We start from the raw sequence: 115,343 nt of genomic DNA, 5'->3' as shown, positions 1-115,343 counted from the left end.
GGTAGAAAGCGAGAAATCGTGTGATGCTCGCTTCTGACAGCACTTCGTAAACCACATCCGCCTGATAAAGTCCCGTCTGGGGTCTGGCATGGGTGGAGTTTTCAATCATCACACCAAAAGCACTTCGGGTCAGTTCTTCTTCCGTTCCGATTCCTGTTAACGGTTCAGTGTAAGGGGCGTTTTCGATTACAGGGTCTTCGTCCTCGTCTACTGTTGTTTCTGCTGCTATATCGTCTGCTTCATCTAATTCGGTTCCGGTTGCTTCATTTTTACTGCAGGCTCCGGTTAGTAACATACACGCAATGGCACCGCATAAAAACACCCGCTTTTTACTTGCAATCATGATCTTTCTTACCCCTTTATACTTTTATAGTTTAACGCATAATCGAAGGAAAGAGTACTTTTTTCTGTTTCACATCATAAATCCCTTTTTGGGTGACCCTCACATACGGCAGGTGTGTAGCCGAGAAGAAAAGAAGCGAATACACCGGGTCTTCATAGGCATAGCCTTTTTCAGAAAGTACGCGGACGAGATGCTCTTCTTCTGCGGCAATATCTTTGAGCTCTTTATCCGATAGGGCGCCGTTAATAACCAGGGGAATCGAAGCTTCGGTTCCTTCTTCCCCTACAACAACGATGCCTCCACCCTGGTTCTTGAGTGCCTGAAATGCGTCGAGAAGACCTTCTTTACTTTTTCCGATCAAAATGATGTCTCCTGTATTGGAGTAGGAGCTGGCCATGCCGTAAAGACTGTCTGCGAATCCTTTAATCACGGTGTTTACACGCCATTTTCCGTGTCGGTCTGCCAGAACAAAATAACATTCATCCTTTTTCCCGCCGATCTCATCACTCATCAGATCCACTTCCGGGCGGTACGGTTTCATGATGACATCATTAACCATTTCAATTCCAAGGGGCATGGAAAACTGGAGGTCTTCCATTGTCAGGTCCCAGCTGAGTGTAAACGGCTTGAATCCAAAACGTGGCCATTCAGGGTCAGGAATGTGATTTAACACTTCGTTGTCCTTTACAATCCATTCTCCTTTTCCAAGAACAGAAACAGGGGTCGGATCGGTTTCAGACTGGAGGATGTTGATGTTTGCCAGTCTCCCTGGTGCAATCATTCCGAGGACGTGGTCAAGGCGGTAGTGTCTTGCTACATTATACGTGCACATGTTAATGGCATCAATAAATGGAATATCTTTGTCGATGGCAAGCTGGATAACGCGGTCCATGACCCCTTCCTGCATGACCTTTGGAGGCGAGCCGTCCGTTGTCATTAGCAGTTTGTCACTGCTGCTTAAACCTTCTTCTCTCACCGTATCAAGAAGGCCGGGCAGATCAGGGCGAATCGAAGAGTACCGCATGGAACAGGTATACCCAAGATTCAGACGCCGCAACAGCTCCTCGCCGGTCATTGCCTCATGATCGCAGTCCACACCTGTGAGGGCCATTTGTGTGAGGGTTTTTTCCCCCGCCCCTGGAAGGTGTCCCTCAATCGGCATGCCTTTTGCCTTTGTTTCCTGCATCCATTGAAGCATTGCGTCATCACCGTTAAGAACGGAAGGCCAGTCGGTTAATTCTCCCCCTTGTACAACATATGGGTGATGAAGCCAGTCCATCACATTTTTATAGGAAAAGTATTTGTCCTGTTCATTGAGTGCAGTCTGGGCATCGTACCTTGCCCACCAGAGCATGAGTACGGGAGATTTCTGCAGCTCCTCTATAAATGTAAACGCTTTCTTTTTTGGTAAATGTAAAAACAGCTTCATGTTATCACTGATGAGGGTGGTTGTTCCTCTTTCTGATGCATACCTGGCAAGGCTCAGGGGATGATATAACTGAAATGGATGTGCATGATGTTCAATATAACCCGGCACAACAGGGGCACCGTTCACGTTTTCAATGTCTGTACCGTCAGTACAAGAAGGCATGTCAGAACCTACGTACACGATCCGGTCACGGTGGATCCAGATATTCCCGGAGTTCCACTTTTTCGTGATACTGTTCAGCCATTTTGCATTTTCAATCACTTTCGTAGGCGGAAGATTTCCTTTGACTACTTCCAGCTGCTCGCGTATTTGTTTTTTTGACCATTGTATTGGTTGATTGGACATTGTGATCACCTGAACATTTTAGTATGGGTAAACAGAACGTTTACGTTTTATTTATCGTAACACTTTTATCTATTTAAATCATCAAAGAACTTCAAATTATCCAAAAACAGTAACAGGAGGGTTCAGTAATGAGACCGAATATCGGAATTGTCAATGCCATGATCAGACTGACTCTGGGGTTTACGCTCCTCGCGTGGGCAACAGCTAAAATGGGACGCCGCTGTCACAAAGGAACACCACTTTTTGTAGCTATTATCGGAGCTATGAAAGTAGCGGAAGGGATTACAAAATTCTGTCCGGTGACGTATGCCGTTGAAGAACAGGCCGAAAAGATGTCAGAAGATGACTTTGATATTGGACCGATGAATCCGTCATAGGGTCCATGGCCTGAAAAAGAGGGTGCCCGGTAAATGGACACCCTCTAACATTTAGTATAGGCGCTGGTTAAAAAAGGGGGCTGTTTAACTCAGGTGTTGATTTCCGCTCAGGGCACTTCTCTGCAACCCCGGGGCATCACCCGGCCACATGCTCCGGAAGTTTTTTCGTCTGTGTTACCTTTATCCTCTGGTCTTCACAACGCGTTCAACGAAGCTGAAATTCAATGAAGGGTTGGCTACTTCCTAAATTGTATTTTCAAGGCAGCCTAAAAAAAGTAGTTGCTGTCTCCCTGTACTCGCTTTTTCACAGAGAGCCCCGGACCCCACAACAGCATCCACAAACGGATTGAAATCGAAAGGAGTCATACTATGCTTTGGGAATATGCTACAGATACCGTATTTTTGTACCTGCTTGTTCTGGGCAGTCTCGTTACTGTTTTTTATCTGGTGATGAAGCGCCGGCGTACGAGGCCGAAATAGCCCGGCTGCCGATATCGCTCCGGTAAAAGAGACCTTCTGACGGGTCTTGTTCAAGGACACTGTAAATCGCTTGCTGCGCCTTTAATAAAGAAGTATTCATGCTTGTCACGATTCCTACACGCCCTCCGGCTGTAATCCAGCCGTCAGCTGTTTTTTTGGTACCTGCATGGAAAAACGGTCCCGCAGCTTCCGATAATAGATGTTCATTTACCGGCACACCATTCTCATAAGGTCCCGGATAGCCTTCAGATGCAAGGACGACGCCCATGACCGCTTCCTCAGACCACTCCACTTCCATTTCCTGATTTTTCAGCACACTGAAAATCACTTCGTCCAGAGGTGTAAGCAGCCGCGGAAGCACGACCTGGGCTTCGGGATCGCCGAAACGGGCATTAAACTCAATCACTTTCGGCCCGTCTTTTGTAATCATGAGCCCCGCATACAAGACTCCTGTAAACAAACTGTTTTCCTGTTTCAGTGCATAAGCCATTTTCCTGACAATCTGTGTCTCGGCTTCCCTGATCACCTGATTACTGATATGAGGAACGGGGGAATATGCTCCCATCCCCCCGGTATTAGGGCCACGGTCACCATCGTACGCACGTTTGTGATCCTGAGCCGGAACCATAGGAATGACTGTCTCTCCGTTTACAAACGCCATTAAAGAGCATTCTTCCCCTTCAAGGTACTCTTCAATGACCACGCGGGATCCTGCTTCCCCAAAGTGCTTTTCATCCAGCATTTGCTCCAGTGCTTCCATCGCCTGCTCTTCGTTCATGGCTACGACAACACCTTTTCCTGCAGCCAGTCCGTCCGCTTTAATTACAATCGGTGTTCCTTTGTTTTCCACGTAGGCTTTCGCATCTGTGAGCGAATCAAATACGTCATATTCCCCTGTAGGGATGTCGTACTTCCTCATCATTTCTTTTGCAAATTCTTTGCTTCCTTCCACCCGGGCCGCCTGCTGTGAAGGGCCGAAAACACGAATGCCTTCTTCAGTGAGGCGGTCGCCAAGTCCGGCAACAAGAGGAGCTTCCGGTCCGATTACCACAAGGTCCACCAGCTCTTTTTTCACAAGGCTCACAATTTCTTCGTGGGCATCTTCAGCGATATCCACACATCGTGCCACAGAGCTGATCCCGTCACTTCCCGGCAAAGCTATGACCTCTTTCACATTGGGGCTTTTGGCAAAAGACCAGCAGAGCACATGCTCACGTCCGCCTTTTCCGATCACGAGTACTTTCATCCCGGTTCCTCCTTTAATGCTTAAAGTGGCGTACGCCTGTAAAGATCATGGCCACACCGTATTCATCTGCCTTATCAATGGATTCCTGATCCCGTTTTGAGCCGCCCGGCTGGATGATGGCGCGAATGCCGGCTTGAGCTGCTGCTTCTACTGTGTCGCCCATTGGGAAAAAGGCATCGGATGCGAGAACAGCCCCTTTTACTTTTTCCCCTGCCTGTTCAAGAGCGATTTTAGCTGCACCTACACGGTTCATCTGTCCTGCGCCGACACCGATTGTACTGTCTTCTGTGGCAAGGACGATGGCGTTTGATTTCACGTGTTTTACTACTTTCCAGGCCATCTCAAGCTGACGAAGCTCTTCATCCGTTGGTTTGCGTTTAGTTGGAATCGTTGTTTCCACGTCTTCAAAACTGAGGGTATCCGTATCCTGGACAAGTGCTCCCCCGGATACAGTGCTGATCCGCTGCTCCATCGACTGGGCATCCTTAAAGGAGATCGTCAGCAGACGAAGGTTCGGCTTTTCACTCAGTACAGCAGCTGCTTCTTCCGTAAAAGAAGGTGCAATGACAATCTCAAGGAAAATCTCTTTCATTTTGAGAGCCGTCTGTTTGTCTACTTCCCCGTTACAGGCAATAATACCGCCGAAAATGGAAATGGAATCTGCTTCGTACGCTTTTTGGAACGCTTCTTCAATCGTTTCCCCGATTCCGACACCGCACGGATTCATATGTTTAATCGCCGCTACAGCGGGCTTCGTAAATTCTTTTACAACACCAATGGCTGCATCTGCGTCGTTAATATTGTTATAGGAGAGCTCTTTTCCCTGAAGCTGCTCGGCTCTTGCGATTGACGTCTGCTTGCCGAGAGGGCGTTCGTAAAACGCCGCCTGCTGGTGCGGGTTCTCCCCGTATCGCAGAGACTGTTTTTTGTTATACGTGACGGTGAGAGTCTCGGGATATTCTTCTCCCGCATGCTCTGTCAAGTACTCGGCAATAAGGGCGTCATATGAAGCAGTATGGCGGAAGGCTTTTGCCGCCAGCTTCTGCTTAAACTCCGGAGAGATCTCTCCTTCACTGCCCAGCTCATCCAAAAGACGTGTATAGTCCGCAGGATCCACGACAACCGCGACATCACGGTGATTTTTAGCCGCTGAACGGATCATGGACGGGCCGCCGATATCAATGTTTTCAATGGCATCTTCAAATGTGGCTTCAGGGTTTTCAATAGTAGCCTGGAATGGGTAGAGGTTCACGATCACCATGTCGATCGTGTCAATGTTGTGGTCATCAAGGGCGCTCATATGAGCATCGTTGTCACGAAGGGCAAGGAGACCGCCGTGAATACGGGGGTGAAGGGTTTTAACCCGGCCGTCCATCATTTCCGGAAATCCGGTCACTTCTTCCACCCCGATGGCACTCACACCTGCGGCTTCAATAGCCCGCTTTGTGCCGCCGGTGGAGATAATTTCTACACCTGCTTCAGACAGGCGCTTCGCCAGTTCTTCAATTCCTGTTTTATCCGATACACTGATCAATGCTCGTTTATTCATAATGGAAACCTCCTTGGCTTGTTTGGTAAGGCTGCTCTGTAAAAGAATGATGACACGGGTGCTAAACCCTTTCTTGTATTTCAGTAGCTTCGTTGAACGGAATGCGCTCAGATGTTGATTTGCGCTCTTTTCGCTCCCTTTCCACGGGCGGCTCGATCTTCAGCGTTGCGCGCTTGCGGGGTCTCCCCGGAACTCGCTTTTCCCGCAGGAATGTCGCGCATTCGCTCCAATCAACACTTTTTAAAACAATGTTGTCCTTTAACACAGCATAAGCACTTTTTTAAAATCGGAGTGTGTTACCTTTTTTGCGACAAATGAGGCCTGAAGTGCTGACATTAATTTAAATGAGTTTACCTTACGTCAGTTCATAGAGCTCCACTGAACGCCATCCGCTCGCTTTCCGCGGCGGTGCCGGCGAGCCTCCTCGGGCACTGCCCTGCGGGGTCTCTCCTGGCCACTACTGCCGCAGGAGTCTCGTTCCTGGCGTTCAGCTGCGCTTGACAAAGAAGGCACCAGATTTTCACATTTAAATAAAGAACGCTTCACTGGCGAAGAGGTATACTTATCTTAATTTATATATCAAGGGCACTTGCTTTGCTCCTGTGGAATCTCACCTGTCCCGAACTTCAGCAGGGGAGTTTCCACACACTTCAGCTATTTAACGTTCTTTGATAAAGCAATAATCTCGCCGATGGTCTGAGGATAGAGAATGTGCTCTACTTTCTGCACTTTTTTCTGGACACTTTCCCGTGTGTCCCCTTCTTCTATTGTAACAGCTTTTTGGGCAATGATAGGGCCGGTATCCATGCCGCTGTCCACATAATGAACGGTCACACCTGTTATTTTTACCCCTTTATCCATGGCCTGGCCAATGGCATCAAGGCCCGGGAACGCAGGCAAAAGGGAAGGATGAATGTTGACAATTCTCCCCTCATAATGCTCGAGAAGGGTCGGCCCTACGAGTCTCATATAACCGGCAAGAATAATCCATTCACATCTGTTCTCCTCAAGCTTAGATACGATCGCTTTTTCAAACTCTGCTTTACTGCTGTAATCCCCAGGGCTTGTGACAAAGGCCGGAATTCCTGCGGTTTCTGCTCTTTCAATGACTTTGGCACCTGGTTTGTTGCACACAAGAAGGGCCACTTCGGCATCAAAGAGTCCTTCGTTGACTGCATCCACGATCGCCTGAAAGTTGCTGCCGCTTCCGGAAGCAAACACGGCCAGACGGGTCATAGGCGCACTCCTTCAATGATGACCGGTGCTTCACCAGCACCGGTCCGTTCAATTTTACCGATCTGTACAGGCTCTTCTCCGGCTTCTTTTAAAAGGGACATCGCTTCCACGACCTGATCTTCACTTACAGCAAGGACCATCCCGATTCCCATATTAAACGTTTCGTACATATCTCTTTGCACAATACCGCCGAGAGTACCCATCCACGTGAAGATCGAAGGCATTCGCCAGGCCGTTGAATCTACCACCGCTTTCACGCCTTCCGGAAGCATTCTCGGAACATTTTCATAAAGGCCCCCACCTGTGTTGTGGGCAGCGCCTTTTAACAGACCTTGTTTTACAAGGGACAGAACCGGTTTCACGTAAATCTTAGTCGGTGTGAGGATCCATTCTCCCACCGTTCTCCCCCCTTCATCGTCGGGCATTGGATCAGAATAGCTGATCCCACGGTCAGCAAGGATTTTCCTCACAAGTGAGAAGCCGTTACTGTGAAGCCCGCTTGAAGGCAGACCGATCAGGACATCCCCCTCTTGAATGGCTGAGCCGTCAATAAGAGCTGACTTTTCCGCTGCACCAACCACAAACCCTGCAACATCATATTCATCAGTCTCATACATCCCCGGCATTTCTGCTGTTTCCCCTCCGATAAGGGCGCACCCTGCTTCTGCACAGCCATCGGCAATGCCTTTGATAATCTTCTCTACCACGTCCGGTTTATTTTCACCGAGAGCCAAGTAGTCGAGGAAAAAAAGCGGTTCCGCTCCTTGAACAACAATGTCATTTACACACATGGCGACAGCATCGATCCCGATCGTATCGTGAATGCCTGTTTCCTGTGCCACCATGAGCTTCGTTCCCACTCCATCGGTTCCTGACACAAGCACAGGTTCTTTGTATCCTTTTTGGGACAGGTCAAACATCCCGCCGAAACCGCCGAGACCCCCCATGACTTCAGGGCGGCGTGTCCGTGTCACGTGACTCTTCATTCGGTTTACGGATTCGTATCCGGCTTCGATGTTTACACCAGCTTGTTTATAGGCTTTAGACATAGGGTCCTCCCTTGATTACACTTTTTCGTAAGGATGCATCGTGTGCGGATAAATTTCAGTCGGGTACTCTCCCGTGAAGCACGCGAGACACTGCCCGCAGTTTTCCATCTCTTTCGGACGGCCGATCCCGTCCATCAGGCCGTTTACAGATAAATAACGAAGTGAGTCGGCACCGATTTCTGCTTCAATTTCCTCAACGGTCTTGGACGACGCAATCAGTTCTCCGCTAGTGGAGGTGTCAATGCCGTAGAAACAAGGGTTTTTGATCGGCGGTGCGCTGATTCGCACGTGCACTTCCTTTGCCCCTGCTTCCTTTAATAGTTTGACGATCCTGCGGCTTGTAGTACCACGGACAATTGAATCATCGACCATGACGACACGCTTTCCTTCGACGACTCCCCTAACGGCAGAGAGCTTCATTTTTACCCCTTGTTCCCGGAGCTGCTGGGAGGGCTGAATAAATGTCCGGCCCACGTAACGGTTTTTGATCAGGCCGAGCTCGTAGGGAATCCCCGTCTGCTCGGCGTACCCTATGGCTGCCGAGATACTTGAATCCGGCACACCTGTAACCACATCTGCTTCAACAGGTGCTTCCATGGCCAGTTCTTTGCCGAGGTTTTTCCGCGCCGTATGAACATTAATTTGATCGAGGTGGCTGTCCGGTCTGGCAAAATAAACGTACTCCATCGAGCAGATTGACTTTTTCGCTGAAAAAGAAAACCGCTCACTCCGTACACCTTCATCATTAATGATCAGCACTTCCCCTGGCTCAACTTCACGAATGTATTCCGCACCGATAATATCAAACGCACACGTTTCAGAACTTACCACATAGCCATCACCAAGACGTCCTAAAGAGAGCGGACGAAGCCCGTTCGGATCGAGGGCGACCATGAGCTGCTCTTCTGTCATGGCCATGAAGGCATACGCTCCTTTCACCATCGTAAGAGCGTTCATGAGGCGTTCCTCAGGCAATTCATAGCCGCTTCGCTTAATGAGGTGGGCAAAGACTTCGGTGTCCGATGTGGTCTGAAAAATGCTGCCCTGTCTTTCCAGCTGATGCTTGAGAGCATTGGCGTTTACGAGATTGCCGTTATGAGCAAGAGCCAGGCTTCCCGTCTGTGAGTTGAAAAGTAGAGGCTGACAGTTTAACAGATCGCTGTCACCTGCTGTTGTATAACGTACGTGACCGACAGCGGCGTGTCCTGTTAATGCTTTTAAATTTTCATCGTTAAACACTTCATTTACAAGGCCGAGACCTTTGCGGATCCGAAGTTTTTCACCGTCGGAAACGACAATCCCCGCCCCTTCCTGACCACGGTGCTGCAGACTGTGCAGACCGTAGTAGGCAATGCGGGATGCTTCTTCGTGACCCCAGATTCCAAACACACCGCACTCTTCGTTTAAGCCTTTGATTTCAGCAAACACGGAATCGCCCCTCTCCAAGCTTTCTCTAATTCAGATGACTGGGCTGACAGAACCGTTTCACCTGCTTTTCCAAATACATTCAACTGCGCTTCCCCTGTAACTTCACCGATTAATAAAGCATCTTTTACCATGCGCTCAAATTGTTCCCGGTTTTCTTTTCTCACACTGATCAGGTAGCGGGATGGTGTTTCACTGAAACTTTCAGTGACCAGGTCATCTCCGATGGTGACGTTTGCCCCGAGACCTGTTTTCATCAAGGACTCGGCTAAAGCAACGAGAAGACCTCCTTCTGCCAGATCATGGGCAGAGGCGACAGCGCCTTTTTTGATCGCTTCGTGAACGTCTGACTGACGCTGTTTTTCCACGGCTAAATCAATCATTGGCGGCTGTCCGGAAATGTTGCCGTCCGTGAGCTTCTGCAGCTCGCTTCCTCCGAAGTCAGGGCGTGCTTCACCTACAAGATAGATAAGGTCTCCTTCGTTCTTAAACTGCTGAGTTGTAATATGGTCAAGATCTTCAATCAGGCCGACCATCCCTATTACCGGAGTCGGATAAACCGCCTCACCACTTCGTTCGTTGTACAGGCTGACGTTTCCGCCAATAACCGGCGTTTCAAGTGCGCGGCAGGCCTCACTAAGTCCGTCAGTGGATTTTTCAAGCTGCCAGAAGATTTCCGGACGGTCCGGGCTTCCGTAATTTAAACAATCCGTCACACCAAGAGGTTTTGCACCGGAACAGATGAGGTTACGCGCGGCTTCCGCTACGGCAAGCTGCCCGCCCACTTCCGGGTCCAGGTAAAGATAGCGGGAGTTGCAGTCTGTTGTCATGGCAAGGGCTTTTTTCGTGCCGCGGATGCGAAGAACAGCTGCATCCGATCCCGGCATCACCACCGTATTGGTGCGGACCATATAGTCGTACTGATCGTACACCCACTCTTTACTTGCGATAGTTGGCTGGGATAAAAGAGCGAGTAACGTTTCTTTCATGTCTTCTATTTGTGGAACAGGAGTGTCCTGTTTCTGGAACGTTTCATAGTAAGCCGGGACCGTAGACGGTTTGTGATAAACTGGTGCTTCTTCTGCGAGGGCGTCTACTGGTACTTCGGCAGCAATGCGCCCTTGATGAGTCAAACGAAGCGTCTTGTCATCTGTTACTTTTCCAACCACTTTCGCAAGCAGCCCGTGGCGCTCAAAGATGGAGATGATTTCGTCTTCCCGTCCTTTTTTCACCACCAGAAGCATCCGTTCCTGTGATTCAGAGAGCATCATTTCATAAGGTGTCATACCTTTTTCCCGCTGTGGTACGGCATCCAGGTCCATTTCAATACCTGATCCGGCTTTACTGGCCATCTCCGCTGAAGAAGAGGTTAAGCCCGCAGCTCCCATGTCCTGAATCCCTACGAGAGCGTCGTTTTTCACAACTTCAAGGCACGCTTCCATAAGGAGTTTTTCCATAAACGGATCGCCTACCTGGACTGCCGGGCGCTTCGCTTCACTTCCTTCGTTCAGTTCTTCAGAAGCAAAGGTCGCTCCGTGGATTCCGTCTTTTCCCGTGCTTGCCCCTACATAAATAACCGGATTGCCGACACCTTTTGCCTGGCCCTTTTGAATATCTTTATGGTCGATAAGCCCGACACACATGGCGTTCACGAGGGGATTCCCTTCATAGCAGGGGTCAAACTGGACTTCTCCCCCGACCGTCGGGATTCCAATACAGTTTCCGTACCCTGCGATACCTGCTACGACTTGCTCGAATAAGTAGTTTACCCGGGGTGTTCCAAGTTCCCCAAAGCGCAGGGAGTTTAACAGAGCTACCGGCCGCGCTCCCATGGAGAACACGTCACGGATAATTCCCCCTACTCCTGTAGCTGCCCCCTGGTAGGGCTCGATGGCAGACGGGTGATTGTGGGATTCGATTTTAAACACGACAGCCTGATCGTCACCGATATCGATGATTCCCGCCCCTTCACCAGGGCCTTGAAGGACACGTTCCCCTTCCACAGGAAATTTTTTAAGAAGGACCTTCGAATTTTTATAGCTGCAGTGTTCTGACCACATGACCGAGAACAAGCCTGTTTCTGTAAAATTCGGCAGTCGGCCGAGGATATCTTCCACCATTTGAAACTCGGTATCTGTGAGTCCCATTTCCGAGTAGAGCTTTTCGTCTTTAATCTGCTGCGGGGACGGTTCATGAAGTAATTGCATGGGATTCCCTCCATTGCTTGAGTAATGACTGAAACATGTGAAGCCCGTCTGAGGAGCCGAGAAGATCGTCGACAGCCCGTTCCGGGTGAGGCATCATGCCAAGGACATTGCCACGCTCGTTTGTAATACCGGCGATGTTATCGATGGAACCGTTCACGTCTTCTTTATATGTGAAGGCAATTTGATTGTTTTCTTTCAGTTCTGCCAGGGTTTCTTCGTCGCAGAAGTAGTTTCCTTCGCCGTGGGCAACAGGGATGGAGATTGACTGGCCGTTTTCGTATGTTGAGGTAAAGACAGTCTGGTTGTTTTCTACGATGAGGGTTGCCGGCTTGCAGATAAATGTAAGCTGACGGTTTCGGCGCATCGCTCCAGGGAGGAGCCCGAGTTCAAGAAGAACCTGAAATCCGTTGCACACACCGAGGACCGGCTTCCCGGCTTCGGCTGCTTCTTTAATCCCCGCTGCAATCGGCAGACGGGCAGCAATGGCACCGGAGCGTAAGTAATCCCCGTAGGAAAACCCGCCTGGTAAAAGAACCGCATCATAGTCTTTTAAACTCGTTTCCCGGTAATCCACATAGGCGGCCTCTTCACCGAGTTCGTCTTTTATGGCATGGTACATGTCAATGTCACAGTTCGATCCTGGAAAGACGACAACGGCAAACTTCATTGGGCGAGGGCCTCCTTTATTTCAAAACGGTAATCTTCAATAACCGGGTTGGCAAGGAGCTTGTCACACATTTCTGTTACTCGGGCTTCTACCGTTTCTTTTTCTCCGTTCATGGTAAGGGTCAGGACTTTTCCTATCCGTACATCCTCTACCTCACTGTAGCCGAGCTGATTGAGCGAGTGATTCACTGCTTTTCCCTGGGGGTCTAAAACGGCTTCCTTTAACGTGACAAATACTTGAATTTCATACATCATTGCTGAACTCCTCCTAAGCGTGTAAGTATGGTTTCATACCCTTTGTTTAAATCTCCGAGTTGAAAGCGAAACAAATCTTTATCCAGTGAATCCCCTGTTTTTTCATCCCACAGACGGCACGTATCCGGTGACACTTCGTCAGCCAGGAGCACACTGCCGTTTTCATCTCTGCCAAATTCCAGTTTGAAGTCAACGAGGGTGATTCCGGCTTCTTTGAAAAGAGACGTGAGTACGTTGTTTACCCGTATGGCGTCTTTACGGACCCGGCTGAGTTCTTCATCGGCGGCAAGCTTTAAGTAGGCGATGTGGTCGGTGTTGATGAGTGGATCGCCGAGCTCATCGTCTTTGTAATAAAATTCGATGATCGGTTCAGGGAATCGTTCTCCTCTTTTCAGGCCGAGGCGTTTTACCAGGCTTCCGGCTGCCACGTTTCTGACTACGACTTCCAGAGGAATGATTCGGACCTTCTTTACCAGCTGCTCGGTTTCTGTAAGGCGCTCAATGAAATGGTTCGCGATACCGGCTTCGTGAAGCTTTGAAAATACGAGACTGCTGATCTCGTTATTCAAGCGTCCTTTGCCATCGAGTACGTCTTTTTTTTCACCGTTAAAGGCTGTGGCTTCGTCCTTATAGACGACGCGGTAGACGTTCGGATCGTCAGTTTCATAGATTCGCTTTGCTTTCCCTTCGTATAAACACGCTTGATCAGACATGTGAGTCCTCCTTTGATGTACGAAGATTCATAATATTGGCAATACGATTGGTTGTAAGGGGCCATATGGGCCCACTTTTTTTACTGTTGAATGGGTGTTGATGCTGTCTCCAAGCCCTTCGCTTTCCGCGGAGGTGCCGGCGCAAGCCTCCTCGCGCGTTGCGCTCCGGGGTCTTGCCTTGGCCCCCACTTCCGCAGGAGTCTCGGGCTTGGAGCCAGCATCCTTCTATTTTCCCTGTGAAGGAAATCAGCAACTTTCACCATTCTTTTCAAAACCGTTTTTGTTATTTTGTTAATCCGCAGCGTTCAAAGATTGTATCCACGTGTGTTAAGTGGTGACGGTAATCGAAGCACTCATCGAGCTCTTCTTTTGAAAGCAGGTTTGTAATCTTTTCATCAGCATCCACAAGCTCGCGAAACGGCACTTGCTTTTCCCAGGCTTCCATCGCTTTCGGCTGGACAAGGTCGTACGCTTCTTCGCGGACAAGGCCTTTGTCGATGAGGGAAAGGAGCACGCGCTGAGAGTAAATGAGACCGAACGTGCGTCCCATGTTGCGCTTCATGTTTTCCGGAAACACCGTGAGATTTTTCACGATGTTTCCGAAACGGTTAAGCATATAGTTCAGGGCGATTGTAGCATCTGGCAGTATGATGCGTTCCGCAGAAGAATGGGAAATGTCTCTTTCATGCCAGAGCGGTACATTTTCATAAGCGGTCATCATGTGGCCCCGGATGACACGGCTTAAGCCCGTCATATTCTCAGAACCGATCGGGTTCCGCTTGTGAGGCATGGCTGAAGAGCCTTTTTGCCCTTTTGCGAAAAACTCTTCAACCTCGCGCATTTCTGTTTTCTGCAGTCCCCGAATCTCTACGGCCATTTTCTCAATGGATGTGGCGATTAACGAAAGTGTCGCCATATAGTGGGCGTGGCGGTCCCGCTGCAGGGTCTGTGTTGAAACCGTCGCCGCTTCAAGTCCGAGTCCTTCACATACGTAACGCTCGACGAACGGGTCGATGTTCGCGTATGTACCGACAGCTCCTGAAAGCTTTCCGACGCGGACGGTGTCTGCTGCCTGCTTGAACCGCTCCAGGTTACGCTTCATTTCTTCGTACCAGAGGGCAAGCTTCAGGCCGAATGTGGTCGGTTCTGCGTGAACCCCGTGAGTGCGCCCCATCATGACGGTGTCTTTATGTTCAATTGCTTTGTCTTTCAGAATGTCCACAAAGCGCTCAAGATCTTTAAGGATGATGTCGTTTGCTTGTTTTAATAAATAGGAAAGAGCCGTGTCAACCACGTCTGTGCTTGTAAGGCCGTAGTGAACCCACTTGCGTTCTTCTCCGAGGGTTTCCGATACGGCGCGGGTAAATGCCACAACATCGTGACGGGTTTCTGCTTCAATTTCAAGGATACGGTCCACATCAAAACCTGCGTTTTCACGGATTTTTGCTACGTCTTCCTTGGGGATGTCGCCTAGTTCAGCCCATGCTTCACAGGCTTTGATTTCCACTTCAAGCCATGCCTGATAGCGGTTTTCATCAGTCCAGATTGCGCCCATTTCAGGGCGGGTATAGCGTTCAATCATTGATTTGCCTCCATTACTTGTTGTTCTCTCCAGATTGCGGAGGAGTTGATGCGCCTGAGGATCTCTTCTGTATTGTCCCCAAGAAGGGTTAAATGCCCCATCTTGCGGCCGGGTTTGGCTGATTCTTTCCCATACAGGTGCAGATGGCCTTCCGGAAAATCGTCCATTTTTTCAAGGATTCTCGGTACATGCTCCCCTAATATATTAACCATCACAGCAGGCTTTAGTAAATCCGTCTTTCCGAGGGGCAGGTCACATACGGCTCTCACATGCTGTTCAAACTGTGACGTATCACAGGCATTGATCGTAAAATGACCGGAGTTGTGGGGACGCGGGGCCAGTTCGTTTACGTAAAGCTCATCGTCTTCCGTAAGAAACAGTTCAACAGCCAGTGTGCCAACAAGACCAAACGATTCAGCGAGCTTTTCTGCCAGAGCAACAGCCGCTGCCTGAACGCCGCCTGAGATTCTTGCCGGGACGATCGTCTGATGAAGGATATTGTTCTTGTGCACATTTTCCGCAACGGGAAACACGCTGGTGCTGCCTGAGACGCTCCGGGTAATGATCACGCTCAGTTCTTTAGTGAAGGCAATCCACTTCTCAAGGACGAACGGGCCTTTTCCTTCAAGTGCGTTCCAGGCTTCGAGAAGATCGGCCGGGCTTTGGATAACCGCCTGCCCTTTCCCATCATAGCCCCCGCGGGTTGTTTTCAACACCGAAGGATAGCCAAGCTTGCCTGTAGCTGCGTAGAGCTCTTCAATGGTGTTCACCTCTACATAAGGGGCAACGGGCACACCGAAGGAAGTAATGGCTTTCTTTTCCTTGAGACGGTCCTGGGAAATAGCGAGAAGATTGCTTCCCTGGGGAAAGTTTGCATTCTCTTCAAGCCAGGATGCTGTATTGGCGTCGATGTTTTCGAATTCATAGGTAATCACGTCGGTTTTTTGGGCTAGTTCTTCAGCACCTTTTTCGTCGTTGTAAGCTGTCATGACTTCTGTGTCTGCGACCTGGCCTGCAGGTGAGCCTTTGCCCGGCTCAAGTATTGCGATGCGGTAGCCCATTTGCCGGGCGGAGAGTGCCATCATTCTTCCAAGCTGTCCGCCGCCGAGGATGCCGATCGTTTTTCCGGGTAGCACTCTAGTCATAGAAGATTCGCCCCGCTTTCCATCACTTCTTCTTGTTTGTTGTCACGACGCTCTTGTAATTTGTCCGCGATTTGGTCATCGTGAACCGCAAGCTGCTGGGCTGCTAGAAGGCCCGCATTTGCTGCTCCCGCTTTCCCGATCGCCACTGTCGCAACGGGAACCCCGGCTGGCATCTGAACGATGGAAAGGAGGGAATCAAGGCCATTCAATGCCTTGGACTGGACCGGGACACCGATAACGGGAAGAAGAGTTTTTGCAGCAACCATCCCTGGAAGGTGCGCAGCTCCCCCTGCTCCGGCGATGATCACTTCAACCCCCCGCTCTTTTGCCGTTTCTGCGTATTCGAACATAAGATCCGGCGTCCGGTGGGCCGAGACGATTTTTTTCTCATATGGAACGGAAAGTTCTTCGAGAACGTCTGTTGCGTGCTTCATCGTGTCCCAGTCTGATATTGAACCCATAATCACACCGACTTTTGCCATAGCGAAAACCTTCTTTCTGCTGGGGATTTTGTTTTGTGTCGAGATCTATGGAAAACAAAAAAACGTGTCCATTTGCCCGTAAGAGGACAAACGCACACGTTCCCGTTACGAGACAGACCGGTGGCATAATTCGAAACTGTTCGTCTGTAAACTACGGACGGTTCGCTGCCTTATTGTCTGCTCTCGCACTCACGTATACTGATCGTCCTCATAGGCCGGCGATTTACGGTCGCCAGGTAGAGACTTTCGGGCCTTATTCCCGAGATTATATGAGGTCTGTTCAATTCGTTTTATCGGTTACATCGTAACAAGGTAATGGGGGTGGTGTCAACTAAAATCGAACGATAACCTCAACACTTTAATCCATCGTTCGGATTTCGAGCCATCCACACTGTCTGGGTCATGGCACAATCATGCTTTTTGCACTCGAGTATATTATACAAGACAAGAGAGGAGGTAAACGATGCCGAAGGTTATTATTGATAACTCCATACAGGAACCCACTCTGATAATGAATGAGAAAACCCTGTTTCTTCATCAATTTTCACTTGATTCCACTATCGTTCATCTGGGAGCTTCTAAAGTACGCTACCGCATTGACATTAATAACAGTTTGAAATCAGGTGTAATTCGTGTTTCCCCGTACTTTTCAGAGAAGATACAGATTCCCACGCTGCCTTTTGACAGCTATGTAAGCAATAAAGAGCTGTTTATCGGGCCAGTGATAGGGTTTATTCCTTCCAGGTATTTTTATAACAATCCTCAAAGGCTAAAAGAACGATTTACTGATTACGAACACGTGAAAGGATTAATTTATTTCTTTAATAAAAAGAATATCAATTTCCATAAGCAGGTTATTCACGGATATTACTATAATTCTGCAGAAGATGTATTTACTGAAGGAACGTTTCCCCTCCCATCTGTTCTCTATACAAGGGTAAAACTGTCGAAGCAGGAGTTTGTATACTTTAATCACTTTCTAAAAGGGAAATTGTTTAACTATACGCCATCTCCCATTACCAAAGATTCTTTACAGAAGATTATCCCTCTTCCTTCAAGCAGGTTAAGAACACACCTCCCTCATACCATCAAGTATAACGGAGGAAGGTCCATAAAAAGAATGCTCACAAAGTATTCAGGCGTATATGTAAAGCCTGTAAACCTATCCCGTGGAAGAGGTATACATTATGTTTGTAAAAAGAATACAGGTTATCAAGTGTATGATACAAATGGAAAGTCAGCCTATTTAAAAAACACCAAAGCATTGACGGCTCTTTTCAAAAGAAATAAACATAAGCATCTCCTTGTCCAACAGGCGATCGATACGATATTTAAAGGGCACAGGCTCGATTTTCGGGTATATATGCAAAAAAACAGCGAACACGTCTGGCAGGCCTCGGCTATAACAGGAAAAGTAGCCGACAAACGAGTAATTGTGACCAACTATCCTTACCGTAAAAACATTGTTACAGGGGAAGAGGCTCTTTCCTTTTATTACTCATTACCTCAATCTGAAGCATCTGCAAAATTAAAAGAAGCTGAAGTCTTGTGCCGGGAGCTCCTTATCCTCTTTGAGAGAAAGAAGAACTTTTTTCTCGGGGACGTGGCGGTAGACCTTGCCGTAGACAATAAAATGAAAATCTGGCTGCTGGAAGTTCAAGTACGTTATGTAGCTGATATTAAAAAACCGCTTCCTGATGACGAATCAATTATTTCAAAGAACATCCTTCCTACACCTTTTCATTACGCCAAATCTCTTACTGAATTTTAATCTGCCTCAACTCCGGTTTATCCCAGGTTGAGGTCTTTTTATGTGCCTCCATCATCAACTGTTGCCTTACCTTCCTGCCTGATTTATCCGCCGGAAACAACTGCTTACACACTTCCGCCTCCATTGAATATAGTGTGTGGAAAGGAGTGACGAACAGCATGATTGAGATAAAGATAGACCGTTTACTATCTGATAATAAAATATACATGAGTGAGGATACGTATAAAAGTCAAGATCTTAGTTCAACCAAAGTAGTACTCCACTTTGGTATTCTTAAAAAAGAATTAAACATAGAACTTACTAATCGTCTGCCTGCAGGTCAGATAATTTTACCGGAACGCTTGACGAGTACGATCTCCCTTCCGAACCTTCCCTATGAAAGTTTCTTTAAAGATGATCAATTTCATTTAGGTCCTGTTATCGGCTTTATGCCTAACACCTTATACTTAAAAAATCCCTCTTTATTAATGCAACGGTTTAAAAATTACAACAAAATCAAAGGGTTAATTATGATATTTAAAGAAAAGGACTTGAATAAAAAAGACCTTACGATAAATGGGTATTACTACAATCCACATACAGCCGAGTTAACAAAAGGGACCTTCCCATACCCATCTGCAGTCTTTGTTCGTGCAAGGATGACTAAGAAAAAATTAAGACACTTAAAATCACTGGGAATTAACCTGTTTAACTACCCCCAAAGAAATGTAAACAAACTTTGCTTTTGGGAAACAGTATCGCAAAATCAGGAATTAAAATCTCACCTTCCATACACATGTATGTATAGCGGTACCTCTTCAGCCGAACAGATGCTGTCAAACTGCAGCGCAATCTATTTGAAACCATTAAATAAATCCGGTGGCAGAGGGATCTACAAACTTGAAAAACATAAAAGCGCTTTTTCCCTCACTGACAAAAAAGGTAATATTAGCAGGCTGGACGACTTGTCAGATCTGGAAAACATCATAAAGACTCAAAAATACCTTATGCAACAGGAAGTCCCAGTACCGTTCATTAACAAAAAGGTTGACTTCCGGATCTATATGCAGCGAGGGTACGAAGCAAAATGGAAAGGAACAGCTATTGAAGCCCGTATTGCAAAAGAAGACAGTATTATTACAAACTCAACCGGAAGAGAGCGAGTTTTGCCCGGGAAAGCAGCCATGAAAGAAATATACGGAATGTTCAAACATGAGATTGATAATAAAGTCTCTGAAATTACTAAATTGTGCATCCAAGCACTGACCCTCTTGGAACAACAGGGAGATCATTACGGAGATGCAGCATTTGACTTTATTATAGACAGCCGGATGAAGGTTTGGTTACTTGAAGTACAAATCAGGTATGCCGCTGAAAGGAAAGTATTCTGGTCAAAGGAAGACCAGATTATCCTTCCTGAAGTTCTGCCAGCACCATTTGAATATGCGAAGGCATTAGCAGGATTTTAATTATTATTTACTATTACTAACCATCACCGTTCTAAGAGTGGAAGGAACCTTTGGGAAAGAGGCTTCTGCTTAATTGGATAAGGTGTACAAGAGTTTAAACCATTTAATAAGAAGGTGCATAGAATAGAACATCATGAAAGGAGTGAACATGTTGCCTGATATAAAAATTGACAAGTCTATTAAAGAGAATTCCATATTTATGAGTAAAGATACGGCAGAGCATAATAAACTCAATTCCAAGAACATTGTTCTTCATTTCGGCCTTCTCAAAAAGCAATTAAACATTAAAATTAACAATCATTTACCCTTTGAACAGATCGTCCTTCCTCAACGCATAACGAGACAGATCGCCATTCCAGACCTGCCTTATGAGAGCTACTTCAAAAACAACCACCTGCACTTAGGTCCGGTAATCGGTTTTATGCCAAACGGTATTTATCAAAAAAGGAAATCTCTGTTATTGCCCCGATTTAAGGATTACAAGGACATTAAAGGATTAATTTTCGTATTTTCAAGGCGTAAGGTGAATAAAAAAAGCCGGACCATCACGGGGTATTACTATGATCCGTCCAGTAAAAAAGTAATTAAAGGTATCTTCCCTTATCCAACCGTCATTTTCAATCGCGCTTTGATGTCACGAAAAAGACTTAAGTACCTTAAATCTCAGGGTATCAAAATATTTAACAACCCTCACAGGAATGTTAATAAGTATACATTTTGGAGCCGCGTGTCAAGAAACCGCCACCTGCTGCCGCATCTTCCTCAAACTTCGATCTACAGAGGACCTTCTTCTGTAAAAAATCTATTATCTGCCTATAAAACGGTTTACCTTAAACCTTTGCGTAAAGATGCAGGAAGAGGAATTTACAGGCTGGAAGACCGTAACGGATCATTCATTTTAACGAATAATAAAGGAAAAGTGTTCTCTTTAAAGGGATTATCCCAGTTGAACAACATTATTGGAAAACAAAAATACCTTGTCCAGCAGGAAGTAAAAGTTAATATTAATAACAGGAAAATCGACTTCCGGGTTTATATGCAAAAGGGAAGAGATAAGTCCTGGAAATGCACTGCCATAGAAACAAAGGTAGCAAAGGCAGGCAGTGTCATTACCAATTCTTCAAACAGAATAAAAATCATGCCTGGACTACAGGCTTTTAAAGACATTTTTCAGTTGAATCAGAAACAGACAGAGCATTTAACAGAAAAAATTACCAGAGTCTGCACCAAAGCTCTGCGGCAATTCGAAAAGGCCGGACATAGACTTGGTGATGTTGCTTTTGACATTATAATTGATAAAGACCTAAAGATCTGGCTGCTGGAAATGCAAGTTCCTTATGCAGCAGAAAGAAAGGCTTATCGCAAAAATGATGAACGTCAGGTATTATCTGTCATCCTCCCTGCCCCCTTTGAATATGCCAAATCCCTTTCAGGGTTCTGATGAAGGCAGATAGTCTTATATAACTGTAATAAAGGAGGCCTGGATACCGTGATATCTGCTATTATTGACCCTGCAGGTAAAAGTAATGAGGTTCATATTAGTGGATCTGCATTTTTAAAGTACAACCTTAATAAAGTTATCATTCTCAAATTTGGTAATATGAAGAAAAGGATGATAGTAAAAGTAAATCCTACCTTAAAAGAGGATATCGTTAAATTGCCAAAGAAGCTTAGTAAATTCATTTCGATCCCTTCGCTCCCTTTCGATTGTTACCTCCGCAAAGACATATTACATTTAGGACCTGTAATAGGCTTTATGCCTAAACCCTTCTTTTATAGTAACCCATATAAAATGATGCTAAGGTTTTAAAGTTACCCCTCTATTAATGGACTTATTATTATATTCAATAAAGATGGGATCAGCAAAAAAAGCAAAACAATTATAGGCTATTATTACGAACCAAGATCCATGAAATTCATTAAAGGCACCTTCCCCTATCCTTCTTCTATTTTCAGCGTTATCCCCCTCAATAAAAGAGATTCTTCCCATCTGAGAAAAAATATAGGGAGCACTATTTTTAATTATCCATTTCGAAACTTTGATAAATTAACATTTTGGAAAATGACTTCCAAAATACCTGGCTTAAGAAACCACATTCCTGAAACAAGAGCGCTTAGAAGCAAGGATAACCATTCTACAGATGCTCTCAACAGAACGAGCGGTGTACATTAAGCCATCCAAAACCTCACAGGGAAAAGGTATCTCCCATTTGAAGATGGATAAGATGCAGTTTGTCCTGACAGACAATGAAGGGAACAGAAAATATTATTCCTCGTTAGATCAATTCATTAATAAATTCCGGAAAAGAAGCTACCTGATTCAAGAAGAAGTATTAATAAGAAAAAAAGATAGAAAAATAGACTCTCTAAAGTTTAAATAAACAGAGTAAATTCTACGTACCTCATCCAACAGGAAATCATTGCGACAGATTCCTCTTCCAAAGTAGATTTTCGTTGCTATATGCAGAGAGGAAGAAATGGAAAATGGCAGTGTTCTGCGATTGAAACCCGGGTGGCATAAAGTGACAGTATCATTACAAACCCTTCTGGCAGAGAGAAGGTCCTGAGTGCCGAACTGGGGATGAAAGTATTTTATAACCTTTCTCCTAAACAGATCTCCAACGTTATCAAACGAATTGAAAGTGTATGTACAAAAGTACTCTTTAATATAGAGAGAAATAAGAAATACCATTTAGGTGAAGTGGCATTTGATTTGATCCTGGACAAAAATCTTCACATCTGGTTATTAGAGCTTCAAGTAAATATAGCTGCAGAGACTAAGGCGTTAATGTCTGAAGACAATCATTTTGTTTTACCGGCTATCATGCCTGCTTCCATTCCATTATGCAAAATTTTTAGCTGGGTTTTAATACTCAAATCATTCAGTCGAATTCTACAGGAAAGGAAACGTATAGACGAAGGAGTAAAAGCCGTTGTCCGGGGTCTCACCTAATAGCGTTGCAACGCAACGGTTCCCGGAAACAAGGTGTCCTTTCTCGTTATTGGGACTTTTTGACGTCCATTCGATGTCTTTGGTTTAAACACCCTTCGAATAAAGACGTTCCACGGTTGGTACAATTAAGCAAAGGGCAAGGCAAAAAAATCAGAATCAACATATAAAAAAGATCCGGTCCATCAAAAACAAATGGACCGGCTCTTTTTATTCATCTTTCTTTTTTCCCTCAAACATAATCCTTTGGTGGGAGACTTCAACTTCTGTTTTTCCGTTTCGCTTTACTTCTTTCAGTACCGGCTCTTCCATCCGCCGGACTGGTGTATAGCCTGCCGCTGACATCCGGTCCAGGCAGTTGGCAATCGTCTCGTTTTCTTCAACGTAGAATTTCTCTTTCTTTTTCCCTTTTGACATCGTTAGTTACCTCCGTATCCCTTTGATCCAGAATCCGCCGTAGAACATCTTCGTATCATGGGAGATGATAAACGCGTAGGGGTCAAGGGCTTTGACTGTGTTGTATAAGTGCGTCTGGGATTTTCTTGACGTGAGTATTTCCATCATGAGCCGCTCTCCCTCACGTCCGTACGCCACCCAGTTTGTAACGCCGTATCCTTTGTCGCGCAGGGCGTTTGGGATATCCGGCTCGTATTCTTTTGTAATAACGTTAACTGTAATATACCCCAGTGCGAGCTTTTCTTCAATTTTCATTCCGACAATAACGCCTATTCCGTAGCCTATGGCATAGGCAGCCAGGTTTGCCGGCCGGTCGAGGTTATCAAGAACGAGACCCAGTCCTACAATGTATATGACAATTTCAATCACACTCGTAATGGCCGCCAGGTAACGCTGGCTTTTGAGTGTGAAAATCATTCGAATCGTAAAAAGTGTCACATATACGATATTGATCACAAAAATTATGACCAGCATCCCCACTACGTTATCAAGCATCCACTGGAGCAACCTCCACTCCCCCTATTAACCTGCCTTTACGCTCACTCTCTCTTCTCATCTACAACCATTCTATTTTAAGAGAGTCGTGATTAGTCTGGTTTTTTTAAAATAAGAGGGAAGTTTTTTCGTAGGTTTCACCCGCAGACAAGGAGAATGCTCCCTGTCCCCTGTCAACCTATTTAGAGGAATTGTGCGGGGACAGACCCCGCACAATTATGTTTTTTGGTTTATCGCCCAGCCGAGGGCTTTTTCTTCTTCGGGTATTCGGATTTTCAGGAGGATGAGTGCATTTAGGAGGGTGAAGATGACGAGTGTGGCGTAGGCTTGAAATATAAGTGGGATAACGAGAAATTCCAGAGCCACGATGACGTAATTGGGGTGGCTGAGGAAGCGGTACGGTCCTCTTTTGACCAGTTCTGCTCCCGGGAGGACGATGACCTTCGTGTTCCAGAAGCGCCCGAGTGAGGAGAGGGCCCAAAGTCTGCCCGCCTGGGCCATCAGGAAAAGAGTAAACGGGACGGCCCAGAAAGGTGCTGCAGTTTTCCCGAACAGGAGCACTTCAACTGCCAGGAAGGCGAAAAAGCCTGCGTGCATAAGAACAATCCACTTATAGTGGGTCTGCCCGAATTCCTTTGCTCCTTTACTGAGCATCCAGCGTTCGTTGCTTTTAGCGACAACAAGTTCAATGCCGCGCTGGGCGATAACGATGCCGATCAGTGTCCAGAAGAGCATGGTGACCCCTCCCATATCAAGTGCAAAAGCTCAGAGGAAAAACCAGGTCCCAGGGCGGTCATAATGCCCTGGCTTCCTGCTGAAGGCTGTTGGAGCATGATGTCTTTTAATACATAAAGGACGGTTGGTGAACTCATGTTTCCGTTATTGGTCAAAACCTGCCGGGGAATTTCCGTCATCTGCTCCGAGTAATTAAGTGCGGTTTCATACGCTTCCAGTACCTTTCTCCCACCCGGATGAGCGACGAAGTAATGAATGTCCTCGTGTTTCAGCTCCTGCTGCGCAAGAAATGTCTCTACGTTCGGGCGGAGCCAGTCCCGGATAATGGACGGAATATCTCTGGAGAAAATCACGTGAAGGCCTGAGTTTTTAATGTCCCATCCCATCACGTCCTCACTGTCCGGCATAAGTGTGGACTGGGTACCGTGAATAGTCGGGAGAGCCGGGAGCTTTGGTTTGCCTGTATTAACAGCCTCATCACCGGTAACCAGGGCGCAGGCCACTCCGTCTGCAAACAGGGACGTTCCTACGAGGTTGCTTTTACGTGTGTCATTGCGCTGAAAGGTGATGCTGCAGAGTTCGATGCAGACAACGAGAACTTTGGCATCCGGGTAAGCCCGGCAGTATTCGTATGCTCGGCTCATGCCCACAGCGCCCCCGGCACAGCCGAGTCCCCAGATAGGGATACGTTTCGTGTGAGGGGAAAACGGCAGCTCATTCATGATTTTTGCGTCAATGGTGGGTGTTGAAAACCCGGAACTGGAGACTAGGATGATGGCGTCGATGTCTTCAAACGGGACTGCCTCAGTGAGAAATTCACTCGGTGCAAGGCATGTGCGGATCGCACCGCAGCCGAGACGAACGGCTTCTTTTATATATAGATCGTTTTTTTCTTCAAATGAATGGTCTTTTTCAAACCACTCTTTCGGCACCACGAAATTGCGGCGTTCAATCTGACTGTTCCCGAAGATTTTCATCATCCGGTCGATGTCTGTGAACGACTCCCGGAATAGCTCTCTTACGATGGCTTCTGTTTCTTCCTGCGCGATTGTATATGGGGGGATTTCTGTACTTACGGATAAAATTGCCGGCATTGATTTGTCCTCCTGCCTTAGCCTGAATTTCTTCATAGTGTGACCAAATCGCCCAGGATCATCCATCTTTTGTATGGAGAGATTTGTTTCTGGTTTTTTTATCCGGACAGTTGTTCAGGTATCTGGTAACGCGGAGCACAAAAAACGCACCTGCCGCAGTGGCCGGTGCGTTTCTATTGTAATCTCTTACTCTCCTAAATAAACAAAGTAAATGATGAACACGAAGAACATGACATACATGATCGGGTGAACTTCTTTCCAGCGTCCTTTTGCTACCATCGTGATCGGGTACATGATAAAGCCCAGGGCGATGCCGGTTGCGATGCTGAAGGTAAGAGGCATGGCGATGACCGTGAGAAAGGCCGGTACAGCAATTTCGAACTTTTTCCAGTCGATGTTCGATAAGGCACCTGCCATGAGTATGCCTACGATAATAAGCGCCGGTGCCGTAACCTCAGAAGTGATAACGACGAGTAGCGGCGAGAAAAACAGAGCCAGAAGGAAGAGTCCTGCTGTGACAAGGGATGCAAAACCGGTTCTTGCTCCAGCGGCAATTCCTGATGACGATTCGATATAAGCGGTTGTGGTTGATGTTCCGAGCACAGCCCCGATTGACGTGGCTGAGGAGTCTGCAAGAAGAGCGCGCCCGGCCCGCGGAAGCTTGTTGTCTTTTACATAGCCAGCCTGGTTTGCCACCGCGTAAAGTGTTCCCGCTGTATCGAAGAAGTCAACGAATAGGAACGTCAGGATGACAATTAATAATTGGATGGTGAATATCTCACCGAGGCTCATTGTGGCAAAAGGAGCAAATGCAGCTCCGAATGTTGGCTCAAGACTCGGGATGGCGCCGACAATGGAAGTCGGTGTCTGGATAACACCTGTAAAAATTCCCACCAGTGCAGTGAGGAGCATACCGTAGAAGATCCCGCCCTTAAGGCCGATTGCCATAAGGATGACCGTAATCACCACACCAAACACGGCAAGAAGTGTTGCCGGGTTGGAGAGGTCACCGATTTGAACAAGGGTTGCCTCTGACATAACGACGATCTGGGCATTTTTAAGCCCGATAAAAGCTATGAAAAGACCGATACCTGCGGCTGCGGCATACTTAAGTTCTGCCGGAATGGCGTTAATGATCGTTTCCCGGACGCCAGTGACTGAAATAAGAAAAAGTAAAATACCTGATACAAATACGCCGAGAAGCGCTGTTTCCCAAGGAATTCCGAGGCCGAGTACAACGGAAAAAGTAAAGAAGGCATTAAGCCCCATTCCCGGTGCCAGTGCAATCGGGTACTTCGCTATAAGTCCCATGATTGCTGTACCGATGGCTGCGGCAAGAGCGGTTGCTACGTATACGGCTCCTGTGTCCATTCCCGTCGGCTCCAGCACGTTCGGATTTACAAATAAAATATACGCCATCGCAAGGAACGTTGTCAGTCCCCCAAGAAATTCGCGTTTGTAATTCGTCCCCAGTTCATCAAATTGAAAATAATCTTTCATCTTTCACACTCTCCCTTCAAGTCTTGCGAATCCCATAATCTTACACAAAATTGTGCGGGGACAGACCCCGTTTTTGGCATGAAAAAAGCTCCGGGTCTTTTGTAAGGCCCGGAGCGTAAGTTCTCTTGTGAACGACGATAGGTGGAAAGTGCGGCTTGTTGCCCTTTTGCGTAAATGGTGCTCGCAATGGGACAGTTTGCCTTTTGAACAGCTTTCCGACTCGATCGTTCGTAGTCAGATCATTTACGGTGATCTGGTAGAGACTTACGGGCCTTATTCCCGTCGTTATACGAACTACATTTGTGACATTAGTAGTGTAACAAATTGTCGAAAAGCGTGTCAATAGAAAACACGAATATTATTTTTTACCAAACAATTAATGTTCGTGTTTTAACGATAACTACTCTCTTATTCCCACTCGATCGTTGAAGGCGGCTTGGACGTAATGTCATACACGACGCGGTTTACGTTTGCCACTTCGTTTACGATACGAACGGAGATTTTCTCCAAAACGTCGTAAGGAATACGTGCCCAGTCGGAAGTCATACCGTCGATGGATGTTACGGCACGGACACCCACTGTGTAGTCGTACGTTCTTTCGTCACCCATTACACCAACACTTCGCATGTCAGGAAGGGCCGTAAAGTACTGCCAGATTTCACGGTCAAGTCCGGCGTTTTTAATCTCTTCACGAAGGATCGCATCGGATTCACGTACGATTTCGAGCTTTTCATCTGTAATTTCCCCAAGAACACGGATCCCAAGACCCGGTCCGGGAAACGGCTGGCGCCAGACTACTTCTTCAGGAAGGCCAAGCTCGGCTCCTACTTCACGCACTTCATCTTTAAAGAGAGTGTTCAACGGCTCGATCAAATCAAACTTCATGTCTTCAGGAAGTCCGCCTACGTTATGGTGGGATTTGATCGTCTGTGCTGTATCTGTACCACTTTCAATGATGTCTGTGTAAAGAGTCCCTTGTGCAAGGAAGTCCATATCTTTAAGTTTCGCAGCTTCTTCTTCGAACACATAGATAAATTCGTTACCGATGATCTTACGCTTTTGTTCAGGGTCGGAAACACCTGCAAGCTTGCCAAGGAAACGGTCCTGTGCATCAATTTTCATTACTTTCATATCAAAGTCTTCCGTGAACGTCTTCATGACACTCTCTGCTTCTCCTTTACGAAGCAGACCGTGGTCGATGAACATACACGTAAGCTGATCACCGATGGCTTTGTGTACAAGAGCCGCTACTACGGAGGAGTCAACACCGCCGCTAAGTGCGCAAAGAACCTGACGCTCCCCTACAGCTTCACGGAGTTTTTCCACTTCCATGTCGATGAAGCTTTCCATCGTCCAGTTGCCTTCACATTCACAGATGTTGTAGACGAAGTTCTTTAACAGTTCATTTCCGTATTCACTGTTTCGGACTTCCGGGTGGAATTGAACGCCGTAAAGCTTGCGGCTTACGTCACTCATTCCCGCAACAGGACAGGATACGTTTGTGGCATCAACGACAAACCCTGCAGGAGGTGCAACCACTTTGTCTCCGTGGCTCATCCATACTCCCTGTTCCTTTGGCAGACCTTCGTACAATTTATTTTCATTTTCAACATTGATCGTAGCTTTACCATACTCACGACGGTTCGCCGCATCTACTTTTCCTTTAAAGTGGTGCGTCATTAGCTGCATGCCGTAACAGATGCCCAGGATTGGCAAATCCATGTCAAAGATCGCCGGATCACAGGAAGGTGCGCCTTCAACGTAGGCACTTCCCGGTCCGCCGGAGAAGATGATTCCTGTAGGATTCATTTCCTTCAGTTCTTCTGCTGTAATTTTATGAGAACGAAGCTCACTGAACACACCAAGATCGCGAATACGGCGTGTAATTAACTGGTTGTATTGTCCACCAAAGTCGAGGACAACAATCTTTTCCTGAATTTCCTGCATCATTCATCCACCTTTACCTTTATTTAGTCCGAACCTTCCAGTACGTTTTAGTATGGCCGGCTGTCCCGCTGATTCATGCGTATTCCTTAGGTTTTCTGCATATTTACAGGGCCGGCTGATGTGCAAGAGGATACTGATGCTGCCTCCATGCCCTTCGCTTTCCGCGGAGGTGCCAGATGCATCGCTTCCTTTACAGCAAACTTCTGCAGACCTGGATGTTGATTTCCGCTCATTACGCACCCTTTCCGCGGGCGGCTCGAGCCTCAGCGTTGCACGCTTGCGGGGTCTCCCTGGAACTCGCTTTTCAAGCAGGAAGTGGCGCGCATTCGCTACAATCAACAAATCTATAAACCAATAACAACCCTGCACACAGCCTTACAGACAATCATTGTGACCTTTATACACCAGCAGGACTTACCTCTGACTATATAAAAAAACCAGAACTCTCCCTTGCTATCACGAAAAGACAGAAAGGCAGAATTCCAGTTTTATTAAAAAACATAGATTCTGCCTTCATAGTCAGGTCGTTATTGGCAACCCGGTAGAGACTCTTAGGCCATATTCCTAAGGATATACGAAGGATATTCATTTATTGTTACACACGTACAGTACACTCATTTCGAACGGATTCATTTTACCAATGTCCTGCGTCCCGGTCAAGACTTGAGGGCATTCACCAATTCTTCCCAGGATCTGCGCTCCTCAGCCCATTCGTTTCCGGTGGTGCGGCCGCCGTAGCAGATCTTCTCGTACCGCTCCGTCAGGCGTCCCATGGCCATCGTACCTGTAATATGGTCCACACGCTTTGCATATTCCCGGAGCGTCTCCCCTTCTGCCAGAGGAATGCCTTCATTATCAAGCAGCCAGAGGGCACGCTCATAGGCGGTGGTGAAATTCTGATCATTTCCTGTGAGTTTGTAACGAAGCAGGAAATAACGGTTCAACAGCCGGTGTTGCTTTTCATACAGCACCATCACAAGGACCATAACGAAAAGAGAAATTAAGACCGTTTTTGGCGAGATCCATTCTTGCGTACTAAAGGAAAACGGTCCGCCTCCAGTTTCGCCTCCGGCACCTGCACCGCCTTCGTTAATGTCTTCATCGTCAGGGAAGAGCATATCATCCCGCTCGGAAATATCCGGTTCCTCTGTACTGTCGTCTTCGTCCTCTTCTTCCACACCGGTATCTGCATCCGGTGTTACTTCACTGAAGTCGACGTTGTTGCTGAACCCCTGTGTCGGCTCGAACGGTACCCAGCCGACTTCAGGGAAATACACTTCCACCCATGAGTGGGCGTTGCCATTTGTAATTTCATAACGTTCACGGCCGTCCTCCAGGGCGTCCACCGACTCCCCTTCAGTAAAGCCTTTTACCCAGCGGGCAGGGATGTCCAGAGCCCGGAGCATAACGACCATGGACGTGGAGAAATTGTCACAGTACCCGCGCTGGGTTTCAAATAAAAACTGGTCCACATAATCCTCGCCTTCTTCCGGTACAGGGATGTCCGTTGTGTCATACACGAAGTCATTGGCGTTAAAGTACTGTTCCACTGCTACTGCTTTATCGTAACGGTTATCGTATTCTGCAGTAATTTCCTCAGCCAGTTCGCCGATCCGGTCCGGCAGATTGTCCGGAAGCTGCAGATACCTTTCTTTAATGGCCTGTTCATCCCCGTCTTCGGGAGATTCTTCCAGGGCATTGATGTTAAATGACGGGTACTCATATGTTAATTCGTAGTCAAGAAGAAGAACATCGTTCCCCGCCCGGACCTGCCCTCCGATACTGTCTGTCTCAAACTGCGGAGAGTCTCCATTTGCGACATCATTTACACTCAGACCTGTGAGCTGCCCCGGGTAAAAAAGATTCGAAAACCCGACTCCGTCCTCCATTTCAAGGCTGGCTGTGTAGCTTTCCGTCGCTACATTTGATGTGTAGAGGGAGTACGACACCTCATTCAAGACAGTCTCTTCGTACTGAGGGGAGCTGACCCACCCGTGGCCGGTGTATTCATCCTTTGACTCACCACGCCAGTAGCCGGGCTGTTCCACATCGGCGTAAAAAACCGGATTGTCATCCTGGATAAAACCGCCCCCAAGACGCTCATCATTGTCCCCGTAGCCGACACGGCGCACACCGGATCCGCTTCCGCCGGACTCGCCGGTGACCCAGCGTTCAAAAGCAGGCACAGGGTCCCGCCACTGAGGCTCAAACTTAGGTGCTGCATAGCCCACTGACGCTGCGGTGAGAATCATCACCACAAGGGTGTACAGCCAGGCTGTCGACATATAAGATGCAGAGCGCCGGCCGATCTCTTTTTCCTTCGCCTGAACCGTGAGCATATGAAGCATCGTCACCAGGAAAAAGCCGATCACAACAATCCGGACGATGGCCATACTCGCATCCAGGGGCGTAAACGTATCTAGAAGGGTAATATAAACGATCGTAATAAACAAAAAGAAGAAGATCTTCTTGATATAAAAAACCCAGTAGTACATCAGATAGGCCACGAGACCGAGAAGGAGGAAGAACAGAAACGACCGGAACGGGTCTGTAAGCGCCTGCAAATCCCAGCTCAAAATCAGCCCGAGGTTATGGGCGGCATCCGAAAAGAAAAACCGGACCGATTCGCCCCCGCCTTCCCTTGAAAGAAAGCTTCCCTCCCCAAAGATCGTATGAAGCCCGTACAGGCTTCCGAGAAAGAGAAGAGGCACGGTTGCATAGTAAGGCACTCTCAAAAACGTCAGAAGAAAAGCAAACAGAGCAAACAGAATAAACATGTGAATTTCCCCGGTGTTTGTGACCACCGGAATGGGCTTCAGCCACTCCCAGATGAGGAGAAATCCGAGAGCATACACAAGAAAGTGAACAACTGTATGAGTGTCTTTAACTGATGGTTTCATAGCGTTCACCTTCATCCGTTTCAAGTGAGTCAAAAAAATGACCTTCTTTCACCATATATGTGACTGCTCCCTGGCGTTTCAGCTCATAAAAGCGCTTTTCTTCCCAGCGGCTTCGATCAGATGTTGTCACCGTCAGGCAGACATAGACCTGTACGCGTCTGCCCGTAAGAACGTTCACACGCTCAAGAAGTTCATCCGTAATCTGAGTGGTCACGATAATCAAAGACGCTCCCTGGGGAATCTGATCATCCGCTTCTTTTAACCGGGCCTCAAAATGGCCGTAACGGGAGGCTTTCACCTTGGCCAGGTGATGAACAATCACCTGCTGGTGGTCGCTCCCCCGGTCGAGAGGAAACCGCACCACTCCTTCTCCCATTGTCCAGAGACCGTAATCGAGCTGCTTTTGCTGGGAATACATAACGATCGAGGTGACGAGTTCCACCGCTTTTTCAAATGACTCCAGCGTGTCCGCCTTCATATCAGAAACCTGTTCATTCAACAAAACGAGAAAGTTCTGACCGATATATTCTTCAAACTCCTTTGTCATGAGCTTGTTCGTTCTTGCGCTCACCTTCCAGTCAATGCTCGTAAGCTTATCACCCGGCACATACTCCCGGGCACCGGCCACTGACGTCATGTCTTCCACAAAATCTGATGTGGACATGCGTGTTTCCGTATCGTGGCGCTCATAAGCGTCCCATCCCTCAATGTGGTAATGATCGGGATAAACAAGAAGTTCTCCTTTGGCCTTCACATACCTCTCTTTTTTAAACAGACCGAACATGTCGCTCGTCTCAACGCGAATGCCGTAAAAAGCATATTCGCCCCGCTTCAGTTTAGGAATGGTGTAGGAAAAGGTCAGTTCTTTTTTGATCGTCGGGTAATAGATAATCTTTGGTGTGTTCCCGAGCTGTTTTTTCAGCCCCTCATCCATCACATCTTCCACTACGAGATATAAAAACGGAAATGGCCACTTGCGCTTTATCTTTACATCGACGGTGAGCTTGGACCCTGCCACAGCTGCTTCCTGACCTGTCGACCGCGACATTTCAAGGCCCCCGAGGGGGATAGCTAAATACAAAAGCATGACGGTCAGAATAGTGGCTACCGTATAAAAAAGAAACCAGGACACAAAGCCTCCCTGAAACATGGCGTAGCTGAACGTACCGGCAATTACTGCGAACAGGAGCACGAGTTTGAGGACTCTTTTCACAGCCTCGTAAACCGCCTTTACGTAGCTCATCTTCGCCCAGCTGCCTTTTTCACAGGCACCGTTACCTGCTCGATGATGTCACGAATCACTTTATCGTTCGTCATGCTGGACAACTTCGCATCCGAGTTCAAAAGGACACGGTGACCAAGGGCATACGGAGCCAGATACTTAATGTCATCAGGTATCACGTAATCACGGTTTTGCATGTACGCATAGGCCTGACCGGCTTTCATCAGGGCGATGGAAGCACGGGGGCTGGCCCCCAGATGCACAGCGTGATGCTTACGAGTCGCATTCACAAGACTCACAATATACGATTTCACCGTCTCATCCACATACGTTTTTACCGCTTCTTTCTGCATTCCAAGAAGTTCATCGAGCGTGAGGACCTCTTTGAGCTCATCGATCGGATGCTTTCTTTCTACCCGGTTAAGCACTTCAAGCTCTTCCTCTTTTGTTGGATAGCCAATTTTAAATTTGAACAGGAAGCGGTCAAGCTGGGCTTCCGGAAGAGGATACGTCCCTCCGTATTCGATCGGATTCTGAGTGGCCATAACAAAAAACGGCTTATCGAGTTCACGGGTCATGCCGTCCGTTGTGACACTTCCCTCTTCAAGGGCTTCAAGAAGGGCTGCCTGGGTCTTCGGTGATGTACGGTTAATCTCATCGGCCAGCACCACATTGGACATAATCGGTCCTTTGCGGAACACAAAGTCCATCGTCTGCTGGTTGTAAACGGATACACCGGTTACGTCAGACGGCAAAAGGTCAGGGGTAAACTGAATCCGCTTGAACTCTGCACCAAGTGACTTGGCAATGGCCCGGACCATCATCGTTTTCCCGACACCGGGAACGTCTTCAAGCAGGACATGACCCCCGCTGAGCATGGCGATCAGACTCAGTTCAATTTCTTTCCTTTTACCTACAACCACTCTTTCCACATTTTCAATAATTTTATCTGCAAACGGCTGTGAAACCGCTGATTCAGGTGCTCGCTTTTCCATTATGATTCCTCCTAATCCGATCTGTTTCTACATATTCTGCCTCACACATAATCTAGTTCTATCATATCATGAGTACCGGGAAAATTCGTGGATTCAACCCTGAATTACCAGATTTTATCCTATTATAAAAGAAAAAGACGGTACAGCAGGGTTTTTCCCCAACTGAGCCGTCTCTTTCATGTGTTTACGCTGAAAAGATAATTAAATTGATTCCCGCCATGAAGACAAGAATCATGGCAAAGGTCCGGATCACGTTACTTGGTAGTCTCTCAAACCACTTCATCCCAAGATGGGTTCCGATTAAAGCACTGGCAACCCCGACGATCACATAAAGTGTAAATTCCGGATAGAAGTCTCCGCTCAATCCGTGCAAGGAAAGAGACATGACGCTCGTGACAATCACGATCACCTGCAGATTTGCATTGTAATGGCGTTTGTCTCTGTACACCATGAGGAAATAAAACACAAAAAACGGGCCGCCGACCGCAAACACTCCCCCTACAAATCCGCCCAGGGTACCGAGAATAATCGGAATTAACGGGTGATAGGTTTCCTTTGGCTTCGTTTTGCTCGTTACGATCAGATAGAGGACCATGGCGATTAAAAAGAACCCGAGCCACTGCTTGAGCACTTCCATTTCACCGTAGGTAGTAAGTACATAATAAGCACCGATTCTTCCAACGATGGCAGAAACGATGACGATAAGCAGTCCTTTAAGCAGTATATGCTTGTACACTTTTCTCATAATCGTCAATGACGCTACAAGAAGCAGCACCATGACAAGGAGAGTACTTTCTTTTATGGAAAGAAGAAGAGGCAGAAATCCCATAACTACGAGACCAAGGCCGAAGCCGCTTGCCCCCTGGACAAAGCCTCCAACGAGGATAATAAGAAACAGCAAAATAAGTTCGACAATCACATCTATTCGCTCCAATCCGGATGTAGTACAGTGAACATCTTACTACAGTTGGGAACGTTTCGTTGGATTCAGGATCGAATCCCACAAAAAAAGAGAGGTTGATCCAAAAGGGCGTTTTTTACCTTTTGGATCAACCTCGAAGCAATGAGCGTAGCCTTTGCCGATCTATTTTGATCTTTTGAGTGACCTTCATTGAAAGAGTACAGAAGCCGCTGCCAGTCTGCTTTCGTTCTTTGAAACTCTCTTTTACTTTATGTGAGTATTCCTTTTGCTCAGTAGCCATACTAAAAGAACAATGTTTGATATACTGCTAAAAACATTCGTTCTTTAGGGGGAATCTTGATGACCACGTACACGACTATGAATCTACTCACGTTTCAAAAGCAGTTCGCCACAGAAGAGGCCTGTCATGATCAGTTGTTCCAGTTAAAATGGCCAAACGGGTTCGCATGTGAAAAGTGCGATCATCAAGAATGTTATGTTACCAATACACGTAAGCTCAAGCTATACGAATGCAAGGATTGCCGTTACCAATCGACGGTAACGGTTGGCACTATCATGGAGAAAACGAGAACCGACTTATCCAAATGGTTCCTCGCGATCTATCTCGTCGCCTCCGATAAAAGAGGGGTGTCGGCCATGAAGATAGCCAAAGAAGTGGAAGTCACGTATAAAACCGCATGGCTCATGCTTCATAAAATCAGACGGGCCATGAAAATGCGAGACGCAAACTATAAATTAGCAGGTATCGTTGAGATGGACGATGCGTTATTTGGAGCACCTAGAGAAGGTGGAAAAAGAGGTCGGGGCACGAAGAAAACAAAGGTCTTGATCGGATTATCGTTAAACAGAAAAGGACACCCACTGTTTTTAAAGATGGAAGTCGTCCCAAATATCAAAAGCCAAACGTTAATTGGCTTTGCCGAACGTCACATCCAAGATGGATCAGTGATTAGCAGCGACGCGTACCATTCTTATCGAAAACTGGAAGAGCAAGGGTACACGCACGAATACCATGTCTATAACCCAAAGAAAAATCCTGATCACCTTCGCTGGCTCCATACGGTGTTATCCAATGCTAAAGCACTTGTAGGCGGGGCGTTTCATGGCTTGGGTTCCAGGCACCTTCAAGCGTACCTGGATGAATTCTGTTACCGATTTAATCGAAGAAGGCATGAAGATCAATTGTTTAGTCGGCTGCTTCACCATTGTGTGGGGACGAAAACAATTACCCATCGTGAACTCGTGAGATCATGATCGCAAAAGATAAGGAAGGTTCCACCTTCTTCTATAGAAACACACCGATGAAACCAGCGGTATGTTAAAATAAGGAAAGATCTTGTGCAGTGATGTACTTAAACTAACGGGGGAGGATAATTTAATAAGAGGAATTTTAAAAAGGCAACACTGATTCATCAGGTTGCCTTTCAATATTCAATTAAATTATATCACATATTTTCCCGAATTATCAGTCTTCCAATATTCCATTTTGCTGGTATTGTTGTTTGCAAGAGATAGGAGGTAGATTGATGGTTGATTATAAAATAAAAACAAATGATAGCTTTACTGAAAAAGTTGGGGAACTTGTATGTATGCTTGAACATTCGAGGGAAGTTACATTGCATGATATCTCACAACTAAATCAAAGCGAGTTAGATTGTTTACCACATGATAGTTCAAATTCAATAGGTTCTCTTTTACTACATATTGCATCAATTGAGTTTGTTCATCAAGTTATCTCGTTTGAAGAGAGAGATTTAACAAAAGATGAATACTTAAAGTGGGGACCAGCTTTAGAAATAGGAGATAAGGCAAGAGAAGTGATTAGAAATCATTCTATTGATTATTATTTAGATGAACTATCACGAGTTAGAGAAAATACACTCACATATCTGAAATCAAAAAAAGATAGCTGGTTATTTGAAGAGAATAAATGGGGTAATGGAGTTCCTTATAATAACTATTATTTATGGTTTCACGTTATGGAGGACGAAATAAATCATCGAGGACAGATTAGAACAATCAAGAGACTGTTACGACATAAGTAAATCTTGTGTAACTAACGGATAGCGATAGTTTAAGTACTGTACCATCTGTTATGGCGGTATGGGGGAGTTTAGCTTAACAAGCAATTGAAGGAGGAGTTTTTTTGGAATTTTTTACTGAGAGATTAACAATTAGGATGTATCGGAGTGAAGACTTGCAAGATGTATTCCATATTTACAATAACGAGGATACATGTAAATATCTCTTGCATGATAAATGGACATATGAAAATATGCAGGAAAAATTCAATAAAAAGTTAGAAAACAGTGTACTCACAAAAGATACAACTTTAAGTTTGGCTGTAGTAAACCAAACTCAAGTAATAGGTGATTTATCTGTGTGGTATACAGATATGAAAGATACTGTTGAAATTGGCTATAGCTTTTCTGACAAATTCGCAGGAAGGGGTTACGCATCAGAAGCAGTTGGTGGTTTAGTCAGTAAGTTATTTGATGAGTTTAATGTTCATCGTATACAAGCCAACCTTGATGCAAGAAATAAATCATCACAAAAATTGTGTGAACGTATAGGGATGAGAAAAGAAGCCCATTTCATTCAGGATTTTTGGAATAAGGATGAATGGACAGATAGCATTATATATGGAATGCTGCTTTCGGACTTAGGCTAAAGCTGGTCGAAGTTAAAGCAACAGAAGGTTTATAGACTGCTTTTGAACACTATTGCCAGTGACCAGTGACATACGAAGAAAGAGTAATCTCATTAAAAGAGAACTTTCAAATTAAGTACATCCATGAAATTGTGAAGTAATACACTTAAACAAACGGGAGCGTTAGTTGAATTAGAGAGGATCTAAAAAAGCAGATATCTAGTCTGCTTTTTTTTGATCATCAACATTCTGAGGCAACGGAATACTCATTTTACTTTATAAACCGCGCTTCATGTGGTGATGGGGCTGATGGGTCTGGATCAGGGGATCTGCTTTCATCCGCTCTTCCGGATCCCGTTTGTGAGGCTTGCCGATATCCTTTTCCACTTCAACGGTTACGACAAAATCACCCTGTTCAAAGTAGCGGGTGTAGTGCTTCGCTTCTTCGTCTTCTTTGGAGATAATCGTAATATCGTTTTCGCTGTATCCTTTATCATTAATGAGCTCGTTAAACACATCGTCTTTTTGGTCCATGGAATCCATCACTGCTACAACAGGTCGTGCCATATTCGTGCACCTCCAGGTTTGGGTAGATAGTTAGGAAATACCCTGTTGGAGGTTTTTTAAACAAATAAGGCGGCAGTTGACAAGGCAGCACCTCTTCATGCCAAGGTGATTTTACGTTTAGGTGTGGCTATTTTGCAGTTAGATGCGGCTATTATACGTTTAGCAGCGGCTATTATACAATTCACCGGAATTATTCTGCCTTTAGCACCTCCTATTCTCCACTTAGCGTCAACAAAATAAAAAAACAGCCCTCATCAGAGAGCTGTTCAAAAAGATTTAGAAGCTATTTTTCACAACGACACGGTCCAGTTCAAAGCGGGCTGACTGGTGGGCAGGCTTAGCAGCTTTACCGACAGTAAGAAGCATAACTGGTACGTAGCGCTCCGGTACGTTAAACTGCTCGACGAACTTCCCTCGCTGGAAGCCGCCCATTGGGCACGTGTCGTAGCCTTTTGCTTTCGCTGCGAGCATCAGATTCATGGACGCAAGAGACGCATTCAGAACTGCCTCGTCACGTGGAAACGGCGTATCCCCTTCGTATGCATTGTTGATCTGGCCCACAAGGGTATCCTTCACCTGTTCAGGCATGAACCCGTTCTCCACGGCTCCCTGATACACCTCTTCTGCGTTTTCGTTTGCCTTAAGATCACCAAGAATCGCAATCACCGCTGAGGAGTCCACAACCTGCTGCTGATTGTAGGCAATCGGAAGGAGCTCTTCTTTTTTCTTCTCATCGTCAATCACGAGAAACTTCCAGTGCTGCAGGTTCCAGGATGATGGAGCCTTTGTTGCTGCTTCCAATATTTCGTTAATCTCTTCCTCAGAGATTTTCACTTCAGGATCGTAGTTTCGTACAGAGTGACGCTCATTTATGGTTTGAAAAAGACCCAGATCTTGCTGATGTGCTGTCATAGACATATCTAGTCATCTCCTTTTTCTGTGTGGTCGTTCATTTTTTCAGTATAACAAGACCACTGCCAGAGCTCAAAGAGGACGACTTTACCAATTTTCCACAACGGGTGTTATACTAATAGAGTGAACATTCAGAATTAAAGGAGTGGTAGTATGCAAAAAGTAAGAGTCAAGCTTGCCGGTCAGCGCGACGCACTCGTTGCTTCTTTTGACCAGGTTCAGGCCAGCCTCAAGTACGAAGGAGTTCAGCGAAATATTGAGGAACTTCAATACGATACAATCGTTTCAGGGACTGTATACGGCACACTTTTAAACTTCAAAGGGGCTTTGGCGAAAATGGGGGACGCCGTTTATCAGGACCCTTATAAAAAGCCGCCCCAAGCTCCAATCTTATACATAAAGCCGAAAAACACCCTCACAAGCCACAACCAGCCGATTCCTCTCCCTCAGGGTATCGACCAGCTCCAGGCAGGGCCTACTCTCGGCGTTGTAATCGGCCGCACGGCTTCCAGGGTGAAAAAAGGAGAAGCCCTCCATTTTGTAACCGGTTACACCGTAGCAAATGATGTTACTGTTCCTCACGAAAGCGTGTTTCGTCCGGCTGTTAAACATCGGGCAAGAGACGGATTCTGTCCGATCGGCCCGTGGATTGTAGAGCAGGGAAGCCTCGATTCTCCGGACAACCTGACAATCCGGACGTGGGTAAACGGAAAGCTTGTTCTTGAAAATACAACAGAAAATCTCATCCGCTCAATTGCTGAGCTCATTGAAGACGTAACCGCGTTTATGACGTTAAATCCCGGGGACACCCTACTTGTTGGGGTACCCGAAGATGCTCCATTAATCAAAGCAAATGACCAGGTCCGGATTCACATCGACGGTGTCGGATTTTTGGAAAACACCGTTAAGCACGAGAACGAATTGACCGTGAAAGGAGGCAGATAACCATGAGACGCGCCCGGGTTGTTTATCAAGGAGCCATACACGACGTCACCCCCCTGGACGGGAAGCTTCGCCTCGCCAGCGGCAGGCTCATAAATGAGGAAGCCGTTCAGTGGCTGCCGCCCTTTGAACCGCAGACCGCGTTCGCTTTAGGGTTGAATTATGCTGATCACGCAAGCGAACTGGCCTTTAATGCCCCGACGGAACCCCTTGTCTTTTTAAAAGGACCAAACACATTCGTCGGCCATAACGGGGCAACTGAACGTCCTGATGACGTTACATTTATGCATTACGAATGCGAACTGGCCGTTGTAATCGGGAAAGTGGCCCGTAACGTGAAAAAAGAGGAAGCGTACGAATACATTGCCGGCTACACGATCACCAACGACTATGCGTTTCGTGATTATCTTGAAAACTATTACCGGCCAAACCTCAGAGTTAAAAACCGGGATTACTGTACACCGATCGGCCCTTGGTTTGTAGACGCCGAAGACATTCCCGACCCGATGAACCTGACGCTCCGTACGTATGTGAATGGAGAAGTGACTCAGGAAGGCACCACAGCGAATATGATTTTCGGCATACCCGAACTCATCGAATATTTAAGCAGCTTCATGACGCTGAGTGTGGGCGACGTGATCCTCACAGGCACACCAAAAGGAACAGTTAATGTAGCCGTGGGTGATGAAGTTGTGACTGAGATTGAAGGCCTCGGCAGTCTAAAAAATACCATTACACGAGAGCTGAAAAGTGAGTAAAATCATGATTATACGGCTTTTATAAAAGAAGCCCTTCTCCTCGCAGAAGAAGCAGGAAAACGGGGTGACCTGCCGATCGACGCAGTCATTGTAGATGATGGAAAGCAGAACCTGCCATAAAAGGCAGACACCTGCATCACAGTAAAGAAAGGAGATCCGATGCCTCATATAACCGTAGAATACACCGATAATCTGAAAGAGGAGACAGACATTCACCACCTCCTCGGAAAAATCAATCAGGTGTTCGTTGACCGCCAGGATATCTTCCCAGTCGGAGGGATCCGCTCCCGTGCACTCCCTCTCTCTGATTACGTCGTTGCTGACGGCACCCATAAAAATGATGCCTTTGTACACGTAACGGTAAAAATCGGCGCCGGTCGATCAGAAAAGGACAAGACCGGCACGAGTGAAGCTGTGTTCGAAGTGGTAACCGACCATTTTGCAGACGTTTACGAACGCCGCTACCTCGCTTTGAGCCTTGAGCTCGTGGAATTCAGCGAGGCCGGCACGATGAAGAAAAATAACATACATGGACGATACAGAAAATAAGCAGCGGAGCACCCGCTGCTTATTTTTACTGCCCTGCACTTTTTGAGGCTTCTGCCTGAACCGTGTCCATGAAATCATCGACTACTTTTTTGTTGTTTTTTTCGCCACCCAGTTTTAACAATGTTCTGCCGGCAAAGTTGACCCCTTTGTTCCTGCCCTCGTAAATAAATACCGTTTGTGACTCCGCGGCTTTGATGAGAGTAAACGAAAACGTAATATCAAACATTTTAGCCAGAACGAAGCCGAGCTTCAGGTATTTTTCCTCTGCTGTTTCTTCATATCCGAGAACATGGACAGTGTACGTTTCGACCCGTTTGCCTTCCTCGTATTTCTGCCTGTACTTCGATCCGACAACGCCGTCTTCTTTATGGATAAGGGTGTGTTCCTTCACCTTTGGCATTATGTTTTGAATCTGCTCATCTGAGAACAGCGTCCAGACCGTCTCGATATCAGTTTCCATCAGCCGCTCTTCTTTCCACTTAATCATGACTATTCTCCCCTCCCTTATAAAGCTTCCTTTGGAAAAACAAATACACATGCTAGTCCTTACACGCCTTTGCACACGAAAATAGTGCGTAGTTTAGCGGAATACGCGAGACCCCGGCAGAAGTGCGGGACAGGCGGGACCCTGTAAAGGCAAAGCGAGGCCACTGTTTTCTTTAAAACAGGCTCAGTTAAGTTAGGTGTTTACTTTCACTTCAATCAATTCGTATAAATCAAAAAGCTGTTTTCAAATAAATTGTTGCTTTTCAACATAAAGAATGAAGCCAATGGCGGCGACTCCAGCGACAAGCGTTTACATCAAGAATTAACGTCGAGTTGCTTCGACGCAGACACTTCGAAGCAATACGCTAGTAGAGGAAGAAGCAGGAAAACCGCGACTAAAGTTACCATTGTAAGATCAACAATTTATACGAAAACAGCGATCAAAAATGACCTTTTATAAATCCTTTCAATACAATCAGAAAAATTATGGAGTAGAAGATGTCAAAAAGTACGTTAAAAGAAGGAATAAAACAAGAATGACGACAATACTGATTGAAACGATTGCCACGCTTGATGAGGTAAACTGCTGGGCGTTGATTGCCTTTCTGTTCCGTAAATAAAGATAGAGAGCCGTGCTGATGATCAGAAGTCCGGCTGTAAAGGAAGCCACGCTGATCGTAATTGCCAACGTATAGGAATAGTGTTCATGCATCAGTGTCGTAAAATGAAGACTGGTAGCCAGAAAGCCGATGCCTTTTAGAGCAAGAGCAGTCCTGACCCAGGCAAGAAACGTCCGTTCGTTGGCCAGATGCTGCTGAATGTATTGTGATTCCAATGTTTTGGAGTCCGGATTTTTTTCCATATCTGTTCACTCCCTGAAAATCCATTTATACCCCCTTGGGTATATAACCATTATAGCACGATGCTTCCTTTTGATCATCCCGTTTCTATACTTTTCTCTGTTCGCTTTCAATTTAGCCGTTAAAATAAGCAACGGAGCTGTATTGCCCCCGTTGCTTTGAGATGTTTTTTATTCTGCTGAACCTTCCTCTTCTTCGGCTACATACCGGTCGGCGTAGGCAATGACGTCCTCCACGTACCAATCAGCCCGGTTATAGGCATAAACCGCCCTTTCGTACTCCCCGTCCGCAGCACCGCTGGCGGCTAAATAGTTTGCTGCTGAGTAAATGGCATCTTCAATATCAAAAGGATCGGCAACACCGTTTCCCGTTGCATCAACACCATAACCCCCGTAGGTTTCAATCTGTTCAGGGTCTGTCTTCACGTCCTCAGGGATATCCCCTTCCCCAAGGCCTCCGCACGTGGGATGGGACCAGCCCGTCCACGTACAGGGCATGAACTGCATATGACCTTCAGCGCCAACCGGCGATAAAAGGGGATCCATTGTGGAAAAGATTGTCTCCATACGGTGGATGGCTGCAAGAAGGTTCCACGGCACCCCGTACTCCTCTTCAGCAGCTTTATAAATCGGCAGATACTCCTGGGGAACCTCATCTCCCCCTCGTTCAGGCAGATGTTGATCCCAGTCTATGCTGCCCGCGATACCGATCACGAGAAAAACAATCAGCAGCACGGCACTGAACACCTTCAGGCTGTGCGGGACAGGAAAGCCGCCGCCTTTCTTACGTTTCTTTGGTTGTTTTCTGTATGGCTTACGCTGACTCATCCATTCCGCACCTCCCGTCTCTTCCGTCTTCGTTTCATTTTACACGATAACCGCAGTCAACTTCACGTAACTTATCTTACATGCAAAAAAAGACCCGGCACCTTTTTAAGTAACGGATTCACTGTGGGTATTTACTTCCGGCGCCTAATCGTCTTTTTTCCTCCCAAGCTTTAAGGCTCCAATAATAAGGGGAATCTGCAGGGGAAGGCGCAGCCACAGAATCCACGGGCTGGTAGGTTTCCCAGGGGTAAAGGAGATTTTCTTTTTTGCCATGTACACATTGGCCGGGAATATAGCGACCATAAACAGGGCCAGCAATTTGCCCGTAATCTCCTGCCCTTTTTTTACCCAGAGAAGAATGGCGAACACGATCTCCAGTGCACCTGAAATGAGGACGATGGCCTTCCTGAAAGGAAGCTGTTTGGGAACGATTTTACGAAACCCGCGTTCATGTACAAAATGTAAAACTCCTGCTGTGAAGAGAAGCACGGAATACAGTGCTCTCAAAACCTTTTTCATACATCTGCCACCTTTCTTATTTCTCTCTAAACGTTCCCTTTCCCGGCGGAAACAAACCCATAAATAAACCCGGCACCTTTTTACAGATGCCGGGTTTGATCCTTTACAATTATGCCAGGTCGTAATACTTTCCTGAGAAGTACGCGAGAGGCTTTCCTTCGTCATCAACGCGGATATCCCGTACCCGCCCGATGTAAAGGGTGTGATCTCCTTCCAGGTGCGTATTGTGCACATCACACGTGATCGTGGCAATCGCCCCGTGAAGGACAGGCATGTTGTCAAACACATCAAACTCAACGCTTTTGTCATCTTTTTTCTGGCCGGCAAAATACATACTCAGATCAGCCTGGTTGTCGGCAAGCATGCTTACGGCAAACGAACCAGCGTTATCCAGATAGCCCTTCATCGTCGCTTTGTTGGCAACGGAAATGACAATCAGCTTCGGGTCAAGACTAACACTCATGAACGCATTCGCTGTCATCCCGTGAACGTTTTCTCCAACCTCTGTCGTCACAACCGTCACACCGGTTGCAAATTTCCCCATTGCCCGCTTAAATAACTGGTCGTCCATTGGTCGGACTCCTCCTTTTTTAAATCACAAATGTCGGTTTTCGCTGTTTAAGAGTCGGCTCACCTGTCTCCATCAGCTTCTCTGGAGCCAGCACATTCTGCACCGCACTCGCTTCATTAAACCAGCTGTCCGGTGCCGCATGACCCCAGAACGTCTGACGGCGGGGGTCGTTAATATCCCAGCGGACCGGTTTGAAATCCGGGTCGCTCGTCAGGTAATCCCCGTTGTAGAGCTCAATTCTGTGACCGTCAGGATCCCGCAAATAAAGGAAAAACGCATTGGACAACCCGTGGCGCCCCGGCCCGCGCTCAATGTTTTCCGTATAACCCATCGCTGCCAGAACATCGCACGCATGAATCAGACTCATCTGATCACTCAGCCAGTAGCCGATATGATGCAGACGGGGACCATTCCCGTTCATAAATGCCACATCATGAACGCTTGGCTTTCTGTGTAGCCACGCTGCCCAGATTTTCTCATCCTCAGCAGCAGTATATTCCGAGCAGGCAAATCCCAGCTCTTTCGTATAAAATTCATACGCTTTTTCCACGTCACGGACCATACAGTTAAAATGATCAATCCGCTGCACACGCGCACCCTTATACAGATCATAGCGCTGAAGCATGCGCTCCACCGTCTCCATCTCCGCATAAAACTCAAGAGGCAGCCCGCTCACATCCTGCACACGGAGAGTACGCCCCACTGCGTGCTGAGTTCCACGTTCCATCCACCGGATTTCAAGTCCTTTTTGTGAAAAAAGGCGGTCGAGTCGCTCCAGATCCGTATCGTCGTAAACTTTGTAGCCGATCACTTCGACTGACGGCTCCTCTGCTTTTTTCAGAAGCAGCGAATGGTGGTTGTGTTCTTCAAGGCCACGAAGGTAAACGTGCCGGTCGTCAGCTTCCGTTTCAATAAAGCCAAGGGCATCCACGTAAAACGCTTTGGAACGCTCAAGATCTTTTACATTCAAAACCGCTCGTCCTGTCCGGATAATATTAAAGTCCATTGTCAGCGCCTCCTTCTACACCTTTGATACGTTCGGTTTTTTAGCCACAGACTGGTTAAGAAAGTCCTGTACGTACTGTTTGTATGTGTCTTTTTCGTATTGATCGAAATACGTCATTCCCATGCGGACCGGATCACCGAAGAAGTAATACTCGTAATGCATCTGGCGGCTTCCGAACGCACTCATGGTCATGTCCCATGCTAGACGGAACAGCTGAACCCGCTCAAACCCTTCAAGGTTTTTCCCCTGAAGTCCGCGGTTCAGGATCGGTCCGATTTCCTCGTGGGCAAAGTCTGCCTCCGTCGGTGTTCCCATCAGACCTGACGCTCCAAGCACACGGAGGATTTCAACAAGTCGCGGATACACTCTCGGATACCAGTTCCGGGCAGCGTTAAGAGCGTCAAAATCAGGCGTCATCGTACCGGATTTATCAAGCTTCGCATTATGCTCCGCCCGGTACAGGTGAGATTTCATCGTCTCCAGCGTAAGCATGATCTCGGTTCCTTTGTCCTGGACGTGCTGGAACTGATCGATGCCGATCGCATCCATCATGCTGAGAGCCGTACCGAGAAGAAATTCAGTCTTCACGATGTTTTTCGCCACAACCTGATGGGCCATATGAACAACGGCGTTCGTCTCTCTGAACGTCCGGTTGCAGATGGACGAGTTACCGCAGACAAATACCCTCTCCCACGGTACAAACACGTTTTCGAAGGATACGATAGCATCCCCTTCTTCAAAACGGGAGGACAGCGGGTGATCCCACTCGCTTTTCCCGTAGTCAAAGGACTCACGGCTCAAGTACTTCAGTCCCGGCGTGTTGTTCGGAATCGCAAAGGCGAGGGAATACGGATCATCCAGTTCCCCTGCTTTTTTAACCGTTGAAGGAAAAACGAGAATCTCGTCTGTGATGCCGCCCTGGGTGGCTAAAAGCCGGATCCCGTCCACGATAATCCCGTCGTCTTTTTTCTCCACAAGGTGAAGAGCCACATTTGCATCCTTCTGCTGGTGCTGGGCTTTCGCCCGGTTCACCTGGGGATGGATGAGAGTGTGGGTAAGGCTGATGTCGTTTTCTCTTGCAAACTCGTAATACTTCCGGGCGTTTTCGGCAAACATTGGGTCAGCTTCTGTGAACAGTTCATTGTTCATGCCCATGGCCATCACTTCTGCGTTCAGGTAATCAGGGGAGCGTCCCAGCATTCCTCCGGACGTCCGCGCCCACTCCTGAATCGCTTCGCGGCGCTTGATCAGATCGTCAACCGATGTGGGCTGAAGGAACGTCATACCCACTTTCTCTCCGGATGTTGGAGAGGTATAAAGCATTTTTTCCGGTTTTTCGAATTGAAGGTCGTACAGTTTCGCCATTGATTTCACGACGTTTTTAAGTCCCGGATGCTCGGTTACATCTTCGACTCTTTCTCCGTGGAGATAAATATTGTTGCTCGCTTTTTTCAAGCGGCTGATATACTGGTCACCTGTTTTCGCCGGCATGTTGTTTCCCCCTTTTATATGGATGAGGTGGTGAAAGTGAAAAATAACTGGGCTGAACCGAAAAATAATCGAGTTAAAGTGAAAACTCATTCATTAAAAACGATAAATTATTCACCCTCAGCGCAGGTCTGCCTAAATCCGCTTCTCTTTTCCAAACTGCGGAATCGGGTGATCGCTCAGTGCTACGTGCACAACCTGGATCTCCGTGTAAAATTCAAAGGCATAGTAGCCGCCTTCCCGGCCGATGCCGCTGTGCTTGGAGCCGCCAAACGGCGTACGCAGATCTCTTACGTTCTGCGAGTTCACCCACATCATTCCCGCATCCACTGCCTGGGCAACACGGTGTCCCCGCTTCATGTCGTTTGTCCACACGTACCCGGCCAGGCCGTATCGTACATCGTTGGCCATTTCCACCACTTCTTGTTCATCTTTAAACGTCATCACTGACATCACCGGACCGAATATCTCTTCCTGAGCCACGGTCATTTTGTTGTTTACGTCTAACAGCAGCGTCGGCGGCACAAAGTTCCCATCCGCATACGTTTCATCAACATAGCCGCTGATAACCCGGGCCCCTTCTTCTTCTGCAATGCCGAGATATCGTTTCACATTTTCATAGTGGTCGGTATGAATAAGCGGGCCGACCTGGGTTTTGTCATCAAGGGGATCGCCGACACGGATGTTTTTCACCCGGTCAATGAGCTGTTCAACAAATGTGTCGTAAAGGTTTTCGTGGATAAACAACCGTGAATTTGCCGTACATCGTTCGCCGTTGAAGGAGAAAATACCCCACGTACACGCATCGATCGCCCGGTCAACATCGCAGTCGTCAAACACAATAATCGGGGATTTGCCGCCAAGCTCCATGGAAAAGCGCTTTAACGGATCGGCTCCGTTTTTCATAATTTCAGAACCGGTTTTCGTTTCACCTGTAAACGAGATAAGCGGCGCATCAGGGTGTGCCACAAGGGCTGCTCCCGCTGTTTCACCAAACCCGTGAACAACGTTGAATACGCCCTTTGGAAGATCCGCTTTGTCGATAATCTCCGCCAGTCGGTTTGCTGTGAGCGGGGACCATTCGGCCGGCTTTAGAACTACAGTGTTGCCTGTTGCGAGTGCCGGGGCTATTTTCCACGTTTCCAGCATGAATGGCGCATTCCACGGCGTGATCAGCCCCGCTACCCCAACGGGCTTATGGACGGTGTAGTTTAAAAATTCATCGTCTACCTGATAAGCATCGCCTGTGAGGCGGCTTGAAACCATCTCGGCATAAAAGCGGAAATTCTGTGCAGCCCGTGCCACCATCTTTTTCGTCTGGTGAATCGGAAGACCTGTATCAAGTGATTCCAGAGGCGCAATTTCGTCGATATGCTCGTCAATGAGGTCCGCGATGCGGTTCACATACACGAGTCGGTCCTTCAGTTTCAGCCGTCCCCATTCCCCTTTAAAGGCTGCTTTTGCGGCAGTTACGGCCCGGTCAATGTCATCTGAGGTGCCGGACGCTACCTGGTTGATGGGACGGTTGGTGAAAGGGTTCTTATTTTCAAAGGTTTCATTTGAACTCGCAGGTACAAATTCCCCGTTTATATAGAGCTTGATATCAGCAAGCTGACTGTCATGAGTGAGCTGCGTCGCAGTAATCGTTTCCGTTTGTTTGGTCATAAGTGAGAACCTCCTGTATGTTTGGTCATTTCCATCAAAGGGCGGAGCAACTGCCCCTTTGTATCCGCTTACACTTTATTTGGAAACAACCTGATCAGCCACGTTGGTATAGGTTTTCAATACTTCCCGGATTTCGCTCTGGAGCGCTTCTGTCGGAAGGTCCATCGGCATCCGGAGAACCGGCTCAATTTTACCCATCATACCAAGGGCTGCTTTAAGGGGTGCAGGGTTCGTGTCTTTAAAGAGCACATCGTTTAGGGGCATCAGTTCAAAGTGAAGGTCCTGGGCGCGCTTCACATCGCCTTCTTCCCACGCATTGTAAATTTCCGCTACTTTTTCCGGCATCACATTGGCTGTGGCGCTTATGTGACCGGCGCCTCCTATGGCAAGCATCGGGTAACAGAGAAGCTCAATTCCCGAGTAAAGGTTGAAATCCCTGCCGCAGTTTAACAGCACACGGTTGATATGCTCAAAGTCTTTATTGGATTCTTTCACCCCAATAATGTTCGGGCAGTCCTCGCTCAGGCGGGCCAGCGTCTTCACATCAAGATTTGTGGCCGTTCGTCCCGGGATGTTGTAGACGATCAGAGGAATGTCCACACTGTCCGCCACTGTCTTGAAGTGCTTGTAAAGGGCATGCTGGGAAGGTTTATTGTAATAAGGAACGATCACAAGTGCTGCATCCGCCCCCATCTCCTGGGCTTTTTTCGTCAAGTCGACGGTTTCGTCATGATTTGTCGATCCGGTTCCCGGTACGAACGGAACCCGGCCGTTCACGGCTTTAGCCGCCGTTTCCATTACGGTAATTCGCTCTGCCGCTGTGAGTGAACTCGGCTCCCCCGTCGTTCCCGTTACACTGATCGCATGGCTTCCACTCTCCACATGCCAGTCAATCAGTTCCTTGAGTTTATCCAGATCCATGGAATAATCTTGCTTAAATGGCGTCACTATCGGGGCAATGGAACCTCTTAATTTTCGTTTCGCTTCATCATATCTCATCAACGCTCTCTCCTTTTTATTGAAAAATAGACATACTTATCCGAATATTCCTACAAATAGACCGTACCATGTGCTACGCTATATGAGAAATATTGATTTCATATGGAATGAATACGAAAAACATATAGCACTTGGAGGTCCCCATAATGGACATTAAACAGCTGAAATACTTCTGCACCATCGCTGAAGAAAAGCAGATTACAAAAGCGGCAAGACGGCTTCATATGGCCCAGCCTCCCCTTTCCCAGCAGCTTAAGTCCCTGGAGACGGAGCTCGGTGTCATGTTGTTTGAACGGAACGGACGGACAATGGAGCTTACCCAGGCAGGGACACTGCTGTTGAAAAAAGCCGAGCGGATCCTTCAGGAGATGGACGAAATCCGCCATGAAGTAAAAGAAAGCGACAAGGGTCTTCGGGGCAAACTCGCAATCGGCACCGTCAAATCATGTTTCTCTTATTTGCCTGAACGAATCAGAGATTTCAGAGCCTCCTATCCTGCCGTAAGCTTTTTGCTCAGGGACGGGGATTCCTATCAGATTGGGGAACTGGTGAAAAACAGAGATGTGGAGCTTGGGATTGTGAGACTTCCTCTTGAAATGAGAGAGTTTGATCACATCCAGCTTCCGGACGAGGAGTATGTAGGCGTGTTTCATCGTGATCTGGCCCCACCAGATATGAATGAGACGTTGCAAATGGCTTCCTTTGAGGGGGTTCCGCTTCTTCTTTTGCACCGCGTCAGTGGCGCCGGGCAGTATGAAATGATTCTGGAAGAGTGCCGCAAACATAATTTCGAGCCGACAGTACTTTGTGAATGCCCTGATGTAACGATGCTTTTATCTTTGGTATCCAAAGGCGTTGGGGCTACTATTGTGCCTCGGTCGACTCTCCTTTCCTTCCAGTCACCGGAGCTTGCTGTTTTTGACATTGAGGATGCAGAAGTGAGGGCAAAAAGCGCGTTGATCTGGCTCAAACAGCGGCATCTGTCCAATCAGGCGAGGCGGTTTACGGAGGAGTTTAAAGACATGTAAAAATCCCCGGTGGCAGGGGCGGGGAGCGTGTGTTACCGCAAAACACCTAAAAAGGAGTGGAATCTGCCATGCCTCCAATAAACTTTTCATCATGGTATTATCCAGAAGTCTGTACATAGTGACGAGTACGCCGGTGAGCAACCAATTCAAATGACAGGTTGTGTCGAAATCCGGGTTATTTTCCGGGAAATGATCGAAAGAACGAAAAGAGGCCGGGACATAAGTGTTTTAGTCATCGAGAACCCGAACATAAAAGATATGCGGTGCAAATAAATCGCTCCTGAAATATAATTCGCTTTCCGCGGGAAGCGGGTTACCCTCCACGTGCTGCACACTGCGGGGTCTCACCTTTGCTTTACATCCCGCAGGAGTTTGCGTATATTTCATCCGCTACTTTCGTGAATTGTTCGGATTATCAGCTAAACACTTTCTTTATGTCCCGGCCTCATATCACCATTACTTCTGAACTTCATCTTTCCACTCGAGCATACCGCCGCTCATATTGATGACGTCATACCCTTCTTTTTTCAGGAAGGATCCGGCCCGGCCGCTTCTGGCTCCTGAACGGCACACCATAATGTGTTCTTTATCCTTATCAAGTTCATCGAGCCTGTCCGGTACCTGTCCGAGAGGAATGTGGCGCGCGCCGGGAATCATTCCCTCTGCCACCTCTTCATCTTCCCGCACATCGATAATGCTTACATCCTTGTTGTTCTTCGCAGCTTGTGCTACTTCTTCCGCTGTCATTTCCCTCATCTTATTTCCTCCTCTAATTAATTGGCATAATGCCTTTTTAATGGACATCTATGTCACCTCTTATTTGCTAGTATGACCACGTACAATTTGATTATATCACAAAAACCCAAATACCCATAGGGGTATGAAAGGGTAAGTAATAACTGCTTCTCTCGTTAACCTTTTCCATTCTCCGCTTGTTTGAACTGATAGTTCCCACGATGAATCACCCGTTCTTCATTTATACGCCCGCTTTCAATCGTCACTTTATAAGGACGCTCGCCCCGGGCTCGGAGGATTTGGGCTGCGGGACCCTCCCCATTCGGGGAAGCAAAATACAGATCCCCTCCCTCGAGGTGAAGCTTCTGAACGCGTGCATTGAGATCTTCATCTTCATATATGTCACCTTTAGACAGTCCGAATAACAAAGCCCACCTGGCGACCGTCTCATCCAGGTTTTCCACAGCGATCGTCACATGAGACAAGGACGCTTCGCCACTATCATTGGGGGAAATAACGTGATGCTTCTTCAGTTCTTCCCGCCGTTCTTCATCGGTCTGATGCCAGTCGATAAAAAACGGAAGGGGCATTTTTGACTCTTCGTCTTCAATAAACAGAAGCGACCACTCGAGGACACTCCCGTCCGGCCGTTTCCGGCTGAGAGGAACAGGACCTGTAACCTTCAGTCCTTTTTCCATGAATGTGGCTGCCAGTGTGTCCAGCCCCCGGGTACGAAGAGCAATCCGTGAGAATCCTTCTGTGAACTGATCGTGTGCAATGGTGGCAAACGGGCTCGAATCCCTCTTCTCTTTAATAACCTTCTCGAACAGCGCCCGGTCTTCAATACTCAAAAACTCGATGTAGCTCAAATCAAAATGACAAAGCGTGTTGTATGTGCCCTGATTTTCGTGTCTTCCTCCGGTTACGGCATGAAGTCCCAGTTCCTGGAACGCTTCCTTCGTTTTATTCGCATCCTCCACGTAATGAATAATATGATCAAAGTGAAACACCGTGATCGCCCTCCTTCAAGTGACATTCTTCTTTTCTTTACCCTGTTTCTCATTTCATGTACCATCCGAAGCTCTGTCATTCCCTCAAAACCTGTAACACAACTGTAACAATCACTCCTGTCTCATTGGGTATAAAAACATAGACGGCACAGAATTCCCTTAATTTTCAGAGTTATCCAAACAATGACCCCGGTCTTCTCTACTCACTTGTACTCACTGGAATCTTTAGCCAGTCACGCTCCTTTATGCCGTTTGATTAAAATCAGTCCTGTTACTATGCTTATCTATGTGCTTTAAAAAACGCTTTCAAAAGGAGAGGGTTCTTATCAGGTCCATTAAAGGCGGTTTATTTTTATGAGCACAAATTCGACCGTACGCGATGTCACGTTTTCAAAGCCGACCGTGAATGACGGGGCTGCCATGTGGAAGTTAGTGAACAGCACCTCCCTTGATCAAAACTCATCCTACAAGTATCTGATGATGTGTGAGTTTTTCGGGGAGACGTGTGTAGCAGCAAAAGAACAGGACCGTTTGGTTGGCTTCATCACCGCTTTTATTCCTCCCAAACAAGAAGACACGATCTTTATCTGGCAGGTTGGCGTCGACACTTCCCAAAGGGGTAAAGGAGTCGCCTCAAAAATGATGAACGAGCTCCTTTCGAGAGAAGCTTGCAGAAATGTCCGCTTCCTTGAAGCAACCGTGACCCCTTCAAACGGAGCTTCCGAAGCTCTTTTCAGAGGACTGGCGCGGGATTTTTCAACCTCGTGTGTCGTATCAACCTGCTTTCCTGCCGAACTTTTTCCAGAAGATGATCACGAATCTGAACTTACATTCAGGGTTGGACCAATGACTGAAAAACGCAATGGAGGGATTTAGGAACATGACAGATCTGACAATTTTTGATGAGATGGAATCCAGTGTGCGCAGCTATGTAAGAAGCTTTCCGGCTGTTTTTACAAAAGCGAGCGGCTACAAGCTGTGGGACACTGAAGGAAAGGAATATCTCGACTTTTTTGCAGGGGCAGGCGCCCTGAACTACGGACATAATGAGCCACGAATGAAGAAAAAGCTCATTGACTATATCCAGAATGACGGGATTACCCACTCCCTTGATAAGGCGACTGAAGCAAAAGCTGATTTCCTGAAGCGGTTTAACGATGTCATTTTAAAACCCCGCGACATGGAATACAAGGTGATGTTTCCGGGGCCGACGGGGACCAACACCGTCGAAAGCGCGTTGAAAATTGCCCGCAAGGTTACGGGACGCACCGATGTGATCAGCTTTACCCGCGGATTTCACGGAATGACGATCGGGTCACTCGCCGTGTCTGGAAATTCGGCTAAACGAAAAGGGGCCGGTGTCCCCCTCACCAATTCGGTGACGATGCCGTTTGATAATTTTATGGATGAGAACGAAAGCCTCGATTACCTCGAGCGTTTTCTTGAAGATAACGGGAGCGGCGTGGCAATTCCCGCTGCCATGATTCTTGAGACTGTCCAGGGAGAAGGGGGCATTAATACCGCCCGTTTTGAATGGATTAAGCGAATTGAAGAGATCTGCGAAAATTGGGGAATTCTTCTGATCATCGACGATGTTCAGGCCGGGGTCGGCCGCACAGGCACATTCTTCTCATTTGAGAAAGCCGGGATCAAGCCCGACATCATCTGCCTGTCCAAGTCCATCGGGGGCTATGGACTTCCCCTTGCCCTCACATTGATTAAGCCGGAGCACGACCAGTGGAGTCCCGGTGAACATAATGGCACGTTCCGCGGAAACAATCATGCCTTCGTAACGGCCACCGAATCCCTTACTTACTGGGAGGACAGCGCATTTGAAGAAAGCATTAAGGAAAAGTCCGGGAAAATAACAGCGTTTTTGAACAGCCTTGTCCGACGCTTTCCTGATCTGCAGGGAGAAGTACGGGGGCGCGGATTCATGCAGGGCATTGCCTCACCTGTTGAAGGGCTTTCGTCCAAAATAGCAGAAGAGGCGTTTAACCGCGGTCTGATCATGGAAACATCCGGGGGCAATGATGAAGTGTTCAAGCTTTTCCCCCCTCTGATCATCGATGACCAGGGACTCGAAGAAGGCTTTGGAATTATTGAGGAAAGTATCAAAAGCGTACTCGCCAATCACAAGCAGGTTGCAGACTGAACAGAACGCACTGAAAAAGTTTGCTCTTTAACTACTTCCAATGCTTTCTAGGCAATGAACGTAACGGTTGCCTTTTTAAAGTCTGTTACGAGGGGAGTTATCGTAACAGGCGAGCAACCGAATGGAGGCATTGCAACTCAAATAAAAGCCACTGAACATACAAGGAGGTCAAAACAATGAAAGTTGTAAAATTGGACGATGTGTTGAATACAGAAAACGAAATAAAAGGCGAAAACTGGACGAGCCGCCGCCTGATTTTAAAAGACTCCGGCATGGGCTACTCCGTGCACGATACAGTTATTAAAGCCGGCACCGAAACTCATATCTGGTACCAGAATCATCTGGAATCGGTGTACTGCATCGAAGGGGAAGGCGAAGTGGTGACGCTGAAGGATAACAAGGTTCACCCGATTTCCGCAAACACGCTCTATGCTCTCGATGAGCACGACGAGCACCTCCTCCGGGCAACAACGGACATGCGTATGGTTTGCGTGTTTAACCCGCCTATTACCGGTCAGGAAACCCATGACGAAAACGGTGTCTATCCCCTTGTTACAGAAAGCTAGAATTTCCCCTCTGTCACTTTTGGCAGGGGGGTTTTTGTGTTTTAAGCATATGTTTTGTTTTTCTCCCCTTCTGTTTTTATGATAAACCTATCAAACGTAAAGGAGGAGACATCATGGCAGAAACAGTACATGATTTCTCAGTTAAAAAACCAAACGGAGAAGAAGTCTCTCTTCATGAATACAAAGGACAGCCGATGGTTATCGTCAACACAGCCACGAAATGCGGCCTTTCCGGGCAGTTTAAAGAGCTCGAGCGCCTTTACCAGTCATACAAGGATGACGGGCTCGCTGTCCTCGGCTTTCCGTGCAACCAGTTTATGAACCAGGAGCCGGTTAAGGATGAAAACATGACGGAAACGTGCGAAATCAATTTCGGCGTCACCTTTCCTCTCTTTTCCAAAATTAAAGTGAACGGAGACGGAGCCCACCCGCTTTATAAACACTTGAAGGCGTCCCAACAAGGATTACTGAGCTCTGAGATCAAGTGGAATTTCACGAAGTTTCTGGTTGATGGCAATGGTGAAGTGGTGAAGCGCTACTCTCCTCAGACATCACCGAAAAAGATGGAGGATGACGTACGGAAGCTGTTAAAAGACTAACAGAAAGCCGTAATCATCTAAGGGATGGTTACGGCTTTCTTGATTTTTCCTTCGTGTTTAATTAAGCAGATATTGATCATTATTCGGTTGTTTTAAATTGATCGGGGAACTGCTTAATAATCCCATCTGTCAATGCATCGGCCAATACGATAATATGGTCTTCACCTTTATCAAAAGCAAGAATATCTGCGTCCCAATCTTTGTTCACTCTTGCTGTGACTATATCAGCAACCAATTTTAAATGCATGTACAGTAAATCCTGCAGTTCGTTATAGGACCAGTTTGGATTGGCACTGCTGAGAAATTCAGAAATATCATCTGCATTTTTGTACCATTCTTTATTGTACTTATCTATCTCGGCAGCATCTTCGTTTTTAACCGCTCCGACCAAACTGCCTGCAATTATAATGTGCTCACGTAAAAGCTCAGCTAGTTTTTGGCCTGCTTCTTCTCCATAATACGGTTTTATTGCATCTCCTAAGTCATCCTGGTTTTTCAACAGCCTCTCCAGTATCTTTTCCTGATCTTCCAGACCTTCCAGGGCGCTGACGATATAACTTCTTGTCCATATTGTATGGTCAATCCACAGTTTTCTGAGATCTCCTTTTAACTGGACCGCAGATTCAGTCATACATTCATCATTTTGCGGATGATTTATCTCTGCATTTACTTCCGTGAGTGGTGAAATGAAGAAAGTAAAGATCGTAGTAATTAAAAGTGTAACTATCAGTAATTTTTTCAAAGCACTTTTCTCCTTTTGTTTAATTGGCATTAAAGTGAACATTTTTTCTTTGATAGTATGGATGAATCCATATTTTTCATACGAAACATTTTTTGAGACCCATGTCACCACTTCAATGTTGTCGAAACCACCGGTTTATATTAGGACAGGAACAAAAAAAGCTGTAATCATCTTTTGATGGTTACAGCCTTGCGTATTACGTACAGATTCTTTTGGATAAATCCCTGTAAAACTGCATCACGTCGGTGTCTTTCATAAAACGCAGGGAGTGTGTCGTCCGTTTTGTTGCGATTTCGATGTTGTTGGAAAAGGAAAATACACCGGTTTTTTCAATGGCAATTTCTTCGATTTTTTCATAGGGAATAGAGTATACAGCGGACTTGGACTTCGACATGAGAGAGCGGTCCACAAAGAGAATCCGGTGGCTCGTAAATGCCACGAAGTCAATCATAAGTCCGTAAGTTCCTTCAAGAGTCTCCCCTTCAAACAAAAATTCCTCTGCCTGCTGCATATGTTTTTCACGGTTGTCACCTTTACTGAAAAAGCTCATCACAACATGCCTCCTTTAGGGGCAACTATACGCCCTCTCTTTAGTGTTTTCAACGGAGGAGGATTGTTTTTGTGGGTTTGTGTTAAGATATCCCGCGGGAATGTTAAGATATGCCGGATGAATTTTAATATATCAAGGATTTAGGTTAAGATATCCAGATCCGGATCCAGATAATTCCCAATCGCGCCGTGCCACCCCCTGTTCTTCCGGCTGACTCAAAACCCTTTAATTATAATAAACATCAGGGAAATTCAGAGTGAAGTCAGGCAGCCTGCGCTCTCCATGAAAGACGCAAGCAAAGAGGTGCTGGAAGGCAGTGAGGTGAGCCAGCTCAGTTTGAATTTTCCAAAGAACAGGAAAGAAGACAATAGGAAACGTTATCTGCCATCATAGAATGAGGAGGTGTATGTCCATGCCATATGTAAACATTAAAGTGACTAAAGAAAGCGGTGGACTTACAAAAGCGGAAAAGGAGACCCTTGTAAAAGGCGTCACCAATCTTTTGGAAGAAACATTAAACAAAAACCCCGCTTCAACCGTTGTCATCATTGACGAAATCGACACCGACAACTACGGACTCGGCGCCGAACTTATTACCGACCGTCGAAAAAGAGGGCAGTAGCACGTAAAAAAAGCAGTGGATTTCTCTGTGGAAATTCCATTGCTTTTTTGTTTGCCTTCCTTCAAAAGTAATCCCTTATGATAAGATCAGACGAAACTGGCTTCAGGCCAACCTCCCTCGACCACACGGACACCTGGCCAATGTGATGAATTTCATGGGTGATAATGTGGAGAATCACTTTATCATACGAAAACGACCGGATCTCCCCCGTCCTGCTGCTCTTCACCTCAAGAATCCGGTCTTCCCCGGACGTTTCATACGACTCCAAAAAGGCCATTGTGACCGGCTTTGTGATACGTGAAAATTCTTTCACTTCTTCAAGAACAGTGATTGATTTCATGTCCGTTTCAATCACAGGCTCTCCCCGCATGTGATTAATCCAGAGCTGCTCGCAATTGATCACGTGAAACAAATTATGCAGAATGCTTTCCATTCCGCCCGTACGCTTTTTCACAAGCTCTTCGTGTGGAACCTCTTCACACCAGTCAAACCACTCTTCCCGAACTTCCCAGTTGTATTGAAAAAGCTCTATCATCGGAATCCTCCTCATTTTCTCTTTTTTCATTTTATCACTCTCTTCCATCTTATAATCTCCTAAGCGCTTTGCCCATTCTCCTGCTATGATTCATGTATAATAGACTTATAATTTCGACAAATACCGGGGAGTGACAGGCACCCGGGAAAATAAAGGGAGGGCACTATGAAACTACTAATGGTTGGTGCAGGAGCGATTGGCGGATACTTTGGTGGCCGCCTGGTGGAAAAAGGCGAGGACGTGACGTTTCTCGTCCGTGAACGAAGACGCAAACAGCTCGAAGAAACCGGGCTGCATATCCGGAGTATTCACGGTGATTTCCAAACCACCCCCACTCTTATTCAGGCCGGCGAAATAGCCGGACCTTTCGATGCGGTCCTTCTTTCCATGAAGGCGTACCAGCTGGATCAGGCGATAGAAGACATCCGGCCTTATGTTGGGGAAAATACGATGATTATCCCTCTGTTAAACGGCATTGCCCACATGGACAGGCTGATTGCCGCTTTTGGTGAAGAAAATGTCCTCGGAGGCCTCTGCTTTGTGGAAGCTACGCTGAACGAACAAGGGCACATCATACAGTCCAGCGGCACCCACGATTTCATCTTCGGGGAAAGATCAGGGGAGCGCTCCGAGCGTGTTTCAAGGCTCGAAGACACATTCAGTAACACGAAGAGTAACTTTGTGCTTTCTGAAACGATCCTCGCCGATATGTGGAAAAAGTACTTATTCATTTCAACCCTGTCTGGCGTTACGTCCCTTTACCGCTCGCCAATCGGACCGATCCGTGATGATGAATACGGCAGTAAAACAGTGAAAAAGACGCTTACAGAAGCAGCGGCGATTATGAAATCCCTCGATGCACCTCTGCCTGACGGAGTGGAGGAAGCGAACTGGGACAAGCTGCATGACATCGAGCACACAATGAAATCATCACTCCAGCGGGACATGGAGAAAGGCCTTTCCGTAGAAGGAGACCACTTCTTCGGCTACCTTCTTGAAAAGGCAGACGAGCAAGGCATACCGGCTCCGACACTGGAGACCATTTATGCGAATCTGAGAGTGTACACGAACTAAAACGGTGCCTGTCACCACCCGAATTTTGACGAAACCATAGGTCTTTTTCATACGAAATTTTCTTATAGAAAAGGACTGCGAATTCGACAGCATTCGGGGAGTGACAGGCACCACAAAACCAACACCTGGAGGTACATAACCATGACCAGACGTAAGCTTGTCATCACACATACGATCGATCACGATCATGCTGAGAAAGTAAAATCCCTCGTCCCTGACTGGGATGTGATTATCGGAAAAGAAAAGAAAACGTGGAAACCTCATTTAAAAGATGCCGAGGTGATTGCCGGCTGGAAGCCGGAGATGAACAATGTCGTCGCTGAACCTGAAGCAAACCTGCGCTGGGTTCAGGCTTGGAGTGCCGGTATCAACGGACTGCCCCTGGATAAACTCGAAGGAAAAGAAACGGTTATCACGAGTGCCAACGGTGTTCACGCCTACCCTATTTCTGAAACGATCTTCGGACACATGCTGGCTCTGACGAGAAAAATTCATACGTACGTGAAGCAACAGCAGACGAAAACGTGGCACCATGCGAATATGAATCTCGAGCTTCATGAAAAAACCGTGGGTATCATCGGTGTCGGAGCGATTGGGAAAGAAACAGCGAAGATCGCAAAGGCCTTCGAGATGACGGTTCTTGGGGTGAGAAACTCCGGGGAACCTGTTGAAAACGTAGATGAAATGTATACAGCCGACTCTCTTCATGACCTTCTTCCCCGCTGTGATTATGTGGTTGTGTCCCTTCCCCTCACGGAAAAAACGCACCATCTTTTTGGGGCGAAAGAATTTTCTCTTATGAAAGACACGGCATTTTTCGTTACCATCGGTCGCGGTCAGCTGGTGGCAGAGACGGAACTGATCACTGCTCTTAAGGAAGGTGCGATCGCCGGAGCGGGACTTGATGTGTTTGAGAAAGAGCCTTTGGAAGAAAATAACCCCCTCTGGGAGCTGGATAATGTGATTGTTACGCCTCACACAGCGGGTTCTACTGAATTTTACAATAAGCGGGTGATGGAAGACATCTTCATTCCAAATCTGGAGAGCTATGTAAATGGGGATACGCTGCCTGTAAACCGGGTTGATTATCGCAAAGGGTATTAGTTTTCTGTAAGAGGACTGAGAGAGCGTTTCATAGTTTATGAGACGCTCTCTTTTTCTTGCCTGTTTGCCTGCGCAAATCTATCAAATGAGCATAGAATATAGTATTTCAAGAAGGAGGGAGGGAAAGATATGTTCAGCTATGACCCATACGGAAAAAGAATCAGTATTCACGACTACGTGACGGACCGGAAACACCATAAAGCATGCGACTATGTATGTATGTGCAAAAAATGCGTAGACGATGATAGAAAACACCATCATCACGATCCTTGCAGAAGAGACCATGATAAATGCCGTTGTGATGTGGATCATCACAAAGGCCGATGCCATCACGCCCCTTGCAGAATTGATCACGACAAATGCCGCTGCCACTATTGCGATCCATGTAAAAAAGACCACTGCCATAAAAGACACCGATCGAAAGATAAGTGCCAAAAATTACGTGAAGAAACTAAAGGGTACAAAGAAAAAATTGCAAAATACGAAAGAAAATTAGACGAAGCCAAAAAGAAATTTAAAAAGAAATGCAAAAAAGATAGGTACGATTGTTAACTTCCCTAAAGAATCCGCCCGGCTTTGAGCCTGAGGCGGATTTTTTTCCAAACAGACCGAAACTTTTCGTTTCCTCCCTCAGGACTTTCCATAAAAAAGAGGAATAGATCCCTGCTTGGGAGAAAGAGCTATCATCAGGAAAGACACGGGAGGTCAGGTTATGATATTTACTCACGGAAAGAAGCTGTTATTTACCGGAGACTCGATCACGGACTGCGGACGGGAGAAGCCTGATGGCGAAGGGTTATTCGAAGAGCTTGGGAATGGTTACGTTTCGTTTGTGAATGCCCTTATTCAGTCTCGTTATCCAGAGCTTGGGCTGCGGGTTGTGAATAAAGGTATGAACGGGGATACAGTAAGGGAACTTGCGGAAAGGTGGCAGAGGGATGTTGTGGATCAGAACCCTGATTATCTCGCTATCATGATTGGGATAAACGACGTGTGGCGACAGTTCCACAGTCCTTTTGAGAAAGAGCAGCACATATACATAGCGGAGTATAAACGCACCCTGGAAGGATTCATGGAGGGAGCCTGTCCACATGTGGATAAGCTCATTCTCATGACGCCGTTTTTTCTGGAGAAAAACAGAAACGACCAGATGAGACTGCAGATGGACCGTTACGGTGAAGCGGTCAGGGAGCTGGCTGAAAAATATGCATGTGTTTTTGTGGATACACAAAGGGCTTTTGATGATTACCTTGAGCATGCCTATACGTCTTCTCTGGCATGGGACCGGGTGCACCCGAGCGCCACGGGCCATATGATTCTGGCCAGGACGTTCCTGAGTGCAATTGGGTGGGAAGAGTAATATTAGCGGCCCTGAATTCTACATAGTGGCCGCCGCTCTGCCTGCCTCATGTACCGGCTCCTGTGTGAGCCGGTTGAAGGTGATCAATGACACAGCCCCCATCGCTGCAAAAACAAAGGTAAACAGCCACGTCGGCACCCAGGCGCTCAAAATAATAAAGGCACCGGCAGTACTCACCCCCAGATAAGTAAAAAGATAATAGATGCCCATATAGGTGCTCCTGGCGTGGTCCGGAATAAAGCCGGCCAGCAAGGCTTGTTTGACTGGAATATGAAGCACCTCTCCTGCGCTTGCGATAAACATCGCTGCAAGAAGCACGATTGGCACTTCACTGAAGCTGATGATGGTGTAGCCTGTAAAAAACAGCGCGAGGCCGGTCATGAGAACCCATCGGTCGTTCAGCTTCCGGATAAAGGCAGAGACAAGCACCGTTAAACAGATCACAAGAATCGTGTTCTCTGCTTTTAGAAGCCCGACGATATTTAAGCCATCAACCTGGACTGTCAGGAACGGAAGAAGCGGCCGGGGTTCTTTGAGGGCATCCACAAGCCGGACAGCAGTAACAGTGGTAAGTTGCTCTTCCACAGAAACAATGAGTAAGTGGGCACATATAAAAGCCATGAAGACACGGTGAAGCAGGACTTTCCTGTAGCCCGTTTTGAAAGATGCTTCAGCTTTCGAAGTGTTAACACGCCTTTGCCCGGATCGTAAGGGAACGTAGGTGTCCGTAATAAAAAAGGCGGTCACAATAAACGAAATGAAAAGGCAGAAAGCCACACCAAGAAACAAGTAGAAGTGATGATCCATAAACAAAAAGGCTCCTGCAATTCCCCCGACCGCCATACCCAGGTTTCGCAGCCAGTAAGCATAGGTATAGACGGACCGCCGGTTTTCCGGTTTGCTTACATCGATCAGCAATGCCTGATAAGCCGGCTCCCCTGCGCCGGTGGAAAACTGAATCATCACAAACAGAAGGAAAGCCGCAAAAGGCAGAACCAGCCAGGGTGAATTAACGAATGCGACAGCGATAAAACCGAAAACAGCAACCCCTTCAGTCCAAAGAATCACCTGTTTTCTTCCGGCTTTATCGGCAAGGAGCCCTCCGGTCAGAGAGCCGGCAACAGTAGCTGTGATCACGCCCAGGAACATAAATCCTGTGGTGACGGTGCCAAGTGTGGCGGAGAAATAAATAATCAGATAAGGCACGACCGACATGGTGGCCATCGTAGTGAGGAACTGTAAAGCGAGTCTTATTTTAATGGTCCGGTGAAAGCGAAATAATGACATTGGTTTGCCTCTTTCCTACGATTGATTGATCAATCATTATTGGTGGAAAAGAAAAACCGAAACAATAGCTCATTTCGGTCCAAAAAGCTGCACCGTGCTTGGAACGAGATGCTCCCACGTATCGCTGTCGGGTTCATCAGTCAAATTCAACCGCAGTCCCATCAACAGACTGGTATATGCTACAGCCGCATAAGTCGGGTCCTGCTCACGGAGCACACCCTTTTTCTGTCCTGCTGCAACCAGCTCCCGAACCTGGTTTCGCAAGTTCTGATGAAATGCATCGAGGACTGTAAAAGTATCAGGAAACTTTTTGTTATGGCTGATCACGTGGACAACCAGGTTTAAATAATGGCTGATACTTGAAAACACTTCGATATGCTTTACCACCATGCTCTCAAGTTCTTTCACAGGGTCATTTGCTTGCGGATCAAAATCAAGTAACGACCTCTCGTAATCTGCCAAAGGTTCCGTCACAGTGGCATGAAACAGCTGATCTTTGTTCTCAAAGTACGTAAACACGCTGCCAAAACTGACTTCGGCAGCTTTAGCGACCTTCTTAATTGTCGTACCCTCAAACCCGAGTTCGGAAAAAAGAACGACCGATTCATACAGGATCCGCTCCCGCTTTTGTTCCATATTTTTAATCTGATTTTCTGAAAGTGGCATGGACGACCCTCACTCCCTAATAATGATTGATCAATCAAACGTTAATAAAATTGTAAAACATTGGTTTTGATTTGTAAAGCCCGAAGAAAAAACGAGAAGCCATTAGCTCCTCGTTTTCTCTTACTCTTTTTGTTCCATATAGGCATCATTCTGTTCCAGCTTTTCCTTTGCCGCTTCGTAGTCCGTTTCCTCCACATCACACTCCAGAATGTACTGAAATGCTTTGTTTTTATCTTTACTCATTGTTAACTTATTTTTTCCCGCTGCCGGGGGAACAACGCCGGCTGCTGCCGTTCCTGATCCCACATTCGCTGCGGGGACGAGCACGATATTCTCACGGCTCTGCTGTGGAATTTCATCTACAATGACATTGCTCACCCGGAGCTGCTTGAGGCTGATCGAAGCCGTTTCTGCATCATTTTCGGTCCTGAAATACGCTTGAAGCTTTTTCATGTACGGATTCCACTCCTCTCTTTTATACCTTTCCAATACCCTTAAAATCCTGATTGCAAAACAAAAATAAGACTGTCAGCTACTTTGCCGACAGTCTTATTTTCATTATTTTTTGTCCTTCATCATTTTTTGAATAGCACCGATGTCCTTCGGTACGTTTCCGCTCATAATTGCCTTAACGAGCTGATCTTCTTTTTCTTTTGTTACTTTACGGTTGGCGACCTTTGCAATCCGCTGAATCAGGTCTCTTACGACTTTTTCATCCTTGAGATTAGCCGACTGGACTGATTGAGCAAGCTTCAGCACTTCATTCATCCCAACGCCGGTTTTTTTCTCAAAACCGCCAAAGAATTTGTTAAACAAGCTGTTCCACTCCTTCCCGCTTCCACCTTATTCATATCCTATGATCAAACGGGAAAAGGGAGTGGCCATCCGCCCAGACGCAAAGAAAAAGACCCCGGGGAGAATCATCTCCCCAAGGTCCCTTTATTAACTCCTAGCAGCCGCAGTCGATGTAAGATACACCGATGATGACCAGCAGGATAAACAACACAACCAATAACGCAAAACCTTCATTTTTACCGTATGACAATGGAATTCCCTCCGCCCCCGTGTAGGATTCTTTTCACCACACAATATGTACGTTTTCCCCGTTGAGTGTGGGCGTTTGCTTGGAATAGGCAAATGGGGGGCAAAAAAATACAAGCTTCCAAATCACACTTGAAAATGTGTCTGCAGTGGACAGGCCATTAAAATTCTCATTGAGCATCGAACATTTTTGTAAAACACAAGTGGAGCTGTATGCTCCAAATTTCGATAGTGGAAAAAACAAAACCGGTGTCGAAAAGATAGCTGATTTCATCTTTAGAGCACCGGTTTACTCTTATTCATCTTCAAAATGCCTGATAATATAAAGCCTTTCCTCTTCTTCTGAGAGAAGCCGCGTTGCCTCACCGACCGTTCCTCCCTGCAGCTGCCAGATCGTATTATGATCCTCCACTGCTCTGGAGAAATCATCCTGTCTCCAGCGGGTGAGGATGTCGTGATACACCGCACTGTGAGTATAGCTGTTCTCTTTGTTTACTTCCAGAAGACGATCGATAATCTCATCCGTAATAAAGACGTGTCCCCACTTTTCAGTTGCATACACTTTCTGATGGGACATGGCATGAATCGTATTCTGCATATTCGTTTCGCTCATATCAAAAGAGTACCGCTCCTCAACCTCATCCACTGTAGGCACATCAACAATCTCTTCAATCGGCACAGGCTCACCTGTTTCCTCATCGATTATATCCTCGACTTCGCCTGAGGCTTCAGACACTTCCCGGCTGTCGAGCCATTGGTGGGTGGTAAAGCCCGCTACAGAAAGAAAAACGAGAACAATGGCTGTGACTTTAATGATTTTCATGACGTTCACCTTCATACCTCTGCCCGTTTAACTTGCAAAGGTCTTCTCTCAGTTCCTGAGTATCAGGAAAAACAAACACCTGATACCTAGGATTATTTCTGTTTCTCATCGTATGCTCCAGATCATGACCCATTCAGATAAGCTGAATCGCAAGAGACTTTTTATAAATGTTCTTTAATGGCGGCTTCTCACGCATAGCAGCCACCACACAATTCACTGAGCTTTCCGCCGGCCTTGCTGTCATAAAGCCCGATTACGTCGCTAAACTCGCAAACGCCGTTATCCTTCAACACCTCGGCAAGCTTATGTAAATCTCCTAAAATATAAATATCACTTTTCGGATCGAGCACGATGTCCAAATATTTGAAAAAGAAGTATTTTCCTTCCCTCGTGCCGCTCTCATGATTATCCTTTAACAACACAACAATGCTTACCAGCTCACGGTAATCCATCAAACCCCTCCCAACCATTAACTAGTTAATATTATCTAGTAAATTGGAATTGGTTTCAAGGTGTCTGTAAACATTATCCACACATGTCCTATGTCTATTTTCCCGTTTTATCTATAAGGGTGACTGATCATCGTGCCACCCTGACTCTACATCAACCAAACATCAAGAATGAAGATCACGATGATAACCACTTGAATGACAAACTTCGCAAACGTACTGCTCAAAAAAGCAAACACGGTTCCCGTTCCGATTTTTAAAGCGGACGTTATATCTTTTGTAACGAGATATTCAGTGATCACAACGAGAGCAAAGGGCACAAGAATAATGCCAAAAGGCGGTACAACGAATGCCCCTATGATAAGACCGGCGATTGCCATCCTCCCTCCCCACTTCGAACCGCCCCGGCGTTCCACGAAGTACATATTCGCCACAAAATCCGCTGCGAAAATGAGAACAGTCAGAACGAGAAGGCTTCCCCACGACCAAAACCCGAGGGAATCCATAAAAAAGTGGTACGATGCAAATCCGAGCCAGATCATGAGAATGCCGGGGATCACAGGATAAAAAAGACCCACAAAGCTTAACAGAAAAAATGAGACGATAATCAACCAGATTAAAATATCCATACATGCTCCTTATGACTAAAATAGACTGCTTAAAAGTGATTGTACCCGGAAACGGAGGTTTCTAATAGTAAAAGAGGTTGATCCAAAAGGCCGTTCTTTACCTTTTGGATCAACCTCTTTTACATTGTGCTCTTTTGAGACATCTTCTACGATTATTTTCTGAACATAGAAAAGAGCCTCTCAAAACCACCTTTCGGTTTTTGTGCAGCTTCTTCCAGCCGCTTGTTAAACTCGTTTTGTGACCTCCATTCCTGCCTCTGTTCCTCACGCATCGCCTGAATCTCTTTTTGAAGAAGCTCGCTTTTTTCCTTTTCCTGTTCAAGCAATGCTTCATAATGGGACTTCTGTTGCTCAGTCAGTCGTTCAATCTTGGACTGTGTCCGCTGTGCTGAATTTCCGATTCCGGAACTGATGACGTGATGGTCCTGCTGAAGCTGGGCTACCGTTCGTTTAAGGTGCGTCATGCCTTCTCCCAGCTGCACATTCATCTCCCGTGTAGCCGCCAGCTCTTTCGCTAAAAACATCAGACTTTCTTTCAATTGGTTCGGATCTTGAGGCAGGCTGCCGTATGTATCGGGTAGCGCTACGTCTGTTGTATGAGAGTCTTGTGAACTGTCCAATCTCTCTTTCTGCTCAATTACAAGGTCTTTCGCCGTGTCGTCCAGGGGCTTGTCCGTATCGCGTATCGCTACAAGGGCATCGATGTCAGATTGGACAAAGATCCGCCGGTCTCTATCCTTAAAAAACTCGTATCCGTTCCGCTCCAGGATCTGGCCATACTTCCGTACTGTTGGCGTTGCAATACCTACTTGTTCTGCCACTTCCTTCGTTGAGAAAGAGCGTTCATTCGGCTGTATATCGTGTCGCATATCGGACCTCCTTATCTATTATAAATATGAAGGTTTTTTGTCGAATTTGCAAGATGTATGGCCATCCGATACGAGGATTTGTCAGATAAAATAGAAATTAGGTACGAGGTCTCATAAGGATAAGGATAGCGCTATATCGCCTGGCAATCTTTGTGTATCGCTTTTTTAATTCAGTATCTGTGAACGTTTGGTGTTAATTTCCGCTTATTGAACTCCCTTTAAGATATGAACTAGATTCTTAACTTTTGGGTCTATTAAACCCAGAGGTTGATTCCCCCTGCCTCCTTCTCCTTTATTTTGTGGTATCGCTATGCGATACCAACAAGATTGTTAATCTTTTAAAGGGAATGTATCGCCATACGATATGCCTGCCACTGCGTCTCCAATCTGTCTTATTTAAACTTTGTGTCGTCTCGTACTATGACCAAGTATTTTTTCCCCCTTATAAGGCATATCTATCACTATCAACCGCGTTTTCCAAGCCTGGTTTCATAACGTATCGGCGGGCGATACGACACTACTGATTGATGGTCGGGGAACTCGTATATCGCATACCGATATGGGGCCCCTGCCTCACATATCGCCTTACGCTTCATCCGCTATACACGCAAAAAACCAGCCCTCCGGCTGGTTTTTTCCTTAAGGCAATACCACTTTCCCCATCGAAACGAGCTTTTTTGCCCCTGTCGCTTCCGGTGCGTTATTCGGCCGTCCTTTCAGCCGGTAAAGCCCAAGGACGGCAAAAACAGCTGCTTCTTTAAATTCCGAAGATACCCCCAGCTCCTCCATCCGGTAAACAGGCATTCCGAGCTCTTTTCCCAGTTCTTCCATCAGATAGTGATTCTCAGCTCCCCCTCCCCCAACGAACACGTCTTCAAGTCCGAGCTGACCAATAAAAGGGGTAACAGCGTCACGGATCGACCTGACAGTGTAGCTGGAGATTGTGGCTGTAATATCTTCTCCTGATAAGCCTCTGCTTTTTCCTTCTTCAACAAGCCTTTCAGCCATTTCCCTGCTGTAACGCTCACGTCCGGTGCTTTTAGGAAGAGGCTTCTTAAGAAAGCTGTCCCCTTCTATCAGGTTGTCCAGCCATAAGTGATCCACCTGACCTGCAGAAGCATATGCTCCACCGCGGTCATAGGTGTGCTTTCCCCCGGTTAAAATGGCCATACACTGATCAATCAGTACATTTCCGGGTCCCGTATCTCCGCCAATCATCGGCCTGCTAACGGATGCCGGAGACAGGAGGGTGACATTCGCCATTCCGCCAATGTTCAGAAGAACCCGCCCTTTTTCCTGATGGCGGAAAAGAAGGTGATCCACGAAGGGAACGAGAGGAGCTCCTTCTCCTCCCACACTCATATCACATGGGCGGAAGTCGCCTACGGTGAGCACGTTCGTTTGTTTGGCTATTTCAGAGAGTTCTCCGATTTGCAGCGTTGCTCCCGTTTCCGGCATGTGATAAACGGTCTGCCCGTGGGAGCTGATGAAGGCTAGGTCCGCCATTGTTCTGCCGCTCTCTTTTACTACACGTTCGGCAGCGGCTGCGAAATCCCGGCCCAAAACGACGTTGAGCTCACAAATATCACGGATATTGGACCGCTCTATGTCCATGGCATTCTCGATCTGCTCTTTTCTTCCTGCTGAAAAAGGGACGGTCACTCCTTTCACCTGTTCACACGAGTGTACGTCTCCCTTCCCATCCACCTTGAGTTCCACGAGGGCGGCATCAATACCGTCCAGGGAGGTGCCGGACATAAGGCCGACCGCCATGTATGTGGTGGCTGGTACTAAATAATCGCCCATCCTGCCTCTCCCCTTTACTTCTTTTGAATGAAGTCAATGGCACTTCTTGTTTCTTCAAGATGCTTAATGACCACGTCAAACTGGTTGTTTGCCAGAAGCATAAACAAAATATCAATCACCGTGAGCTGGGCAATTCGTGACGATGTGGCCCCGCTTCGGAAGGTGGTTTCCTTGGACGTGGACGTCTGGAGAAGAATATCAGCCACTTTGCCCACGGGGGATACGCCGAAACGCGTTAACCCGATTGTCGTGGCTCCCCGCTTTTTTGCCAGCTGCATGATCCGTTCGACTTCAAACGTTTCACCGGAAAAAGAAATGCCAAATACCACGTCCCCGGGCTGGACGTTGGCAACATGCATCGCTGCTACGTGAAAGTCCGAAAACGAGTGTGCACGCTTATTGATCCGTGAAAGCTTGAGCTCTGCATCCTGGGCAATGATCTGAGAAGCCCCGACTCCGAAAAAGTGAACCACATTCGCCCCGGCAATCGCGTCAACCGCTCGCTCCAGCTGATCTATCTGAAGCGTCTGCAACGTCTCCTTTAACGTCTGTATGCTGTTGTTCGTGACCTTTGCAACAACAGATGCCGGTTCTTCCCCGGGATGCAGATCGTGAAAGCCTTCATCATAGTCGTTCGTCAGTTCTCCTGCAATTTTTAATTTAAGCTGCTGAAAGCCTTTATAGCCAACCGATTTACTGAAACGAACGACCGCCGCACTGCTCGTATCGCTTGCCTCTGCCAGCTGGTTCGCTGTCATCCCGATCACTCGTGACGGGTGCTCAATCACATACGCTGCCAGCTTCTTTTCAGAGGGGGAAAGCTGATTGGTCACCTCGGCAATCATTCGCAATGCCCCTGATTTTATGTTATTCATCGTATCCCTTCCCATCTTGAATCAATTATATCTGTTTCAGAAATAATCACACAATGACGTCATTGTAGAAGGCAATGAAAAAGTTCGATCTTTAACTTTTTCCAGTGCCTTCTAAGCAATAAGCGTAACGGTTGCATGTTTTAAAAGCCTGGTATGAGTGGTTTTTTCGTGTCAGGCGCGCAACCGCTGAAGCCATTGTCACTCAAATAAAAGGCACTGAAAAAGTTGTTTTGTGCTTTTTCAGTGGCTTCGTCATTGTGTGATGGGGACTCTTCCTGTTGGTTCTTCTTTTCCGGACAAGACCTCACTAAGAGCCGTCATTGCCCCTTTTGTGCTCTCGAATCCGGTAATATACCGGCGGATAAACGGCAACTCTTCTGCATCGTACGGTGAGCGTAAACTGACACCAACCATGTCGGAGTAGTGTTTCGACAGCTCTTTTGCCAGGAGGCGCTGATTCTCGTTATTTCCCGGTAAATAAGAACAAAAAACGACTGTACTGCCGCCGTCGATCTGAGACAGCACGTGGACGACTTCTTCCTTGGAAGGGTTACTTTCTACAGATGTAGAAGAAACGTCAAACCCCCTTGCTCTCAGCTGCTCTGCAATCAGATTGGACTCATCTGTCTGCTCATCCGCATAGGACTGACGGTGGGGCCTGCAAAAAACGACGTGAACCTTTTCGTCTGCCGAGAGGGGCGTCCATTTGTCTGTTAAAGAAGAAATCGTCCTCTTCCGGATCCCGTCTACTGTCTCCCGGTGTTTTTCAACGAGTATTTCTATCCGGTTCTCGTTCCTTTTTCCTGTCCCGTGCTTCGCCTTCAGGCGTTCAATCCGGCCAAGGGCTTCCTCCACCCGCGCCAGTGAAAGGTGGCCGTTTTTCACTGCCGCCACAAGTTTTTGGTGGGTTTCCCGCTGAAGAGATGTTGTGTGGGAAACTAAGACGATATCAATCCCTGCCTGAATCGCTTTTACAGCAGCATCGGCCGTTCCATACGTCCTCGATATCGCGTCCATTTCCATACAATCCGTGATGGCTACGCCTTCAAAACCAATCTCATCCCGGAGCAGCCGGCTGATAATCGGCTTACTGAGGGTGGCCGGATAATCTGGATCGAGGGCGTTAAATTTAATGTGGGCACTCATGACAAGGTCGGCTTCAGAAGCTGCTGCCCGAAACGGTGCGAGCTCCACTTCCTTTAAGCGGTCCAGATCATGGTCCAATTTAGGGAGGGCCAGGTGGGAGTCGACGCTCGTATCACCATGTCCCGGAAAGTGTTTGATCGTAGCAGACACGCCGCTCTCCTGAAAGCCCGCTACGGCTTCCCTGACAAACGACGCCACTGTGGAAGGGTCGCTTCCAAAGGACCGGACACCAATGACCGGGTTCGCGGGGTTGCTGTTCACATCGGCGCACGGAGCAAAGTTCACGTTAATTCCAAGGGCTGCAAGCTCTTTTCCGCTGATTTGTGCCAGTGTCCTTGCCACTGAGGGATCGCCTGTTGCCCCGATTGCCATCTGACCGGGGATCTGTGTGACCCCGTCTCTGATACGGGCCACCATTCCCCCTTCCTGGTCGATGGCGATAAGAAGCGGGGAGCCGCCCCCGTTTATCTGCTGGAGGCGCGCCGACAGTTCATTTACCTGATCTGGCGTATCCACATTCCGCTGAAAATAAATTACACCACCCACGTGACAGTCCCGGATCAGCTGTTCTGTTTCTTTGTCCACTGTGGTACCCGGAATGCCGATCATCATGAGCCGGCCGACTTTTTCTTCAATGTTCATGCGATCATCTCCCTTATATAAGGCACTGGAAAAAGTTAAGACCGAACTTTTTCAATGCCTTTTTTAAGTATTTACGGAGCCCTGTACAAGGCCCTTCGTCATTTTTCCCTGGAAGAAAATAAAGAATAGCAGAACCGGAATCGTCGCAATGGTTGAAGCGGCCATCAGTCCCCCGAAATCAGCGGTAAACCGGCTGAAAAACTGTTGCAGGGCCAATGGAAGCGTCCGGAGCGAATCGTCCTGAATGAACGTAACGGCAAAGACAAATTCATTCCATGCAGTAATAAAGGCGAAAATGCTTGTTGCAGAAACACCAGGCCAGGCAAGGGGGAAGATGACCTTCCGGAAGGCCTGCATTCTCGTACACCCGTCAATCATGGCTGCCTCTTCAATTTCCACCGGGATCGAGGCGAAATAGCTTCGCATCATCCAGATACAAAACGGCAGAGCAAACGTCAGGTAAACGATCACAAGTCCGACCAGGGAGTTGACCAGGCCCAGTCTGCTCATGACGATAAATAACGGAATAATCATAACAACCAGAGGGAACATCTGCACACTCAGAATCATAAGAAGAATCGCATTTTTTCCTTTAATATTGAAGCGTCCGATCGCATAGCCTGCCAGAGCAGCGATCCCTGTCCCAAGCAAGGTTACGGTTCCTGCCACCATTAAGCTGTTGGTGAAATAAACCCAGAAGTTTGCCCGGACGAAGATATTGTAGTAGTGCTGAAACGTAATATCATGGGGCCAGAACGTCGGCACGCTACTGAAAATCTCTGAAGATGGTTTTAAGGAACTGATCACCATCCACCAAAACGGGAACATGGAAACGACAAACACAAAGATGGCAGCTGCATAGATCAGAACTTTCTGGAACGTTGTTTTTCGCTTCATGCCGGCTTCCCTCCTTTTTCCTCTCGGAGAAAGTAAATGTAGATCACAATAAAGAACATCAGTAACACGAACATGAGCATGGCGATGGTAGAAGCCATGCCGAAGTTCAGGGAGTTAAAGGCTTCGCTCCAGGAATAGAGGGCCAGGACGTACGTGCCCCGTGCCGGTCCGCCTTCGGTCATGACGTAGATCTGGTCAAAGATTTTAAAATCCCAGATCGTTGAAAGAATAAACAGAATAAGAAGAAGGGGCTTAAGCATCGGCAGGGTAATTTTTGTTACTTTATGCCACGCATTGGCGCCATCAATCTCCGCTGCCTCGTAAAGCGTATCGGGAATTGTCTGGAACCCCGCCAGAAGGGAAACGGCGATAAAGGGGAAGCTCTGCCATACAATCATAAAGAAAATCACCGTGAATGCCGTCCAAGGTGTGTTAAACCAGGCAAACCCGTCAAACTGGGTAAGGCCGATCTGTGTGAGGAGGTAGTTGGCCACTCCGTACTGATCGTTGAACATCCAGCGCCATACGATTCCCCCTGCAACAGCCGGGAATACCCATGGAATCAAGATGACAATCCCTAAGATCCGGCTGCCCTTGAATTTTGTATTCAGCAAAAGCGCAACCAAAAGTCCTGCAATCATGGTCCCGAACACACAGGCCAGACCAAAGACGACGGTGTTTCTCGTTACCGTCCAAAAGAATGGATCTGTGAGCGTTTCCGTATAATTGCTTAACCCGACCCAGGAAGAAACACCCGTCATGAGGGAATACATATCATATTGTCTGAAAGATAGGTAGAACGTGTTAAACAGCGGGTAGATGGTTAAGGTGAGGATTAGAATCAGCGCTGGTGCCAGCAAAAACCAGGGAAGCCATCGATTGTTCATCTCTTTCCAACTCCATTCTTCTAAAGACTTTGCGCAGTATGTATGGAAAAGTCCGTCAGAGAAATAGTCTCGACGGACTTTTGCCGTTTTGGAACAATTCGCTGTTCCGTCACTCGTGTTATTCTGTTGAGAATGCGTTGTTCATGCGTTCAGCTACGTCATCCATAGCTTCCTGGGCGGTTTTGGATCCTTGCATGATCTCCTGGATTGGAGCGACGAAGAGGTTTTCCCCTTCAAAGCGTCCCCATGACGGGCTTGCAGGGTAAGAACGCCCTTCCACCAGTGCATCGGAGAACACGCTCAGCGTCTCATCTTCTGAGAACATCGGGTCGTTAAGACCGTCAATTGTTCCCGGGAAGAATCCAGTGAAATCAGCCCACTCTGTAATGAACTCATCAGAAACAAGAAGCTTTAAGTATTCGGCTGCCAGTTCCTTGTTTTGAGACTGCTCGAACAGGGCCAGGTTGGATCCGCCTACGAAACTCGCATTTGAGTCGTTCCCCGGAAGCGGCGCAACGCCGATTTTATCTTCAAGGTCCGGGTTCTCATTAATCATCGCATTAATACCAGGTGGAAGATCGATCGTCATGGCCAGGTCTTCCTGGGCAAATGCCTGACGAGTATCGAGTACAGACCAGTTCAATGCGCCGTCAGGAACAAAGCCTTCTTTGTACATATCCGTATAGAATTCTACAGCTTCAACAGCTTCAGGCTGATCAACCTGGGATACCCATACCATTTCGCCGTCATCATTTTCTTCCTGTACAGCCAGCTCTCCGCCGAAGTGCCAGATCTTAGGCAGGACAAAGTGCTGGGAAATTCCCACTGCCGGGTAGGCATAAGCGTCGGTATTGTTGATAATGGCTTCGCCGACTTCCCACAGGTCATCGTATGTCTCAGGCACATCCACACCTGCTTCTTCAAAAAGCTCTGTATTGTAAACAAGCTGTCTGACACCTGCGTACCAAGGTACACCGAAGAGCGTTTCATCGTATGTTGCTACCTCTTCAAGAGCATCGACCCAGCCATCTTCCATGCCCCAGTCTGCAACGATATCATCCATGTCGGCAAGAGCTCCCATCGCTGCGAACTCAGGGTTCCATGTGGTTCCGAGCTCTGAAATATCCGGAGCACTTCCCCCTGCAATGGAAGTAACCAGTGTCTGGTGGGCAGAGAGCCACGGAATAAACTGAACATCGACTGAAACGTTAGGGTAGTCTTCATTGAAACGTTCCGTCACCCGGTCAAAATAGTCCTCTGCTTCTTCAGGTGAACCTGTCTCCATGATCCAGACGCGAAGCTCGGCTTCTTCGTCAGATCCCGCAGCATCATCAGAATCCCCTTCATCTGCTGTTTCTTCGGTATCGGCCTCTTCATCGGCACCTGCATCTGCATCTTCCGCATTGTCTGTACATGCAGCCAGCATCAGTAAACTAAGTGAAATACCCGTGATCAAACCCGCCTTCTTTTTCATGCAACCTTCATCCCCTTTTTTCAAAATATCTATGGAACCTTTTTCAGGTCTCCATTGCCGTTATGACGAACGCTCATTTTTCGTCGATGTGATCGCCTGCCTGACTGCCCCATTAGCGTTTGCCAGCCGTTCTTTTGCCTGCTCAACCGAAGCGCCTGTTTCAATGAGTACAATGGCGAGTTTCACATCGTGCTCCGCCTTTTCCAGAGCTTCAACAATGACGTCTTCCTTTGCATTCGTCACTTCATGTACAATCCGTTTTGCCCGTTCATAAAGCTTGTAGTTACTCGCATGAAGATCGACCATCAGATTCTCGTAAACTTTCCCAAGCTTAATCATGACCGTCGTGGAAATCATGTTGCATACCATTTTGTGTGCCGTAGCCGACTTTAATCTCGTGGATCCGGTGAGGATTTCAGGGCCCACGATCGTCTCGATGCTGATCTTTGCCACACTGCCAATCTCTGATGATGGGTTGCAGCTCAGGGCAACGGAAGCAGCCCCTACCTTATTTGCAAATTGAAGAGCGCCGATCACAAAAGGCGTCCTTCCGCTCGCGGCGATCCCGATAACGATGTCACGCTTGGAGAGCTTCACATCCTCCATTGCCCTCGCTCCGCCTTCAACGGAATCCTCTGCTCCCTCTTTCGCACAAAACATCGCCGAATTTCCTCCTGCAATGATCCCTTGTACCATTTCAGGCGGCGTGCGGAAAGTGGGGGGACACTCTACAGCATCGAGGACGCCGATCCTGCCGCTTGTGCCGGCCCCCACGTAGAACAGCCTTCCTCCGCGCTGGATGGCATCAACAGCCAGGTCCACTGTCTTTTCAATCTCGTCAAGACAGTCATGGACGGCCCGGGAAACTTTCTGGTCCTCTTCATTCATCAGCGTTAAAATTTCTTTTGTCTTTTTCAAATCAAGCCCTGCAGAAGCGGTGTTTCGCTGCTCTGTAAGTAAGCAAGACAGGTTCTGTTCCATGCTCATCACCAAATTTCATCAGGAATTACCTTCTCAGATAACGAAATAATATTTCAGTAATTTAATATTTTAAATGTAACTAAATTTCAAATTAAAAGCAAGTAAATTTTTGAAATTGTCCGATAATTATAGTTTGAGAAGTGTTTTTGTTTTATCGGTCGTTTTTCCCGGTTTATCCGTCGTTTTAGTGCTTTTATCAGTCGTTTTTGGGCATTTTTCCGTCAATTTACTGAATATATCGGTCATTCTGCAAAATACGACACAACCCGACACATACATACGCCCGCGCCCCCAAACCCCAGCTTCCCTGTTGCAAAAAACGGCTCACAAGGTATCCTTCCACCTCATAAGCCGCCCCACTTCTCTCACGTTTACTGTTCGAACGCCGTCACTGATCCTTTTTTCACCTGAACACGGGTGGACTCTCCATCCACGTGGACAAAGTAGTTGCCCGGCTCAAGATCAGTAAACCCGGCAATGCCAGATCCGTCAATTTTACCGACGGCCACTTCCTCGCCTCTTACTCCTCTCGTAACAACCACTTTTTCTCCTGATAAGTCAGAAGAATAGCTGCCCAACAGGTGACCCACAGGCTCGTCCTTCCAAGGCGTTGGGAACGGCTCTACTTTCTCCGTAAACGGCGCTTCAAAGTCATTGTCCTCATTCGGAACCGTCAGAGCTGCAAGGAGGTCCGCAAACGGACGGTTGTCATTGCTCCATACGTTGTATACGTACGGGCTGACTCCTTCAGCTATGTTTCCGCTTGGAGAAGGCTCAATCGCACGCTTGATCTGCTTCAGGCTGTCCGGAATCGAGTTCAGGTAAAGAGCCGGCCCGATGATCATGCCCCTCGTGCGCTCAAGATCTTTCTGATACTCGATCCACTGATCATAGCGCTCGCCTCTTCCAGGCGTCGCTTCCGGGTCATAGTTCATTACATAGGCAAAATCAAGGTAGCCTTCCTGAAGCCACTTTTCCCAATTCTGGTGTGCCCGCTGGACCGGATCCAGGTCTGTGAAATCATTTTCTCTCGGGTCGTCAAAGCCCCATGATAAAACAGCCGCCGTTACGTCAACGTTCATATCCAGATTCATAGTTTCTAAGTAAATCCGTTTCATCAGCGTGTCAATCTGGTGTGTTTTCCATTCAATCCACTCGGCATCGTTTGCAAGAGGACGGTCAGTACGGCCGGTTTCCTCCTGGAAGCGGGCAAGTGAAGTCGGGTTGTATCCTTTGCCGTCTTCCTGATAGCGGATATAGTCAACATGGATCCCGTCAACATCGTAACCGCTTACAATATCTTTCACCATGTTAATCGCGTGCTCTCTCGCCTCCGGGTGGCCGAAGTCGAGGTACGGCTGCATTCGGTTGGCTACTGCACCATTGTAGTCCTTCGTCACCCATGTTTCGTCGTCCGTCGCATCTGGTCCGTACTGGTTGTAAATGTGCTCCTCTGCTTCCGGAGCTCCTCCGTAGATCGGGTGCCACATCGGTCCTAATACAATCCACGCGTGAATCTCAATTCCTTTGTCTTTTGCCCCATCAATTAAGTACTGAAGGGCATCGAACCCTTCTGTCATGTTCGGATCCTCTGTAAATGGTAAGTAGGAGCTGTTAAAGTAAGCATCGTGTCTCCGTACTACCTGTGCCACAATCGTGTTCATGTTCGCTGCTTCCACATCCGCCAGAAGCTGATCCACCTGTTCCGGTGATTTCAGCCCATCCTCAAAGGCCTGTACCCAAAAGGCCCGTGTAAACGGATCTTCTTCCTCAGACGCCTCGGCACTCATCGGTGCTGCCGGAGCCAGTGAGCCTATAAGAAAAATGACGAGTAACCCTGTTAACCCCATCGAACGGAATAACTGTTTCATCCAATCCCTCCTGATATTGTAATTTTGTTTCAACTAAATTTTAAGAATATTGAAACAATTTTACAATAGACGAATAGGAGTGAGTGTGGATAGTCTTTTTTACCCAGTCATGTATACAGTTTTTTTGCCTGAAAATCGAGGAACGCCTGGGACTGCAGGGAATCGTGGCAAAACAGGGCAGTGACGGAATTTCCCTGATTATAGGAAAGTCGCAAACCATCTGTCCCATAGATGAAGTCTGACCAATACCGATCATCCTTATTTTTCCATGAAACAAACGATGGTTGTTCGGATCTCAAAACCTCAAAAATTTGTCCCGCCAGTATCATCGCATTCCAGCTTTCACTCACCGGACGAATTCTCACACCCTCACATCTCTCATTCTCGTAATCTCCCTGTGTGGGCGTGAATGTGACAGCTTCCAGTGCCACATCCTCTATCTTTCTATCAGCCAGCCTCCGGATTACCTTCCCAGCGTCAAGCCACGGCGCACCTAACTGCCGAAAAGGCTTGTCCGTCCCTGCCCCGAGGGAGAGATTGATGCTGTCCAGAAGGGCCAGTCCATAATAAAACCGAGGCATCTCCATGACATTGGCATTCGGTGACGGCGGTACCCACGGCAGTCCGGTTTCTTTATAATGCATGTCCCGCTCCCATCCCTTCATGGTGATGACTTCGAGCCTCCCGCCGATGGTTTGATTCAGCTCCATTGCGATCTCCCCTACTGTCAGACCGTGTCTCACCGGGAGGCCACTTGGGGAAAAGGAAGCAGCAACGCCCTGCCTGGATAACGGTCCTTCCGCAATTATCCCGCCAACCGGGTTCGGCCGGTCGAGGATGATAAAGGGAATGCCGTGTTCCTTCGACGCCCTCAAACCATAGGCGATCAGGTCGATATATGTATAAAACCGGGCCCCGATATCTTGCATATCAAAAAGAAGCAGACCCAGCTCCGCTGTTGCTTCGAAAAACCGGGATTCGTCAAAGGGAAACAGACTTTCAATGGGAATTCCCGTCCCTTCATCGACGGACGAGCCTACCTCACGCTCCGCCTTTACCTTTCCGCGAAATCCGTGCTCCGGAGAAAAAATCCGTGCCGGAGTGAACCCTCTCTCCTGCAGCGCATCGACGCTGTGCTTCAAAGAGGATGTCACTGATGTATGGTTGGCCATGAGGCCGAAGTTCTTTCCTTTCAGCATGATCAGATGCTCTTTTAAAAAACGCTCAAGTCCTGTCTGGATCATGAAGAAATCCCCTTTCATATTGGAAATTCCAATTATTCTATCATAAAAATGAAGCGGCACTTATTCTATTTTTAATAAATCCTTTTTCCGTGATATGATTAAGCAAATCAAATAAAGGAGGGGGAACGATGGCCAAACACCGGATCTATACAATGAGTTTTGCAAGTGTCTATCCCCATTATATTAATAAAGCGGAGAAAAAAGGGCGTACGAAAACAGAAGTCGATGAAATCATCCGCTGGCTGACAGGATACAGCCAGGACGGATTGGAAGAGCAGCTGGAAAAACAGACAGATTTTGAGACCTTTTTTGCTGAAGCCCCGGAAATGAATCCTTCGCGATCATTAATCAAAGGTGTCGTCTGCGGGGTCCGTGTGGAAAACATCGAAGAACCGACGATGCAGGAAATCCGCTATCTCGATAAGCTCGTCGATGAACTGGCTAAAGGAAAAGCGATGGAGAAGATTTTGCGTAAATAATTAATAGAATTGATTCTCTATATAAATCTCAACTTTTGCAATTTCCGGGCCCACTGATGCAGAAAAGGATCAGATTTTTTTATAAAACAAAAAAAATGACCTCTCCTTTTCACAAAGGAAAGGTCATTTCATTTCGTCCGCCCCTATACCTTAACAGCCTCATCAGCCGTTGTTTCACGTGAAAACTTCTGAAACGCCTTGTAGGCTGCGGGCATGAGGATAATGCCTGTCAAACTCGGGACAAACCACATGAAAATGCCGGGGAAGAACAAAACAATATGATAGGTTACGGTCAGCCCGATCCCTGCAAGGATCGCCAGGTAGAAATGCGTCATCCCGAACAGGAACGCCACCTTCACCACTTTAAGCACCGGAAGATCGAAGTGAACGATGGCCGGAAATAAGAAGGTGACCGTCAGGAAGAACAGCGTGCCCAGAATGATCAGCCCAATTACTATAAGGAGCTGGACGATTCCATCGGCACTGAGCATAAATTGATAGTTTGTAAACAGCACAAATCCGTAAAGCAAGGCGGCGTACCCGAGCACATTCGCCTTCACGAATTCCTTTTTGTAGCTCGCAAAAAATGTCCGGGGCACAGACGTATCAATGCCCTCCATCATCCATTTCCGGATCACGGAAAGGAGAGCGGCGCTCGCCGGAAAAAATCCGAGAACACCTGCACCCAACACCGTGAATACCATCCACATCACATTCAGTGCCGCTATCTTTACAAACACCTCTAACCCGCGGTAAATCCAATTTACCAGTCTGTTTCCTGTTATCATGCTGATTCCCCCAAACACGTTTATCCTAGTCGAACGTTGATCCGCTTCAGGTTTCCTTCCCGGAGGGCTTCAGCCAGTCTGCCCGCCAATCGGCCGGATTCAACCGTCTCTTGTTCACCATGATTCCATTCTACCTCAAACAGAACCGGTCTGACGCCTTTTTCACCAAAAGTATCTGCTTTCTTCTCATTCAGATAGGTCACAACCGTAGATCCGAGGAACGTGAACGACAGCTCGCCGTCTTCTGTAAACATCCACTCAGGCAGAACCGGATCGAGCTCGCACACAAGCTCGCCGTCTTCCAGACGAAACGGCTTTTTCCCTGCCATCATCGTGACCCACATGTTCAAATGCTCAATGGTCGATCCGCTGAGACGCGCAACAAAGCCTCTGCCGTGCAACGCGGGATTCGGATTCGCACTGCTGGCAATGAACGATGAGTTCTCAAGCGGACTTCTTCCGTAAACCGCAGGATCCAGAAATGGCACAAGTGCCGTCTTCATATCTTTGAAAAAGTCATCATACAAACCGGCCTGGAGGGTCGCAAGTAAATACTTGTACTCCATATGAAGAAAGACCGATTCATTTTCAAGCCATCCCGGTGTAAACGATTTTGCTCTTCCAAGTTCATTCGGCTCATCTGCGATTGACATAGACGTTTTATACATCTTCAACTTTTCATCAAAGATCGGTGATTGTCTCACATGTTTGTAAAGCTGGGCAGCATCTTCCCGCCTCTCCGTCAGCTTCATCTTTTTCACAACACCTTCCAAAAACGGAGCGACCGGCTTCGGAATTAATGTGAGATTCGCAACATCAACACTGACGCCTTCAATCTTTTCACTCGGTTCAAAGTAAATATACGTCGGCGGCAGCGGGTCGGTCAGATGCTCAACAGCCCGGATGCCCCGGTCCACTTCGCCGTGCAACAGGTCAAGAAGCTCTTCCGTTTCCTCAGTGGAAAGCGCCATCTCATCCCCGCGGATTCCCCGGTAAATCGTATCCCGGTACGTCTCGCGGAGGGAAGAAACATGATGCCAGTGGGCCATCATCTCAGCTGTATCTGATTCGTCCTTCTCTGAACTCAGCAGACGCCCAACATTGGTAAAGAACGGCTCGATTTCTGCAGGCAGACGTACGCTTTTTTCGCCTGAAACAGCGGACAACTGGTTAAGCAGACGCTTAAGCTCATAAAGCTCCGACGTACTCGCCCCGAGCATGCCCGGCAGACCGTTAAGGGAATCATTCCAGCCCGGTTTGTCCCCTTCCATCTCAACACCCATGCCGTACGGTGCCAGCGTGGTTGTCTTAACAGCCGCAAGAAGCAGAAGCTTGGAATAAAGGTTCGTCTCGTAAATCTCCCCGTCACCCTGACCGGTGCGGATCCAAGGCGTGCCGCCCGACTTATTCTGTTTTGCCGTCTTCTGTTCATCGTGCTCAATCGCCTTGTACTGCCTCAGGTCACCGTTTTTCACCAAGTATTTCTCAGCGCGGCTCTTGACTCTGACGGCACTTTCGAAGAACCGGTACGGGCGCTCAAAGAAGAACGACTGCTCCCGGTCCGGATAAACAGCTAAATAAGCATCGATCAGATCCAGATTGTACGTCCAATGATCCATCCAGAACCCTTCACCGAACGCCGCTTCAAACTGCTCACTCGAGCGGGTGATCACCTCGGTTAGAAAGGACTCGGCATCCGTTTTCAGAGAGATGTCTTCCTTCTCAAGTGCGTGGATAATCTCTCCCGGTGTAAACGAAGAAGCGAACATCCCCTTTACCTTCTCAAGATCCCCTGCGTTAACCCAGGCGCTGAAATCTATTTCATCAAGGTTGTCCAGCTGAAAGCGGACCCCCTTTACCGACAGGGGATTATACCCGTCAAGCTGAATAAGGTTCATGAAAAGCCGGACATTGTAATCTTCCACCTTCGGCTCGAAAAACACATCGCAGCGCCGGTTCTGGTTAACATCCCGGTAGTTCCCGTTCCCCTGGGAATAGTAGGTGGGACTGAGGGAAAAGAAATTGTAGTCCCGTTCCAGATCCCCGTGCTTTCTAGAATACACATAATAGACTTTGTGTCCGTTTTCTCCTTCAAACACCTTCGGAAACCCTCCGCGGAGGCCGTTATCGAGAAAAGCCTGACGCGTGTATGCATCAAAGAGGGAAGAAGCCGACGCTGTTTTCACCGTGTCTGTTAAATCACCGGTAATATGAACGGCCCGCTCCTGCAACTCTCTCAGCTTATCAACAGAAAGAGCTGACGCGAACGTATTCACCACGTCGACGGAGCTGCCGTGTCCGATAACGGAGAAAAGCTCAATTTCCTCATCCGGTGCGAGTTCCACGTCAAAAGGCGTAAACCCCCCTGACACTTTATTCGTTGTATACTCGGTCTTTTTCTGAATCGTGTCCAGCGCTTCCTGCTGAAATAAAACAGGAGCCTTCAGAGACGTCTCTTCTCCGAACAGAACATCACGGTCCACGATCGGGGACACGACCCTGTCTTCACCGCGGTAATACAGGCGTCCCGTGTAAAAATTACCTTCTGTGATTTCACGGACTTCAGATGTGTCTTCCACACTTCCCCGAAGCTTGTAAAAAGGAACGTCAGCTTCAAGGTTCACAACATCAAACCAGCTTTTCAGCGTATTTCCAAGCTCCTTGTAGGCCTGGTTCGGCACTCCGCTCGGAAAAATCACCGGCAGACCGTCCACGCCTTCAATACGAACCGCTTCTTTGCCTTCATTTTTTATCGTCACATGGCGAATGAGCCCGGCCAGAGGAGAATCCGGCAGACTCACATACGATACGTTAACTGAGAGCTCCTCTGACGGGTCGTTCCACGTAAGAGCGAGGCGGTTTTCAGAGATCGTCATCGTCTCCTCAGCCCCTGAAGCGGCGAAAGGTTCAACAAACGTGTCTTCCCCGTTCCGGCGCAGCTTCAGAAACGTTCTGAAGCCATGGGTTCCTGTATATTGATACGCTTTATCTGCAGGGAAAAACTCTGTCATGGCGTGATCTTTGTCTTTTACCCCGAAGCTTGCAATGCCCTGCCCGCGGTTAACGTAAAACCCCCACATCGGGATGCCGCGAACTCCGGCAATGCCTGGAAGAAAGCTCGAAAACGGAGGCTTCTGCTGAAACCCTTCCAGTTTAAAGTCATGGTCGTTTGTTAATCTATACATGTTGTAACCTCCAGCCTGCTAAATCAAATAGGTTCCAATGGACCGCTTCGTACTTACAACATCGGCAGACTGACTGTCAATCTGCAGGGAAAAGGAAACATCCTCTTCGGTTTCATTCAGTACGACAAACACAATGGAACCATCTTCATTTTTAAAAGCGGTCATGGACAGTCCGTCCACCTGCTTCTCAAGATGAATCCGGCGGGCGCCGGGTTTAATAAACTTACTGAAATGGCCGATCATGTAATACGAACTGTTATAGTGAACTTCATCGTTCTTTGTATCGACGATTACAGGAGCATCACAGTAGTTTCCTACGTGGTTCGGCCCTCCTTTTTCGTCGAGCACAAGGTTCCAGTCAATAAAGCCCTCAAGCCAGTTGTTCATGTCACCGATAATGTTGCGGGCATACCGCTCCCCTGTGTGCCAGGCACCAAGCTGGACGCCCCCTTCGATGCACCCTTCCGTAAACAAAAGATGCTTGTCAGGGAATTTTTCATGAACGACAGAGAGATTTTCAAATTCCTCGGATACATACCAGTGGTTCCCTGTACCCCATACGTACTGGGCAGCTTCAGGGTCTGAAAGAACCGTTTCCGCACGTTCCACGATGATGTCACGGTTGTGATCCCAGATGATGATTTTTTTATCACCCATCTGATGACGTGCCAGCGTCGGACCGAGATGATCCTTAATAAAATCCCGCTCCTCTTCTGCTGTGTAAAGGCACGAATCCCAAACCTGCTTCGCTGCCGGCTCATTCTGCACGCTCACACCCCAGATTGGAATGCCTTCTGCTTCCATCGCTTCAATGTATTTTGCATAGTACTCAGCCCAGAGTCCGGCGTATTCCGGCTTTAATTTGCCCCCGTGATTCATTTCTCCGGTCGTTTTCATCCAACCCGGCGGACTCCACGGTGAAGCAAGGAGCGTTAATGGCTGACCGGCTTCTTCCACGGCTTCTCTGATAAAAGGCAGCACGTACTTCTGTTCACGTTCGATGGAGAACGTTTTAAGCGTTTCGTCGTTTTCTTCAACGTACGTGTAGTTCCCCAGAGCGAAATCGCAGCTGTGAATGTGCGTCCGCCCGAGGGAATAACCGAGTCCAAGAGCCGGGTTAAAGTACGCTTTAATAATGTCTTTCCGGTGCTCATCTGACACTTTTGACAAACTGTAGCCTGCTGCTTCGGTGAAGGCACCGCCGAATCCCATCCACTCCTGGTAGGTGCGGTCCGGGTTCAGGGTTACGACACGGTCAGTTTCCGCGCGTCCTTCTTCAAAAGCAACGGTTCCTTTATCAAGCCAGCGGCCTTCTTCATCCCTGGCTGACTGAACGAGACGCATCGTTTTCTTCATGCAGCAACACTCCTTGTTTCACTTGAAACGTTTTCTCTGTCAATGAACGGGTCTCAACGATTTCCTTGTATCGCTTGGCGCTGTCTTTCCAGTACCTTACCTGTGTTTCAAAGTCCACATAAAAGATTCCGAACCGTTTTTCGTAACCGAAGGCCCACTCAAAGTTGTCAAACAGGGACCAGAGGAAGTAGCCGGCAATATTCATGCCTTCTTCACACAGTTCGTGTACCATTTTCAAATGGGCTTCCACATAGGCGACACGTTCCCCATCGTGAACCGATCCGTCGCTCTCAAGCACGTCATCATATGCCGCACCGTTTTCTGTAATAAAGATCGGTAAATCTGTGTATTCCTTGCGCAGACGGTAGATGAGCTCTTTAAACTCCTGTGGAGACACGTCCCAGCCCATGCCTGTCTTTTTATATTCAGAGTGAGCAGAGATATAAAGAAGGTTTTCATTACCTGCAAATTTCACAAGCGCTCTGTTGTAATAATTAATGCCAAAGAAGTCACACTCAACCGAGATTGCATCCAAATCCCCGGACTGAATGAAGTCAAAATCATGAACATGTTTCGAGAACAGGTTCATCATATCCACCGGATACGCGCCTTTAAAGATCGGATCCAGGAACCAGCGGTTAACGTAGCCGTCCGCGTTGTTCTGCGCCAGCTTGTCATTTTCAGAATCGGTCGCAGCGTAGGCAGGGGATAAGTTCAGCGTAATGCCGATCGGCGTTGTTAAGCTGAGTTCGTTTTTAAATAATTGAACCGCTTTCCCGTGAGAAAGGAGAATATGGTGAGCGGCTTTCAGTCCTTCGTCCATATTTCGGTGACCAGGTGCGTGGTGTCCCGCGTGATAGCTTAAGAAGCTTGCACACCATGGTTCATTATGAGTGATCCATGCTTCCACATCCTGATCGAGCTCTTTAAAGCAGACTTCAGCGAAATCAAGAAACCAGTTTACTGACTCCCGGTTCACCCATCCGCCTTTTTCGTACGCCCACATTGGCAGATCCCAGTGATAAAGGGTGGCCATCGGTTTGATTCCGGCTTTCTTCAGCTCCTGGATAAGGGATCGGTAAAAGACCATTCCTTCTTCGTTATAGACGCCTTCCTGAGGAAAGATCCGCGGCCATGCGATGGAGAAGCGGTACGATTCTACGCCCAGTTCCTTGATCAGTTGGACGTCTTTTTTGTAGCGGTTGTAGTGGTCACACGCCACATCTCCGTCATCGCCGTTCCAGACGTTGCCTGGTGTTTTGGAAAAGGTATCCCAAATCGATAATGACCGTCCGCCCTGGTTGTATGCTCCTTCAATCTGATAGGAGGATGTTGCCGTTCCAAAAATAAAATCATCCTTAAATCTAGACAATGAAACCACCTCTTATGATTATTTCTTTTCATCACCTGGCTTACAGTGACTGGTTGTTTTAATAATAGAGATATTGATGCTGCCTGCATGGCCTTCGCTTTTCGCAGAAGTGAAGTTGACTCCTCATGAGGCTACTGAAAAAAACAATTTCTTTAATAAAGACTCTGTTGAGGGTAGATGTTGATTTCCGCTCCTTTAGCTCCCTTTCCGCGGGGGCGCCGGTGAGCCTCCTCCAGCTTTCCTGCTTCTTCCTCTCCCAGCTAGCCTTTGCAGCTCTCTGCGTCGAAGCAACTCGTCGTATACTCATGAAGGAAATGCTCGTCACTGCGGGGTCTCACCCTGCCACCTGCTCCCGCAGGAGTGTCGCCCAGTCGCTGCAATCATCTGTTTCTTTTAATAGATAACAATAAACAAAGCTCATATATAAGCTAATTTAATAAAGCTTTAGATCGGTGACATACATTTGAAAGCCTGACTTTTTCAAACCCGGCCCCAACACCGCTGGAGTCTCGGCCATTCCGGTTGCACCCGTGCTTTGCAAATAATTAATTCTATTAACTTAAAAATAGAAGGATTTTAGATTTACACCTGCTTCTCAGAAGGTGTTGATGCTCTGTGAATCAGCTTTTTCAGCTTTAATTTAAAGAGCATTACTGAATAAAAGCAGTGTTGATTGGAGCGATTGCGCGACACTCCTGCGGGAGGAGCGAGTTCCGGGGAGACCCCGCAGAGGCGAAGCGTCGAGGAGGCTCCCGAACCGTCCGTGGAAAGGGAGCGCAGAGAACGGAAATCAACACCACCGTTTAACCCGGAAGAACAGCGTTCTATAAATTTTTTCTTAATAGCCTTTTTAAACAGTTAACCGAAACAGCGTTATTCTTTCACCGCTCCTGCTGAAATGCTGGTGATGATGTATTTAGACAGGAACAGGAATGCGATCATGATCGGAACTACGGAAATGGCGATTCCGAGATACATCGCTCCCAGGTTTTGTGCCACCTGGGATCCGCGAAGAGCACCCATCATAACCGGCAGTGTATACTTTTCCGGACTGAACAAGACGACCAACGGCAGGATATAGTTATTCCATGATCCTATAAACGTAAAGATTGCCATCGTAGCCACAGCCGGCATCATAATCGGAATACCGATTTTGTGGAAAATCGTAAGCTCCTTTGCTCCGTCAATGCGAGCGGCTTCCAGTAAAGAAGGATGCATCGTCGTTTGCAGGAACTGACGAAGGAAGAACACAATAAACGGTGACGCAATCGGCGGGATGATTAACGGAATGTACGTATCGAGCAGTCCCATCGTACGGATCAGGTCATAAAACCCGATCAGCCCGAGCTGCCCCGGTACCATCATCAATAAGAGCATAACGACAAAGAGAAAGTTACGTCCTTTAAAGTTATAAACAGCGAATCCAAAAGCGGTTAAGGCACTAAAGTACGAGCTCAGGATTGTTACACATACAGCAACGAAAAGACTGTTGGCAAACCCGCGCCACAGGTTCATATACTGAATTAGAATTTCATAGTTATCGAGGAGCGCCCCGCCCGGCAAAAGCGTAAAGCCGTGCTGAAGAATCTCCGCGTTGGATCTCGTTGCATTAATGATCATCATGTAAAAAGGAATGAAACTAATAATGACCAGCAAGGTTAGAGCGAGATATAAAATCCCTTTCACGATGTTTGTTTTCCCCATGATCATTACCCCTCCTTTACATTCTTTCGATACATGGATTTAAATGTGATTAATGAGAACACCACAGTAATAACGAACAATCCATAGGCAACAGCTGCAGCATATCCGTAGTTATTAAACCTGAAAGCCTGATTGTATAAATACAGCACCATCGTGTTCAGTGACCCTTCAGGTGCACCCATTCCATCGGTAATCAGCATTGGCAGGTCAAAAATCTGCAATCCGCCAATGAGGGATGTAATTAATACGTAAAGCATGATTGGTTTTAATAAAGGCAAGGTCACATTCGTAAGTGTCTGCCAGCGGTTGGCACCGTCAATCAAGGCTGCTTCGAAGTAATCTTTCGAAATACCTGAAATACCCGCCATCAAGATGATGAATGTATGACCAAACCACATCCACGCCCCGATCAAAGCCACAGACCATCGTGCCGTTGTCGGGTCATTCAACCAGTTGATCGGTTGAGAGATAATACCCAAATCCAGTAGCAGGTGATTGATTGTTCCGTGGTGCCAGCCGAGAAGAATCCCGAAAAGCAGGGCAACAGAAGCAATCGTAATTAAGTTTGGCAGGTAAAAGGCTGCTCTGAAGAAGTTCAGCCCTCTCATTCTTAAGCGAATATCCGAGAACAAAATTGCGAGTAGCAACGCAATACCTAATTGAAATGCAAAGTTGATGCCCCATATGTACATCGTGTTATAAAAAGCACGGAAGAAATAGGGATCGGTAACGAGCCTGGTGTAGTTTGCGAGACCGATAAACTCCGGGTCTCCCATTCCTGAATAGCTGGTAAAGCTGTAATAGAAGGTTAAGAGAATCGGGTAAATCGTAAAGGTAATAAATACTAAAAAGAAAGGAATGATAAACAGATAGCCGTTATAATCAAGTTTTTTCATCTAATACACCTTCCATCCGTTCTTATCTAAAAGGGAGCAGCCAAGTGCTCCTGCTCCCTCTCATTTCTGATTACTTATTCGGCACCTGGATATGCGGGTAAGCGTTCTGAACTAAGTTGTAAAATTCTTCAAGTGCTTCTTCTTTTGTTTTTACACCGTCAACATATTCACCTACAGCATTACCGAACATGGTATCGATCTGCTGGTCGTAACGAGTCACGACATTAGGGTCAATGTTCTGTGCTTCTTCAAGGAAGAACGTGTAGTTGTTCTGTCCTCCAAGGAAGTCATCGCTGAATTCTGTTTTAATTTCTTCAGTTACAGGAAGGTAGGAAAGAACGTCTCCTGTTTCAAGAGCCCACTCAGTAAGGAACTCATCTTCATGTGTCATCATTTGTACAAACTCCCACGCAAGATCCTTATTGTCTGAGTCACTGTAGATTCCTAACCACGTACCGCCCCAGAAGTAAGGGTTCGGACCATTTGTTACTGCCCAGTCACCGGCTGTTTCTTCTACGTTTGTTTTAAGTACACTGTGCAGTCCCCACGTTGGAAGGGCATAAGAGAACACTTCTACTTCACTGGATGCATCTTCATCTACTTCATCCCATCCGGCATTGTAGTTAACCGGACCGTCCATTGCAGCGAACCACGCCGGAGACCACTCAGGAGCAAACGCTGTCATGTCTTTGTCACGAAGCTCTTTTGCATAATCGAAGTGATTCATACGGCCTTCAGTCATAACAAGTTCATCGTCTTCATTTACCCATGGCTGAGGATCCTGACCCTGGGAGAACCAGCGAACAGCACCTTCATCCGGGAATAAACGATAGCCTGCAGCTTTTAACTCTTCACCGACTTCGAACATACCTTCCATTGTAGAAAGACGCTCGCCGATCGCAGCCGGATCATCTGTTCCAAGTACTTCTTCCGCAATGCTTCGGCGGTAGAAGATACCTCCAGGAGTTGTCTGCCAGGAAAGGGCTTTAACTGCACCTTCTGAGTCGCGGCCAAGATCAAACACGTAATCTACGTAGTCCTCTTTAAATTCTTCAACGTTATATGGTTCCTGAGAAAGATCTTCCCAATAGTCCTGTTCCACCCACTCTTTAATGAAAGCCATTTCTCCGGTGAATACATCCGGAGCTCCGGTTCCACTCTCAAGTACCGGACGAAGACGTGTTGGATAATCTTCAATCGGAATGATCGTTAATTCAACTTCAACCCCATGGCGTTCTTCAAAAACCTCAATCGGCTCTTCAAGCTCATCTGTAAATGACCATACTGTCAGCTTATCACTTGATGAGCTTCCTTCCGCATCTTCAGTACCTCCACAGGCACTTAATACACCAAGACCCAACATCCCCACTAATGATAATGGCAACCACTTCTTCATACTGTAATCCCACCCTTATTTTGTTTTCGGTTCCCCCGAACCATTTATCCAAAGCGCTTTCGGAAACAAGCGAAAAATTTTCGAAAGCGCTTTCGAATCTTACGAATCTATCATAGCACCATTCCTCAAATTCCGAAAGCGTTTTCGTAAAAATTATTAAAAAATTTTGAATCTACAAAGGTCACTTAACGGCCTTTGTAGATTCACGCACCACGAGTGACACAGGAATCATCACTACGGCATAGTCCCTGCTTCTCGTATTGATCTGATGAACCAGCACCTCTGATGCTTTTTTTCCGATTAAGTCTGTATCCTGACGCACTGTTGTAAGAGCCGGTGTAATATGTTTTGAAATTTCAATATCGTCAAACCCGACAATCGACAGATCATCCGGAACAGAGACCCCGGCTTCCTTACATGCCTTCAGTGCTCCTAAAGCCATATTGTCTCCTGACACAAACACAGCGCTGGGACGTTTTTCTCCAAGGGCCAGGATATTCTGCATGGCTTCATAGCCTCCCTCATAGGAGAAAAAACCGCCGTCAGCGATGTAGGAAGACGGAACGTCCAACTGATGCTTTTCCATTCCCGACCGAAACCCTCTAAGACGCTCAAGTCCCGCATAGGTCTGTTCTGATCCTTTAATATGAGCTATATTACGGTGGCCCAGTTCCACAAGATGGTCTACAGCCAGGATGCTCCCGCGGTAATTATCGCTGTAAATCACACTGGACTTGTCACTGTGCAAATCGACCACGAGGCTTGGAATGGGCGATTCGATTAGTTTTTGAACTTCAACATCATCGAAGTCAGAGCACATGACGATGATCCCGTCCACCCCCCGGTGAATTGCATGATCCACATAGCTCTTTTCCTCACCGCCGATGTTTTGGCTGAGAAAAATAATGTCATATCCAAGAGCTTCTACATTTTGCTTAAAACTCTCAATGACCGCACTAAAAAACGGGTGCTTCATTCCAACACCCAGATCTTCAACAAAAATGACTCCGATGGTCCAGGATTTCTTTGTTGTAAGGGACCTTGCAATGGAGTTTGGATAGTACCCCATCTCGTCCACTGCCTCCAGAATCTTCTTCTTCGTTTTTTCACTAACATCAGTATAATTATTAAGTGCGCGGGAAACCGTCGTAATCGAGAATCCCGTTTTTTTCGCAATATCGTATATCGTAGTCATCGCTGATTCCTCATTTCCGAAAACGCTTTCGGTACAAGTATACTGCATGGGGAAGAGTTCATCAAGAGCCGATTGGAGGTCGGGAACGGTGTTTTTTATACCTTCCCGGATCATAAAAAATTGTATGTAAAATGGCAATCCCACTGGCTTTTCAGCCTGAGGTTAACGATAGAGAAGATGTTTTATCAGGTTCCTTCTTCCGCATAAAACAGGTGAATATCACTAGATCGTTGACTCTATTAAACTTGAAGGGGGATTTTGGCTCATTGCATCCAAATCAACCTCTTATATATACACATTCCCCATTATCACAGACTAAGCTTTGTTAAAAACGTCCTCTGTTTCCTTTGTCCATGTCGCAGCCTTTTCAGTTCACGTGTAACGCACCATTTCAGGCCACTCGTTGCAGGGATGCTTTCAGTTCGGAACGATTTTTAATTTCCATGGCGGATCCTGTGATTTCGCTTAATTCTTAAATGCGGGCACCATGTTTTCCTCACAAAACCGGGATTTAATTGCTTTTATTCTATCGCAATTGCTGGAAACCCTCTCGGAGAAAATCACGTTACTTTTTCTCCAGCAAGGGAATAACTCCAGTAATGTTTATAAGGAAAAAGGAGCTGGATACGGATGGTCACATCACAGCAGTTAAACGAAAGAGTGGCATTGGTTACAGGAGGCGGTTCAGGGATCGGCAAAGCGTCCGCCATTCACCTGGCGAGAGCCGGCGCCAAAGTCGTGCTGGCTGACATCAAAGAAGACGACGCAACGGAAACAAAAAAGGAAATTCAAGCGCTCGGCGGAGAAGCCGTCATCATTGAGACGGATGTTTCCAAAGAAGAAGATATCGAACGATGCTACGGGAATCTGATTGATCGATTCGGAAAGCTCGACATTATTTTTGCCAACGCCGGCGTGAACGGGAAGATCACTCCCATCGAAGATATGGCAGCAGACGAGTGGGACCAGACGATCGATACGAACTTAAAGAGCACGTTCCTTACAGTGAAACATGCGATTCCCCACATGAAAAAAGACGGGGGAAGCATTATTATTACAAGCTCAGTTAACGGAAACCGCATTTTTTCCAACTTTGGCTTCTCTGCCTACAGCAGTTCAAAGGCGGGGCAGATGGCCTTTGGCAAAATGGCGGCACTCGAACTGGCCAAGTACCACATCCGGGTCAACATCATCTGCCCCGGAGCAATTGAGACAAACATCGGGGAAAATACCCATCCTGAAAATGATGAACTCGAGAAAATCAAAATCCCCGTGGATTATCCGGAAGGAAACCAGCCCCTCGAGCATCGGCCCGGTAAACCGGAGGAAGTGGCCGACCTTATCCTTTTTCTCGCATCGGATGCGTCCAGGCACATCACGGGGACAGAGCTGTTTATTGACGGGGCGGAGTCGCTACTCTAGCCCATCCCGTTCCTCTCCCTCCAGATCTTTAAATAAAGCTGACCGCACGATGCGGTCAGCTTTTTGAAAAAGGGCAAAGATAGACTTTTTAATACCACTTATCCCTCTATCCATTTTTGGTCAACCATGATCCGGAAGGACAATATCCCTTTCCTCATGGGAAGAGCCTGGCACCCCGATTCAACAAACCAGCATCTTATCCTTTTATCCCCGATAACTTAATTCCCTCGATAAAATATTTCTGGAACATAAAGAATATTAAAAGTACCGGCAATAACGCTACAATTGAAGCAGCCATGAGCAATGACCACTCTGTCTGGAACATTCCCTGGAACATGGCCAATCCTAATTGAACAGTGAATTTCTCCATTGTATTTAAATAAATCAGAGGTCCCAGGAAGTCATTCCACTTTCCATGAAATGAAAAGATGGCTACTACAGCAAGAGCAGGCTTGGATAACGGGAGTACAATCCGGTAGAAAATCTGAAAGGTGTTACAGCCATCAATTCTTGCAGCGTCTTCCAATTCATTCGGAATACCTAAAAAGAACTGTCTGAACATAAAAATGAAGAACGCGCCTCCTCCAAAGTAGGAAGGAACAATCAGGGGTAAATAGGTGTCTATCCACCCAATATGAGCAAACATAATAAATACAGGTATCATCGTTACTTCACCAGGCAGCATCATTGTGGCCAAAACAATGATAAACAACGTATCCCGGCCTTTAAATTGCAGTTTGGCAAAACCATAAGCAACCAAGGCTCCTGTAAATACTTCCCCAATCATGGACAGCCCCGCAATGGTTAAAGAATTAAGGAAGAACAGGTGGAAAGGTGCAAAGGTCATTGCTTCAACATAGTTCCCCCAGACAATCGGATCCGGTATCCACTGAGGAGGAAACTGAAAGATAACGCTTGAATCTTTCAGCGAAGTTGACAGCATCCAAAAGAACGGTACCAGAAAGATAAAGCCGCCTAAACATAGCAGGAAATAGGTAAAAGCCGTTTTTAAAGCCTGGGAGATTCTTTTTTCTTTGCTTTTTGGATTATAAGAAAACGCATCCTTTTTTTGTTTTGAATGTGAAGGCTGTGTCATATTATTTCTTCTTCCCTTCGTAATACACCCAAAGAGGTGAAGATTTCAGGATTATTAACGTTATGAGCAATATGATGACAAAGAATATCCAAGCCATCGCTGAAGCGTAGCCCATCTGCATAAATTGAAAGGCATTTTGCCAAAGATAAAGCATGTAGAATAAGGCAGCATCCTGAGCTCCTCCGATAATGTAAGCTTCTGTAAATATCTTCAGGCCTGCAATAATACCCATAATTAAGTTAAACAGAATAATAGGCGATAGCTGTGGTAAGGTAATATGCCAAAACTTCCTTAACAGGCTTGCACCATCAATGTCTGCAGATTCATAAAGCTGTTTCGGAAGATCCTGCAGTGCAGCCAGGAAAATTAACATCGCGTTCCCAAAGCCCCACAAGCTCATAATGATATAAGAAGGCAGTACCCAACTTGGATCTCCCAGCCAGTTCGGACCTTCAATTCCTATCTTTGCTAATACACTATTAATAAGACCAACATCCGAATTGAAAATCCATCTCCAAAGTAAAGCGGTAGCTACCCCGGATACCACAGCAGGAAGGTAAAAGATTGTCCTGAAGACTTTCATCCCTCTCACTTTCTGATTTAATAAGATGGCAGCCAACAATCCCCCGGCGAGGTTTAAAGGGACACTGAATGCAGCAAAAGTAAAGGTTACTTTTAACGCCTGATAAAATTTAGGATCCTGACTTAACTCCGCATAATTGCTAAACCCTACAAAGTTCGGAGATTGAAAAGTATTCCAATCAGTAAAACTAATGTAGAAGGATGCTATTACAGGCCCAACTGTAAAGAGTAGCATTCCAAATATCCAAGGGGAGATAAATAAGTACCCTTCCAAGTTTCTTTTCAAAGCTTTGTTATTTTTGATTTTCATCACATACACGCTCCCAGTCCAAATCTGATGACAAGCTTTGTTATGTATGGAAAAGGATCAAAGTCATGGACTTTGATCCTTTCTCCATTGGCCTTATTCTTCCAATAAATCTCTTAACTGTTCAGCTGTTTCTTTCGCTAATTCCTCCGGTGTACCATTTCCGGCTATTAACTGGCTCGTAAGGGAGTCCCATAATATAGTATCAATTTGCTGCTGTTTAGGATGGCCTGTAAATCCTCGGGCATATTCCATAGACTCATTCATAGCTTCTACAGCAGATTCGGTCTTCCTAGGCTCAATATCCAGGATCTGATCGGCCAAACGGCTGTCCGGGGGAACAATTTTCCATGTGTGAATTGCTTCTGTCATATCTCTTAAAGCTTTGTAGGCTGTTTCAGGGTCCTCTGTTTTCGAGCTGGCAACCATGGATGCAATCCAGTTAAACGTGGCTCTCTCTTCTCCATGAGGAACAACAGTGGCTTCAACATTCAGTCCTTCTACCCGGTCGAGGTCATCTGCAGCTCCCCCCATGAACATCCCGATGCGGCCGGCTTTAAACATCTCCGCAAGACCCTGCTGTTCAATGGTATTCGCTGCAGGGATGATTTCATCATCGTGAAGAATGTTGTTAAGGATCTCTAAACCTTCTATAGATTCCGGTGAGTCTAAAACAACCTCACCGTCTTCGGTAATAACATCTCCACCCATTGTCCAAATCCATTGGTGTGTTGGAGGCCACCCGTGAGTCGTTGTACCCCATTGATCGATACGCCCATCATCATTTGTATCTTTTGTTAATTCCTTGGCAGCTTCCCGGAATTGATCCCAGTCCCACGTATTATCCGGATACTCAACACCGGCTTCATCAAATAAATCAACATTATAGTACATTATGACCGGCTGTGACACCCATGGAAGACCATAGAGTTGTCCATCATATGTAGCTGTTTCCAACGGTGCTTCATAATAGGAATCGAGATCCAGGTCGGGGTCATTCTCTGCAAACTCTGTAATGTCCAACAGCACGTCAGAATCGGCATAAGTAGCAACCCATTCCTGTGATAAGTAAAAGATATCAGGAGCATTTCCACCGGCAATCCTGGTCTGAATGGCTGTATAATAGTCATCGGCTATAGTAATAAGATTAATTTGGTAATCATCTGCATTATCATTGACTTCATCAACTAAAGCCTGCAGTTCTCTAACTTCTTCCGGCCCTCCAAAAGCTGCAAAGTCAATCCCCGCTACTTCACCCTCTGCTTCGCTGTTCCCATCTGCCCCTTGTCCTCCACAGGCTCCTAAAACGGTAAGTGCAGAGACCAAACCAAGTGAACCTAACCATCTGCTTGACTTCATCATGATATTCCCCCGATTTCTATTAGAACTTTTAAACTCCGGTACACTAAACTAAAATAACCTCGCTAACAGCAAGCGCTTTCAAAATTCATAAACCCTCTTTTGTAACGTTACAAAATAAAAACCCATTTTCAGCAATATATGTTTAATTTATGTGATAAGACTATTTGTTACCTACCATCTCTCGAGAGAGATGAAATGAATCAGTTATCGACAGGAAGAATTACATGTAACTATATTAGTAACGTTACTTAGATTTTAATTGAATCCTTATAATTAGTCAACATAAAATTAAATAATTCAAAAAATATGTCACGTTACTATTCAATTAAATATTTCATGGTGATATGATGGGACTAATTATTGAAAAGGAGACTATCAGCATGAGCATCATAGGGCATTCCTTTAAGCAGTACTTTTATCATTTATTTAAAGTTCTTGTCGCCGGCGTCATCTGGTTATTATTATCTATACCGATACTCACGGCAGGACCGGCTACTGCAGGGTATTCATATTTTATTTATCAGATTCAATCACGAGAGGATAGTAAGATAAGACATTTGTTCACCGGGGTAAAACAATACTTCCTGAAATCCATTATCTTAGGAACCGTTATTACTGTCCCCCCTGTTGTATTACTAAGTAATTTTATCTTCTTTTTTCAACAGGCAGGGTTTTTGTTCTACTTCTACGCAATGTTATGTTTCTATTGTTTTTTAGCTTGGGTATTAGTCAGCCAGTATGCTTTTTCAGTTCTCATTCAAGATGAAGACACTTCAATTAAAAACGTCCTTAAATATTGTTTTCTTTATTTAAAAAAGGATTTTTGGAAATCGATATTCCTCCTGTTCCCACTGACTCTGCTCACGCTGATTTCTCTTCCTACCCTGGTTTTCTTTATCTTTGTTATGCTCCCTCTCCACTTTCTGACCATCCACAATTACCTTTCAAAGCAAAAATAAGATGCGGTTTTGTAACGTTACAAACCCCTCCGTGATCCTGACAAAAAAGATGCCCCGGAGTTAGTGCAAACTAACTCCGGGGCACTGAGTATAGAAGCGAAAAGTGGCTGGGACAGAAGTGTTTTAATCTGGGAGAATCCGAACGAATAAAATGCGGTACAATTAAACCGCTCCTGAAATATACTCCGCTAAGTTAATGTGCTAAACCACTCTCTTTATGTCCCAGCCTCTTCTCATTATTTTTAAAAAATCAGTTTATAAGTCCTGGTATCTTTACTCCTTTTTCACAAGTAAGTGAGTTCAGGATTTCTTTCAGACTCAGCTCAGCACACGCCATAGAATCATCCGCTGCACCATAATACATTTTCACAACATCGCCTTCCACAAGAGCACCACAGGAGAAAACAACATTACCAAAAAAACCATTAACCTCATATTCCGCTTCTGGTTCCAGGATAGGCTTTTCTGACCTGGCAAGCACTTTGGCAGGGTTGTTTAAATCCAGTAATACCGCCCCCATACAATAACGGTTGTCAGAAGAAGCCCCGTGGTATAACTCCAACCAGCCTGCCTCTGTCTTAATTGGTACAGCACCACCGCCAATTCTTCCATTATCCCACATACCTTCTCTTAAACCGATAAGATATTTGTGATTCCCCCAGTATCGAAGGTTATCAGATTCAGCGATCCATATTTCCGGAGCACCCGTACTTTTCGGCACCGGCCTGTGAAGTGCAAAATATTTCCCATTAATTTTTTCAGGAAATATGAGTACATCTTTGTTTTCAGGAGCAAAGATCATACCCATGTGTTCAATATGCTCCCAGTCTTTAGTGGACACCAGTGATTCTCCAACACCAACAGGAGAAACAGCACTGTAATAAATATAATAAGTATCTTCAATTTTCGTTATGCGAGGGTCTTCAATACCAAAGGACTCTAATTCATTCGACGGAAAAATGAACGGCTGGTCATCAATCGTAAAGTGACGCCCATCTATACTCCGGGCAATCCTCAGGTAAGATAAGGAGGTTAAATAAACAAAGCTGTCCGGATTACCTGCTCTCGAAATGGTTCTCGGGTCCGAGAAATCAAACGCAGGGTCCTCTTTGTTCAGTTCCATTACCGTGAGCTCACCGGTTTCCGGGTCTAATACAGGGGCCTTAACGATAGCAGGGTCATTACTGATTGGTCTCTCTGCCACCCTGAGCAGCATGATTACTTCACCATTATATTCTGTAATACCGGCATTAAATGCGCCAATGACTTCAAAATCGTCCCGGTGTGCAGTCACATCTCCCGGTGACACAAGCGGGTTTTCCTCATAACGATAAACATTCATATTTACGGCTCCTTACTTTTCAAAAGTTAAAAATGGATCTGGGACTGTTATTCGTTGTGCTTCGGCATCACTAATTCCCGCATATAAATCAGCGGTTCCGTTTTCATTACGTACAATACCGCCGCTGAATACCACATCTGCTAAATCAGGGCGTTTCGCATCTCCCTCAAGAAAATCAGAACGCCGGGCAATAATCCTTATATCAGAGAAATCACCCGTATCGGGATTCAGTGCAAAAACCATTGGATAGTAATGACGATTTTCCTCTTCATCGAAACAGGCAATATGCCCCAACACACCAAGCAGGCCGTTTGAGAGTAAGTGAATTTCATTCGCTCCTCCCCACTCCTCTTTAATGAACTGCCCCTCCAAAAGCGGAGCATCATTTATGACTTCAATAGAAACGTCCTCCAAGGAAGGGACTTTTACGAATCCAATTTCCCCTCTCCCTCCTTTTTCTCCCTGTGGACGCGTCATAATCCCTACGCTCCCATCCATTAATTCAACAAGGCGAAGGTCTTTCATCCCATCCGGACCAACGGTTAACTTTTTCAATTTTGAAATCGTTTTACCTTTGTAAAAGACGGTTCTCCACCCCAGCGCACTTTCAATTTCAGGGTGAGGAAAAATTTCCACCCCGCCAAGGACAAGTTCTCCTCGTATCCTGGTAAAGAAGGGGTCTTGAAGTTTAAAAACAGGATCACCTTTTCTCGGAACCCACTCCCCACCACGATTTACAAAGAAATATACTTCAGAATGTTCACTGTCCCGCTCTTCCACCCTGCCGGCAATAACATATTCCTCACCGTCTTTGAATGGAGCGGTAATATTATAGACATCACGACCTTCGACTCCTGAGAACTGAATTTTTTCAGGTGCTTCCGGCTGAGGGACACCTATATACTCTTTTACTAAATCCCTGCAAGTCTTAACTTCGTTCTTCACCAGCTCTTTCACACTAATCATCCTCTCTGAGTAAAAACTAAAGCTTCAAATGGTAACAGGTTCAGTAAAGCACCCTTATCTGAGTCCAGCTTGTCCCTCTTGCTGGAGATAACCAATTCAACTTCTGACAGTTTTATGTCTGAAAAGGACTGGGGTGCACTGCTGAAGTTTAGTGCAACATGAACTTCCTGATTATTTGCTTCTTTTGTATAGAAAATAACATCGCCCTTTTTATTCAGCCTTTTATAGCTTCCATTCATTAATGCGGGTAATTGCTTCCTCAACTGTAGTAACGACTTGTAATAGCACAAAAGAGAAGAGGGGTCCGAAAATTGAGCGCTTACATTTTTGGTTTTTTCCAGTGATAAGGATATCCATGGATCAGATGTTGAAAAGCCACTATACTTTTCATCATTCCACAGCATGGGAGTTCTTGATTTATCACGACTGCTTTGATTAGCTTTTTCAAGCGCTTCTTCCTCTCCTTTCCCTTCCTCCAGTGCTAGTTTATAGACCGTTAACCCTTGTATATCTTTCATTTCTGTGATGTCACCGGCACAGAAATCTCTGATTCCAATTTCATCCCCGTAGTAAATAAACGGTATTCCTTTAGCAGTCAGAATAAGTGTACTCATTAGTTTAGCTATCACTTCTTCAGGTCGTCCGAAACGAGAGATATGGCGTGACATATCGTGGCTGCTGAAAAAGAGTGTTGGAAGTTCATTCGAGCCGAGTTGTTCATCCATTTTTTTCAACTGCAAAAAGAGTTCATCACTGTCTAATTCAGCCATACTTCCTAAGTTAAAATTAAATACCGCATCCATCAGCCCAGGCTCCAGATACTGATTTAATACAGCTAAATCTTCAGAACCTACTTCCCCCAGTAAAAAACGATCGTCGTACTGCTTCACAAATGAATTAATTTCTTTTAAGATTTCCAAAATGCCATCCTGGTCTTTATCGTATAGATGAATTTGTTCCCCGTTTTGATCTTTTGGGTTATTTCTAAACGTACGGTCAACAGTAAGAAAGTTAATAACATCCAACCGAAATCCGTCTATACCTTTCTCAAGCCAGAATCTCATTACCTCAAACAGTGCTTGTTTCACTTCGGGGTTAGACCAGTTTAAATCCGCCTGTTCCTTAGCAAAAGCGTGATAATAATATTGTCCGGTTTGTTCATCGTACTCCCAGGCTGAGCCTCCAAAAAACGATTCCCAATTGTTCGGGGGGCCACTTCCGGTCCCATCTTTCCAAATATACCAATCACGCTTCGGGTTTTTCTTTGAAGATTTGGACTGCAAAAACCAGTTGTGTGCCGAGGAGGTATGGTTCAGCACAAGGTCTATGATTACCTTAAGTCCTTTTTCATGAGCTCTTGTAATAAAATCTTCAAAATCATTCATCGTTCCATAATCAGGGTCAACGTTGTAATAATCTTCAATATCGTACCCATTATCCACCTTGGGAGAGACATAATAAGGTGTGAGCCAGATGGCATCCACACCTAATTCTGCTAAATAATCCAGCTTTGACGTAATACCCTTAAAGTCTCCAATGCCATCACCATTCCCATCACAAAAACTAGGCATGTATATTTCGTAAAAAACCGCACCTGTCCACCAATTCGTTCCCTCCATGACAGGCCTCCTTTACAAGTTGCTGTATGTATAATCCAACTGATAATTTATCCATGAATAACATTACAGATAATGTTACAATCATAATTACATTTAGTCAACGGATTTCTTTTGCAACTCCATAGGTTTATCAATAACCGATTTTATTTTACTTATTTGAAGGAATATTATATATTATGTTTGTAACGTTACAAGAATGGACGATATTAAAGATTATGAAACCACTCTACATAGAGCAGCTTTAAACAAGACGGAAGGTGTGATCACGTGGGTAAGAGAGTGACAATGCAGGATATTGCTGACAAATTAAAAATATCCAAGAACTCGGTTTCACAAGCCCTTTCAGGTAAGCCCGGTGTCAGCGAAGCGACCAGAAAGAAAATTCAACAAACGGCAAAGAGCCTGGGGTATCGCTATTCAGGTGCAAAAGTGAATACGAACGGTGGACACTCTGCCGGGAATATTGCATTAATTGCCTCTGAATTTGCATTCTCTTTGAAAAGTTTTTTCGGAGAGATTTATCTTGCAATTGATAAGGAAGTAAAAAAAAGAGGCATGAACCTGCACGTTCATTCAATAGATGATGTTACGAGGGACAATTTAGTCCTGCCGGAAGATGTGGAAAATAACTCGGTATCAGGAATCATCGTGCTTTCGCACATAAGCACAGACTATATTAATAAAATCATCGATCTTGGCATTCCGACTGTTATGATCGATCACCACCACCCTTTCAACCATGCGGATGCCATTTTAATAAACAACCGTTTTGCTGCTTACAAGGCCGTTCACCACCTTATCGAACTAGGCCATCAGAATATCGGTTTTGTTGGAAATGTTGATTATTCTCCAAGCTACTTAGAACGCTGGGAAGGATACCTGCTTGCGTTAAAAGATAATGATATTGAAGCTAAAAAAGAGCTTATGGTAACAGACGTAGCTGAAAATGGTGATTCCATTAACAATGCACTGAACCAAATAAATGAATTACCCACTGCCTGGTTCTGTACAAATGACGGATACGGATTTCTTATTCTTACCTCCCTTCAAACGAGAGGGTTACGTGTTCCAAAAGATGCGTCAGTGTGCAGCTTTGATAACGGGCAGCTCTCACGCATATCAACACCGACAACTACAACAATGAATGTAGATCTTACATTGTACGGGAAAAGAGCGATAGAACAGCTCTTCTGGAGAATGGATAACCCCGCAGAACCTTTCCAGGAAACGTTAATTGATTCAAATATTATTATCAGGGATTCGACTGGCCCGGTAATTTAACTTTTTTTCAATATTACTTTAATAAAACCCTCTCATTCTCTAACGGGAAAGAGAGGGTTTTACAGTTATAGGCACGATTTTTTCGTAGCTGATTGGCAGTTAAGCCTTGCTAGTGGTAAAACGTTTTATAAGAACGGCTTAAAGACATAAAAGAAGCATGGGAACTGTCCCATGCTTCTTTTTTACCTGTGCTGATCCACGAGAATCGGATTGCCGTCCGGATCTTCAATTGTAAAGCTCGCAGGTCCTTCACCCGCTTCATCTGCTTCAGTCTGGAAATTTACCCCTTTTCCCTTAAGCTGCTTTTGAAGTTTCCGGATGTCCGTAAACGAATCAAGATTCTGGGCATTTTGGTTCCAACCCGGATTAAACGTAAGGATATTCTTTTCGAACATGCCCTGAAACAGCCCTATGACTGTGCTTTCATTCTTCATGATGAGCCAGTTTTGATCCTCATTCCCTCCCAGGATTTCAAACCCCAGGTTTTCGTAAAACGCTTTTGACTTCTGAATGTCTTTTACACTCAAACTTACGGAAAACGCCCCTAGTTTCATATGAACAGCTCCTCCTGCCAGGAAATAAATTAGAATTTTCACACAAATCAAGTGTACCTGATCACAGTGAAAAAGACATCTCCGTTTTATCCTTCTCGATCAAACAACCTCAAGCAGTCAAAAAAGAAGCATGAGAACCGTCCCCATGCTTCTCCAGGCCCCCTTTCCGGAACCCATGCTTCCAAAAACAATTCTATTTGACCGCGCCGCGCGTAACTCCGCTGATGATCCACTTCTGGGCAATAATATACACGAGAACCATTGGCAGGAGGGCCAGCAGGTACGAAGCAAACGCCAAGTTGTAGTTCGTACTGAATTCCGACTGAAAGATATACTGAACGAGCGGTAATGTCGCGTCACTTGGATCGGTCAGTATCACTAGGGGAAGCATAAAGTCGTTCCAGGCATAGAGCGCTGTTAAGATTGCCACTGTGGCATTCATCGGTGCCAAAAGCGGGAAGATGACCTTCCAGAATACCTTCCATGTGCTGGCTCCGTCCATAATCGCTGCTTCTTCAAGCTCCACCGGGATTGACTTAATGTATCCCACGTAAATAAATACGTTAAAGGAGAGCTGGAACACAATGTAGAGAAAGATCAATCCGACCAGGTTGTCCATATTCCACACGGCTGTCTGGCGGACAAGCGGCAACATGATGATCGGAAAAGGAACGAACATGGCACTCACGAAATAGTAAAACATCACTTTGTACAACCGGCGGTGCATGTTTCTCGCAATCGCATACGACACAAGGGAGTTCGTCAGCACCGTGAAAATAACAACAAAGAACGTCACCAGAAAACTGTTGCTGAAAGCATTGAAGAAATTCGTCACTTCGATGGCATCAGCAAAGTTTTGAAACCGCCACTCGTTCGGCAGGGACAAAAGGGGCTCACCCATCTCTTCAGGTGTTTTCAGGGCAATATTGATCGTTAAATAGAGCGGAAATAAAACAAGAAGCGTACCAAGCATAAGCAGTCCGGTAACGAGCCAGTTTTTCTTTTTGGAGTTCTTCATCACAGCTGCACCTCCCGCTTCTGCAAGATTCGTAGTTGAAAGACCGAAAAGCCTACAATGATAAGGAAGTAGATGACCGCATTGGCAGATTGATAGCCGAACTGCCCGCCTTCAAATCCTCCTGTATAGATTAATAGAGAAATGGATTCCGTGGCATGGCCCGGTCCGCCCCCCGTCAGTGCAATGATGTGGTCGAAAACCATCAGAAACGTTTTTAACGCCAGTACCATGTTAATCGTAAAGAACGGTGCGATAAGCGGAAACGTAATTTTAGAAAATCGTTTCCACGGACTCGCTCCGTCAATGGATGCCGCTTCGTATACATCTCCCGGAACAGTCTGCAAACCTGCGAGATACAGGATGGTGTTAAACGCCACCGCCTGCCAGACCGCCATGATCACAATCCCGATCCAGGCGTAATCCGGACTTCCAAGAATATTGGCTGAAAGCGCCTGAATGCCTAAAATATCCGAGAGCTGGGGCAAAAAGATCGTGAAGATGAACTGAAAGATGAACCCGACAATTAGAATACTCAGGATGTTCGGCAAAAAGTAAATCGCCCTGAGCGTCTTCTGAAATTTAATATTCGCATTTAATCCGAGCGCCACGATTAAGCTGAAGATATTTACAAGAATCGTAGACACAATGGCAAACTGAAAGGTAAATCCGTAGGCACTCCACGCCCTCATGTCCTGAAAGACATTAAGATAATTGGAAAACCCGACAAACTCCCAATCCCCGTACCCCCGCCAGTTCGTGAAGCTGTAAAACACACCTTGAAGCAGCGGGTACGTATGGAATAAGAAAAACAACACAAGTGCAGGTATTGTCATATAAAGAAACGATCGCTGTCTGTTTTTCATCATCAAAGTCCTTTCTAATACCTGAGTTGAATTTGATCCCACGTGCGGTCAAGCTGACTCAGAAATTCGTGACGGTCCTCGCCGTAAGTAAATCCCTGTACCATGTTTTCAACACCCATACCCGGAAGATAAAAGTGGTCCGGGAAACTGGTAATCTGATCATTTTCAAAGTGATCCGCAATGCCCTCCATGGCCGGATCGTCCGTCACGACTCCCTGCAGCACAGAAAAGGCAGCCTGTTCTTCCATGTACTGAGTAGAAGGCCCCTCTTCCAGCAGGAACGAAATAAACGCATCTGTTTCCTCCGGATGGTCTGTATCCTCCAGTGCCGTCAGGAGAACATCGACGCCGGACACAAGCTTGTTTTCTTCAGGGTTGTTCGTCACCGGCAGGGCGAATACACCAAGCTCCATATCGGGATTTAAACTGAGGATTTCAGGCACTGCCCAGTTCCCCTGAAAGTACAGCAGGCCGTTCCCCTGGGAAAATTCCCGGTTGCCGTCGTTATAGCCGATGCCGTGCATGCGGGAATGACCATATTCCAAAAGTTCCTCCAGCTTCTCCGTCACTTCCACGTGTGTATTGGCAAATGTGAGTTCACCTTCGGACTTTCTCTCTGCAAATCGTTCCGGCTGAAGGTTTCCTGCAAGGGCATTCCACGCCGGCATAATCGTCCATGCCTCCTGAAGGGTAAACAGAATCGGGATTTCCTCCGCTTCCTCTGCCATCTCCAAAAGTTCGATAAACTCATCCCACGTTTCCGGAATGTCGCCGCCAAGCTCCTCCATCATCTCCTTGTTGTAAATGACCGTGTTGGCGTTGGCCGCAAACGGTACCCCGTGAATACCAGGCGTGTCTGAACCTTCCAGTTCCTCCAGCATTCCTAAGTATGATTCCTGAATGTTATCAAGCACCGGATCCCCTTCATAATCCTGAAGCATTCCTGCACTGACCAGCTCTCCGTATAAAGCACTGCCTGCGATGGCAAGGAGGTCCGGCATATCATCTTTTACAAGTCTTGTTCGAAGGACTGTTTCTGCATCAGGCGGGGCATACAGGTTCACCTCAATACCGGGGTGCTGCTCCTCAAACTCTTCAATGAGTGCCTGGTACGTACCGGTGTTTTCTGTTTTATTCGAGAAAAACTCCAATTGAACGGTGCCGTCCCCTGCATCTTCCCCACAGCCGGCAAGCATCGCCGCGCCTGCTAATAGGCCACCTGCAAACCAAGGTTTCGTTTTCATCCTTTTACTCCTCTCGTGATAGGTTAATTACACGCATTCGAGAAAACGTTTACTTTTATTTTATTAAAATCAGACGTCTCATTTGAGATTTTCCTGCCCGATTTCAACACTCATGCAACTTTGAAAGTAAACGTTTACTCTTTTTGTTTTAAAAAAGAGAGGCTAGGAAGACAATGGCTTCACTGAGTCTCTTTTTACAATGTTATGCTGGGCTGTCAGGCTCGGGCTTCTCTCCCCTGTATGAATCTCTCTGTAAAGCATTTCTGCCGCTTTCCTCCCCAGAGATTCAAGCTCCTGGGAGACAACGGTGAGTTTTGGAACCGCCATTTTTGCCAGCTTTGTATTGTCGTAGCCGATGATCGACAAATCATCGGGCACTCTTTTCCCGTACTCCAGTGCAGCTGAGACCGCACTCATGGCAAGTTCGTCGCTAGAGGCAAAGACTGCCGTTGTTTCCGGATGACTGGCCATCAGCTTTGAGAAAGCAAGGTGCCCATTCTCGAAGTAAAAGCCATTGTTTTGAGCGATCTGCGTATCGCGGCAGGGGAGTTTTGCTTCCTTCAACGCCCGTTTAAATCCATCAATTCGCGGTTTTCCGGCAATCGGGTCGTCTCCATTTCCACTGAGCATACCGATATGTTTATGACCGTGTTCAATAAGGAACTTTGTCGCTTCATAGGATGCAAGTTCATCGTCCACCTTAACATGGGGAACGTCTTCCACTTCAGACTCTGAAGCCAGCACCACAAACGGCACATTCATCTGCCGGACCATTTTTTCGTATTCCTTAGTGAGAACCTTACTTGTGAAGATCACACCCTCAACCTGCTTTTCTTCCAGAATCCGTAAGTACTTCAGCGTCTTCGCCTGATCGGAGTTTGTGTTGCATACAATGACGCTGTGACCGAACGTATTGGCTACTGCTTCAATTCCGTGCAGCATTTCCGAACTCACCATTCCGGAAATCTCGGGGAACAACACACCGATTGTCCTCGTCTGCCTGCTGATCAGGCTCCGGGCGACGGCATTTGGTGAATACCCCATCTTCTCCATCGTCTCCAGCACGTGCTTTTTCGTCTTTTCCGAGTACCCTTTTGAGGTCTGGTTTAAAATGCGTGATACCGTTGCAATTGAAACATTAGCTTCTTTTGCAACATCCTTGATTGTCTTTTTTCTCATGTCAATACCTTCCAAAGAAAACGTTTTCTTCACTTGAGTGTAAAGTGATCTATTTCGAATGTCAAGAATACTCTTACTTTTTAATCACAACATTAAAAAAGAAGCACGGGAGCGGTCCCTTGCTTCTTACATCATTTACTTCACTTTATAAACAACCGCTTCAAACGGCTTTAAATCAAAGCAGTTGATGTCTCTTTCTTCTGTTTCACAGTTGCCGAGAAGCTTCTCTGCGCCGGTAAACTGCTGGTCTTTTGGCAGTTCAAACGGTACCTGCTCCCCTGACATATTCGTCACCACCAGGACCGTTTCCCCGTGGAGGGTACGGGTATAGGCGAAGAGCTTCTCGTGGTCCGGAAGAAGAATGTCATAGGATCCGTACAGAAGAACGTCGTGATTCTTCCGAAGGCGGATCAGTGTTTTGTAATACTCGTACACCGAAGCCGGATCTTCTTTCTGATCCTCCACGTTCACCTCTGTGTAATTCGGGTTCACCTTCATCCACGGCTTTCCAGTCGTAAAGCCGCCACTCGCTTCACTGTTCCACTGCATCGGCGTTCTGGAGTTGTCACGGCCCCGCTTCCAGATGATCTTCATCACATCTTCGTGTGATTTCCCTTCAGCCGTCAGGTTTTTGTACAGGTTATGGGCATCCACATCATCGTAATCATCAATCGAATCAAACTGAACGTTCGTCATCCCGATCTCCTGCCCCTGATAAATAAACGGCGTTCCCTGCATGAGGAAATACATCGTCGCAAGCGCCTTGGCAGACACTGTGCGGTACGTCTTATCATCCCCAAGTGTGGAAACGGAACGGGGAACGTCATGGTTTTCCAAAAATAAAGCGTTCCAGCCGACGCCGTCAAGGCCTTTCTGCCATCTCGTATAACTCTGTTTAAAAGCAGGTAGATCGATGCCTTCATCTGTGTCCTTGCCCCAGAGGTCGAGGGACTCAAACTGGAACACCATGTTGAACTTTCCGTTTTCCTCACCGACCCAGAGGTGGGCATCGTCAACGGTAACCCCGTTTGCTTCCCCGACCGTCATCACGTCGTAGTGATCGAGGGTTTCCTCCTTGAATTCAGAAAGAAACTCCTGGATACCAGGCTGGTTCATGTGTCCGGCAAAGGACGGTACATATTTTTTTCCCTCGGGATTCGGCATATCAGGAAAGCCCGGTGTTTTTTTAATGTGGGAAATGGCATCCACACGGAAGCCGTCAATCCCTTTATCAAGCCACCAGTTGACCATGTCGTACAGGTCTTTTCGCACATCCGGGTTCTCCCAGTTCAAGTCCGGCTGCCCTTTGGCAAAGATGTGCATGTAATACTGGCCGCTCTCCTCGTCGAACTCCCAGGCAGACCCGCCAAAGATACTTTCCCAGTTGTTCGGCTCCGACCCGTCTTCACTCGGATCGGCCCAAATATAATAGTTGCGCTTCGGGTTGTCTTTCCCTTTACGTGACTCGATAAACCATTCGTGATCCGCGGACGTGTGGTTGATCACGAGGTCCATAATGATCTTAAGGCCGCGCTTGTGGGCTTCGGCCAGGAGCTCGTCAAAATCCTCCATCGTCCCGAACTCGTCCATAATATCCTTGTAATCAGAGATGTCATACCCGTTATCTTCGTTCGGGGATTTATAGATCGGGCAGATCCAGATCACGTCAATGCCGAGATCCTTCAGGTAATCAAGCCTGGACATAATCCCTTTAATGTCCCCAATGCCGTCACCGTTGCTGTCCATAAAACTTCTTGGATAAACCTGATACACAACTGCTTCTTTCCACCATTTTCGTTCCATGTTGAACCTCCGTGTTCTCCTGATGATCCTCTATATGTGCAAATACATGCATGATTTGTGAAATCGTTTGCCCATATCATAACAGGAAACAAGTATAAATGGTAGATGGTAACGTGTAAAACGTTTTCATTTTTTGTTCCTTTTGTTGGAAGGCTGTAAGTGGTGCCTGTCACCACCCGGATTTTGTCGAATCTATAGGGCTTTTTGCCAGCTGATGCATTTCATTCAACAAAAACCGTCTCTTAAACAGGTAAAATGACACCACTTTAGATAATAGGGGCAACTGAAAATGGTGAACCTGTGCTTGTTCGTGTCAGGCCATGTACAGGGGAAGCCGTAGAAGTTTTCAGAGGAAGTTTTTATGTGAATAATTGTCTGGGTCACAGCATGAGTATTTTATAGTTAATGAATTGGTGAACTGGCAAATAAGAGAGATGACCCCCTGTTGTTTCGTTCAGTTTCTATTACTGCCGTTTATGCACACATTCAGCCCCCTTACCGTATAAGATAAAGTACTTTGCGAAAAGTACGCTACCTCCAGGCAGCAGGCCCCTTCAGGGTCTGCTGTTTTGTTATGTATAAATCTTAAACCGCATACCTTGTGCATGCGGTCTCAGATGGAATGCGAAACCCAGAAAAAATACGAAAAAGGAGTGCAAAAACCAAGGCAGAATACTAACAAGAAAAATTGTTCGAAACCTGTAAAGTTTACACCGACGATAGTTCAGATAAGAAAGTACTTAAACCAAGTAATCAGTAAAATTCCCATAATTAAACCCCTGGGCATGTCCATTTTGGGTCCTTGACTACTACAATCCAGTACTCATATCCCTGTACACTTTGTAATACTCCTTATAATCTCACCTCCGCATTTTTCACATGCAAGCATTGGTAGAACGCTCTGATCGCCCTTCTCTTTTCCAAACTTATTTGACACTTCTGAATTCACATGCTAATATGCTCGTAATCAATCCAATAGCAAACTCTTATTGAGAGTGGTGGAGGGACTGGCCCGATGAAACCCGGCAACCGATCATTCATTGATTGTGGTGCCAATTCCAGCAAAGCTGAGTCTTTGAGAAATAAGAGAGGTCAAATCAACATAACCCTCTCATTTTGAGAGGGTTTTCTGTTTGATAGACCAAATATCCGTGTTTCACAGGTGCTGAACTCACGTTGCGAGTCCAGCTTAAAAGGGAAGTCCGGTGAAAGTCCGGTACGGTCCCGCCACTGTAAATGGGAGCATCCAGCAACATAGCCACTGTCTTCGGACGGGAAGGCGCATGGATGTGATGATCATGAGTCAGGAGACCTGCCTGTAAAACATACACTACGTCCTACGAGGAATAGGAAGGTGTTGACATTTCAAGGGCTTCGTCTGTCTTTTTAATGACGTTTATTCCCTGTGTCCACCTCATCATCTCTCTTGTAGGCAAGAGAGATTTTTTTATTGGGTTGAAAAAGAATATCAGGAGGAATGGACATGAAAAAAACCAGAAGTTCGACAATCGGGTACCCGAGAATCGGGGAAAAAAGAGAATGGAAAGAAGCGCTGGAAGCGTTTTGGAGCAAGTCCATCACGGAAGAAGATCTGCTAAGAAAAATGGAAGCCCTCCGCTTAAATGACCTTCAAAAACAAAAGAACCTCGGAATTGACCTGATTCCCGTGGGTGACTTCAGCTTTTACGACCATGTTCTCGATACAGCGGTGATGTTCGGGCTCATCCCCCGCCGTTTCCGCTCTGACGAAACACCGTTATTACAGACCTATTTTGATATCGCCCGGGGAAACAAGGAAGCCGTCGCCTCGGAAATGACGAAATGGTTCAATACGAACTACCATTACATCGTTCCGGAATTTGACCAGAACACCGCCCCTGTACTGAAAGAGAACCGGCCTCTTACTTACTTTCTTGAAGCCAAAAACAAGCTTGGCATAACCGGGAAGCCTGTTCTCCTCGGTCCCGTGACATTACTGAAGCTCTCGAAAGGGTATAAACAGGAGGAATTCGGGCCTCTTTTAAAGACGCTCGTTCCTCTTTACCAGCAGGTGTTAAAGGAACTGGATGAAGCAGGGGCTGAGTGGGTTCAGTTAGACGAGCCGGTTTTAAGTACCGATCTCACCAAAACAGAAATCGGGCACGTAAAAGACGTCTACGAACAGCTTCACTCACCAGCGGCAAACCTGAAGCTCCTTGTGCAAACGTATTTCGAATCGGTATCTGACTATGAAGCGATCATCTCCCTCCCGGTAGACGGGATCGGTCTCGATTTTGTTCACGACGACGGAGCGAACCTGGATGCTTTAAAAAAATACGGGTTTCCTGCTGATAAAACATTGGCCGCCGGTGTTGTGAACGGGCGAAACGTCTGGGGAAGTGACCTGGAAGAAAAATGGGGGCTCTTGGAAGCCATCCGTGGCATCGTTTCTGATAACCGCCTCATCGTACAGCCTTCGTGCAGTCTTTTACACGTCCCTGTGACCGTAAAGACGGAGGATCACCTTGAGCCTGAATTAAAGGGTGCTTTAGCTTTTGCCGATCAAAAAATTGATGAAATCACCCTGTTGACGAAGGGGATCAATGAGGGCAGACCATCGATCGAAGACGAAATCAAAACTCGGGAGGAGACCCTTCAGATTTTCCGTCAGTCCCCATCGCGGACGAAACCGCATGTGCAAAATGAGGTGAGTGAATGGGAAGGAAAAGAACCGGCACGGGACTTTTCTTTTACCGCCAGGCAGGCATTGCACCAAGACATCTTCAAGCTTCCGGTGCTGCCTACAACAACAATCGGAAGTCTGCCTCAAACTACAGAAATCCGCCAGGCCCGGTCCCGTTACCGCCATGGTGAATGGTCAACAGCGGCGTACGACGCCTTCATTCAGAAAAAAGTAGCGGAATGGATTGAGGTACAGGAGTGGATTGGCCTCGACGTACTCGTTCACGGTGAATTTGAACGAAATGACATGGTTGAATACTTCGGGGAAAAACTTGACGGGTTTGCTTTTACCAAATACGGATGGGTGCAATCCTACGGCTCACGGAGTGTAAAACCACCGATCATTTACGGAGATGTGGCTTTACCGGAGCCGATGACAACAAAAGACATCACCTATGCCCAGTCACTCACTGACAAGCCGGTCAAAGGCATGCTCACCGGACCCGTTACCATTTATAAATGGTCTTTCCCCCGTGAGGACATCCGTGCATTCGAAGTGACAAAGCAGCTCGCTTTAGCATTGCAAAACGAAATCAGCCATCTGGAGAAAAACGGCATCGGCATGATCCAGGTAGATGAGCCTGCTTTACGTGAAGGACTGCCCCTTAAAGACGCAAAGAAACAACAATACCTCCAGGAAGCCATCTATGCGTTCAAACTTGCCACCTGCACAGTGAAAAAAGAAACCCAGGTCCATACGCATATGTGCTATTCGGAGTTCGGGGAAATCATTGATTCAATTAAACAGCTGGATGCTGATGTTATTTCTATTGAAACAGCGCGAAGCCACGGTGAATTAATCGCGGACTTCGAAAAGGCATCGTACGACAAAGGCATCGGCCTCGGGGTTTACGACATTCACAGCCCGCGTGTACCAAGCACCGAAGAAATGGAAACGAGCATCCGCCGGGCCCTCCAGGTCCTCCACCCGCAGCAGTTCTGGGTCAATCCGGACTGCGGCCTGAAAACGAGAGGCATCGATGAAACCGTTCCTTCACTTAAGAATATGGTTGAGGCCACCCAGCGTGTGCGGGAGGCACTTGGCTCGGTTGGTGCGGTGCCTGCGCTTGGCTCGGTGCCTGTCACTACCCGGAATTTGTCGAATCCGTAGGACATTCTCCCAAAGTTTCATAGACTCAACCACAATAAAAGGCTCGCAAAGGGGGATGCGAGCCTTTCTAACAAATCTATCAGTCTTTCGAATACGCTTTAGCTGTACCACACTCCGACCACGTTTTAAGAAACCTCGTGAACATTTCTGCCCCGAGAACAATCGCAAAGATTACCAAAGTGACCCCGAGCATCTGGTCGTATGCCATCATACGGGAGGCTCTGACCAGCTCCCACCCTATTCCGCCTGCGCCAACGATTCCTTATAGGACCTCTCCAAAATACCACACAAGAACCGTCCCAAAACAACATCAGTGGCTGGTTTCTTACTTTGCAAAAAAGAAATCATTCACGGTCTGCTCGAGCGTGCCTTTTGTGATGACTTTCGGATCAAATTGAAGGTCTTCTTTTATGAGCGTGCGGACGATCTGCGGACGCAGGCCCGTAATGATGCACTCGCAGCCCATCATATATGTACCATTTATCGTTTTCATTATTCGATTCATGCTTGTGGTGTCAATCTGTGCAATACCCGAAAAATCAATAATGAGTGTTTCAATCTGCAGTTTTTTAATTTCAGGCAGGGTCTTTCCTTCGATCGTTTCCACTCGGTCCTCATCGACTTCCCCGATGAGAGGCAGAACACATACACTATCACTGAGCGGAATAATCGGGGCACTCAGATTTTCAACAAGTTCACGCTGAGAAGCAAGCAGGGCATCCTTATAGCGGGAATAGCTTAAAAAGAAGCCGTTGAGGAACTGATCAATCGCATCATTCACCTGTCTCTCAAGTTTAAACAAGTTCACCTTCTTATCTTTGTTTTCTTCATGAAACTCTTCCAGAAACCGCCACATCGTCCGGCGGATCGACTGGACCCATTCCAGCTTGAATGACAGTGTGAGATCATGCTGCGCCCAGACCACGCCTTCTTTTTCTGCAAACGATGCTAAAGAATCATTTTCCCCGAGGGCATACATTACCAGTTTATGCGCATTCTCAAGAAGGTCAATATTTCCTACCCGATGGATTTCATCAATCTTGTCCCGAACTTGAGAGGCATCGCAAATCAGCTTATTCCGAAAGTCTTCCTGTCTCTGGTTAAAATAATCTGCATAGATTTCATGAGAGTTTGATTTCACTGGTTTTCACATCCTTAAAGTAAATTTCATTACCATAAGTATATCATTTCAAAATCCTGATCACATGATAAAATTTGAAGCTTCTTGAAAGGCCTAGCAGCTCCCACTTGGGTTTAGCGTTATGAAAGGGGCCTCCCTCTCCGTTGAAAAATGCCGTAAAAAACAAAACCAGCGCAATGATTATTTGCCCGTTCAAGGGGGAGACCTGCAGGAAAATCTTAGCTAGCTGGTGCACTGTCACCACCCCGATTTTGTCGAATCCATAGGACTTTTTACATCTGCTACAAGTCCATATACAGCAAAAAGACGTGAGTCCACAGTGACTCACGTCTTTTTTGCATGCCACCCTCCGCATCTCATAAAAAGAGAAGCCGATCGCATCCGACCGGCTTCCTAAAATAAACTATTCTCCTACTCAAACAAAACCGTCTGTACCTGATTCTTTTTCACTTTCGCAGACAGCCTGTTACGGTCCACCTTCAACGGGCTGACGGCTTGTTCATTAAGCTTGCCTTCATGCGCTGCCGAGACGTCTCCCTTCACCTCAAATGCTGCCTCGGTTTCTTGTTCTCCCGGGTTGAAAAACCGCAGGACAAACCGGTCTTCTTTTTCTGCTTTTTTCAGAGTGCTCAGTACAGCGGCAGGCGTCACTTCCTCCAGAAAACTGTAGCTGAGAGGTGTGACGATATTCTCCTGATTGAGCTTCATGGCATCGTGAGGGATTTTATTGTAGCATTCAACCGGTGTTGTATAGTCTTTTGCCATTCTTCCCACATTCGCATCGGGTTCATGGAAAGCGAGAGCGAATTCCAAAGTGAGCTTCCCGAGCATTTGTGAATCAGGGGTCGGCATTTTGATCCCCGATGGGCGGCCCGGTCTTCTGAGCAGCTCTTCTTTCCCAAGAACACCAACGCTTCTGAATAACGTTACGGCAATCGTGTCGTAACCGTCCCCGACGATCTCATATTCCCT

The 115,343-nt window shown here is 46.7% G+C and carries 108 protein-coding genes, 1 pseudogene and 5 riboswitches (2 of these 114 cut by a window edge); of the genes and pseudogenes, 29 read left to right on the top strand and 80 right to left on the bottom strand.

Annotation, left to right across the window (positions count from 1 at the left end; translation table 11 throughout):
• Together EBO34_RS16090 and EBO34_RS16085 are read right to left on the bottom strand one after the other, a co-directional pair.
• Positions 1 to 343, bottom strand: partial view of a DUF3048 domain-containing protein gene (locus tag EBO34_RS16090; RefSeq protein ID WP_122900468.1) — the start only. 725 nt of this gene lie to the left of the window's left edge; the window shows 343 of its 1,068 coding nt (coding positions 1-343); its start codon is at positions 341 to 343; its stop codon lies off the left edge, out of view.
• A 31-nt stretch (positions 344 to 374) separates the two neighbouring features.
• Positions 375 to 2,117 (bottom strand): adenine deaminase C-terminal domain-containing protein, encoded by a 1,743-nt coding sequence (locus EBO34_RS16085; protein WP_122900466.1) that lies wholly within the window; start codon positions 2,115 to 2,117, stop codon positions 375 to 377.
• Between the two features lie 128 nt (positions 2,118 to 2,245).
• Here EBO34_RS16085 and EBO34_RS16080 point away from each other — a divergent pair, with 128 nt between their 5' ends.
• Entirely contained in the window at positions 2,246 to 2,494 is a 249-nt protein-coding gene (locus tag EBO34_RS16080; protein WP_122900464.1) for a YgaP family membrane protein, read from the top strand.
• 369 nt (positions 2,495 to 2,863) lie between these two features.
• Positions 2,864 to 2,974 carry an EYxxD motif small membrane protein gene (locus EBO34_RS21245; RefSeq protein WP_419466026.1) on the top strand — a complete coding sequence of 37 codons (111 nt, stop codon included), beginning with the start codon at positions 2,864 to 2,866 and terminating at the stop codon, positions 2,972 to 2,974.
• Here EBO34_RS21245 and purD read toward each other — a convergent pair.
• The 12 genes from purD to purE all read right to left on the bottom strand — a co-directional run bounded on the left by purD (position 2,925) and on the right by purE (position 16,529).
• The gene (purD, locus tag EBO34_RS16075) at positions 2,925 to 4,220 is read right to left on the bottom strand and encodes a phosphoribosylamine--glycine ligase (RefSeq protein WP_122900462.1); all 1,296 of its coding nucleotides are present in this window, start codon (positions 4,218 to 4,220) and stop codon (positions 2,925 to 2,927) included. The genes EBO34_RS21245 and purD overlap by 50 nt on opposite strands.
• Before the next feature lie 13 nt (positions 4,221 to 4,233).
• Positions 4,234 to 5,772 carry a bifunctional phosphoribosylaminoimidazolecarboxamide formyltransferase/IMP cyclohydrolase gene (gene purH, locus EBO34_RS16070; RefSeq protein ID WP_122900460.1) on the bottom strand — a complete coding sequence of 513 codons (1,539 nt, stop codon included), beginning with the start codon at positions 5,770 to 5,772 and terminating at the stop codon, positions 4,234 to 4,236.
• 651 nt (positions 5,773 to 6,423) lie between these two features.
• On the bottom strand, positions 6,424 to 7,005 hold the full coding sequence (gene purN / locus EBO34_RS16065; RefSeq protein ID WP_122900458.1) for a phosphoribosylglycinamide formyltransferase: 582 nt from the start codon (positions 7,003 to 7,005) through the stop codon (positions 6,424 to 6,426).
• A complete protein-coding gene (purM, locus tag EBO34_RS16060) occupies positions 7,002 to 8,054 on the bottom strand; it encodes a phosphoribosylformylglycinamidine cyclo-ligase (RefSeq protein ID WP_122900456.1) in 1,053 nt (350 codons plus the stop codon). The genes purN and purM overlap by 4 nt, the downstream gene beginning before the upstream one ends.
• A gap of 15 nt (positions 8,055 to 8,069) precedes the next feature.
• Complete coding sequence (purF, locus tag EBO34_RS16055; protein ID WP_122900454.1) at positions 8,070 to 9,482, bottom strand: amidophosphoribosyltransferase; 1,413 nt, start codon at positions 9,480 to 9,482, stop codon at positions 8,070 to 8,072.
• On the bottom strand, positions 9,458 to 11,686 hold the full coding sequence (gene purL, locus EBO34_RS16050; RefSeq protein ID WP_122900452.1) for a phosphoribosylformylglycinamidine synthase subunit PurL: 2,229 nt from the start codon (positions 11,684 to 11,686) through the stop codon (positions 9,458 to 9,460). Before purL ends, purF begins: the two co-directional genes overlap by 25 nt.
• Positions 11,670 to 12,353, bottom strand: a complete 684-nt coding sequence (gene purQ / locus EBO34_RS16045; RefSeq protein ID WP_122900450.1) for a phosphoribosylformylglycinamidine synthase subunit PurQ — start codon at positions 12,351 to 12,353, stop codon at positions 11,670 to 11,672. The genes purL and purQ overlap by 17 nt, the downstream gene beginning before the upstream one ends.
• Positions 12,350 to 12,604, bottom strand: a complete 255-nt coding sequence (gene purS, locus EBO34_RS16040) for a phosphoribosylformylglycinamidine synthase subunit PurS (RefSeq protein WP_122901381.1) — start codon at positions 12,602 to 12,604, stop codon at positions 12,350 to 12,352. Before purS ends, purQ begins: the two co-directional genes overlap by 4 nt.
• A complete protein-coding gene (gene purC / locus EBO34_RS16035; protein WP_122900448.1) occupies positions 12,604 to 13,320 on the bottom strand; it encodes a phosphoribosylaminoimidazolesuccinocarboxamide synthase in 717 nt (238 codons plus the stop codon). The genes purS and purC overlap by 1 nt, the downstream gene beginning before the upstream one ends.
• A 283-nt stretch (positions 13,321 to 13,603) precedes the next feature.
• Positions 13,604 to 14,902 (bottom strand): adenylosuccinate lyase, encoded by a 1,299-nt coding sequence (gene purB, locus EBO34_RS16030; RefSeq protein WP_122900446.1) that lies wholly within the window; start codon positions 14,900 to 14,902, stop codon positions 13,604 to 13,606.
• The gene (purK, locus tag EBO34_RS16025) at positions 14,899 to 16,047 is read right to left on the bottom strand and encodes a 5-(carboxyamino)imidazole ribonucleotide synthase (RefSeq protein WP_122900444.1); all 1,149 of its coding nucleotides are present in this window, start codon (positions 16,045 to 16,047) and stop codon (positions 14,899 to 14,901) included. Before purK ends, purB begins: the two co-directional genes overlap by 4 nt.
• Positions 16,044 to 16,529, bottom strand: a complete 486-nt coding sequence (gene purE / locus EBO34_RS16020) for a 5-(carboxyamino)imidazole ribonucleotide mutase (RefSeq protein WP_122900442.1) — start codon at positions 16,527 to 16,529, stop codon at positions 16,044 to 16,046. The genes purK and purE overlap by 4 nt, the downstream gene beginning before the upstream one ends.
• A gap of 191 nt (positions 16,530 to 16,720) precedes the next feature.
• Positions 16,721 to 16,822, bottom strand: a riboswitch (purine riboswitch).
• Positions 16,823 to 16,992: 170 nt separating this feature from the next.
• On the opposite strand from purE, the gene EBO34_RS16015 reads away from it, so the two are divergent.
• The 6 genes and pseudogenes from EBO34_RS16015 (at position 16,993) to EBO34_RS21235 (ending at position 22,701) form a co-directional block, all read left to right on the top strand.
• On the top strand, positions 16,993 to 18,300 hold the full coding sequence (locus EBO34_RS16015; protein ID WP_122900441.1) for a YheC/YheD family protein: 1,308 nt from the start codon (positions 16,993 to 16,995) through the stop codon (positions 18,298 to 18,300).
• 158 nt (positions 18,301 to 18,458) lie between these two features.
• Complete coding sequence (locus EBO34_RS16010) at positions 18,459 to 19,748, top strand: YheC/YheD family protein (RefSeq protein ID WP_122900439.1); 1,290 nt, start codon at positions 18,459 to 18,461, stop codon at positions 19,746 to 19,748.
• A gap of 523 nt (positions 19,749 to 20,271) precedes the next feature.
• The gene (locus EBO34_RS16005) at positions 20,272 to 21,189 is read left to right on the top strand and encodes a YheC/YheD family protein (RefSeq protein WP_183163911.1); all 918 of its coding nucleotides are present in this window, start codon (positions 20,272 to 20,274) and stop codon (positions 21,187 to 21,189) included.
• A gap of 48 nt (positions 21,190 to 21,237) precedes the next feature.
• Positions 21,238 to 21,558, top strand: a complete 321-nt coding sequence (locus EBO34_RS16000; RefSeq protein WP_122900435.1) for a hypothetical protein — start codon at positions 21,238 to 21,240, stop codon at positions 21,556 to 21,558.
• Positions 21,559 to 21,847: 289 nt separating this feature from the next.
• On the top strand, positions 21,848 to 22,129 hold the full coding sequence (locus EBO34_RS21240; RefSeq protein WP_429699526.1) for a YheC/YheD family protein: 282 nt from the start codon (positions 21,848 to 21,850) through the stop codon (positions 22,127 to 22,129).
• Positions 22,130 to 22,209: 80 nt separating this feature from the next.
• Positions 22,210 to 22,701 (top strand): annotated as a pseudogene (locus EBO34_RS21235) (YheC/YheD family protein).
• A 207-nt stretch (positions 22,702 to 22,908) separates the two neighbouring features.
• Here EBO34_RS21235 and EBO34_RS15985 read toward each other — a convergent pair.
• The 10 genes from EBO34_RS15985 to EBO34_RS15940 form a co-directional block, all read right to left on the bottom strand.
• Complete coding sequence (locus tag EBO34_RS15985) at positions 22,909 to 23,115, bottom strand: NETI motif-containing protein (RefSeq protein WP_122900429.1); 207 nt, start codon at positions 23,113 to 23,115, stop codon at positions 22,909 to 22,911.
• Between the two features lie 6 nt (positions 23,116 to 23,121).
• On the bottom strand, positions 23,122 to 23,649 hold the full coding sequence (locus tag EBO34_RS15980) for a DUF2179 domain-containing protein (RefSeq protein ID WP_122901379.1): 528 nt from the start codon (positions 23,647 to 23,649) through the stop codon (positions 23,122 to 23,124).
• A gap of 216 nt (positions 23,650 to 23,865) precedes the next feature.
• Positions 23,866 to 24,384, bottom strand: coding sequence for an isoprenylcysteine carboxyl methyltransferase family protein (locus tag EBO34_RS15975; RefSeq protein ID WP_122900427.1), 519 nt, complete (start codon positions 24,382 to 24,384; stop codon positions 23,866 to 23,868).
• On the bottom strand, positions 24,366 to 25,514 hold the full coding sequence (locus tag EBO34_RS15970; RefSeq protein WP_122900425.1) for a type III polyketide synthase: 1,149 nt from the start codon (positions 25,512 to 25,514) through the stop codon (positions 24,366 to 24,368). Before EBO34_RS15970 ends, EBO34_RS15975 begins: the two co-directional genes overlap by 19 nt.
• Before the next feature lie 150 nt (positions 25,515 to 25,664).
• A complete protein-coding gene (locus EBO34_RS15965) occupies positions 25,665 to 26,978 on the bottom strand; it encodes an NCS2 family permease (RefSeq protein WP_122900423.1) in 1,314 nt (437 codons plus the stop codon).
• A 211-nt stretch (positions 26,979 to 27,189) separates the two neighbouring features.
• Positions 27,190 to 27,291: riboswitch (purine riboswitch) on the bottom strand.
• 95 nt (positions 27,292 to 27,386) lie between these two features.
• Positions 27,387 to 28,925 carry a glutamine-hydrolyzing GMP synthase gene (gene guaA, locus EBO34_RS15960; protein WP_122900421.1) on the bottom strand — a complete coding sequence of 513 codons (1,539 nt, stop codon included), beginning with the start codon at positions 28,923 to 28,925 and terminating at the stop codon, positions 27,387 to 27,389.
• A 496-nt stretch (positions 28,926 to 29,421) separates the two neighbouring features.
• Positions 29,422 to 29,523, bottom strand: a riboswitch (purine riboswitch).
• A 58-nt stretch (positions 29,524 to 29,581) separates the two neighbouring features.
• Complete coding sequence (locus tag EBO34_RS15955) at positions 29,582 to 31,825, bottom strand: DUF4129 domain-containing transglutaminase family protein (protein WP_183163910.1); 2,244 nt, start codon at positions 31,823 to 31,825, stop codon at positions 29,582 to 29,584.
• Positions 31,809 to 33,068 carry a DUF58 domain-containing protein gene (locus tag EBO34_RS15950; protein WP_122900417.1) on the bottom strand — a complete coding sequence of 420 codons (1,260 nt, stop codon included), beginning with the start codon at positions 33,066 to 33,068 and terminating at the stop codon, positions 31,809 to 31,811. The genes EBO34_RS15955 and EBO34_RS15950 overlap by 17 nt, the downstream gene beginning before the upstream one ends.
• Positions 33,065 to 34,042, bottom strand: coding sequence for an AAA family ATPase (locus EBO34_RS15945; protein ID WP_122900415.1), 978 nt, complete (start codon positions 34,040 to 34,042; stop codon positions 33,065 to 33,067). The genes EBO34_RS15950 and EBO34_RS15945 overlap by 4 nt, the downstream gene beginning before the upstream one ends.
• A gap of 184 nt (positions 34,043 to 34,226) precedes the next feature.
• Positions 34,227 to 34,961 carry a sulfite exporter TauE/SafE family protein gene (locus EBO34_RS15940; RefSeq protein WP_122900413.1) on the bottom strand — a complete coding sequence of 245 codons (735 nt, stop codon included), beginning with the start codon at positions 34,959 to 34,961 and terminating at the stop codon, positions 34,227 to 34,229.
• Positions 34,962 to 35,303: 342 nt separating this feature from the next.
• Between EBO34_RS15940 and EBO34_RS15935 the strand changes: the two genes are divergently transcribed.
• The 3 genes from EBO34_RS15935 (at position 35,304) to EBO34_RS15925 (ending at position 37,635) form a co-directional block, all read left to right on the top strand.
• Complete coding sequence (locus tag EBO34_RS15935; protein WP_122900411.1) at positions 35,304 to 36,218, top strand: IS1595 family transposase; 915 nt, start codon at positions 35,304 to 35,306, stop codon at positions 36,216 to 36,218.
• A gap of 272 nt (positions 36,219 to 36,490) precedes the next feature.
• On the top strand, positions 36,491 to 37,009 hold the full coding sequence (locus EBO34_RS15930; protein WP_122900409.1) for a DinB family protein: 519 nt from the start codon (positions 36,491 to 36,493) through the stop codon (positions 37,007 to 37,009).
• Positions 37,010 to 37,110: 101 nt separating this feature from the next.
• Entirely contained in the window at positions 37,111 to 37,635 is a 525-nt protein-coding gene (locus EBO34_RS15925; RefSeq protein WP_122900407.1) for a GNAT family N-acetyltransferase, read from the top strand.
• A 255-nt stretch (positions 37,636 to 37,890) separates the two neighbouring features.
• Here EBO34_RS15925 and EBO34_RS15920 read toward each other — a convergent pair whose 3' ends face one another.
• Together EBO34_RS15920 and EBO34_RS15915 are read right to left on the bottom strand one after the other, a co-directional pair.
• On the bottom strand, positions 37,891 to 38,181 hold the full coding sequence (locus EBO34_RS15920) for a hypothetical protein (RefSeq protein ID WP_122900405.1): 291 nt from the start codon (positions 38,179 to 38,181) through the stop codon (positions 37,891 to 37,893).
• A 276-nt stretch (positions 38,182 to 38,457) separates the two neighbouring features.
• Positions 38,458 to 39,099 carry a nitroreductase family protein gene (locus EBO34_RS15915; protein WP_122900403.1) on the bottom strand — a complete coding sequence of 214 codons (642 nt, stop codon included), beginning with the start codon at positions 39,097 to 39,099 and terminating at the stop codon, positions 38,458 to 38,460.
• Between the two features lie 147 nt (positions 39,100 to 39,246).
• On the opposite strand from EBO34_RS15915, the gene EBO34_RS15910 reads away from it, so the two are divergent.
• From EBO34_RS15910 to EBO34_RS15900, 3 genes are all read left to right on the top strand, one after another.
• Positions 39,247 to 40,038, top strand: coding sequence for a fumarylacetoacetate hydrolase family protein (locus EBO34_RS15910; RefSeq protein WP_122900401.1), 792 nt, complete (start codon positions 39,247 to 39,249; stop codon positions 40,036 to 40,038).
• 2 nt (positions 40,039 to 40,040) lie between these two features.
• A complete protein-coding gene (locus tag EBO34_RS15905) occupies positions 40,041 to 40,793 on the top strand; it encodes a fumarylacetoacetate hydrolase family protein (RefSeq protein ID WP_122900399.1) in 753 nt (250 codons plus the stop codon).
• Positions 40,794 to 40,952: 159 nt separating this feature from the next.
• Positions 40,953 to 41,342: a 5-carboxymethyl-2-hydroxymuconate Delta-isomerase gene (locus EBO34_RS15900; RefSeq protein ID WP_122900397.1), complete on the top strand. Its 390-nt coding sequence runs from the start codon at positions 40,953 to 40,955 to the stop codon at positions 41,340 to 41,342.
• Between the two features lie 25 nt (positions 41,343 to 41,367).
• On the opposite strand, the gene EBO34_RS15895 is transcribed toward EBO34_RS15900, so the two are convergent.
• From EBO34_RS15895 to hpaI, 9 genes are all read right to left on the bottom strand, one after another.
• Positions 41,368 to 41,829, bottom strand: a complete 462-nt coding sequence (locus EBO34_RS15895) for an SRPBCC family protein (RefSeq protein ID WP_122900395.1) — start codon at positions 41,827 to 41,829, stop codon at positions 41,368 to 41,370.
• 483 nt (positions 41,830 to 42,312) lie between these two features.
• Entirely contained in the window at positions 42,313 to 42,690 is a 378-nt protein-coding gene (locus EBO34_RS15890; RefSeq protein ID WP_122900392.1) for a YidH family protein, read from the bottom strand.
• Positions 42,691 to 42,858: 168 nt separating this feature from the next.
• Positions 42,859 to 43,515 carry a lytic transglycosylase domain-containing protein gene (locus tag EBO34_RS15885; protein ID WP_122900390.1) on the bottom strand — a complete coding sequence of 219 codons (657 nt, stop codon included), beginning with the start codon at positions 43,513 to 43,515 and terminating at the stop codon, positions 42,859 to 42,861.
• Between the two features lie 144 nt (positions 43,516 to 43,659).
• Complete coding sequence (locus EBO34_RS15880) at positions 43,660 to 44,034, bottom strand: DoxX family protein (RefSeq protein WP_122900388.1); 375 nt, start codon at positions 44,032 to 44,034, stop codon at positions 43,660 to 43,662.
• Positions 44,035 to 44,143: 109 nt separating this feature from the next.
• Positions 44,144 to 44,605, bottom strand: a complete 462-nt coding sequence (locus tag EBO34_RS15875) for a flavin reductase family protein (protein WP_122900386.1) — start codon at positions 44,603 to 44,605, stop codon at positions 44,144 to 44,146.
• A 19-nt stretch (positions 44,606 to 44,624) separates the two neighbouring features.
• Entirely contained in the window at positions 44,625 to 45,611 is a 987-nt protein-coding gene (gene hpaD, locus EBO34_RS15870; protein ID WP_122900384.1) for a 3,4-dihydroxyphenylacetate 2,3-dioxygenase, read from the bottom strand.
• A 15-nt stretch (positions 45,612 to 45,626) separates the two neighbouring features.
• Positions 45,627 to 47,102, bottom strand: coding sequence for a 4-hydroxyphenylacetate 3-monooxygenase, oxygenase component (hpaB, locus tag EBO34_RS15865; protein WP_122900382.1), 1,476 nt, complete (start codon positions 47,100 to 47,102; stop codon positions 45,627 to 45,629).
• A gap of 132 nt (positions 47,103 to 47,234) precedes the next feature.
• Positions 47,235 to 48,764, bottom strand: coding sequence for a 5-carboxymethyl-2-hydroxymuconate semialdehyde dehydrogenase (hpaE, locus tag EBO34_RS15860; RefSeq protein ID WP_122900380.1), 1,530 nt, complete (start codon positions 48,762 to 48,764; stop codon positions 47,235 to 47,237).
• 75 nt (positions 48,765 to 48,839) lie between these two features.
• The gene (hpaI, locus tag EBO34_RS15855) at positions 48,840 to 49,763 is read right to left on the bottom strand and encodes a 2,4-dihydroxyhept-2-ene-1,7-dioic acid aldolase (RefSeq protein ID WP_122900378.1); all 924 of its coding nucleotides are present in this window, start codon (positions 49,761 to 49,763) and stop codon (positions 48,840 to 48,842) included.
• A gap of 143 nt (positions 49,764 to 49,906) precedes the next feature.
• Between hpaI and EBO34_RS15850 the strand changes: the two genes are divergently transcribed.
• A complete protein-coding gene (locus EBO34_RS15850; protein ID WP_429699525.1) occupies positions 49,907 to 50,791 on the top strand; it encodes a LysR family transcriptional regulator in 885 nt (294 codons plus the stop codon).
• A 456-nt stretch (positions 50,792 to 51,247) separates the two neighbouring features.
• Here the strand turns inward: EBO34_RS15850 and EBO34_RS15845 are convergent, their stop codons facing one another.
• Both EBO34_RS15845 and EBO34_RS15840 read right to left on the bottom strand, forming a co-directional pair.
• Positions 51,248 to 51,547, bottom strand: coding sequence for a rhodanese-like domain-containing protein (locus EBO34_RS15845; RefSeq protein ID WP_183163909.1), 300 nt, complete (start codon positions 51,545 to 51,547; stop codon positions 51,248 to 51,250).
• A gap of 155 nt (positions 51,548 to 51,702) precedes the next feature.
• Positions 51,703 to 52,536 (bottom strand): VOC family protein, encoded by an 834-nt coding sequence (locus EBO34_RS15840; protein WP_183163908.1) that lies wholly within the window; start codon positions 52,534 to 52,536, stop codon positions 51,703 to 51,705.
• A 354-nt stretch (positions 52,537 to 52,890) separates the two neighbouring features.
• On the opposite strand from EBO34_RS15840, the gene ectA reads away from it, so the two are divergent.
• The 4 genes from ectA to EBO34_RS15820 all read left to right on the top strand — a co-directional run bounded on the left by ectA (position 52,891) and on the right by EBO34_RS15820 (position 55,856).
• A complete protein-coding gene (gene ectA, locus EBO34_RS15835; RefSeq protein WP_122900372.1) occupies positions 52,891 to 53,412 on the top strand; it encodes a diaminobutyrate acetyltransferase in 522 nt (173 codons plus the stop codon).
• Positions 53,413 to 53,416: 4 nt separating this feature from the next.
• Positions 53,417 to 54,691: a diaminobutyrate--2-oxoglutarate transaminase gene (gene ectB, locus EBO34_RS15830; protein ID WP_249414129.1), complete on the top strand. Its 1,275-nt coding sequence runs from the start codon at positions 53,417 to 53,419 to the stop codon at positions 54,689 to 54,691.
• A 176-nt stretch (positions 54,692 to 54,867) separates the two neighbouring features.
• Complete coding sequence (locus tag EBO34_RS15825; protein WP_122900368.1) at positions 54,868 to 55,257, top strand: ectoine synthase; 390 nt, start codon at positions 54,868 to 54,870, stop codon at positions 55,255 to 55,257.
• Positions 55,258 to 55,370: 113 nt separating this feature from the next.
• Positions 55,371 to 55,856, top strand: a complete 486-nt coding sequence (locus EBO34_RS15820) for a glutathione peroxidase (RefSeq protein WP_122900366.1) — start codon at positions 55,371 to 55,373, stop codon at positions 55,854 to 55,856.
• Between the two features lie 79 nt (positions 55,857 to 55,935).
• On the opposite strand, the gene EBO34_RS15815 is transcribed toward EBO34_RS15820, so the two are convergent.
• Complete coding sequence (locus tag EBO34_RS15815; RefSeq protein WP_122900364.1) at positions 55,936 to 56,598, bottom strand: glycosyltransferase; 663 nt, start codon at positions 56,596 to 56,598, stop codon at positions 55,936 to 55,938.
• Positions 56,599 to 56,794: 196 nt separating this feature from the next.
• Positions 56,795 to 57,148, bottom strand: a complete 354-nt coding sequence (locus EBO34_RS15810) for a PH domain-containing protein (RefSeq protein WP_122900362.1) — start codon at positions 57,146 to 57,148, stop codon at positions 56,795 to 56,797.
• A 412-nt stretch (positions 57,149 to 57,560) separates the two neighbouring features.
• Between EBO34_RS15810 and EBO34_RS15805 the strand changes: the two genes are divergently transcribed.
• Positions 57,561 to 57,770, top strand: a complete 210-nt coding sequence (locus tag EBO34_RS15805) for a 2-hydroxymuconate tautomerase family protein (RefSeq protein WP_122900360.1) — start codon at positions 57,561 to 57,563, stop codon at positions 57,768 to 57,770.
• A 61-nt stretch (positions 57,771 to 57,831) separates the two neighbouring features.
• Here EBO34_RS15805 and EBO34_RS15800 read toward each other — a convergent pair whose 3' ends face one another.
• Positions 57,832 to 58,353 (bottom strand): DinB family protein, encoded by a 522-nt coding sequence (locus EBO34_RS15800; RefSeq protein WP_122900358.1) that lies wholly within the window; start codon positions 58,351 to 58,353, stop codon positions 57,832 to 57,834.
• Positions 58,354 to 58,470: 117 nt separating this feature from the next.
• On the opposite strand from EBO34_RS15800, the gene EBO34_RS15795 reads away from it, so the two are divergent.
• The 4 genes from EBO34_RS15795 (at position 58,471) to EBO34_RS15780 (ending at position 61,843) form a co-directional block, all read left to right on the top strand.
• Positions 58,471 to 59,379, top strand: a complete 909-nt coding sequence (locus tag EBO34_RS15795) for a ketopantoate reductase family protein (protein ID WP_122900356.1) — start codon at positions 58,471 to 58,473, stop codon at positions 59,377 to 59,379.
• 141 nt (positions 59,380 to 59,520) lie between these two features.
• Positions 59,521 to 60,483 (top strand): D-2-hydroxyacid dehydrogenase, encoded by a 963-nt coding sequence (locus EBO34_RS15790; protein WP_122900354.1) that lies wholly within the window; start codon positions 59,521 to 59,523, stop codon positions 60,481 to 60,483.
• A 241-nt stretch (positions 60,484 to 60,724) separates the two neighbouring features.
• A complete protein-coding gene (locus EBO34_RS15785; RefSeq protein ID WP_122900352.1) occupies positions 60,725 to 60,979 on the top strand; it encodes a hypothetical protein in 255 nt (84 codons plus the stop codon).
• 216 nt (positions 60,980 to 61,195) lie between these two features.
• Positions 61,196 to 61,843: an SGNH/GDSL hydrolase family protein gene (locus EBO34_RS15780; RefSeq protein WP_122900350.1), complete on the top strand. Its 648-nt coding sequence runs from the start codon at positions 61,196 to 61,198 to the stop codon at positions 61,841 to 61,843.
• Between the two features lie 18 nt (positions 61,844 to 61,861).
• Here EBO34_RS15780 and EBO34_RS15775 read toward each other — a convergent pair whose 3' ends face one another.
• The 18 genes from EBO34_RS15775 to EBO34_RS15685 all read right to left on the bottom strand — a co-directional run bounded on the left by EBO34_RS15775 (position 61,862) and on the right by EBO34_RS15685 (position 79,430).
• Positions 61,862 to 63,130 carry an MFS transporter gene (locus EBO34_RS15775; protein ID WP_122900348.1) on the bottom strand — a complete coding sequence of 423 codons (1,269 nt, stop codon included), beginning with the start codon at positions 63,128 to 63,130 and terminating at the stop codon, positions 61,862 to 61,864.
• 69 nt (positions 63,131 to 63,199) lie between these two features.
• Positions 63,200 to 63,796 carry a TetR/AcrR family transcriptional regulator gene (locus EBO34_RS15770; RefSeq protein ID WP_122900346.1) on the bottom strand — a complete coding sequence of 199 codons (597 nt, stop codon included), beginning with the start codon at positions 63,794 to 63,796 and terminating at the stop codon, positions 63,200 to 63,202.
• 120 nt (positions 63,797 to 63,916) lie between these two features.
• On the bottom strand, positions 63,917 to 64,249 hold the full coding sequence (locus EBO34_RS15765) for a hypothetical protein (RefSeq protein ID WP_122900344.1): 333 nt from the start codon (positions 64,247 to 64,249) through the stop codon (positions 63,917 to 63,919).
• 105 nt (positions 64,250 to 64,354) lie between these two features.
• Positions 64,355 to 64,612, bottom strand: a complete 258-nt coding sequence (locus EBO34_RS15760; protein ID WP_122900342.1) for a stage VI sporulation protein F — start codon at positions 64,610 to 64,612, stop codon at positions 64,355 to 64,357.
• Positions 64,613 to 64,745: 133 nt separating this feature from the next.
• The gene (locus tag EBO34_RS15755; protein ID WP_122900340.1) at positions 64,746 to 64,841 is read right to left on the bottom strand and encodes a YjcZ family sporulation protein; all 96 of its coding nucleotides are present in this window, start codon (positions 64,839 to 64,841) and stop codon (positions 64,746 to 64,748) included.
• 291 nt (positions 64,842 to 65,132) lie between these two features.
• Positions 65,133 to 65,660 (bottom strand): DUF6241 domain-containing protein, encoded by a 528-nt coding sequence (locus EBO34_RS15750; RefSeq protein WP_122900338.1) that lies wholly within the window; start codon positions 65,658 to 65,660, stop codon positions 65,133 to 65,135.
• A gap of 188 nt (positions 65,661 to 65,848) precedes the next feature.
• Entirely contained in the window at positions 65,849 to 66,112 is a 264-nt protein-coding gene (locus EBO34_RS15740) for a hypothetical protein (RefSeq protein ID WP_122900336.1), read from the bottom strand.
• 146 nt (positions 66,113 to 66,258) lie between these two features.
• The gene (locus EBO34_RS15735) at positions 66,259 to 66,738 is read right to left on the bottom strand and encodes a DUF456 domain-containing protein (protein ID WP_122900334.1); all 480 of its coding nucleotides are present in this window, start codon (positions 66,736 to 66,738) and stop codon (positions 66,259 to 66,261) included.
• Between the two features lie 152 nt (positions 66,739 to 66,890).
• A complete protein-coding gene (locus tag EBO34_RS15730) occupies positions 66,891 to 67,607 on the bottom strand; it encodes a hypothetical protein (protein ID WP_122900332.1) in 717 nt (238 codons plus the stop codon).
• Positions 67,608 to 68,246: 639 nt separating this feature from the next.
• A complete protein-coding gene (locus tag EBO34_RS15725) occupies positions 68,247 to 69,413 on the bottom strand; it encodes an anhydro-N-acetylmuramic acid kinase (protein ID WP_122900330.1) in 1,167 nt (388 codons plus the stop codon).
• A gap of 14 nt (positions 69,414 to 69,427) precedes the next feature.
• The gene (locus tag EBO34_RS15720; protein ID WP_221175159.1) at positions 69,428 to 70,288 is read right to left on the bottom strand and encodes a MurR/RpiR family transcriptional regulator; all 861 of its coding nucleotides are present in this window, start codon (positions 70,286 to 70,288) and stop codon (positions 69,428 to 69,430) included.
• A 252-nt stretch (positions 70,289 to 70,540) separates the two neighbouring features.
• Complete coding sequence (nagZ, locus tag EBO34_RS15715) at positions 70,541 to 72,076, bottom strand: beta-N-acetylhexosaminidase (protein ID WP_122900326.1); 1,536 nt, start codon at positions 72,074 to 72,076, stop codon at positions 70,541 to 70,543.
• A 63-nt stretch (positions 72,077 to 72,139) separates the two neighbouring features.
• On the bottom strand, positions 72,140 to 72,973 hold the full coding sequence (locus tag EBO34_RS15710; protein WP_122900324.1) for a carbohydrate ABC transporter permease: 834 nt from the start codon (positions 72,971 to 72,973) through the stop codon (positions 72,140 to 72,142).
• Positions 72,970 to 73,860 (bottom strand): carbohydrate ABC transporter permease, encoded by an 891-nt coding sequence (locus tag EBO34_RS15705; protein WP_122900322.1) that lies wholly within the window; start codon positions 73,858 to 73,860, stop codon positions 72,970 to 72,972. Before EBO34_RS15705 ends, EBO34_RS15710 begins: the two co-directional genes overlap by 4 nt.
• A 118-nt stretch (positions 73,861 to 73,978) precedes the next feature.
• On the bottom strand, positions 73,979 to 75,334 hold the full coding sequence (locus tag EBO34_RS15700) for a sugar ABC transporter substrate-binding protein (protein WP_122900320.1): 1,356 nt from the start codon (positions 75,332 to 75,334) through the stop codon (positions 73,979 to 73,981).
• A gap of 60 nt (positions 75,335 to 75,394) precedes the next feature.
• The gene (gene murQ / locus EBO34_RS15695; protein WP_346725807.1) at positions 75,395 to 76,321 is read right to left on the bottom strand and encodes an N-acetylmuramic acid 6-phosphate etherase; all 927 of its coding nucleotides are present in this window, start codon (positions 76,319 to 76,321) and stop codon (positions 75,395 to 75,397) included.
• 365 nt (positions 76,322 to 76,686) lie between these two features.
• Positions 76,687 to 78,186 carry a glycoside hydrolase family 10-like protein gene (locus EBO34_RS15690; protein WP_122900316.1) on the bottom strand — a complete coding sequence of 500 codons (1,500 nt, stop codon included), beginning with the start codon at positions 78,184 to 78,186 and terminating at the stop codon, positions 76,687 to 76,689.
• A 107-nt stretch (positions 78,187 to 78,293) separates the two neighbouring features.
• Positions 78,294 to 79,430, bottom strand: coding sequence for an exo-beta-N-acetylmuramidase NamZ family protein (locus EBO34_RS15685; RefSeq protein WP_183163907.1), 1,137 nt, complete (start codon positions 79,428 to 79,430; stop codon positions 78,294 to 78,296).
• Positions 79,431 to 79,558: 128 nt separating this feature from the next.
• Here EBO34_RS15685 and EBO34_RS15680 point away from each other — a divergent pair, with 128 nt between their 5' ends.
• A complete protein-coding gene (locus tag EBO34_RS15680) occupies positions 79,559 to 79,909 on the top strand; it encodes a DUF2200 domain-containing protein (RefSeq protein WP_122900313.1) in 351 nt (116 codons plus the stop codon).
• A 143-nt stretch (positions 79,910 to 80,052) separates the two neighbouring features.
• Here the strand turns inward: EBO34_RS15680 and EBO34_RS15675 are convergent, their stop codons facing one another.
• The 8 genes from EBO34_RS15675 to EBO34_RS15640 form a co-directional block, all read right to left on the bottom strand.
• Positions 80,053 to 80,697, bottom strand: coding sequence for a YesL family protein (locus tag EBO34_RS15675; RefSeq protein ID WP_122900311.1), 645 nt, complete (start codon positions 80,695 to 80,697; stop codon positions 80,053 to 80,055).
• Between the two features lie 20 nt (positions 80,698 to 80,717).
• A complete protein-coding gene (locus tag EBO34_RS15670) occupies positions 80,718 to 83,882 on the bottom strand; it encodes a hypothetical protein (RefSeq protein WP_122900309.1) in 3,165 nt (1,054 codons plus the stop codon).
• Between the two features lie 18 nt (positions 83,883 to 83,900).
• Positions 83,901 to 85,238 (bottom strand): glycoside hydrolase family 30 protein, encoded by a 1,338-nt coding sequence (locus EBO34_RS15665; protein ID WP_122900307.1) that lies wholly within the window; start codon positions 85,236 to 85,238, stop codon positions 83,901 to 83,903.
• Positions 85,198 to 86,610, bottom strand: coding sequence for a GH1 family beta-glucosidase (locus tag EBO34_RS15660; RefSeq protein ID WP_122900305.1), 1,413 nt, complete (start codon positions 86,608 to 86,610; stop codon positions 85,198 to 85,200). The genes EBO34_RS15665 and EBO34_RS15660 overlap by 41 nt, the downstream gene beginning before the upstream one ends.
• Positions 86,611 to 87,483: 873 nt before the next feature.
• The gene (locus tag EBO34_RS15655) at positions 87,484 to 88,314 is read right to left on the bottom strand and encodes a carbohydrate ABC transporter permease (protein WP_122901375.1); all 831 of its coding nucleotides are present in this window, start codon (positions 88,312 to 88,314) and stop codon (positions 87,484 to 87,486) included.
• Positions 88,315 to 88,319: 5 nt separating this feature from the next.
• Entirely contained in the window at positions 88,320 to 89,210 is an 891-nt protein-coding gene (locus EBO34_RS15650; RefSeq protein ID WP_122900302.1) for a carbohydrate ABC transporter permease, read from the bottom strand.
• A 70-nt stretch (positions 89,211 to 89,280) separates the two neighbouring features.
• Positions 89,281 to 90,606 (bottom strand): ABC transporter substrate-binding protein, encoded by a 1,326-nt coding sequence (locus EBO34_RS15645; RefSeq protein WP_122900300.1) that lies wholly within the window; start codon positions 90,604 to 90,606, stop codon positions 89,281 to 89,283.
• A gap of 181 nt (positions 90,607 to 90,787) precedes the next feature.
• The gene (locus EBO34_RS15640) at positions 90,788 to 91,801 is read right to left on the bottom strand and encodes a LacI family DNA-binding transcriptional regulator (RefSeq protein WP_122900298.1); all 1,014 of its coding nucleotides are present in this window, start codon (positions 91,799 to 91,801) and stop codon (positions 90,788 to 90,790) included.
• A 630-nt stretch (positions 91,802 to 92,431) separates the two neighbouring features.
• On the opposite strand from EBO34_RS15640, the gene EBO34_RS15635 reads away from it, so the two are divergent.
• Entirely contained in the window at positions 92,432 to 93,223 is a 792-nt protein-coding gene (locus EBO34_RS15635) for an SDR family oxidoreductase (protein ID WP_122900296.1), read from the top strand.
• A gap of 196 nt (positions 93,224 to 93,419) precedes the next feature.
• Here the strand turns inward: EBO34_RS15635 and EBO34_RS15630 are convergent, their stop codons facing one another.
• The 3 genes from EBO34_RS15630 to EBO34_RS15620 form a co-directional block, all read right to left on the bottom strand.
• Entirely contained in the window at positions 93,420 to 94,319 is a 900-nt protein-coding gene (locus tag EBO34_RS15630; RefSeq protein WP_122900294.1) for a carbohydrate ABC transporter permease, read from the bottom strand.
• 1 nt (position 94,320) lies between these two features.
• Entirely contained in the window at positions 94,321 to 95,211 is an 891-nt protein-coding gene (locus EBO34_RS15625) for a carbohydrate ABC transporter permease (RefSeq protein WP_122900292.1), read from the bottom strand.
• A gap of 93 nt (positions 95,212 to 95,304) precedes the next feature.
• Positions 95,305 to 96,570 carry an ABC transporter substrate-binding protein gene (locus EBO34_RS15620; protein ID WP_122900290.1) on the bottom strand — a complete coding sequence of 422 codons (1,266 nt, stop codon included), beginning with the start codon at positions 96,568 to 96,570 and terminating at the stop codon, positions 95,305 to 95,307.
• A gap of 344 nt (positions 96,571 to 96,914) precedes the next feature.
• Between EBO34_RS15620 and EBO34_RS21230 the strand changes: the two genes are divergently transcribed.
• The gene (locus EBO34_RS21230) at positions 96,915 to 97,529 is read left to right on the top strand and encodes a DUF624 domain-containing protein (RefSeq protein ID WP_122900288.1); all 615 of its coding nucleotides are present in this window, start codon (positions 96,915 to 96,917) and stop codon (positions 97,527 to 97,529) included.
• Positions 97,530 to 97,779: 250 nt separating this feature from the next.
• On the opposite strand, the gene EBO34_RS15610 is transcribed toward EBO34_RS21230, so the two are convergent.
• The 3 genes from EBO34_RS15610 to EBO34_RS15600 are packed head-to-tail and all read right to left on the bottom strand — an operon-like array spanning position 97,780 to position 101,456.
• A complete protein-coding gene (locus EBO34_RS15610; protein WP_122900286.1) occupies positions 97,780 to 98,871 on the bottom strand; it encodes a BtaManbiosPhlase in 1,092 nt (363 codons plus the stop codon).
• A 12-nt stretch (positions 98,872 to 98,883) separates the two neighbouring features.
• Positions 98,884 to 99,828, bottom strand: a complete 945-nt coding sequence (locus tag EBO34_RS15605; protein WP_249414128.1) for an MTP-1 family protein — start codon at positions 99,826 to 99,828, stop codon at positions 98,884 to 98,886.
• A 5-nt stretch (positions 99,829 to 99,833) separates the two neighbouring features.
• On the bottom strand, positions 99,834 to 101,456 hold the full coding sequence (locus tag EBO34_RS15600; protein WP_249414127.1) for an alpha-glucosidase: 1,623 nt from the start codon (positions 101,454 to 101,456) through the stop codon (positions 99,834 to 99,836).
• A 267-nt stretch (positions 101,457 to 101,723) separates the two neighbouring features.
• Between EBO34_RS15600 and EBO34_RS15595 the strand changes: the two genes are divergently transcribed.
• Positions 101,724 to 102,737 (top strand): LacI family DNA-binding transcriptional regulator, encoded by a 1,014-nt coding sequence (locus EBO34_RS15595; protein ID WP_122900282.1) that lies wholly within the window; start codon positions 101,724 to 101,726, stop codon positions 102,735 to 102,737.
• A 182-nt stretch (positions 102,738 to 102,919) separates the two neighbouring features.
• On the opposite strand, the gene EBO34_RS15590 is transcribed toward EBO34_RS15595, so the two are convergent.
• From EBO34_RS15590 to EBO34_RS15565, 6 genes are all read right to left on the bottom strand, one after another.
• Entirely contained in the window at positions 102,920 to 103,291 is a 372-nt protein-coding gene (locus EBO34_RS15590) for a VOC family protein (RefSeq protein ID WP_122900280.1), read from the bottom strand.
• Between the two features lie 193 nt (positions 103,292 to 103,484).
• A complete protein-coding gene (locus EBO34_RS15585) occupies positions 103,485 to 104,309 on the bottom strand; it encodes a carbohydrate ABC transporter permease (RefSeq protein ID WP_122900278.1) in 825 nt (274 codons plus the stop codon).
• Entirely contained in the window at positions 104,309 to 105,172 is an 864-nt protein-coding gene (locus EBO34_RS15580; RefSeq protein WP_122901371.1) for a carbohydrate ABC transporter permease, read from the bottom strand. Before EBO34_RS15580 ends, EBO34_RS15585 begins: the two co-directional genes overlap by 1 nt.
• Positions 105,173 to 105,186: 14 nt before the next feature.
• Positions 105,187 to 106,416 carry an ABC transporter substrate-binding protein gene (locus EBO34_RS15575; RefSeq protein ID WP_122900276.1) on the bottom strand — a complete coding sequence of 410 codons (1,230 nt, stop codon included), beginning with the start codon at positions 106,414 to 106,416 and terminating at the stop codon, positions 105,187 to 105,189.
• A gap of 162 nt (positions 106,417 to 106,578) precedes the next feature.
• Positions 106,579 to 107,595, bottom strand: coding sequence for a LacI family DNA-binding transcriptional regulator (locus tag EBO34_RS15570; protein WP_122900275.1), 1,017 nt, complete (start codon positions 107,593 to 107,595; stop codon positions 106,579 to 106,581).
• A 135-nt stretch (positions 107,596 to 107,730) separates the two neighbouring features.
• Positions 107,731 to 109,398 carry a glycoside hydrolase family 13 protein gene (locus tag EBO34_RS15565; RefSeq protein WP_122900273.1) on the bottom strand — a complete coding sequence of 556 codons (1,668 nt, stop codon included), beginning with the start codon at positions 109,396 to 109,398 and terminating at the stop codon, positions 107,731 to 107,733.
• Between the two features lie 983 nt (positions 109,399 to 110,381).
• A riboswitch (SAM riboswitch) is annotated at positions 110,382 to 110,487 on the top strand.
• A gap of 54 nt (positions 110,488 to 110,541) precedes the next feature.
• A riboswitch (cobalamin riboswitch) is annotated at positions 110,542 to 110,732 on the top strand.
• Positions 110,733 to 110,881: 149 nt separating this feature from the next.
• Here EBO34_RS15565 and metE point away from each other — a divergent pair.
• Entirely contained in the window at positions 110,882 to 113,230 is a 2,349-nt protein-coding gene (gene metE, locus EBO34_RS15560) for a 5-methyltetrahydropteroyltriglutamate--homocysteine S-methyltransferase (RefSeq protein ID WP_122900271.1), read from the top strand.
• Between the two features lie 325 nt (positions 113,231 to 113,555).
• Here metE and EBO34_RS15555 read toward each other — a convergent pair whose 3' ends face one another.
• Both EBO34_RS15555 and mngB read right to left on the bottom strand, forming a co-directional pair.
• Positions 113,556 to 114,371, bottom strand: coding sequence for an STAS domain-containing protein (locus tag EBO34_RS15555; protein WP_122900269.1), 816 nt, complete (start codon positions 114,369 to 114,371; stop codon positions 113,556 to 113,558).
• Positions 114,372 to 114,782: 411 nt separating this feature from the next.
• Positions 114,783 to 115,343, bottom strand: partial view of a mannosylglycerate hydrolase gene (gene mngB / locus EBO34_RS15545; RefSeq protein ID WP_122900265.1) — the 3' end only. 2,040 nt of this gene lie beyond the right edge of the window; only the last 561 of its 2,601 coding nucleotides appear in the window; the start codon falls outside the window, past its right edge; it ends in the stop codon at positions 114,783 to 114,785.

The sequence above is a fragment of the Alteribacter keqinensis genome, assembly GCF_003710255.1.
Taxonomy (GTDB): domain Bacteria; phylum Bacillota; class Bacilli; order Bacillales; family Salisediminibacteriaceae; genus Alteribacter; species Alteribacter keqinensis.
Note: the sequence above shows the minus strand (reverse complement) of the source record. Positions and strands in the feature narration are given on the sequence as shown.

Excerpts from the sequence above, each read along its gene's own strand:
- EBO34_RS15955 (WP_183163910.1), bottom strand. The coding sequence starts at position 31,825 with ATGAAACCATCAGTTAAAGACACTCATACAGTTGTTCACTTTCTTGTG.
- EBO34_RS15610 (WP_122900286.1), bottom strand. The coding sequence starts at position 98,871 with ATGAATGTTTATCGTTATGAGGAAAACCCGCTTGTGTCACCGGGAGAT.
- EBO34_RS21230 (WP_122900288.1), top strand. The coding sequence starts at position 96,915 with ATGATGGGACTAATTATTGAAAAGGAGACTATCAGCATGAGCATCATA.
- EBO34_RS15725 (WP_122900330.1), bottom strand. The coding sequence starts at position 69,413 with ATGGGCGATTATTTAGTACCAGCCACCACATACATGGCGGTCGGCCTT.
- EBO34_RS15825 (WP_122900368.1), top strand. The coding sequence starts at position 54,868 with ATGAAAGTTGTAAAATTGGACGATGTGTTGAATACAGAAAACGAAATA.
- EBO34_RS15570 (WP_122900275.1), bottom strand. The coding sequence starts at position 107,595 with ATGAGAAAAAAGACAATCAAGGATGTTGCAAAAGAAGCTAATGTTTCA.
- EBO34_RS15980 (WP_122901379.1), bottom strand. The coding sequence starts at position 23,649 with ATGCTTGATAACGTAGTGGGGATGCTGGTCATAATTTTTGTGATCAAT.
- EBO34_RS16015 (WP_122900441.1), top strand. The coding sequence starts at position 16,993 with ATGCCGAAGGTTATTATTGATAACTCCATACAGGAACCCACTCTGATA.
- hpaI (WP_122900378.1), bottom strand. The coding sequence starts at position 49,763 with ATGAGATATGATGAAGCGAAACGAAAATTAAGAGGTTCCATTGCCCCG.
- EBO34_RS15630 (WP_122900294.1), bottom strand. The coding sequence starts at position 94,319 with ATGACACAGCCTTCACATTCAAAACAAAAAAAGGATGCGTTTTCTTAT.
- purL (WP_122900452.1), bottom strand. The coding sequence starts at position 11,686 with ATGCAATTACTTCATGAACCGTCCCCGCAGCAGATTAAAGACGAAAAG.
- EBO34_RS15650 (WP_122900302.1), bottom strand. The coding sequence starts at position 89,210 with ATGAAAAAACTTGATTATAACGGCTATCTGTTTATCATTCCTTTCTTT.
- EBO34_RS15795 (WP_122900356.1), top strand. The coding sequence starts at position 58,471 with ATGAAACTACTAATGGTTGGTGCAGGAGCGATTGGCGGATACTTTGGT.
- EBO34_RS15905 (WP_122900399.1), top strand. The coding sequence starts at position 40,041 with ATGAGACGCGCCCGGGTTGTTTATCAAGGAGCCATACACGACGTCACC.
- EBO34_RS15675 (WP_122900311.1), bottom strand. The coding sequence starts at position 80,697 with ATGATAACAGGAAACAGACTGGTAAATTGGATTTACCGCGGGTTAGAG.
- EBO34_RS15735 (WP_122900334.1), bottom strand. The coding sequence starts at position 66,738 with ATGGATATTTTAATCTGGTTGATTATCGTCTCATTTTTTCTGTTAAGC.
- EBO34_RS15750 (WP_122900338.1), bottom strand. The coding sequence starts at position 65,660 with ATGAAAATCATTAAAGTCACAGCCATTGTTCTCGTTTTTCTTTCTGTA.
- purS (WP_122901381.1), bottom strand. The coding sequence starts at position 12,604 with ATGTATGAAATTCAAGTATTTGTCACGTTAAAGGAAGCCGTTTTAGAC.
- guaA (WP_122900421.1), bottom strand. The coding sequence starts at position 28,925 with ATGCAGGAAATTCAGGAAAAGATTGTTGTCCTCGACTTTGGTGGACAA.
- purB (WP_122900446.1), bottom strand. The coding sequence starts at position 14,902 with ATGATTGAACGCTATACCCGCCCTGAAATGGGCGCAATCTGGACTGAT.
- EBO34_RS15985 (WP_122900429.1), bottom strand. The coding sequence starts at position 23,115 with ATGTCAAAAGGGAAAAAGAAAGAGAAATTCTACGTTGAAGAAAACGAG.
- purC (WP_122900448.1), bottom strand. The coding sequence starts at position 13,320 with ATGTCTGATCAAGCGTGTTTATACGAAGGGAAAGCAAAGCGAATCTAT.
- EBO34_RS15585 (WP_122900278.1), bottom strand. The coding sequence starts at position 104,309 with ATGAAGAACTCCAAAAAGAAAAACTGGCTCGTTACCGGACTGCTTATG.
- EBO34_RS16080 (WP_122900464.1), top strand. The coding sequence starts at position 2,246 with ATGAGACCGAATATCGGAATTGTCAATGCCATGATCAGACTGACTCTG.
- purE (WP_122900442.1), bottom strand. The coding sequence starts at position 16,529 with ATGGCAAAAGTCGGTGTGATTATGGGTTCAATATCAGACTGGGACACG.
- EBO34_RS15680 (WP_122900313.1), top strand. The coding sequence starts at position 79,559 with ATGGCCAAACACCGGATCTATACAATGAGTTTTGCAAGTGTCTATCCC.
- EBO34_RS15620 (WP_122900290.1), bottom strand. The coding sequence starts at position 96,570 with ATGATGAAGTCAAGCAGATGGTTAGGTTCACTTGGTTTGGTCTCTGCA.
- purM (WP_122900456.1), bottom strand. The coding sequence starts at position 8,054 with ATGTCTAAAGCCTATAAACAAGCTGGTGTAAACATCGAAGCCGGATAC.
- EBO34_RS15805 (WP_122900360.1), top strand. The coding sequence starts at position 57,561 with ATGCCATATGTAAACATTAAAGTGACTAAAGAAAGCGGTGGACTTACA.
- EBO34_RS15950 (WP_122900417.1), bottom strand. The coding sequence starts at position 33,068 with ATGAGCTACGTAAAGGCGGTTTACGAGGCTGTGAAAAGAGTCCTCAAA.
- purN (WP_122900458.1), bottom strand. The coding sequence starts at position 7,005 with ATGACCCGTCTGGCCGTGTTTGCTTCCGGAAGCGGCAGCAACTTTCAG.
- EBO34_RS15625 (WP_122900292.1), bottom strand. The coding sequence starts at position 95,211 with ATGAAAATCAAAAATAACAAAGCTTTGAAAAGAAACTTGGAAGGGTAC.
- EBO34_RS15775 (WP_122900348.1), bottom strand. The coding sequence starts at position 63,130 with ATGTCATTATTTCGCTTTCACCGGACCATTAAAATAAGACTCGCTTTA.
- EBO34_RS15685 (WP_183163907.1), bottom strand. The coding sequence starts at position 79,430 with ATGATCCAGACAGGACTTGAGCGTTTTTTAAAAGAGCATCTGATCATG.
- EBO34_RS15780 (WP_122900350.1), top strand. The coding sequence starts at position 61,196 with ATGATATTTACTCACGGAAAGAAGCTGTTATTTACCGGAGACTCGATC.
- purD (WP_122900462.1), bottom strand. The coding sequence starts at position 4,220 with ATGAAAGTACTCGTGATCGGAAAAGGCGGACGTGAGCATGTGCTCTGC.
- EBO34_RS15935 (WP_122900411.1), top strand. The coding sequence starts at position 35,304 with ATGACCACGTACACGACTATGAATCTACTCACGTTTCAAAAGCAGTTC.
- EBO34_RS15845 (WP_183163909.1), bottom strand. The coding sequence starts at position 51,547 with ATGAGGGAAATGACAGCGGAAGAAGTAGCACAAGCTGCGAAGAACAAC.
- EBO34_RS15635 (WP_122900296.1), top strand. The coding sequence starts at position 92,432 with ATGGTCACATCACAGCAGTTAAACGAAAGAGTGGCATTGGTTACAGGA.
- EBO34_RS15705 (WP_122900322.1), bottom strand. The coding sequence starts at position 73,860 with ATGAACAATCGATGGCTTCCCTGGTTTTTGCTGGCACCAGCGCTGATT.
- purQ (WP_122900450.1), bottom strand. The coding sequence starts at position 12,353 with ATGAAGTTTGCCGTTGTCGTCTTTCCAGGATCGAACTGTGACATTGAC.
- EBO34_RS15740 (WP_122900336.1), bottom strand. The coding sequence starts at position 66,112 with ATGGATTACCGTGAGCTGGTAAGCATTGTTGTGTTGTTAAAGGATAAT.
- EBO34_RS15975 (WP_122900427.1), bottom strand. The coding sequence starts at position 24,384 with ATGCTCTTCTGGACACTGATCGGCATCGTTATCGCCCAGCGCGGCATT.
- EBO34_RS15590 (WP_122900280.1), bottom strand. The coding sequence starts at position 103,291 with ATGAAACTAGGGGCGTTTTCCGTAAGTTTGAGTGTAAAAGACATTCAG.
- hpaB (WP_122900382.1), bottom strand. The coding sequence starts at position 47,102 with ATGCCGGCGAAAACAGGTGACCAGTATATCAGCCGCTTGAAAAAAGCG.
- EBO34_RS15700 (WP_122900320.1), bottom strand. The coding sequence starts at position 75,334 with ATGAAAAAGAAGGCGGGTTTGATCACGGGTATTTCACTTAGTTTACTG.
- EBO34_RS15945 (WP_122900415.1), bottom strand. The coding sequence starts at position 34,042 with ATGGAAAAGCGAGCACCTGAATCAGCGGTTTCACAGCCGTTTGCAGAT.
- EBO34_RS15665 (WP_122900307.1), bottom strand. The coding sequence starts at position 85,238 with ATGAAGAAAACGATGCGTCTCGTTCAGTCAGCCAGGGATGAAGAAGGC.
- EBO34_RS15900 (WP_122900397.1), top strand. The coding sequence starts at position 40,953 with ATGCCTCATATAACCGTAGAATACACCGATAATCTGAAAGAGGAGACA.
- metE (WP_122900271.1), top strand. The coding sequence starts at position 110,882 with ATGAAAAAAACCAGAAGTTCGACAATCGGGTACCCGAGAATCGGGGAA.
- nagZ (WP_122900326.1), bottom strand. The coding sequence starts at position 72,076 with ATGAACATTGAAGAAAAAGTCGGCCGGCTCATGATGATCGGCATTCCG.
- EBO34_RS16010 (WP_122900439.1), top strand. The coding sequence starts at position 18,459 with ATGATTGAGATAAAGATAGACCGTTTACTATCTGATAATAAAATATAC.
- EBO34_RS15710 (WP_122900324.1), bottom strand. The coding sequence starts at position 72,973 with ATGAAGCGAAAAACAACGTTCCAGAAAGTTCTGATCTATGCAGCTGCC.
- EBO34_RS15920 (WP_122900405.1), bottom strand. The coding sequence starts at position 38,181 with ATGGCACGACCTGTTGTAGCAGTGATGGATTCCATGGACCAAAAAGAC.
- murQ (WP_346725807.1), bottom strand. The coding sequence starts at position 76,321 with ATGAGCATGGAACAGAACCTGTCTTGCTTACTTACAGAGCAGCGAAAC.
- ectA (WP_122900372.1), top strand. The coding sequence starts at position 52,891 with ATGAGCACAAATTCGACCGTACGCGATGTCACGTTTTCAAAGCCGACC.
- purK (WP_122900444.1), bottom strand. The coding sequence starts at position 16,047 with ATGACTAGAGTGCTACCCGGAAAAACGATCGGCATCCTCGGCGGCGGA.
- ectB (WP_249414129.1), top strand. The coding sequence starts at position 53,417 with ATGACAGATCTGACAATTTTTGATGAGATGGAATCCAGTGTGCGCAGC.
- EBO34_RS15670 (WP_122900309.1), bottom strand. The coding sequence starts at position 83,882 with ATGTATAGATTAACAAACGACCATGACTTTAAACTGGAAGGGTTTCAG.
- hpaD (WP_122900384.1), bottom strand. The coding sequence starts at position 45,611 with ATGGACTTTAATATTATCCGGACAGGACGAGCGGTTTTGAATGTAAAA.
- EBO34_RS15770 (WP_122900346.1), bottom strand. The coding sequence starts at position 63,796 with ATGCCACTTTCAGAAAATCAGATTAAAAATATGGAACAAAAGCGGGAG.
- EBO34_RS15720 (WP_221175159.1), bottom strand. The coding sequence starts at position 70,288 with ATGAATAACATAAAATCAGGGGCATTGCGAATGATTGCCGAGGTGACC.
- EBO34_RS15895 (WP_122900395.1), bottom strand. The coding sequence starts at position 41,829 with ATGATTAAGTGGAAAGAAGAGCGGCTGATGGAAACTGATATCGAGACG.
- EBO34_RS15765 (WP_122900344.1), bottom strand. The coding sequence starts at position 64,249 with ATGAAAAAGCTTCAAGCGTATTTCAGGACCGAAAATGATGCAGAAACG.
- hpaE (WP_122900380.1), bottom strand. The coding sequence starts at position 48,764 with ATGACCAAACAAACGGAAACGATTACTGCGACGCAGCTCACTCATGAC.
- EBO34_RS15875 (WP_122900386.1), bottom strand. The coding sequence starts at position 44,605 with ATGGACGACCAGTTATTTAAGCGGGCAATGGGGAAATTTGCAACCGGT.
- EBO34_RS15730 (WP_122900332.1), bottom strand. The coding sequence starts at position 67,607 with ATGCGACACGATATACAGCCGAATGAACGCTCTTTCTCAACGAAGGAA.
- EBO34_RS15580 (WP_122901371.1), bottom strand. The coding sequence starts at position 105,172 with ATGAAAAACAGACAGCGATCGTTTCTTTATATGACAATACCTGCACTT.
- EBO34_RS15820 (WP_122900366.1), top strand. The coding sequence starts at position 55,371 with ATGGCAGAAACAGTACATGATTTCTCAGTTAAAAAACCAAACGGAGAA.
- EBO34_RS15885 (WP_122900390.1), bottom strand. The coding sequence starts at position 43,515 with ATGAGTCAGCGTAAGCCATACAGAAAACAACCAAAGAAACGTAAGAAA.
- EBO34_RS15655 (WP_122901375.1), bottom strand. The coding sequence starts at position 88,314 with ATGGGGAAAACAAACATCGTGAAAGGGATTTTATATCTCGCTCTAACC.
- EBO34_RS15890 (WP_122900392.1), bottom strand. The coding sequence starts at position 42,690 with ATGGAAAAAAATCCGGACTCCAAAACATTGGAATCACAATACATTCAG.
- EBO34_RS15690 (WP_122900316.1), bottom strand. The coding sequence starts at position 78,186 with ATGAAACAGTTATTCCGTTCGATGGGGTTAACAGGGTTACTCGTCATT.
- EBO34_RS15575 (WP_122900276.1), bottom strand. The coding sequence starts at position 106,416 with ATGAAAACGAAACCTTGGTTTGCAGGTGGCCTATTAGCAGGCGCGGCG.
- EBO34_RS15565 (WP_122900273.1), bottom strand. The coding sequence starts at position 109,398 with ATGGAACGAAAATGGTGGAAAGAAGCAGTTGTGTATCAGGTTTATCCA.
- EBO34_RS15965 (WP_122900423.1), bottom strand. The coding sequence starts at position 26,978 with ATGAAAGATTATTTTCAATTTGATGAACTGGGGACGAATTACAAACGC.
- EBO34_RS15640 (WP_122900298.1), bottom strand. The coding sequence starts at position 91,801 with ATGACTACGATATACGATATTGCGAAAAAAACGGGATTCTCGATTACG.
- EBO34_RS15645 (WP_122900300.1), bottom strand. The coding sequence starts at position 90,606 with ATGAAGAAGTGGTTGCCATTATCATTAGTGGGGATGTTGGGTCTTGGT.
- EBO34_RS16085 (WP_122900466.1), bottom strand. The coding sequence starts at position 2,117 with ATGTCCAATCAACCAATACAATGGTCAAAAAAACAAATACGCGAGCAG.
- EBO34_RS15930 (WP_122900409.1), top strand. The coding sequence starts at position 36,491 with ATGGTTGATTATAAAATAAAAACAAATGATAGCTTTACTGAAAAAGTT.
- EBO34_RS15910 (WP_122900401.1), top strand. The coding sequence starts at position 39,247 with ATGCAAAAAGTAAGAGTCAAGCTTGCCGGTCAGCGCGACGCACTCGTT.
- EBO34_RS15810 (WP_122900362.1), bottom strand. The coding sequence starts at position 57,148 with ATGAGCTTTTTCAGTAAAGGTGACAACCGTGAAAAACATATGCAGCAG.
- EBO34_RS15800 (WP_122900358.1), bottom strand. The coding sequence starts at position 58,353 with ATGGAAGAGAGTGATAAAATGAAAAAAGAGAAAATGAGGAGGATTCCG.
- EBO34_RS15970 (WP_122900425.1), bottom strand. The coding sequence starts at position 25,514 with ATGAAGAAATTCAGGCTAAGGCAGGAGGACAAATCAATGCCGGCAATT.
- EBO34_RS21245 (WP_419466026.1), top strand. The coding sequence starts at position 2,864 with ATGCTTTGGGAATATGCTACAGATACCGTATTTTTGTACCTGCTTGTT.
- EBO34_RS15880 (WP_122900388.1), bottom strand. The coding sequence starts at position 44,034 with ATGAAAAAGGTTTTGAGAGCACTGTATTCCGTGCTTCTCTTCACAGCA.
- EBO34_RS15790 (WP_122900354.1), top strand. The coding sequence starts at position 59,521 with ATGACCAGACGTAAGCTTGTCATCACACATACGATCGATCACGATCAT.
- EBO34_RS15785 (WP_122900352.1), top strand. The coding sequence starts at position 60,725 with ATGATAGAAAACACCATCATCACGATCCTTGCAGAAGAGACCATGATA.
- EBO34_RS15600 (WP_249414127.1), bottom strand. The coding sequence starts at position 101,456 with ATGGAGGGAACGAATTGGTGGACAGGTGCGGTTTTTTACGAAATATAC.
- EBO34_RS15915 (WP_122900403.1), bottom strand. The coding sequence starts at position 39,099 with ATGTCTATGACAGCACATCAGCAAGATCTGGGTCTTTTTCAAACCATA.